Here is a 115,343-nt window from a genome sequence, read left to right on the forward strand (position 1 = left end):
ACCAACGCCCATGTCGACTACATCCAGGTGGCACGCGACACCATCAAACGCATTGGCTACGACAACACCGAATATGGCATCGACTACAAAGGTTGCGCGGTGCTGGTGGCCTACGACAAACAAAGCAATGACATTGCCCAAGGTGTGGACCATGCCTCGGACGATCACCTGAACACCGGCGCTGGCGACCAGGGCCTGATGTTTGGTTACGCCTGCAACGAGACACCCGAGCTGATGCCCGCGCCCATTTATTACGCCCACCGCTTGGTGGAACGTCAGGCACAGCTGCGCAAGGACGGTCGCCTGCCCTTCTTGCGCCCGGACGCCAAGAGCCAGGTCACCATGCGCTACGTGGACGGCAAACCCCACAGCATTGACACCGTGGTGTTGTCGAGCCAACACGCCCCGGAATACAGCCTGGGCCACAAGATGACCGATGCCTTCTACGAGGCGGTGCGTGAAGAAATCATCAAACCCGTGCTGCCCAAGGAATGGCTGACCGCTGACACCAAGTACCTGATCAACCCGACCGGCCGTTTTGTGGTCGGTGGCCCGCAAGGTGATTGCGGCTTGACGGGGCGCAAGATCATTGTCGACACCTACGGTGGCGCCTGCCCGCACGGTGGCGGCGCCTTCAGCGGCAAGGACCCGAGCAAGGTCGACCGCTCGGCTGCCTACGCTGCCCGTTATGTCGCCAAGAACGTGGTGGCAGCTGGGCTAGCACGCCAGTGCCAGGTGCAGGTAGCCTATGCCATCGGTGTGGCCAAACCGATGAATGTCACGGTGTACACCGAAGGCACCGGTGTGATCCCGGACGAACAGATTGCCGCCCTGGTGAACATGCACTTTGACCTGCGTCCCAAGGGCATCATCCAGATGCTCGACCTGTTGCGTCCGATCTACGAAAAGACCGCAGCCTACGGCCACTTCGGTCGCGAAGAACCCGAGTTCACTTGGGAGCGCACCGACAAGGCCGTCGCACTGCGCGAAGCCGCTGGTCTGTAAAAACGCGTCCTGAGCCCAGACCAGCCCGCATGCAACGCACCATCTTCACCACACCGGTGGTCAATGCGCTGTGTCGCTGGCTGTCACTGGGCTACCTCAAGCTGGCAGGCTGGCGGGTGTTGGGCAGCTTGCCCCCCGAGGCGCAGCGCAGTGTGTTCATTGCTGCGCCACACACCAGCAACTGGGACCTGCCCTACACCTTGATGGTGGCCTTTGTCCTGCGACTCAATGTGCACTGGATGGGCAAAGCCAGCATCTTCCGTTTTCCCTTTGGGGGTGTGATGCGCTGGCTGGGTGGCATTTCGGTGGACCGCTCCAAAGCCAACAACCTCGTCGCGGCCTCAGCCAACGCCATCAGCAAGGCACGCGGCGCGCTGCAGCTGATCGTGCCGCCCGAAGGCACACGCAGCAAAACGCGTTACTGGAAAACCGGCTTCTACCACATCGCCCAGACGGCTCAGGTGCCGATCGTGATGGCCTACATGGATTACAGCCGCAAGATCAGCGGGCTGGGTCCCCTGTTTTACCCGACCGGTGATCTGGAAGCCGATATGCGCAGCATCAAGGCGTTTTACGCGCCGTTCAAAGGCAAAAACGCGGCGCAATTCCAGGCCGATTAAGCGGGCGTCCAGGACCGCAGCAGGTCTTCAAACCCGCCAATCGGGAGTGGTCGACCGAACAGATAACCCTGCAGCAGGTCACAGCGGTGCACCGTGCTCAGGAAATAACGCTTGGCCTCGTTCTCCACACCTTCGGCCACCACCTTGAGCTTGAGGCTGTGGGCCAGACCGATGGTGGCAGCGCAGATGGCCACGTTGTTGTTATCTGACTCGATGTTGGCGACAAAGGATCGGTCGATTTTTAACTGGTCCAGCGGCAAACGACTCAGGTAGGCCAAGGACGAATAACCGGTGCCAAAGTCGTCCAGCGAAAAGCCGACACCCTGGCCCTTGAGCTTATTCATCATGCCCACAATCTCATCAATGTTGCCGGCAAAAATACTCTCTGTCAGCTCCAGCTTGAGCAGCTTGGCCTGGGCACCGGTACGCGCCAGCGTGGCCAGAACCTGTTCCGCAAAATCGGTGGCCTTGAACTGCTGGGCGCTGACATTCACCGCCAACACTAAGTCCTTCATCGCGGGCTGCTGGGCCCAGGCCGCCAGCTGCACACAGGCCTGCTCCAGCACCCATTGCCCCAGCGGCAGGATCAGACCGGTGCGCTCGGCATGGGGCACAAAGTCGCCAGGGGGCACCAAACCGCGCTGCGGATGCTGCCAACGCAGCAAGGCTTCTGCCCCCACAATGCGCCCACTGCCGCCCGACACCTGGGGTTGGTAATACAGTTCCAGTTGCCCTGATTGGATCGCCTGGCGCAAATCAACCTCCAACCGGGCATGGGACAGCGCCACCGACTCCATGACCGGGTCAAAAAAGGCAAAGGTGTTGCCCCCGAGGCTTTTGGCCTGGTACATCGCCATGTCGGCTTGTTTGAGCACATCGTCCACCGAGGTCTCCTGCCCGCCAACAAAGGTGACACCCATGCTGGCCGTGCTGTAGAAGTCGGTGTGAGCGAACACATAGGGCTGGGCCAGCGCCTGGAGCAGCTTCTGGCACACCAGCTCCACATCGCCAGCAGCCATTTCCTGGTTGCGCGCCTCCAGCTGCGGCAACACCACCACAAACTCATCACCACCAATACGCGCCACGGTGTCACACTGACGCAGGTTGTCCACCAGCCGGGCCGCCACCCACTGCAACAATTGGTCGCCACTGGCGTGTCCCTGGGTGTCATTGAGGGTCTTGAAGTTGTCCAGATCCAGATAGAGCACCGCACAGCAACCGCCCGAGCGCACGCTGGCTGCGGCGGTTTGCTGCAGGCGGTCACGCAGCAGGGTACGGTTGGGCAGGCCCGTCAGTGGGTCAAAAAACGCCAGTTTCCTGACCTCCTCCTCAGCCTGTTTTTGCGCCGAAATGTCAATGTAATTGCCGATGTAATGGGTCACCACCCCCTGCTCATCTTTGACCGAAGAAATCGACAACCACTGCGGAAAGACCTCGCCGTTTTTGCGGGTGGTCCAGACTTCACCCTGCCACTTCCCGGTCTGCTCGACACAGGCCCACTGGGCTGCGTAAAAGTCGGCGCTCAACCGTTCTGAGCGCAGAATGGCTGCAGGCTGCCCCACAATCTCCTGCGCGCTGTAACCGGTGGACTCGGTCAGTGCCTGGTTGACACGCTGGACAATCCCATGGACATCGGCCACCAAGGTACTCTGCTGTGACTCAAAGGCGGTGGCGGCGATGCGCAATTCAGTGTCGGCTTGTTTGCGTTGTGTGATGTCTCGCCCCACGCCCCGATACCCGACAAATGCACCGGTGGCATCAAACACCGGGGCGCCGCTGACACTGATATACAAGGGGCTTGTTTTGGCGCCCTGGTGCGCCACCTCGAAGCCACGAAACGGCAGATGAGCATCCAGCACTGCCCGATGGGCCTGCCAGTCGCTGGCATTGGGCACGATGGTGGGCACCTCCCAGATCAAACGGCCCAGGAAAACGGTCTGACAAAACACCGGGTCGGCGGCTTCGCGTGCACTGAAGGTCCGCTGGGTGAATCGATGCTGGGCGTCACTTTCCCAGTAGAAGTCGGACGACATTTCGGTCAAGCTGCGAAACCGGGCTTCACTCTCACGCAGCTGCGCTTCGCTGACCGTGAGTTCCCGGGTGCGCTCGGCCACCCGCTGGTCAAGCACCCGGTTGGCCTCCTCCAGCAAAGCTTTCTGGGTGTTCAGGGCGCGCTGACCACGTTGCACCACCGCCACCAGCACAACATACAGCAACACAAACACAGCGGCGATCAAGCCACCAACCCGCCACAGGGAGTGTTCGATGCGCTGAATCAGCCGGGTGACATCCTGGTACTGCTCAAAAACGGCAACCAGCTGCCCGTTGTGCTGAACCGGCACATAACTCGACATCAGATCCACATTGAGCAGCATCCCCTCGGGGCCCGCAAACTGGTCGCTGTGAACCAGTTCGCTGATCACCTGGCCACTGCGGGCCGCCACAAATCCGGCAGACCCGCTTTTGTCTTCACCAATCTGCACGGCTTCGGTTGAAAAAAGCGTCAGGCCCTGGGGGCTGTAAATTTTGACCCTGGCAATGTCAGAACGACGCAGCCAAACCCGGAGCTTGTTTTGCAACTCGGCCACCTCGGGCAAAGTCTGCAGGGCCTGGGCCGGCACCCCGTCTGACATCCGGACCAGACGCTGGATGTCCGGCGCCAGCAAATTCCCCAGCAGATGGGTGGTATTGATGTTGCGCTCAATCGCGGTGCGCTCCATCTGGGCCAGTTCCTGCTGCCGGACCAGGGTTCCCAGCAGGACACCTGCCAACAACAACAGTCCAAAAGACAACAGGGAAAAGTAGCGGGTCAGGGTGAAAGCGCGCATCTCGGTGCTGGCATGATCTTTTTGGGTGACAGAGTGCAGATTACAAGCAATATGCCGGACAAAGCACCCCATTTGCCGAGTATGCCCGGCTTTAATGGAAATCCCGGCTGCTGGTGGGCAATTCGCCCAGCATGGTAGTCAGGTCTCGCAGATGGCCAGCCACCACATGGCAGACCTGGCCACCACTGTCCACGTCGCGTTGCCAGGTACCGTGCACCACCAGCAAGCGGGCATGCAGCAGTTCGCTGCGCTGACGCTCTTTCAAGGCCTTCCAGACAATCACGTTGACAGTGCCGGTTTCGTCCTCCAGCGTGACAAAGGTGACCCCATGGGCTGTGCCCGGGCTTTGCCGCATGGTCACCAGGCCGCAGGTCCGCACCAGGCGACCATGGGGCAAGGCACGCAATTGGCTGGCTGTCAAAAGCTTTAATTTTGATAGCTGCTCCCTCAACAGATATAAGGGGTGAGAGCGCAAAGTGAGCCCAACTGCCGCATAGTCAAAGCGCACCTCTTCGCCTTCGGACGCGGCGGGCAGCACCAGCGGACGTTCATGGACCGGGGCCACACGCAAGAGCTCTGGTGCTCGGTGCAAGGCACTGCTCTCCCAGACCTGCTGGCGGCGGTGGCCTGACAGACTGGCCAAAGCATCGGCGCTGGCCAGGGCGCTGAGTTCGGTTGTATCGAGCCCGGCACGCAAGGCCAGGTCTTCGGTGCTGGTGATTGGCTGGCTGTGACGGGCTTGTGTGATGCGGGTGGCCGCCTGCTGACTCAGACCAGTCACCAGACGCAGCCCCAGACGCACCGCAGGCTGTTGGCGCGGACCGGGTACCGAGTCTGCGGCGCCAGAAGGCGCCAGCACACAGTCCCACTGGCTGAACAGCACATCCACCGGCAACACCGTCACCCCGTGGCGTTGGGCGTCCTGCACCAACTGAGATGGCCCATAAAACCCCATAGGTTGGCTGTTGAGCAAAGCCGTCAGAAAACAGGCGGGTTCATGCTGCTTGAGCCAGCAGCTGGCCCACACCAGCAAAGCAAAGCTGGCGGCATGGCTCTCCGGAAAACCGTATTCACCAAAACCTTCAATCTGTTTGAAGATGTTTTCCGCAAAAGCTTCGTCATACCCGTTGTGCAGCATCTGCTTGACCAGCCGGTCATGGAACTTGTGCACACCGCCCTTGCGCTTCCAGGCGGCCATGGAGCGGCGCAAATCGTCCGCCTCACCGGGTGTGAAATCGGCGGCAATCATGGCAATCTGCATCACCTGCTCCTGAAAAATCGGGATGCCCAAGGTGCGTACCAGTGCAGCCTTGAGTGCCTCGCTCGGGTAGACCACCTGGTCCGGATGCGCCCGCGCCTTCAGGTACGGGTGCACCATGCCGCCCTGGATCGGCCCCGGACGCACGATGGCCACCTCGACCACCAGGTCGTAGAAGCAGCGCGGTTTGAGCCGTGGCAGCATGCTCATCTGGGCGCGGCTCTCGATCTGGAACACCCCCACGGTGTCGGCCCGGCAGATCATGTCAAAGGTGGCATCGTCATGCGACGGGATGTCCTGCATGGCAAACGGTTGACCGCGCCGGGTGCTGACCAGTTCAAGGCAACGGCGGATGGCGCTGAGCATGCCCAGGGCCAGCACATCCACTTTCAGCAGCCCCATAGCGTCCAGGTCGTCCTTGTCCCACTGGACCACCGAGCGATCCGGCATGGCCGCGCTTTCCACCGGCACCAGCCGGGTCAGTAAGCCCTGGGTCAGCACAAAACCGCCGGGATGCTGGCTCAGGTGCCTCGGAAAACCCTGTATCTGCGCACTCAGGTCCAGCCACAGCGCCAGCAACTGCTCTGGCGGCGTGACAAAACCCGGCCCCAGCCGGTCCAGCGCCGCCTGCAGCCGCTCCGACAACACCGTGCGGGAGTACATGCCGGGGTGCTCCCGCGCCAGCGCGGTGATCAGAGCCTCGTCAATACCGAGTGCGCGGCCCACGTCGCGCAGCGCACTGCGCGGCCGGTAGCTGCTCACCACCGCCGTCAGCGCGGCACGCTCGCGCCCGTATTTGCTGTAGATGTACTGGATCACCTCTTCGCGGCGCTTGTGTTCAAAGTCCACATCAATGTCGGGCGGCTCGTGGCGCTCCCGGCTGATAAAACGTTCAAACAAGAGGCTGCTGCGTGCCGGATCCACCTCGGTCACCCCCAGGCAGTAACACACGGCCGAGTTGGCCGCCGAGCCACGCCCTTGGCACAAAATGCCCTGAGACCGGGCAAACGCGACGATGTCGTGCACCGTCAAGAAATACATCTCGTAATGCAGTTCACTGATCAGTGCCAGCTCGTGGTCCAGTTGCTGCTGCACATCGGGGGGCACACCGGCCGGGTAACGCCGGGCGGCACCTTCCCAAGTGAACTGGCGCAGGGTCTGCGCCGGGCTCAGGCCCGGCAACACCGCCTCCAGCGGGTAGTGGTAACGCAGCTCGTCCAACCTGAACGTGCAACGCGCAGCAAGGCTGAGGGTATTGGCCAGCAGCTCACGCGGGTACAGCTGCAGCAGCCGCTCACGGGCCCGCAAATGGTTCTCCGCATTGGGCCTCAAGGTCAAGCCACAGTCGGCCAGCGGCTGGCCCTGGCGCACTGCGGTGACCACGTCCTGCAAAGGCTTGCGTGAACGCACATGCATCAGCACCTCACCCACCGCCACCAGGGGCACACGCGTGAGCCGGGAAAGCTGACTGAGTTTGTGCAACAACACCCCGTCCCGGGTCTGCAGGAGCTGCGTCACGCCGAGCCAGAAATGTGTGCCAAACAGGCCTCTAGCCCTTATACATAAAGCGCTAGACGCTTCCAATGAAATAGCATTTGAGACACACAGAATCATTTCACAGCCACGCAGCTTGGCCCACGCCGGATCTGGCCAGCACACGTGGTACTGGCCCTTGGGCGCACTGCGCCGCGCGTTGGTGATGAATTCACACAGATCACCCCAGGCCGACAGATCACGCGGCAAGGCGATGAGGGTAAAGGACACACCAGGCGACGCGTCACCCAAAGGCACGGTGAAACTCGCACCAGGCAGCAAGCGCAGCCCACACTTCCTGGCCTCCAGGTGGGCCCGCACCACACCGGCCACCGAACACTCGTCGGTGATCGCCAGCGCCGCATAACCCAGCGTGTGGGCGCGTTCAACCAGTTCTTCGGGGTGGGAGGCGCCGCGCTGAAAGCTGAAGTTGCTCAGGCAATACAGCTCGGCATAAGCACCGTCTGAAGGCTGCCGGGCTGCCGCCTGCGCCAGGGCAGGAGAAGACATGAACACCTCACAATACTGTTTTTAAATACAGTATTGTGAGGCTGTTTGGTTCAGGCGGATTTTTTGTTGTTTTGCAGGTCGTACCAGACGGCCAACAGCAAGACCAGGGCCTTGACCACCAGTTGGTATTCCGCACCCATGTTCATGAGTGACATACCGTTGTTGATCACCCCCATCACCAGGCCACCAATGACCGATCCGATGATGGTGCCCACACCGCCGGTGGCACTGGCACCGCCGATGAACACCGAGGAAATCGCATCCAGCTCAAACATGTTGCCTGCCTGCGGCATGGCCTGGTTCATGTAGGCGGTGAAGATCAGGCCGGAGATGGCGGCCATGACGCCCATGATGACAAACACATAAAACTCGACCCGCTCGGCGTTGATGCCCGAGAGTTTGGCCGACTTGGCATTGCCACCAATCGCGTAGATGCTGCGGCCAAACACGGTGTTGTTCATCATGAAGGTGAAGGCAATCACCAGCAAACCGATGATGACAATCACGTTTGGAATACCGCGGTCCATCGAGAACTTGTAGAACAGCCAGAAGATGATGACACTGATGAACAGGTTTTTGACGATGAACAGCGACATCGGCAGCACATCAAAACCCAGACGCGAGCGGGTTCGGCGATTCTGGATGTCCATCACCACCATGATGAGCAGGAACACCACACCCACCACCAGGGCCAGCACCTTGCCATCCATGAAACTCGGTTCGATGAACCCGCTGGCCACTTTCTTGAAGTTGTCGTCCATCAGCCCCACCGGCTTGATGCTGGTGAGCACATAGGTCAAGCCGCGAAAGCCCAGCATACCCGCCAGCGTCACGATGAAAGCGGGCACCTTCAGGTACGCCACCCAATACCCTTGAAAAGCACCAATGGCCGCCCCTGCCAACATACATGCGGCCAGCGACAGCAACATGCTGCCGTTGGTGGCGTTGTAGACGATGGCCGCCATGGCGCCGGTGAAGGCCACCGTGGCCCCGACCGACAAATCGATCTTGCCGGTGATGATGACCAGCACCATGCCGATGGCCAGCACCAGGATGTAGCTGTTCTGAATCACCAGATTGGTGATGTTGCGCGGGGTGAAGTTGACAAAATCTGTCATGAACCCGAAGGCCGTGAAGATGAGCAGCAAAACCATGTACATCGAGAAATGTTTCTGGTTCTGTTTGATGATTTTGAACATGATGGGTTACGTTTGAATGATTTTTATGGGGCGTCCGACGAGTCACTGCTTGGGGTTTAAGCCACCGCCAGTTTCATGATGGCTTCCTGACTGGCCTCTGAGGTTTTGAGCTCCCCCTTGATGCGGCCTTTGTCCATCACATAAACACGGTCGGTCATGCCCAGCACTTCCGGCAACTCCGACGAAATCATGATGATGCTGTTGCCCTTGGCCACAAAGTCATTCATGATTTTGTAGATTTCGTTTTTGGCACCCACATCAATACCGCGTGTGGGCTCGTCGATGATCAGCAGCTTGGGTTGTGCCATCAGACACCTGGCCAGCACCACTTTTTGCTGGTTGCCACCGCTCAAGTTGCCCACGATCTGGTCGATGTTGGGCGTCTTGATGCGCAGCGCGGTCCGGTATTTTTCGCTCTCTTCGATTTCCTTGTACTTGTCGATCAGGCTGAACTTGGACAGCCTGGGCAGCGAGGAATAGGTGCTGTTGTTCTTGATGGTCTGAATCAGGACCAGGCCCAGGTCCTTGCGGTCTTCCGAGACATAAATCATCTGGTGCGCAATCGCCTCCTTGGCGCTTTTGAACGCCACCGAGCGCCCGTCGAACCAGATATCCCCTTCCACATTGGGGCTCAGGGAGCGCCCGAAGATGGTCAACATCAGTTCGGTACGACCCGATCCCACCAGACCTGCTAGCCCGACGATCTCACCATGGCGCACCTCCATCGAGGCGTTGTTGATGATGACGCGGTCACTGAAAATCGGGTGTTTGACGGTCAGATTCGTCAGCTTGAGGATCGGCTCACCAATCTGCGGCACACGCGCCGGGTACATCGAGGTCAGCTCACGCCCGACCATACATTTGACGATGTAGTTGATATCGACCTTGTGGGTCAACAAGTCCACCCGCTCCACGGTCTGGCCGTCGCGGATGATGGTGATTTCATCGGCAATCGCCATCACTTCGTTGAGCTTGTGTGAAATCATGATGATCGTCACACCCTGCTCTTTGAGGCTCAACAACAGTTTCAGCAAATTGCTGCTGTCGTCTTCGTTCAAAGAGGAGGTTGGCTCGTCCAAAATGAGCAGCTTGGCGTTTTTGGACAGGGCTTTGCCAATTTCCAGCAACTGCTGCTTGGCCACCGAGAGTTTGTTGACGGGTGTTGCCAAGTCTTCGTGCACACCCACTTTTTCCATCACCGCCTTGGCGTCGATGTAGGTTTGCTCCCAGTCGATCAACAAGCCTTTTTTGCGCTCATTGCCGAGGAACAGATTCTCGTAAATGGACAGATAAGGTGACAGTGCCAACTCCTGATGGATGATGACAATGCCTTCGTTTTCACTTTCCTTGAGGCTCTTGAACTTGCATTCCTTGCCTTCGTAAAGTACCTGGCCCTCGTAGCTCCCATAGGGGTAGACGCCGCTGAGGACCTTCATCATGGTCGATTTGCCAGCACCGTTTTCACCCACGATGAAGTGGATTTTGGCGCGTGTGACCTGCATGTCCACACAGTCCAGCGCAACCACCGGACCGAAGGTTTTGCGCATGCCCTTGATATCTAAGATCTTGTCCATGGTTATCTTTTGGGTGGTCAGACCGGTGGTCGGAAGAGACAGCACATTTTGACCATGCGCAGTCCGTATCCAACGACCTCATGCGCACATGCAGTTTCTGTCCTCATCAGAGGACCGGCGACTGCGCCTTGTTTGTACAAGACGCAGTCGCGTCTAACCACCCTTCAGTTGGTGACTACTTGGTCCCTTTGGCCACAGCGTCGGCTGTGTAGAAACCACTGTCAACCAGCTCTTTGGTCAGGTTGTCCTTGTTGACGGCCACTGGCTCCAGCAGGAAGGACTTCACAACCTTCTTGCCGGTGTTGTAGGTGGTGGTGTCAACACGGGCTTTCACCGTCAGCGTGGGCTCAGCAGCACCCTTGATGATGCTGTCCACCGCTTCAGCCGTACCCTTGGCCAGCACACGGGTGTCCTTGAAGACGGTCATGGTCTGTTTGCCTTCCATGATCCACTTGGCGGACAACAACTCACCGTCTTGACCGGTGATCACAGGCAAGGTCTTGTATTTGCCATCTTGCTCCAGCGCGCCAATGATGGAACGTGCCAGTGTGTCGTTGGGGGCCAGCACGGCATCGAGCTTGACCGACTTGCAAGCGCCGGACAACAGGGTTTCCATACGTGCCTTGGCCTTGTCGGCCGCCCAGCCTTCGGTGGTGATCTTGGACCAGGTTGCGTCAGCAGAATTGGTAGGTGCCGGGCCGCAAATCTTCAGGGCACCACTGGTCACGAAAGGCTTCAGAACATCCATGGCACCGTCAAAGAAGAAGCGCGCATTGTTGTCGGTGGGTGAACCGGCAAACAAGGTGATGTTTTTGCCCTTGGCGGTATCGAGTGCCAAAGCGTCCTTGATGGCCTGACCTTGCAATTGACCAACCTTGAAATTGTCGAAAGTCAGGTAGTAGTCATACGCATCGGTACCGGTGATCAGACGGTCATACGAGATGACCTGGACACCGGCCTTTTTCGCAGATTCCACGGCCTGGGCGGCAGCTTCGGTCACCGAACCCACCACAATGGCTTTGGCACCTTTGGTGACCATGTCTTCGATCTGTTTGTTTTGTTTGGATTGGTCAGCGTCAGCAAAAGCCACATCCACCTTGTAGCCCATGGCTTCAAGGTCTTTTTTCATGTATTCGGCATCACCGACCCAACGCTCGACGTGTGTTTCGGGAATGGCCAAACCTACCAGGACAGCGGGCGCAGGAGCCGCTGCAGGGGCCGCCGGTGCGGGTGCAGGGGCCTCTTCTTTTTTGCCGCAAGCGGTCAAACCCATAGCGGCAGCAATCAATGTCAAGGTGAAAACACTCTTTCTCATATCAATCTCCTGGTAAATATTTGCACATTCAAAAACACACTTCAAAATGACCGTCTGTTCCTGTCTCCCGTGAGCATCCCCGTGGTTCCGGAAAAACACCGTCACACACGGAAATCACTCACAAGATGACCCATCACACGGGCTGCTGATTAAACACCAATATGTTCAACCAGCAGCCCCGCAAAGATCAAACAAACCGGTTCACCAGATTTTCCAGATACTCTTGCCGTGCCGACACGGGCAACACATCACGGTTGTCCTGCAGCACCTTGTCAGCCAGCGCATCCAGACTGGTTTTGCCGGCCAGCACATCCTGCGCCCACGGCTGGCTCCAGCCCGCGTAACGCTGTGCCACCACCTCTGCCAGACGTCCGTCCTGAATCATTTTTTCAGCAGCCAGCAGGGCCCGGGCACAGACATCCATGCCACCAATGTGACCATGGAACAGATCCGCCGCATCCAGTGACTGGCGACGAACCTTGGCGTCGAAGTTGCAACCGCCGGTCTTGAAACCACCGGCTTGCAAGATGTAGTAGAGGGTTTGTGTCAGCTCAGGCACGTTGTTGGGGAACTGGTCGGTGTCCCAGCCCAACTGCGGGTCACCGCGGTTCATGTCGAGGCTGCCGAAGATGCCCAGCGCCAAAGCGGTGGCCACTTCGTGCTCGAAGCTGTGACCCGCCAAGGTGGCGTGGTTGGCTTCGATGTTGACCTGCACCTCTTTTTCCAGACCGGCACGGGCCAGCAGGCCGTAGACGGTGGCGGTGTCAAAGTCATACTGGTGCTTGGACGGCTCTCTGGGTTTGGGTTCGATCAGGATCGCGCCCTTGAAGCCAATCTTGTGTTTGTACTCCACCACCATGTTCAGGAAACGCGCCATCTGGTCAAACTCATGCGCCATATTGGTGTTGAGCAAGGTCTCGTAACCTTCACGCCCACCCCACAACACATAGTTTTCGCCACCCAGTTTCAGGGTAGCGTCCATCGCGTCGCGCACCTGCGCTGCCGACATGGCAAACACCTCTGGATTGGGGTTGGATGCGGCACCCGCCATGAAACGGCGGTGGCTGAACAGGTTGGCGGTGCCCCAGAGCAATTTCAGCCCGGTGCGCTCCTGGTGTTTCGCCAGAATGTCCACCATGTGCAAGAAGTTGCTGCGGCTCTCTTGGGGAGTGGCGCCCTCGGGTGCCACATCGCGGTCATGGAAGCAGTAGTACGGTGCGCCCAGCTTGCTGAAGAAATCAAACGATTCTTCGGCTTTTTTCTCAGCCAGTTGCAGCGCAGTGCCACCATCAAACCAGGGACGCTCGAAGGTGCTGCCGCCAAACGGGTCAGAGCCGGTCGAACAGAAACTGTGCCAGTAACAGACTGCAAAACGCAGCTGCTCCTTCATGGACTTGCCAAGCACGATCTGCTCTGGGTTGTAGTGACGAAATGCCAGGGGGTTCGTGCTGTCCACACCTTCGTAGCGGATCGGCGCGATGTCTTTGAAATAGCTTGCCAAGTCAGTTCTCCAGAAATTAAACAATGTGCCTGCCGTCTGATGAGCATCTCGTTCAGGCGCGGGTTCCAAAAAGCGGGGTTGTCGTGCGATTGTTCGCTTCGAAAAAAAACTCATCCACACTTGCCAAAAACCCAGGTGTCATCCGCTTTTAGTTCGAACAACGAATTAATTCTATTTTTTTGACCACTGATAAATATAGGTGTAAACCCTAGTACGCGATTTTTTAGAAACAAGAACGCAACACGCTTAATGCCCCTACTTTTAAGCTGTTTTGACACTTTCCTCTCAGATTCCTGCAATCTCGCCGGTGCGAACTGGCGCCATACACGCACATTCAGAAGACCAGAACAAGCATCCACCAACCCCAGGGTAAACCCTGATGTCCTAGCGGGATCAAGATGAAGACAATAGTTTGTCAATCAAACTAATATCACATATTCCAGCCGCAAGCCCTTTGGAGGTGGCCCACCTCCGCAGCTTCCAGCAAACTCTGTCATGTCAACCCTGCAAACTCTGGTCATACCACCACCCAGGATCGGTGGCGCATCACAAGCGCCCAATCCGGCCCGATGCAGCAACCATTGTGGTGCCTTGGTATGACCGTCGTGTGGCATCACAGCGTTGCCTGCAGGCACCCACACCAGCGGGCAAGCCACGTACACCAGGACGGCCTGCCATGAAAACCACCGGCGACCAACAACTCGTCAAACGCATCAACCGCAGCGTGTTGCTCAGACTGCTGCGCATCCAGCCAGGTTTGTCGCGTGCACAACTGGCCCAGGAAAGTGGCCTCACCAAGTCAACCGTCAGCCTGCTGGTGCGTGAGCTGATTGATGAGGCCTGGATCACCGAGAGCGACACCGTGAACGCCAAAGGTGCGGGTCGCCCCTCCACCCCGCTGCAAATTGATGGCCGCACACGTGCCCTGGTCGGTGTCGAAGTGGCGGTCGACGTGTTGCGGGTGGCGTGTGTCAGCCTGGCTGGAAAAATCCTGTGGTCCACCGAGGAGCCCCGGCAGGGTATGGAGCCGGTCGAGGTCTGCCAACAAATCGCCTGCCTGGTCGCCCGCGCGCACGAACTGCTGCTGTCATGGGGCTTGCAATTGACGGGGCTGGGTGTTGGGCTGCCGGGCGCGTTTGACGAAACCACGGGCAAGGTGCACTTTGCGTCCAACCTGGGCTGGTGGAATGTGGACTTCCTGCCTCTTTTCACCGCCGCGCTGAAACAGGTCAAGTTGCCACCGATGCCGGTGTACGTACAAAACGAGGCCGACACGGCCGCGCTGAGTGAATACGAGTTTGTCGAAGGCACCCCGAGCGATTCGCTGATTTTTGTCACCTGCGATGTGGGGGTCGGCGCCGGCATTGTGCTCAATGACCGGCTGTTCACCGGCCAGTACGGCGGTGCCGGTGAAATCGGACACGGCATCCTGCAGATCAACGGCCCCCTGTGCTCCTGTGGGCGCCGGGGGTGTGCGGAGACCTTCTTTGGTGCACGCACCCTGGACAAGCTCACCGACCCCAGCAGTGGCGGAAACTACCTGGGCGTGGTGCTCGCCAACCTGTGGACCACCTTTGACCCCAGTGTGCTGATTGTGGGCGGCCCCTCGTGCGCCAAGTACCCGGGCTTGATCACCCGCGCCCAGGAAACCTTAAAAGCCTATTCGGCCGGTGCCCGCATGCCTGCCCCGCCAGTGCGCCCGGCGCGTTACGGGCTGCTGGCCTCGGCCGTGGGTGCCGCCGCCCTGGTGCTGCACCGTCAACTGCGCCCCATGCAGGCACCCACCGGTTACGCCACCAATCCCGGCGCCCCCGTTTCTGAAGACACCCTTTAACCCAACCCTCCTGGAGAGAATGCCATGTTCCTCGGTATCGATATCGGCACATCAGAAGTCAAGGCCGTGCTGCTTGACACATCCCACCGCGTCGTCGGCTCTGCGGGCTCCGTGCTCACCGTGTCGCGTCCGCATCCGGGCCACAGTGAGCAAAATCCGCACGACTGGTGGAGCGCCACCCAGGCCGCGCTGGGCGAACTGCGGAAAACCCATCCCGCTGAATATGCCGCCGTGCGCGCCATCGGCCTGTCCGGGCAGATGCACGGCGCGGTGTTGCTGGACGCACAAGACCGCGTTCTGCGCCCCGCCATTTTGTGGAATGACACCCGCTGTTCTGAGGAGTGTGTGCAGATGATGGCCGAGTTGCCTGAACTCGCACAACTGGGTGGTAGCCTAGCCATGCCCGGCTTCACCGCCCCCAAATTGCGCTGGGTGGCCCGCCACGAACCCGAGGTGTTCAAACAAGTTGCCAAAGTGCTGTTGCCCAAGGACTACGTGCGCCTGATGCTCACTGGCGACTACGCCACCGACATGTCCGACGCCAGCGGCACCCTGTGGCTGGACGTGCAACAACGCGCCTGGTCCGACAAACTGCTGGCCCTGACCGGCTTTACCCAGGCCCACATGCCGCGTCTGGTGGAAGGAAGCCAGGCCAGTGGCACCCTGACCGCCGAAGTGGCTCAAAGCCTGGGCCTGTCCAAGGACGTGCTGGTGGCCGGTGGTGCAGGCGACAACGCCGCCAGCGCGGTCGGCATGGGTGCCGTCCAGGCTGGGCAAGGCTTTTTGTCATTGGGCACCAGCGGTGTGCTGTTTGTGGTGACCCCGTCTTACCAGCCCAATGCAGCCAGCGCCACCCACGCGTTCTGCCACGCCATACCCGGCCAGTGGCACCAGATGAGTGTGATGCTGTCTGCTGCCAGCGCGCTGCAATGGGTGACCCACCTGCTCGGTGTCGCCAACGAAGGCGCTTTGGCCAACCAGGCCGCCTCTCTGACATTGGCCGAGCGCGCTGCCGCCCCGCTGTTCTTGCCGTACCTGGCCGGTGAACGCACGCCGCACAACGACGCCAATGTGCGCGGCAGTTTCCATGGCCTGAACTTTGAGACCGACGCCACCCGCCTGGGTTATTCGGTGATCGAAGGGGTGACCTTTGGCCTGAACGACGGCCTGGCCGCACTCAAGGCCGCTGGCAGCACGGTGAAACGTTTGTCCCTGGTGGGCGGCGGATCACGCAGCGCCATGTGGGCACAACAACTGGCCTCGGCGCTGGACATCGAGATCGTCACCCACGCCAGCTCCACCGTCGGTGGTGCGCTGGGTGCCGCGCGCCTGGGCTGGCTGGCCACCGGTGCCGACCCACACGCGGTGTGTCTGCCCCCTGCCGTCGAAGCCACCTACACCCCTGACGCCGCTGAGCAAGAGGTGCTGATGCCGCGTTATGCGCAGTTCAGGGCTTTGTACAAACGTTGATCGGCACATCGCCACAAAATTGGCACCAAGCCCAGGTAAATTATGGGCTTGGTGCTATTTTTTTGGAGGCACCCGACAGCCGCTGCTCAGTCACACAGCGTCCATTTGTCTTGCGAGTGGGATGACTGAAGCACCTTGTTGATGAAATACACACCACGCGCGCCGTCTTCCACCCGTGGGTAGTCCGCCGTGGTGGCCTGGCTGCCGTCCAGTCTGGCCCGGATATCCTCGGCCACACCCAGGTAGATATTGGCAAAGGCCTCGATGAACCCTTCCGGGTGCCCGGTCGGCAGCCTGGTGGCCTGGGTAGCAGCAGCGCACAGCCCGACCGAGCCACGTGTCAGCAGACGCGCCGACTCACCCAAAGGCAGGTGCCACAGCTGGCTGGGTTGTTCCTGACGCCAATCCAGAGTGCCGGTGCTGCCAAACACCCGCAGGCGCAAGTCGTTTTCACAGCCCACACAAATTTGGGAAGCCACCAGCACAGCACGCACGCCACCACGCAGGCGCAACAGCAGGTTGACGTCATCGTCCAGCGTGCGCCCGACGCCCAGGGTGCCCAGGTCGGCGCAAATGGCCTCCACCTCCAGCCCGGTCACGCTGGCCAGCAGGTTCTCAGCATGTGAACCAATGTCTCCCAATGCGCCCGCCAGGCCACTTTGGGCCGGGTCGGTGCGCCACAGCGCCTGTTTGTTGCCGGAGGCTTCCACGGCGGTGGCCAGCCAGCCCTGGTGGTACTCCACGATGACCTTGCGCACCGCCCCAATCACACCGCTGCGCACCATCTCGCGCATTTGGCGCACCATCGGGTAACCGGTGTAGTTGTAGGTAACCCCAAACACGGTGTTCTGGCGCGCCACCGCATTCACCAAGGCCTGTGCTTGCTCAGGGGTGTGCACCAACGGTTTGTCACACACCACATTGAACCCGGCGTCTACAAAAGCCTGGGCCACCGGGTAATGCAGGTGATTGGGTGTGACGATGGAGACAAAGTCGATGCGCTCCTCGGGTGGGCGTTTGAGTTCATCAGCCAGCAAGTCTTGCCAGCAGCCGTGGTTGCGATCCTCGGCCAGGAACAGATCGCGGCCCGAGGCACGGGCCTTGTCCGGGTTGCTCGACAAGGCAGCAGCGACCAGTTCAATCTGGCCGTCCAGCGCAGCGGCTTTGCGGTGCACCGCGCCAATAAAAGCATCACGCCCGCCGCCCACCATGGCGTAGCGTAGTTTTCTTGAAGCTGCGCTCATGATCTGTCTTTGGCAAAAACCGCGTCAAACGCCCCGGCTGCGGGTTTGAAGTCCAGCCTTTTGCAGAACGCAGCACTCTCGGTAGCGCCGTGCACCCGGTCCATACGACTGTCTTCCCACTCCACACTCAAGGGGCCGGTGTAGCCAATGTCATTGAGCGCCACGATGATCGATTCAAAGTCCACCATCCCACGTCCGACACTGCGGAAATCCCAGTGGCGCCGGGCGTCCCCAAACGAGGTGTGCCCGCCAAAAACGCCAACCGAACCGTCCCCCCTGCCCCACCAGACATCCTTCATGTGCACGTTGTGGATGCGGTCCGGGAAGGTGCGCAGGAAGCGGACATAGTCCACCCCCTGGTACGCCAGGTGGCTGGGGTCGAAGTTGAAGCCAAAGCGCCGGTGGCCTTGCACCGCCGCCAAGGCGCGCTCGCTGGATGCGATGTCAAAGGCAATTTCGGTAGGGTGCACCTCCAGGGCGAAGTTCACCCCTTCTTTGTCAAACACCTCCAGGATCGGGCCAAAACGCTGGCCAAAGTCGGCAAAACCTTTGTCCCAAAAGGCCTGGGACGTGGGCGGAAAAGCGTACAGGCTGTGCCAGATGGACGAGCCGGTGAAGCAGGTGACGGTTTTGACACCAAAACGGGCCGCAGCACGTGCGGTATCTTGCAACTCGGCAGCGGCACGCTGGCGCACACCTTCGGGCTCACCATCGCCCCAGACATGGGCTGGCAAGATGGCCTGGTGGCGCTCGTCGATCAGGTCACACACCGCCTGCCCCACCAGATGGTTGCCAATGGCCAGACACTGCAGGCCGTGGCTGGCCAACAGGGCACGTTTGTCTTTCACGTAACCGGGCGACGCCAGTGCCTGCTGGACGTTGAAATGGTCGCCCCAGCAGGCCAGCTCCAGCCCGTCGTAGCCCATGCTTTTGGCCAGCGGCGCCAGCTCTTGCAGGGGCAAATCGGCCCACTGGCCGGTAAACAGTGTGACAGGGCGAGCCATGACCAAACCTCCTTATGCTATACAGGATATAGCTGCCAGCCCTCTATTTATAAGGGCTAGCAGCCGTTTTTACTTACAACTCAGAACGGCGAATCCGGGAAGTAGAACTGCGCCGCGTTGTCCTTGGTGATCAGCACCGAGGGGATGATGTAGGTGGCGGGCAGCTTCTCACCCTTCAACCGGGCTTCGGCGGTGAGTTTGATCGCGTCGTAGATGAACTTGGGCGAATACGACACATTGGCCTGGATGCGCGGGTCTTTGCCGTCCATCAGGGTTTTGATCATGCCCTTGGCACCGGCGCCACCAAACACGATTTTGATGTCGGTGCGTTTGGCCTGGTCGATGGCCTTGAGCACACCCACCGCCATGTCGTCATCCGCCGCCCAAACCGCGTCGATCTGTTTGAAGCGGGTCAGGTAGTCCTGCATCACCTTGAACGCGTCGTCGCGGTTCCAGTTGGCGTATTTGGCATCCAGCAGTTTCATGTCAGGGTGGGCCTTGAGCACACTGTTGAACGCGTCCATGCGTTCGTTGTCCAGCGTGGTGGCAATGCCGCGCATCGCCACCAGGTTGCCCTTGCCACCCATGGTTTTGGCCAGGTATTCGGCCGGGATCTTGCCAAACGCGGTGTTGTCACCCGAGATGTAGGCGTCTTGTGCGCTGGTGTCGGTCAGGCCACGGTCGACCACGGTGACGTACACGCCTTTGCCCTTGACCTGGGCCACCGGTTTGGTCAGCGAGGCCGATTCAAACGGGAAGATCACCAGGGCATTGATTTTGTTGACGGTCTGCAGATCCTGCAACTGGTTGGCCTGCTCCGGTGCACCGGAGGCGGTCTTGACGATGACCTGCAGGTCGGGGTGGGCTTTTTCCAGGTCCTTCTTGGCCTGGTTGGCCCAGAACACGATGCCGCCGGTGAAGCCGTGGGTGGCAGCCGGAATGGCCACACCCAACACCACTTTCTCTGCCGCAAAACTCGGCGCACTGGCCAGGGCCGCCAGGGCCACGGCGGTCAAGGCTAATCTACGGGTGATGGTTTTCATGTTGACGATCTCCTGAGGTTGAAAAAAGTAGCGTCCTGCTACCGGGGTTGGAAAAATGGCAAACGGGTCAGCGCCGGCCTCGCTGCGTGAAAGCCACGCCGACGATCACAAAGCCCTGCACCGCCGCGTTGAGGTAGACGCTGATGATGCTGGTCAGATTCAGGATGTTGCTGATCACCGAAAGCAGCACCGCGCCCACCACGGTGCCGGTGATGCTGCCCGCGCCGCCCTTGAACGAGGTGCCGCCGACGATCACCGCCGCAATGGCTTCGAGCTCCCACAACAAGCCGGTGGTGGGGGTGGCCGAGCCCAGGCGCGGCACATACAGCAAGGTGGCAATACCCACACACACGCCCAGCAACACATAGGTCAGGATCTTCACCAGGTCCACATCCACAGCGGCATAACGTGCCACCTGTTCGTTGGAGCCAATCGCCTGCACATAACGGCCAAACGCGGTGCGGTTCAGGATCACCCCGCCGAGCAGCGCCACCACCAGAAACACCAGCACCGGGATCGGAATGCCCAACAGGCTGGCGTAATAGACCGGGCTGTAAACGTCGCTCAAGTCGTTGTCCAGGGTGATCGCACCACCGTTGGAAAAATAGGTCAGGTAAGCGCGGTAAATGCCCAGGGTGCCGAGTGTCACGATGAAGGGCTCGATGTGGCCCTTGGTGATCAGCAGCCCATGCGCCAGGCCAAAGGCCGCGCCCAACAGAATCGCCAGAGCCATGCCAATCACCACCACCATCACCGGCGACAAGCCCATGGGCGCCAGCGCGTTCATCGTCAGGATGATGCTGCCCGCAATCAACGCCGCCATCGAGCCGACCGAGAGATCGATGCCGCCCGAAACGATGACAAAACACATGCCCACCGCAATGATGCCGATGAAGGCGGTGCGGGTCAGCACATTCATGGCGTTGTCTACCGTGGCGAAATTGCTGTTGAGCCAGGTGCCGGCCACACACAGCAGCACCAGGCCAATCACCGGGCCCAGGCCCTGTAAACGGCCCAGCCAGGGGGCGGCGGCCTGCGCTGTGGGCAGCGTTTTAGTGGGTTCCTGTGGCATGGGTGATCAACTCCTGTTCGGTTAATTGGTTTTCTTCAAGCACGGCTTGCAGACGGCCATTGCGCATCACGACCACGCGGTGGCACAGGCCGATCAGCTCCAGCAACTCACTGGAAATGACAATGACGGCCAGACCCTCGCGGGCCAGACGCTGGATCAGCGTGTAGATGTCGCTTTTGGCGCCCACGTCCACACCCCGGGTGGGTTCGTCGAGCACCACCACCTTCGGGTTCGGGTGCAGCACCTTGGCCAGCGCCAGCTTCTGCTGGTTGCCGCCTGACAGCGCAGAAGCCAAGCTGGTCAGGCTGCCGGTGCGGATGCCGTAGTCGTCCACAGCGGTTGTGAGCGCGGCTTTTTCAGCCGTGATGTCCAGCAGCGGGTGGGCGTAACGCTGCAAGGTCATCAACGTCAGGTTCTCACGCAGGCCCAGGTTCACATGCAGGCCTTTGCCCTTGCGGTCTTCACTGAGGTAGGTCAGGCCCTGCTGGGCGGCTGCGCGTGGGCTGCGCAGATCCACCACCCGGCCCTGCAGCTCAATCTGCCCGGCGCTGCGCGGGCGCAGGCCCAGCAGCCCCTCAAACAACTCGGTGCGCCCGGCACCCACCAGCCCGGCAAAACCCAGGATTTCACCCGGATGCACCTCAAAACTCACATCCTCGGCCCAACCCGGCACCGTCAAGCCGGTGACTTTGAGCACCGGCTTGGCCGAGGGCAAATGTGGCGCCTTCGGCGGGTACAGGTTGGCCAGTTCGCGCCCGACCATCAGGCTGGCCATCTGCTGGCGCGTTAATTTGGCTGTGTCTTCGCGGGTCACAAACTGGCCGTCGCGCATCACCACCACCTCGTCGGTCACCTGTTGCACCTCGTCAAGCTTGTGTGAGATATAGACCAGGGTGACACCATCGGCCTTGAGCTGCGCCATCAGCGCAAACAGGCGTTTGGTTTCGCCCGGGGTCAGGGTGGCGGTGGGCTCATCCATGATCAGCAGGCGGGCCCGGCGCAACAGGGCGCGTGCAATCTCCACCAGCTGCTTTTCCGCCACGATCAAGTGACGCACCCGGGTATTGACATCGGCTTGTAAACCGACCTGGGCGATGGCCTGGGCGGCCTCGGCCTGCATGCTGGCCTCATCCAGCAGCCAGCCGCGTTTTTTCTCGTGGCCCAGAAACATGTTCTGGGCAATCGTCAGGTCGTCGGCCAGGCTGAACTCCTGGTGGATCAGCACAATGCCCTGTTCCTCGGCCTGGCGCGAGCTGGCAAACACCATCGGCTGGCCGTTGATGCGCAGGCTGCCGCTGCTGATCGACTCAAAGCCAGACAGGATTTTCATCAGCGTCGACTTGCCAGCGCCGTTCTCACCAATCAGGCCTACGGTGCGCCCGGCCTGCAGTTTGAAACTCACCCCATGCAGCACCTGCACCGGGCCAAATTGTTTGACCACCTGGTCAAACTCGACATCCACACTCATGCGCTTTTCCCCCTGCTTTTGAGCGTCTCCTGCATGGCCAGCACCCCCGCCCCCACCAGACCGGCCTGCTCGGCCAGCGGGGTGTACTGGATCTCCAGATGCCGGGTCGACAAGGCCAGTGAACGCTGGTAAACACTTTGACGCACCGAGGCCAGCAACAGCGGGCCGATGCGGGTGATGCCACCCCCAATGAACACATGTGAGGGGTTGAAAAAATTCACGACGGACGCCAGCATCTGCCCGATCAGGTTGCCGGTGTGCTGGATGATGTGGTTGGCAGCTGCGTCACCGTTGCGGCTGGCCTGGCCAACATCTTCGGGGGTGATGTGCCCTTTTTCGGCAAGACAGACCGCCAACAGCTCACTTTGGCCCGACTGTGCAGCCTCGGTCGCCAAGCGGCTGATGGCCGGGCCAGCGGCCATGGTTTCCACACAGCCCAGGTTGCCGCAGTGGCAACGCGGCCCGGCGGTATCCACACAAATGTGGCCCACATCACCGGCCGAGCCATTGGCCCCCCGGTACACCTCGCCATGGCAGACGATGCCGCAGCCAATGCCGGTGCCCACTTTGATGACCAGAAAATTCTGCAGGCTGCGCTGCAAGCGCCACAACTCACCCAGCGCCATCAGGTTGACGTCGTTGTCCACAAACACCGGGGCGCTGTATTCCTCGCGCAGGTAGTCGCGGATCGAAAAGCCGTCCCAGTTGGGCATCAGCGGTGGATTGACCAGCTGGCCACTCTCAAAGTCGATTGGCCCCGGCACCCCCACACCAATACCGATGACCTGCTTGGCGGTGGCGCCGCACTGGGCCAGCATCTGGCGCATCAGCACCCGCACCCGTGACATCACATCACCTGGGCCGCGCCGCACATCCAGGGGTTCAGCAATCTGGGCCAACACCGTCAAATCGGGTTTCATCACCGCCAGATCCAGGCTGGTGGCGCCCAGGTCGACACACAACAACACACCCAGCCCGCCGCTGAGTTGAAGCGTCTCGGCGCGGCGTCCGCCGTTGGAGTTGAGCAGCCCCACCTCGTCCAGCAGTCCCTGATCGAGCAGGGAGGCCACCAGGCTGTTGGTCTTGCTTTTTGAATAGGCCAGCTGATGCGACAGTTCATACCGAGACACACCCGCCGACCAGAAAATGGTTTGCAGGATGCTGATCTCGTCAACAGACAGTGTGTCCCAGTGTGCCAAAGTTTGTCTCCTATCGGCTCTGGCCCCATTCTTGTGAGGCTCTGATCGATCATAGGATCACCACTTAGGCTAAACAAGGCCTAAGTTAGACCTAAATTTGGCCAAAGATCAAAAACACCCAAACCCGTGGCTGGGGCGAAAGCCTCCCGGCCAAGTCAGCCAAACACCCCATGCAAAAACCAGGCGGGTGCCGCACTGCTGAGCCGCTCGCGGTAGATCCACAACAGGGGTGAGTTGGGACTGCGCGCCACAAAGTAGTCGCGCAAAACAACGGGGCCAGAGGGCGGGGGTGCCTCGCCAGCAGCTTGAGGGTGTGGCCCGGGGTCAGGGCGCTCAGCAGATGGCCCGGTTGGCCGCAACACCGCCCACCAGGCGGCCTCCAACCGCTGCGGCCCCGCCAGCAGGGTCAGCGGCCCCTGGTAATGCGGCTGCTGCTGGACCACCCGCAGTGGCAAGGGCTCAGCCAGCAACCAGGTGGGGTACAGGGCCGTGGCCCACCCCGTTGGCACAGGGGCTCTCTTATCGGCCATGCTTGAGCTATTTTGGCCTCCAGCCCTTGTACCACAAGGGCTGATCGCTATCTTTTCAGAAGTTTTCCTGGGTGCCCGATGCTGGCCCATGATGGCCGCCGATGCATCACCAGCCGCTGGGCGCCAGCGCTGCATCTGTTCGGGCCGGTGGTCGGCTTGCGGCACCAGGCGCAGCACCTGGTGGGCACCGAGTCGCGCACTCAGACGCTCGAGCAGCTGCGCCAGACTGTCGCCCTGGGCTTGGTCTTCAAGCAGCAGGCTGGCGCTTTGCCCCTGCAACGCCTGGGTTTCGAGCGAGCGCAGGCGCAGCGACAACACCGGCGCGGGCAGCGTGAGCTGACCCAGGCGCTCGGCCAGCAGGCGCAGCAGGTGGCTGGTGTCGGCACTGGCCTCGGCGCTGCGCAACACCAATGTCCCCTGTGTCGCCGTGTTGCGGCGCACATCCATCAACCAGCCCAGCTCCACCGCCAGCACACCGCGCTGGCGCAGTTGCAGCCAGACCTGCAGTTGTGCCAACAGGCGGCGCGCGCCAAACAACAAGGCCAGCGCACTGTCCACCGGCTGGGGCAACTCCAGCGCCGCCTCAAACACCTCGGGCAGGCTCAGCCAGGGGTAGACATCCGGACGCAAGCCGTAGGCCTGGTCGAGCGCATCCACCAGCGCCGCACCAAAACGCCGTGCCACACCGGCACGCGGCAAGGCCCGCAACTGGCCCCAGCGGCGGCAACCCAGGCGCGCCAGCGTGGCCAGATGCGGTTGGGCCGCTGCCAGGCTGCTCAGCGGCAACTGGTCGGGCATCAGCGGCGGCTGTGGCGGCTGCTGCGCCCGTGCAAGCGCTACCAAAGATGTATCACCCTGCCCATAGTAGACAAGGGCTACCGGCTTGTTTGACTCACAAATATGACGCAACAGCGCGGCCTGGCCACCCCACAGCCGGGTGCTGGTTGACACCTCCAGCAGCACCGCGCCGCCCAGCACCACCACCTTGGGGGTGAACTGCAGCGCCCACCAGCCCAGGGCGGTGAGTGGGTCGGCCAAGTCAGCCCCCTCAGCCACGGGTGACCCCGCCGTGTCTGGTGACACGGCCGCCACAGGCCGGGCTGCGGACTCAGGCGGCAGCCACAAGGCGATCCAGTGCATAGGCAGGCTCCAGCCAGGGTGTGGGGGTATCCCCGGTGAGGAGCTGCGGGGCAGACACAGCCGACCGGGGTGGTTCAACCCAGCCGGCTGCAGACGCCAGCGGCACAGCGCTGAGCGCCAACACCGCACTCAGCGCCACCGGCCGGGCTGGCAGCTGCAGCACCTCGGCCAGCGGTGGGCCACGCCGTTTGAGGATCTGCACTGCCAAGTCATCGTCCGGGCTTGACGCGGTTGGCGGCCCAGCTGCCGCCCCAAGCAACAGCCGCAACACCGCAGGAGAAGACTCGCCCTGCGCGCTGGCCGGGCGAAACACGCACAACAAACAACGGTGGGCCTGCGCCGCCAGATGCAGGCGCCGCAGATGCTCGGAGCGCACCTGCGCCAACCAGACCAGCAAGGCCGCCACCTCGCTGCAACGCAGCGCCTGCTCGGCCGCCCACAGGCGCTGCGCCACGGTGCCCGCCTGAACCTGGACCAGGCGGCGCAGATCCAGCCCCTGCGCCGCCAGTGCCGGGCCAAACGGCAGATGTGGCGCCCCCACCAGCACCACGCTGCGCTTCAGCGTGGACAAGGCGGGCAGCAGCAGACGCCACTCGGCAGCATCCCCGGGCGCTTGCAGCACCTCACTCAGCGCCCCCAGCGGCCAGCCACCACCGGGCAGCTGGGCGTCCAGCAGCGCATGGCCGCTGGGCAACACACCGCCGTCGGCACTGGCAGCCTCGGCCAGGGCGTCAGCGCGCCACACGGCGTCGCCAAAGCGCTCAAGCAGGGTGGAAACAGAAGACAGGGCCATGGGATATTAGACACCAAATACTGTATGCATGAACAGTATTTTAAGGTGCGTCAACCCTGCTCGCAACCTAGCCACAAACGCCTGGGTTGCTGGCCAAGCAGCTCAGCCAGAGGCGAAACGGCCACACAGCCACTACCAAAAAAAGAGCTACTGCCCCTTTGCGAATAAGGGATAGCAGCTCTTTTTCATACAAACCGGGTCCAGGGCGCCACCCTGGCCGTCACACCATCCCGCTGGGTGGAAGCAAGCGCCGATTTAGCCCAACCAACCCAGAAACCACATCACACCAACGGCCACCACCAGCATCAGCACCAGGTAGGGCCAGCTCGACGGTTTGTCGGCGTAGGGGTCGCTCAGACTGCGCTGGGCGTTGGCGGGCAACTGCGCGATGTGTGTGAGCGAGGTGCCAAACGGGATGTTGATGCGAGCGCGCGCGTTGATGGCCCAGCCATTGGCGTCCAGGATCGGGCCCAGGTTGCGGGCGCGCAACTTGAACCAGGCCAGCAGCACCGCCGGGCCCGAGATCAGCGACATCACCCCCAACACCACCAGCGGCCACTGCCACCAGGCCAGCGAAAACAGCCCGCTGACCACCGACACCACCATGGTGCCGACCGCACCCAGCGCCAGCCCGATCGCGGCAAAAATACCGGCAAATTTGCCCACGTCAAACGGCGGTGGGGGTGGCGCCTTGGCGGCATCCCCTGCGGCGGCCTTGGTGCTGGCGTTCAGGGCCGCACCCACCAGTTTGTCATCCGCCGCTTTGGCTTTGCTGGCAGCGAGTTTTTGCATCTGGCTGCCCACGGCGCGCGCCACCTGTTTGTAAGGCGCCCAGAACGCCTGGCGCAGGCTGATCGGGTGGTCAATGATTTTGGTGATGGTGGCGTCCCAGTCGCGGCCCTGGCGGTCGTAAAACACACCATTGCGCCCGACCATGAGTTGGTCCGAATCCCCCGCAGTGAAGGCAGCGGCGATGCTGAGTTTGTCTGCCCCGCGCACACAGTCGCAATACACCAGGCACAGCCGGGACAAGCCCGCCAGCGCGGCATGTTTGGCCGCGTCGTTGACCGCCACACACAGCTCACATGAACGCCCGTCGAGGTAGAGCGTGCCGATCTGGAAGGTGGCTTTGCCCTGGCGCGTGTAGAAGTCGCGAAACGCGACAAAGTTGTTGGCCAGCGGCTGCAGGTCGCGCACATAACGGGCCAGTTGTTCCAGGTCACGCACACCGTCGCCCTCGGCCGAGGGGTCGGGTTTGGCCGCCAACCAGGTGGTGTAACTGGCCAATTTGCTCTGGATGTTTTGCCAGTCAGCGGGGCTGAGCTGGTCTTGCGCACCGAGCAGCGGCGTCACCACGCTGTCGCGCAGGGTTTGGATGCGTGCTGCCCAGGCCGGGTTGATGCCACGGGTCAAGGGCAACACAGCGTCTGAGGTGACATGGGCCAAAGGCAGGTCGCTGATGCCCTGGCTGCCGGTCTGCAGGCTGGCGGGCGCCAGCGCCTTGAGGGCGTCTTCGGACGCATTCAGCACCCCACCGGCACGCGCATCAAAAGCGGCGAGCTGGCAGCGCGTGAAAAAGTCCTGCACCTTGCCGTCGAGCTCGGTCACCAGCGCATGAGCGGCGGCGGTGGCGTCACCCAGCGGCAGCGCGTCATGCCCGGCGGCTTCCCACGCCGCCAGCGCACGTGCGGCGTGGCTGAGCTGGGCGGCGCTGGCTTCCGCCACGGTCAAGACATCGGCCTCACCCTTGCCGAGTTGATGCGCCAGCATCAGCGCAGCGGCCTTGATCGACTTGCCGGATTCGTCATCATCACGAATCTGGGCAATAGGTACACCCTCGCACTTTTGCACCAACAACTCGGGGTTGAGCAGGCGGCCATGGGCCCAGCGGATGGCGGCCAGCAGCTCGGGCGCCCGCACATGGCCGTCGTTGTCGCTGTCGATGAACTGCAGGCTGCGGGCGTCAAACTCGATGCCCTTGACCGGGCACGACAAGGCGACCCAGAGTTTCTGGTCCAGCTCGGTCAGGGCCAGCAGGTCGGCCGCTGTGTCGAGTTGCACCTGGTCAAAACCACCTGCCCGGAAAAAACGCCATGGATGAGAGTCAGTGGCCACAATGGCTCCTTGTGTGATGGGATGCCCTAGATATTAGTGCGTGTCTCGCACCCAGAAAACCAACGCGCGCTACAAATCCAAAGCCCAAGCCAAAAACAGCACAAACCCGGTCGACCCCAGCAAAGCGTGGATGGCCAGCACCCAGGCACTCCCCTGGCGTGACCAGCGCCGTGCCAGCACCGAGGTGGCAAAGCCCGTGATGACCGCCGTGGCCAACACCAGTGCGGTCGATTTGCCCAGCGCACCGGCGGCGGCGACACTGCCGTCGGGTGCACCGCGCAACAACATCACCACCATCTCCAGCCCCACCACACCCAGGATCAGGTGAAAGCCGATGTGGATCGGGTTGCTGCCCTGGCGGCGCAGAAACTGCCAGCCCATCCACAAGCCCAAGCCCATCGAGGCACTCAGCAGCAGCAACAGCGGCAGCATCTGCGTCATGTCATGGCCCTGCCTCAAGACCCGGGGTCAGGCACCGATGCTCGCCCAGCGGCGGCGCAGTTGCACCCAGGCCCCCAGGCCAATCGACAACAGCGCCAGCGAGGTGGCCGCCAGCCCGACGGTGGAGTGCATCACCAGCGGCGCAATCACCCCGGCCACCAGACCGTTGGCGCTGGAGCCGACAAAGGCCTGCAGGCTCGAGGCCATGCCCCGCCGATCCGGGTGCAGGTCCAGCACCAACAGGGTCACCACCGGCACCATCATGGCCCAGCCAAAGGCAAATATCGAGATCGGGAACATCGCCCACACAGCCTGCGCGGTGAACAGCATGTTGGCCCCCAGATTGATGATTGCCATGCAGAGCATGATCAGGAACCCGTACTTGATCTGACGCTTGGGGCTGATCCGCCCGGCCATGCGACCACTGACCCAGGCGCCACTCATGATGCCGCTGATGGTGAGCACAAAAAACCAGAAGAACTGCGTGGGCGGCAGGGCCAGATGTTCACCCAGAAACACCGGCGCCGACAACACATACAAAAACATGCCATTGAACGGGACACCACTGGCCAACGCCAGCAACAAGAATCGCGGATCACGCCCGAGCTGCCAGTACCCCTGCATCAGGTTGCTGATCTTGAGCGGCTGGCGATGGCTCAGGTGCAGCGTCTCGGGCAACAAGCGGTAGTTGGCCAGCCACAGAAACACACCGACCCCGGTCAGAAACCAGAACACGCTGTGCCAGCCCAGGTGCGCGAACAACACCCCGCCAATCATCGGCGCCACCGCCGGTGCCACACCAAAATAAATGGTGATCTGGCTCATCACCTTTTGCGCCTGCGCGGGCGGGAACATGTCACGCACCACCGCGCGTGACACCACAATGCCCGCGCCGGTGGTCAGCCCCTGCACCGCGCGGAAAAACACCAACTGGCCGATGCTTTGAGACAGCGCACAGCCCATCGAGGCCAAGGTGAAAGCCGCCAGCCCCCACAACACCACCGGCCGGCGCCCGACGCTGTCAGACAGCGCCCCATGGAACAGGCTCATGAAGGCAAAACCGAACAGGTAGGCCGACAGCGTCTGCTGCATCTGCACCGGCGTGGCGTTGAGAGAGGCGGCTATGCCCGAAAACGCGGGAATGTAGGTGTCAATCGAAAACGGCCCGAGCATGCCCAGCATGGCCAGCAACACCGCCAGCGCCCAGCGTGGCGCCTGCCAGATGTGGTGTGCGTCAGGATTCATCAGAGACCACTTCCGGCAAGACAGCGCATAAACAGAGAGAACACAACATCAGAAACAACAAGAGTTGGGGCCCGGCGGCGGGGCCGGTGCCTGGGTGACAGAAAGAACGCGAAGGGGCGCCCCCTGGGCGAGGTAGAACAAGCAGCTTGCTCGGTTCGAGGCCACCAACGGTGCAAGCCGCCCGGTCTGCACCATGGGTGGTCTGGGCGCCCATGCTGCCATCAAGCCACGGGGAGCACGGACTGTAGCACCACCACCAACAACACCGCCACACCCGCTGAAATAGCACTCAAAATGGCTTCTAGCCCTTATGAATAAAGGGCCTGCAGCTATTGATTTTAAAATGGCGCATGGGCTGCGCCACCTGCGCCAACTCAAGCCAGGGTGGCTTGGCGCACCGCGTGTTCCCATTGCGCCATCAACTCAGCCGCACGCTGGGGCGACATGGTGGGCAAAAAGGTGCGCTCGGGCTGCCAGAGCGATTCCAGCTCTTCCAGCGTCTGGTACACCCCGGTGCCCAGGCCCGCCAGATAGGCAGCCCCCAGCGCGGTGGTCTCGACCACCTTGGGCCGGACCACCGGCACACCGAGCAGGTCCGCCTGAAACTGCATCAGCAGGTCGTTGACGCAGGCGCCACCGTCCACCCGCAACTCGGTGATCGGGGCGCTTTGCCCCGCAGCCGCATCCCGGCCCATGGCGCCCAGCAGCGCGGCGCTTTGGAAGGCAATGCTCTCGAGCGCGGCGCGGGCAATATGCCCCAAGCCGGTGCCACGTGTCAGACCCACAATGGCACCGCGCGCCTCAGGCTCCCAGTACGGTGCGCCCAGGCCTGTGAAGGCCGGCACAAACACCACCCCACCCGAGTCCGGCACACTTTGCGCCAGCGCCTGTACCGCCGTGCTGGAGTCGATGGCACGCAGGCCGTCACGCAGCCACTGCACCACCGCACCACCGATAAACACACTGCCCTCCAGCGCGTACTGCGGGCCAGCGCCCACTTGTGCGGCGCGGGTGCTGATCAGCCCGTTGCCCGAGGTTTGCAACTGCGACTCGGTGTGCATCAGCAAAAAACAACCCGTGCCATAGGTGTTTTTGGCCAAGCCTTTGCGAAAACAGGCCTGCCCAAACAACGCACTTTGCTGGTCACCGGCGATACCGGCAATCGGGATCGACTGCCCAAACAGGCTGGCGTCGGTTTCGCCAAACACATGCGAAGAAGGAAACACCTGTGGCAGCAACTGAGGTGGCACCTGCAGCAGGTTCAGCAGCTCCGAGTCCCACTGGCCGGTACGGATGTTGAACAACATGGTGCGTGAGGCATTGCTGACATCGGTGGCGTGCACCCGCCCGCCGGTCAGCTGCCACAGCAGCCAGCTGTCGATGGTGCCAAAAGCCAGTTCACCACACTCGGCAGCGGCGCGTGCACCCGGCACATGGTCCAGGATCCAGCCCACCTTGGTGCCGGAAAAGTAGGCATCCAGCACCAGCCCGGTACGCTCCTGGATGTTGGCCGCCTGGCCCTGGTCACGCAGACGCTGGCAATCGGGCTCGGTGCGGCGGTCCTGCCAGACGATGGCCTGGTGCAAGGGCACACCGGTGCGGCGGTTCCAGACCACGGTGGTTTCGCGCTGGTTGGTGATGCCGATGGCCTTGACCTCAGAGGCGCTGATGCCCGCGCGCAACAAGGCGTCTTTGGCCGTGGCCAGCTGGTTGGCCCAGATCTCCATCGGGTCATGCTCCACCCAGCCAGGCTGGGGGTAGATCTGGCGCAACTCGCGCTGGGCCGAGGCCACCACACGACCGGCGCGGTCAAAAACAATGCTGCGAGAGCTGGAGGTGCCCTGGTCCAGGGCCAAAAGGTAGGTCATGGTGACGTGAAAAGAAAAAGTAGATCAGGGGGTGATGACACAACGCACACCGGCTTCGTCAAGCAGTGTGTCAAAAGGTGATGGCGGAGCCAGGTCGGTAAACAGCACATCCACCTGGTCGATGCGCGCCACCTCCGCCATGGCGGGGCGGTTGAATTTGCTGTGGTCGGCGGCCAGCCAGACCTCACGTGCGCGCTCGACGATGGCCCGCGCCACCGACACCTCCCGGTAGTCGAAATCACGCAGTGTGCCGTCGGCCTCGATACCCGAGATGCCGATCAGGCCGATGTCGACCTTGAACTGGCGGATGAAGTCCACCGTGGCTTCACCCACGATGCCGTTGTCACGCGAACGCACCACGCCCCCCGCCACAATCACTTCGAAATCCGGGTTGGCCGCCAGGATGGTGGCCACATTGAGGTTGTTGGTGATCACCCGCAGGTCCTTGCGGCGCAGCAGTTCACGCGCCACCGCTTCGGTGGTGGTGCCGATGTTGATGATCAGCGAACAGCCGTCCGGCACCGCGTCGGCCACGGCGCAGGCGATGCGGTGTTTGGCGGCATCGTTGAGCAATTTACGCTGACGGTAGGCGATGTTCTCGGTGGTGGAGCTGGGCAAACGGGCGCCGCCATGAAACCGTGACAACAAGCCCGCGTCTGAGAGCAGCTTGACGTCACGGCGCACCGTCTGCAGGGTGACCCCAAACTGCTCGGCCAGCGCCTCGACACTGACCGACCCCAGCTCCTGCACCTTGCTGAGCATCGAGAACTGACGAGGATTCGGATTGAAGTTCATAAGCAGCCCAGAACGCAGACCATGGCCTGTACTATCGTTGAAAAGCTTCGTTTTAGGCTCTAGGGTTTTCCCTATTGTTCGTTTTTAAAATAATGACTCCAATAGCGAACGCAAACGAATTTTATACGAACCCATGAACGATCACCCAAGGGCATCTCCCACAGCCAGTTATGACGTGCTGGTGGTTGGCGGTGGCATCAACGGCGCAGGCATCGCGCGCGACCTGGCCGGTCGTGGTCTGTCGGTGCTGTTGGCCGAAAAAGATGATCTGGCCGCACACACCTCGTCAGCCTCCACCAAACTGATCCACGGTGGCCTGCGCTACCTTGAATACTATGAGTTCGGGCTGGTGCGCAAGGCCCTGGCCGAGCGTGAGGTCTTGCTGCGCAGCGCCCCCCACATCATGTGGCCGCTGCGTTTTGTCATGCCACACGACCCTGCCATGCGCCCCGCCTGGATGATCCGCATCGGCCTGTTCCTGTATGACCATCTGGCACGGCGCGAGCTGCTGCCCAGCTCAAGCGGCTTGAATTTGCGCCAACACCCGGCTGGTGCACCACTGCAGAGCCGTTTCAAACAGGGTTTTGAGTACTCCGACGGCTGGGTCGATGATGCGCGCCTGGTGGTGCTGCTGGCCATGGATGCGGCCGAACACGGCGCCCGCATCTGCACCCGCTGCGAGGTGACCCAGGTGCAACGCACGGGAGACACCGGCTGGCAGGTGAACTTGCGTCATCGGGATGGGCACATCGAGCCCGTTCAGGCCCGCGCGGTGGTGAACGCCACCGGCCCCTGGGCCAGCCAGTTCCTGCGTGACAGCGCACAACACAAAGCGGTGCGCTCGTTGCGGCATGTCAAGGGCAGCCACATTGTGGTGCCCAAAATGTTTGACCACCCTTACGCCTACATTTTCCAGAACGCCGACCGGCGCATCATCTTCGCGATTCCCTATGAGCGTGACTTCACCCTGATCGGCACCACCGACATCGAGTACCACGGTGGCCTGGATGCCGTGCGTATTGACCAGGACGAAATCAGTTACCTGTGTGAGCAGGCCAGCCGCTACTTTCAGAAACCCGTGCGCGAACAGGATGTGGTCTGGAGTTACTCCGGCGTCAGGCCCCTACTCGATGCGGCAGAAGGCACCGACGCTTCGGCCGTTACACGCGACTACGAACTCGAGCTCGACACCCAGGCCGCCCCTCTGATGTCGGTGTGGGGCGGCAAGATCACCACCTTCCGTAAACTCGCCGAAGAGGCTGCCGACCGCCTCTGTGCCGCATTGGGTGCAGGCCATGCCGCCTGGACCGCGCACGCCAGTTTGCCGGGTGCCGACCTGTGCAAAGGACTTGAGCTGCCAGCCGGTTCCGCAAAGGACATGCCACACGCGCTGGAGATGCTGGTACGCCAGCACCCGGAACTGCCCCCTGCGCTGTTGCAACGCTGGTTGCGCGCTTATGGTTCACGGCTGCAGACCTTCTTGCAGGCCGGTGATTTGGGCCAACAAGTCGCGCCAGGCCTGTTCGAGGCTGAACTGCACTATTTGCACCAGCATGAGTGGGCGCGTTGCGCCGACGACGTGTTGTGGCGGCGCAGCAAACTGGGCCTGCACCTGACTGAGACAGAGCGCCAGCAGGTGGCGAGCTGGTGCCAACAACACTGGCCAACATCCGGCCCCAATTGATTTTTACCCTTTCCCAAACCCCGCCCACGGGCGCTTATCACGAAGGAGATTTTGCGATGAAACTGACAAAACTTGCTGCCACCCTGGTGCTGGTTGGACTTGGCACCAGCGGCGCCTGGGCCGAGACACTGCGGCTGGCACACGGGCTCAATGACAAACACCCGGTGCATCTGGCCATGGTGCGTTTTGCCGAGTTGGCCAAGCAAAAGTCCAACGGCGAACTCGAGATCAAGATTTTCCCCAACGGCACCCTCGGCCAGGAACGTGAAACGCTGGAACAGGTGCAAAACGGCATTCTCGAGATGACCAAGGCCAGCGCCTCGCCGCTGGAGACCTTTGCCCCGGAATACAAGGTGTTCAACCTGCCCTTCGTGTTCCGCAGCAAAGAGCACTTCTTCAAGGTGCTCGACGGCTCGGTGGGTGAATCCATCCTGAACGCCTCCAAGAGCCGCGGCTTCATCGGCCTGACCTTTTATGACTCGGGTGCTCGCAGCTTCTACGCCAAAAAAGCCATCAACACGCCTGATGATCTGAAAGGCATGAAGATCCGCGTACAACAAAGCCCAACCACGATCAAAATGATCCAAGCGCTGGGTGCATCCCCCACACCCATGGCCTGGGGTGAGGTGTATCCCGCGCTGCAAGCCGGTGTGGTGGATGGTGCCGAGAACAACGTCACCGCCCTGACCACTGGCCGCCACGGTGAAGTCAGCAAGTTCTTCTCGCAGACCGAACACCAGATGGTGCCTGATGTGCTGGTGATTTCTACCGCCAAGTGGGACAGCTTGAAGAAACCTTTGCAAGATGCGCTGCGCTCCGCCGCCCACGAATCGTTTGTGTACCAGCGTGGTCTGTGGGCTGAAGCCGAAAAGACCGAAGCGGTTGCTGCAGAAAAAATGGGCGTGAAGTTCAGCACACCTGCCAAACAACCGTTTGTGGACAAGGTCAAGCCGATGCTGGATGAAGAGCGCAAAAACGCACGTATCGCAGGTTTGCTCGATCAGATTGCAGCCACTCGGTAAACCACTCAGAGAAACATCATGATGAGATTGCTACGAACCGTGATCGACCGCCTATTACAGGCGGGTTTGATCATTTCCTTCACCGTGCTGGCGCTGTGTGTGATCTGGCAGGTGATCAGCCGCTACGCGCTGGGTAACCCGTCCATCTTCACGGAGGAAGTATCACGGTTTGCAGTGATCTGGCTCAGCCTGCTCGGAACGGCTTACGCCTGCGGCAGGCTGGAGCACATGGCCTACGACATGCTGGCCGAAAAGTTGCAGGGCCAGGCCCTGTTGACCCACATGCGTGCTGTGGCAGCCCTGGTGCTGGCCTTCTCGGCGACGGTGTTTTTGTATGGCGGGCTCAAACTGGTGCTGCGCGCCTTTCAGGTGGAGCAGTTCTCTGCCACGCTGGAGGTACCGATGGGCTACGTCTACAGTTGTATTCCGATCGCGGGGGCATGCATCGTGTTCTACGAGATTGCGATTCTTGTGAACCCCGCCAGCTTCAGGCGCGCCAATGAAGTGGAAGAAGCGATTGAACATGTGAACAAGGAGTTGGCCGCATGAACGCGCTGATGATTCTGGGCGTGGTGTTCACGCTGCTTCTGTTTTTTGGTGTGCCGGTGAGTTTCTGCATCGGCATTGGTACGGTGCTGGCGCTGTTCACCGTGACCCCGTCGATTGACACCGCCTTGATCGTGTCGGCCCAGCGGGTCGCGTCCAGCCTGGACAGTTTCACGCTGGTGGCCATTCCCTTGTTCATCCTGGCCGGTGGCCTCATGAACACTGGTGGCATTGCGCTGCGACTGATTGACTTGGCCAAGGTGCTGGTGGGCTGGTTGCCAGGTTCTCTGGCACAGATCTCGGTGGTGGCCAATGCACTGTTTGGCGCCATCTCGGGCTCGGCTGTGGCGAGTGCTGCCAGTGTCGGCTCGACCATGTCGCCGCTGCAACGCAAGGCGGGCTACAACATGCCGATCTGCGCCGCAGCCAATGTGGCGGCCTCACCCTGTGGTTTGCTGATTCCTCCTTCAGGCGCTTTGATCATTTATTCGCTGATTTCGGGCGGCACACCGGTGGATGTGCTGTTTGTGGCCGGGTACATCCCTGGCATCCTGATGGCTCTGTCGATCATGGTCTGGATACACATCCTGGCCAAACGCGGCGACCTGCCCAATGATGTGCACAGATACACCCGTCAAGAAGCGCTGCTGACATTCTGGCGCGCGCTGCCTGCGCTGACGATGGTGCTGATCATCATGGGAGGCATCGTGGGTGGCATCTTCACCGCCACGGAGGCCGCGGGTGCCGCTGCAGCCTACACCCTGATCCTCAGTCTGCTGTACCGCAGCCTGACCTGGAAAAAGCTGTTCGATGCGATGCTCAATGCTGCCGTCGGCACTGCTGTGGTGATGCTGATGGTGGGTGTGTCCATGACCATGTCGTGGCTGCTGGCGAGCACCGGCTCGATCACCGTGCTGAGTGACGCCATCACCAACTTCTCGGACAACCCCTACGTGTTGCTGACACTGTTCAACGTGTTGCTGCTGCTGCTGGGAACTTTCCTGGACATCACGCCGGGCCTGCTGATCTTTACACCGATCTTCTTGCCTGTGGCGATGAAGCTGGGCATCTCGCCGGTGCATTTCGGCATCATCATCACGTTCAACCTGTGCATCGGCCTGGCAACCCCCCCCGTGGGCAGCACGCTGTTTGTGGCAGCGCGCATGGCCAATGTGACCCTGGCGCAACTCACCAAACCATTGATGCCGATGTTCTTCTTCCTGATCGTGGCCTTGTGCATGGTCACCTACATCCCGGCGCTGTCCCTGTGGCTACCTCAAGTGGTACTGGGCAAGATTGGCTAACTGGACCCCCTCATGAGACTCGACCAAATTCCTCTTTTTTCACTCGACCCTGCCTGCAGCGGCAACCATCTGGTGCTGCGCAGCGCCGAGGGCGCCCTGGCCCATGTGTTTGTGCTCGAACACGACATCGTCCGCCTGTTGGTGTTGCCCGATGCCAAACTGCACTTTCCCCGCACCTGGGCCATTGCGCCCGGTCTGGACGACATTGCAGCCGAGGGTCGTGACCGTTTTGACCTCTCGGGGTTTGCGCTGCCAGACTTTGAGCTGGCCCAGGACGACAACACCCTCACTATCACCACCCGCGACCTGCGCCTGAGCATCCAGCTCAAAGGCCTGTTCTGCCGCTGGGAAGTTAAACGGGGCGGTGTCTGGCAAGCTGCGGCCAACGACCGTACCACCCAGGCCTACAACTTTGGCTGGTGGGACCAGCGTGTTTACCACTACCTGCAGCGCGAACGCGGTGAGATGTACTTCGGCCTGGGTGAACGCACCGGCCCCGCCAACCGCGCCGGTCAGCGTTACCAGATGTGCAACCTGGACCCGATGGGTTACGACGCCCGCAGCACCGACCCGCTCTACAAACACATCCCGTTTTACCTGACCCACAAGCCAAGCAGCGGTGTGTGTTTTGGCCTGTTCTACGACACCTTGTCCGAGTGTGTGTTCGACATGGGCAAGGAAATGGACAACTACCATGGCCACTACCGCTACTTTGTGGCTGAACATGGTGACCTGGACCTCTACTTCATCGCGGGCGACGGCCCGGCCACCATCACCCAGCGCTACACCTGGCTGACCGGCCGACCGGTGTTTGCACCGAAATATTCGCTGGGTTACTCGGGCTCGACCATGAGTTACACCGATGCACCCAATGCCCAGGAGCGCATGGGTGAATTTCTGGCACGCTGCCAGGAACACGACATCGCTTGTGAGTCGTTCCATCTGTCCTCGGGTTACACCTCGATTGGTGGCAAACGTTATGTCTTCCACTGGAACCGCGACAAGTTCCCTGATCCGGCCGGGTTTGCCGCCAGTTACCTCGCAAAAGGTGTTCGCCTGTGTGCCAACATCAAACCCGCGCTCTTGCACGACCACCCGCGTTTTGCCGAGGCAGCCGCAGCTGGTTTGTTGATCCAGGACCCCGACGGTCAACCGACCGCCGTGCAGTTCTGGGACGACACCGGTGCCTACCTCGACTTCACCAACCCGGCCACCATCGCCTGGTGGAAAGAACGGGTGACCGAGAGCCTGCTGCAGACCGGTATCGCCGCCACCTGGAACGACAACAACGAGTACGAAATCTGGAGCACCCAGGCCCGCATGTTTGGCTTTGGTGAAGCACGCCCGGCGGTCGAGGCCAGGTCGTTACAAACACTCTTGATGATGCAAGCCTCCCACCAGGCACAACAGGCGTTTGCGCCCGATGAGCGTCCCTGGCTGATCTCGCGCTCGGGCACACCGGGCATGCAGCGCCATGTGCAAACCTGGTCGGGTGACAACTACACCAGCTGGGACACGCTGCGTTTCAACATCCGCATGGGCCTGGGCCTAGCGCTCTCCGGCGTGTCCAACACCGGGCATGACATCGGTGGGTTCTCCGGGCCAGCACCCGGGCCAGAGTTGTTGCTGCGCTGGGTGCAAAACGGCATTTTCCTGCCCCGCTTTTCCATCCACTCCTGGAACGATGACGGCACGGTGAACGAACCCTGGATGTACCCCGAGATCACGGCACGCATCCGTGAACTGATCGCCTTGCGGGTGCGCCTGACGCCTTACCTGTACCACCTGCTGTGGCGCTCCCACTCGGCCTACGAGCCGATGATCCGCCCGACCTTCCACGACTTTCCGGCGGACGCGCAGACCTGGGCAGAAAACGACGACATGTTGCTCGGCCCCAATCTGCTGGTGGCCTCGGTGGTGGAGCCCGGCGCCACACAACGACGTGTCTGGCTGCCCGCTGGCAGCGACTGGTGTGACTTCTGGAGCGGCCAACGCCACCACGGTGGCCAATGGCTGACCCTGGACGCACCGCTGGACAGCAGCACACCACCTTTGCTGGCACGTGCAGGCTGCGCCATCCCGCTGAACCTGGCGCCGGTGCATTTTGGGCAAACGGATGATGTGCGAGGCTTCCAAGTGTTTCCTCTGGAGACCGGGGCGTTCGAAGCCACATGTTTTGAGGACGACGGCCACAGCCTGGCTTATCAACAAGACCAGTTCGGCTTGTGGACATTGGCCGTCCAATGTGATGCTGAGGCGCTACGTATCCAGATAGCCAAGTCTGGGCAAAAACCACCCGTGTCCAATGAGGTGACGCTCCTGATACCGCAAGCGGACCCGCGCTCGGTTGCGGTCGAAGGCGCCACGCTGCTGTCGGAAACCAGTCAGGGAGCCTGGCGTTACCTCACACTGCGTCTGGCAGCGACCGGTGCGTAAATTTCAGAGATCTTGATATAAAAATAGCTGCTAGCCCTTATCCATAAAGGGCTAGCAGCTATCACTTTTAAAGAAGCCGCCACACCGGTTCACCCCGGTGTGGCGGCTTTCTGTTGTCAGACCTTAGCCTGCGTGTATTTGCTCACCGCTTCCCACAAGCCGTTGAGGTAGACCGCCCCCAGGGCCCGGTCATACAGGCCATAACCTGGCTTGCCAGTCTCACCCCAGATCATGCGGCCATGGTCCGGACGCCAGTACCCCTCAAAGCCCACGTCATGGTAGGCCTTCACAATGGCCGCCATATCGAGTGAACCATCACAGGAGCGATGGGTGGACTCGTAGAAGGTGCCATCGGGCTCGACCTTGACGTTGCGCAGGTGCCCAAAGTGGATACGCCCCTGGCCACCAAACTCCTTGACCAACGAGGGGATGTTGTTGCACAGGTCCGCACCCAGGGAGCCCGAGCACAAGGTCAGGCCGTTGGAGGTGGAGTCCACTATTCCGACCAGACGTGCCAGGTCATCACGGTTTTTGACAATGCGTGGCAGGCCAAAGATCGGGCGCGGCGGATCATCGGGGTGCATGGCCATCTTGATGCCCACCTCTTCAGCCACCGGGATGATGGCCTTGAGGAAGTACTCCAGGTTGGCCCACAGGGCTTCTTCGTCGACGGCCTTGTACTCGGCCAGCAGGTTCTTGAGTTCTTCGGGTTTGTAGCTGGCATCCCAGCCCGGCAGGGAGATGCCCTTCTCCGGGTCGATCTTGGCCACCGCTTCGGCATCAAAGGCCAGGGTGAAGGAGCCGTCAGGCAGCTGTTTGGCCATTTCGGTGCGGGTCCAGTCAAACACCGGCATGAAGTTGTAGCAGATCACCTTCACACCCACGGCCGCGCAGTTGCGGATGTTTTGCTGGAAGTTGGCAATCAGGCGGTCCCGGCTGGGTTTGCCCAGTTTGATGTCTTCATGGGTGGGTACGCTCTCAACCACTTCGAATTTGAGGCCTGCGCCTTCGATGCGGTCACGCAGGGCTTGCAATTTGTCGATGGGCCAGACTTCACCGACGGGCACGTCGTAGATGGCCGACACGATGCCGTACATGCCGGGGATCTGGCGGATGTATTCGAGTTTGACCGGGTCGGATTCACCGTACCAGCGGAATGTCATTTTCATAGGAGGTCTCCTGGTTGTAGGGGGCTATGGACTGTGGCTGTGCTTAGAACACGAGTTGGGTGGCCACGGCCACTTGCGGGTGTTTGGCCAGGCGCTCAAAGGCGGCCAGCAGTTCGGCTTTGAAGCCGGCATGGGCACGCAGGTCGGTGCCGAAGATTTTCTCAATCGACAGCAGGTTCTCCACCACGGTGGCGGGGTTGGTGCTGCTGCGGGCCTGGGCCAGGATGTCGGCTGACAGGGGGTCGTTGAGCACGGCGTCTGCGGTGTGAGCGGTTTTGACGGCAAAGTGCATCCAGGCGGCAATCGCGGTGGCGATCATCGGCGAAGTCAGGCCTTTGGCTTGGCGGTCACGCAAGGGCGCGAGCAGGCGCTGCGGCAGCTTTTGTGAGCCGTCGGAGGCAATCTGTGCGGTGCGGTGTTTGAGGGCGGGGTTGCGAAAGCGTTGTTTGAGGCTTTCCACGTACTCGGCCGGGTTGACACCTTTGGGGGCATGCAACACTTCACGGATCTCGACCCACAGCGGGTCCAGGATGTCGGTGATCAGGGGCAGTTGCATGGCATCGGCCACGGTTTCACGGCCGGTGAGTTGACCCAGGTAGGCCAGGGTGGAGTGCGCGCCGTTGAGGCAGCGCAGTTTCATGTTCTCCCAGCATTCGATCTCGTCGGAGAAGATGGCCCCACCGATGGTCCAGTCGGGGCGACCCATGGTGAATTGGTCTTCGATGACCCATTGCACAAATTGTTCGGTGACCACGGGCCAGGCGTCTTGCATGCCGATGGCTTGGGTGATGTGGGCACGGTCTGCATCGGTGGTGGCCGGGGTGATGCGGTCAACCATGGTGCAGGGGAAGGTGACTTTGGCTTCGATCCAGGTGGCCAGGTCGGCATCGACTTCGCGGGCAAAGGCGAGCACGGCGGCTTTGGCCAGGATGCCGTTGTTGGGCAGGTTGTCGCAAGACAGGACGGTGAAGGGCAGGATGCCTGCTGCGCGGCGGTTTTTGAGGGCCTGGACGATCAGGCCGAGCACGGTTTTGGGGCTGCTGGGGGTGTCCAGGTCAGCGGCAATGGCTGGGGCCTGGAGTTGCAGTTTGCCGCTGGCGGGGTCGAGGTAGTAGCCTTTTTCTGTGACGGTGATGCTGACGATGCGGGTGCTGACGTCGCTCATCTTGGCCAGCAGTTTGTCGGCGTCTTCTGCACCACCGAGGACGTCGATGATGGAGCCGATGACTTTGATGTTTTCACCATCGGCGCCCATTTCAGCCAGGGTGTAGAGGCCGTCCTGGGGGACCAGGGCGTTTTTCATATCCGCAGAGATGACACCAGCGCCCACAATGCCCCAGGCCAGGTCACCTGAGGCCAGTACGGCTTCGGTGAACATGGCTTGGTGCGCCCGGTGAAAGGCGCCTATGCCCAGGTGCACGATGGATCCAACCACTTGGCTGCGGTCGTAGGATGGTCGGGTGACCGACTCGGGCAGGTGGGACAGGCTATGGGCAGATAGGCGCATGGTGATTTTGACGGATTATGTTGTAAGCCAGACTTAATCTTCAACGCCAGGAATGGCGAAGTAGTTCTTGGCGTTGCGGAAGCTGATGTCCTGAACCATGGCACCAAAGGTCTCAAAGTCAGCAGGGATCTCTCCGTTTTCCATCCAGCCACCCACCAGTCCACACAGGATGCGGCGGAAGTACTCATGGCGCGGGAAAGACAAGAAGCTGCGCGAGTCGGTCAGCATGCCCACAAATCGTGACAAGACACCCAGGTTGCCCAAACTGATCATCTGACGACGCATGCCGTCCATGTGGTCATTGAACCACCAAGCTGAGCCCATCTGGATCTTGCCTGGCACCGAGCCGTCCTGGAAACAGCCCATGACCGTGCCCAGCACTTCCAGGTCATTCGGGTTGAGTGAATACAGAATGGTTTTCGGCAACATGTTCTCGCTTTGCAGCGCATTCATGAAGGCGCCGAGCTTGGCAGCAATCTGCTCGTCATTCACTGCGTCGTACCCGGTGTCCGGCCCCAGCTGTTTGAACATGGCACTGTTGAGATTACGCACCGCCGCCATGTGCAGCTGCATGGCCCAACCGCGCTTGGCATTCATGCGTCCCACATCGAGCAAAACGGCGGTCTTGTAGATATCCGCCTCGTTGGCACTCAAAGCGGTGCCACTCAACAACTTGGCAAAGATGGCTTCAACGGCCTGGGCACTTGCAAAACTGGCAAAAGGCGCTGCCAGACCGTGGTCGGAAGCACGGCAACCCAGACTGTGAAACACGGCGTGGCGCGCATCCAGAGCGGCGATCAGCGACTGGTAAGAGCCGATGGCGACGTTGGCACTGGCACCGAGTTTGTCAATGTAAGACTGCCAGATGACCAGATCGTCGGTAGCCAGGGCGCGGTCCGGGCGGAAGCTCGGCACCATCACGGGTTGGCCCGGTTGACGCACGGCGGCGTAGGCGATATGGTGTTCCAGCGAGTCTGCGGGATCGTCGGTGGTGCCTACCGCACGCACGTTCATACGCTGCAACAGTGAGCGGGCACCAAACTCGGGGAGAACGATTTGAGCGTTGCAGGCCTCCCAGATGGCTGGGGCGGTTTTAGCTGACAGGGGTTCAAAGATGCCAAAGTAGCGTTGTAGTTCCAGATGGGTCCAGTGGTACAACGGGTTGCCTACCAGACGGGGCACGGTTTGCGCCCAGGCTAAGAAGGTTTGGTAGTCAGGTTCATGGCCGGTGATGACTTGCTCAGGCACACCGTTGGAACGCATGGCACGCCATTTATAGTGGTCACCACCCAGCCAAGCATGGGCAAGATTGCGAAAGGTAGCATTGCTGGCAATGTCAGCGGGGGGCAGGTGGCAGTGGTAGTCGATGATCGGCATCTGCGCTGCGTAATCGTGGTACAGCCTCTTGGAACAATCGTCAGGCAAGAGGAAATCAGCATTCATAAAAGGGGACATGGGGTCACTCCGTGTGTAAAAACAGGCAAGCCAGAGACTCTAACTCAAAGCAAACGAGAATTCAATCAAATTGAAACGGCGTTTTAGTTAAGAAAAAATACACTTTGACTTACCTCAATCTTACACAAACTAAAATGAAATTTTGTTTCAAAAATTATTGGGCGCCGTTTGATTTTGGCGTATATTCCCGGCACTTGCTGCGGAAGCCCGAGTGCCCCCTGGTAAGTTTGTTCAGCGGTGTTCTCTGTTTAATCTAAATGATGAGGCAATTATGAAAAAAAATGTAAAAAAAATCCTAGCGGCGGCACTGATTGCTGCATTCGCTGCAGGTAGCGCTTATGCGCGTGATTTCCGTTCGGCTGACGTGCATCCGCAGGATTACCCTACTGTGATGACCGTCAAGAAAATTGGCGAAATTGTGAGCCAAAAAACCGGTGGCAAATACAACGTCAAAGTGTTTGGCAACAGTTCTCTGGGATCTGAAAAAGACACCGTAGAACAGGTGAAGATTGGCGCATTGGACATGGTCCGCGTCAGCACAGCTGCGTTCCACGGCATCATTCCTGAGTCCATGGTGCCTTCGTTCCCGTTCATTTTCCGGGACATCAAACATTTCCGCGCTGCCATGAACGGCCCTGCTGGCGATGAAATCCTGGCTGCTTTCGACAAAGCCGGCTTTGTGGGCTTGGCTCTGTGGGAGTCCGGTGCACGTTCGGTCTACGCCAAGAAACCGGTGCGCAACCTGGCCGATATGAAAGGCATGAAGATCCGTGTTCAGCAGTCTGATCTGTGGGTCAGCCTGGTGCAAGCCATGGGTGCCAACCCGACACCGATCCCAATGGCCGAGGTTTACACCGCCTTGAAGACCGGTTTGGTCGATGCGGCTGAAAACAACTACCCCTCGTACGAGACCGCCAAACACTACGAAGCTGCACCGATCTACAGCGAAACTCAGCACGTCATGTCACCTGAAGTGTTGGTGTTCTCCAAAAAGGTCTGGGACACGCTCACTCCCGAAGAGCACAAAATCATCCGTGACGCAGTGAAGGAAGCTGGGCCTTACTACATTGATTTGTGGACCAAGAAAGAGCAGGCTTCCAAGGATGCAGCCAAGAAGGCTGGCGCCACCTTTGTGGATGATGTCAACAAGCCAGAGTTTGTTGCCGCTATGAAGCCGGTTTGGGACAAGTTCTCTCCAACACCTCAACTGAAGGCGTTGGTTCAGAAGATCGTTAACACCAAGTAATCTGGTATTTGACGTTGGGTTGATGATATTGCCCGAAAGTTGCATCGCGCTTTCGGGCATTTTTTTGGAGTGAGTTTATGAAATGGCTAACGTGGCTTAACAGCCGCCTGTCGCGTTGGGCAATGTACATTGCTGTGGCGTGCCTGCTTGGCATCGTTGGTGTGGTATTCGGGTCCGTGATCTGGCGTTATGCGCTCAACGATGCACCCGCCTGGTCTGAGCAAGTAGCGTTGATTCTGGTGATCAATGTGGCCATGTTTGGCGCCTCGGCCGGAGTTCGAGACGAAGGACACATCGGCATGGAATCCCTGGTTGGCCTGTTGCCTGCCAAATTCCAGTTTTGGGTTGGCAACTTGGTGGGTTTGATCACCATTGTTTTTGGCAGTTTTCTCGCTTGGGGTTGCTGGACCATGGCTGTGTCAGTGTGGACCAACCAGATTCCAACCCTGGGTATTTCGGAGGCCTTTCGTTACCTGCCCTGTGTCGCGGCTGGGTTGATGATTGTGCTGTTTTCCATTGAGCATCTGATTGCGATGTCTTCTGACACGAAAGTAATTCCATCATGGCACTGACCGTTCTCTGCATCAGTTTTCTGGTGTTTTTATTGTTGGGGGTGCCCGTTGCCTTCTCCATCGCGTTGAGTTGTATTGCAACTTACTGGACCGAAGGTTTCCCTCTGGAGCTTGCATTCCAGAACATGATTTCTGGCATGAACGTGTTTTCGTTCCTGGCGATCCCGTTTTTCATTTTCTCGGGTGAGCTGATGCTGCATGGCGGCATCGCGGACAAGATTGTCAACTTTGCCCGCAACATGATCGGTCACCGTCGCGGTGGCTTGGGCATGGCCAACGTGGTTGCTTGCACCTTGTTTGGTGGCGTCTCCGGCTCACCTGTGGCCGACGTCTCCGCCATGGGTGGTGTGATGATCCCGATGATGAAAAAAGAAGGCTACAGCGCCGACTATGCCGTCAACGTGACCACCCACGCATCCCTGTGCGGAGCGCTGATGCCGACCTCCCACAACCTGATCATCTATGCTTTTGCAGCATCGAGCAGCAGCGGCTTGCTGATGGGTAAAGACATCATGATCAAGGGGGTTTCGATTGGGGACTTGATGTTCGCCGGTCTGTTGCCAGTGATTGTGCTGATGGTCTGCATGTTGTTTGCAGCCTACTGGGTGGCCAAGAAGGAAGGTTATCCCATTCGCGCCGATGGCAGCAGCACCTTGGACAAGTTTGCTGGCTGGAATGCGGTGTTGACCTCGGGTGTCGCAGCTTTGCCGGGCATGTTCGTTGTGGTGATCATCCTCGGTTGCATCATCATGGGCATCACGACAGCAACTGAAGCGGCCGGTATTGCTGTGGTGTACTCGTTGTTCTTGACCTTTGTCGGTTACAGAACCATGACTTGGGAAAAGCTGATGAAGGCTGCGGCCAAAGCCGCCAAGACCACCGGTGTGGTGTTGCTGCTGATTGGTGTCTCCACCATGTTCCAGTACATCATGACCATTCTGGAAATTCCGGACAAAACAGCCGAACTGCTGCTCAGCGCCACCACCGATCCGATCGTGATGTTCTTGCTGATCAACCTGATCCTGTTTTTGTTGGGCACCTTCATGGACATGGCCTCGACCATCCTGATCTGCACGCCACTGTTTTTGCCATTGGCCATCCACATGGGCATGGGTCCGGTTCAGTTTGGCATCGTGATGCTGCTTAACTGCGCGCTCGGTCTCAACACACCTCCGGTCGGAACCACCCAGTTTGTGGGGTGTGCGATTGGCGAGGTCTCGGTGGAACAGGTCATGAAAAGCATCTTGCCGTTCTACGGGGCTCTGTTCGCCGTGATGGCTGTGGTGACCTATTTCCCGGCATTCTCTACCTGGATTCCGAGCCTGCTCAAAGGCGCGCCAGTTTACTGAGACTCGCAAGAACCCGTCCGATTTCTCGGCGCGGGTTCTCTGCCACGATTAAAAATTCTCTGCGGCATCTTGCCGCAGCACTATTGAGGGGAACTCAATGCCATCTTCAGTTATCCGTTTACACGCCAGTGACGATGTGGTGATCGCCACCATGCAGTTGTTGCCAGGTACATCTTTGCTGGCCGACAAGCTGGTGGTGCGCGACCTGATTCCGCCAGGCCATAAAGTGGCCGCACACGACATCGCTCAAGGGGCGGCGGTGCGTCGCTACAACCAGATCATCGGTTTTGCCAAGGTCAACATTGCTGCCGGTCAGCATGTGCATTCGCACAACCTTGGCATGGGCGAGTTTGAGCGCGATTACGGCATTGGCCAAGGTGTTAGCGAGTTGCCAAAAGCTGAGCACCCAGCCACCTTCATGGGCTACAAACGCGCCAATGGCAAGGTCGGAACACGCAATTACATCGCCATCATCGCCTCGGTCAATTGTTCGGCCACGGTGGTACGTGCGATTGCCAGCCATTTCAGCCGGGAAAAGCTGGCTGCCTACCCCAACATCGATGGCGTGGTGGCTTTGCCCCACCCACTGGGTTGTGGCATGGGGGTGGTGAGTGAAGGCATGGACATCCTGCGCCGCACCATGGTCGGTTATGCACGCCACCCGAACTTTGCTGGCGTGTTGTTTGTGGGTCTGGGTTGTGAACAAAACCAGATTGCCCCCATCGTTGAGATGGTGGGTGCCCACGACGAGGGTATGCTGCAACAACTGGTCATGCAGGCCGAAGGTGGCACCACCGCAGCCATCAAGAAAGGCATTGCGCAGGTCACCAGCATGCTGGAACGCGCCAACACCTACCAGCGCGAGCCAGCATCGGTCAGCCATCTGATTGTGGGCCTGAACTGCGGCGGCTCCGATGGTTACTCCGGCATCACCGCCAACCCGGCATTGGGTGGCGCCTCTGATTTGCTGGTGTCACATGGTGGCACCACCATCCTGTCTGAGACACCGGAAGTTTATGGCGCAGAACATCTGTTGACACGTCGCGCCGCCAGCCCCGAGATCGCACACAAACTGATTGACCGCATCAAGTGGTGGAAGGACTACACCACCCGCAACGGCAACCAGATGGACAACAACCCGTCGGTGGGCAACAAGGCGGGCGGCCTGACCACCATTCTGGAGAAATCTTTGGGGGCTGTTGCCAAAGGCGGCACCAGCACACTCAATGGTGTGTACCTGTATGCCGAACCCATCACCGCCAAGGGCTTTGTCTACATGGACACCCCTGGCTACGACCCGGTGTCGGCAACAGGTCAGGCTGCGGGTGGTGCACAAATCATCTGTTTCACCACGGGCCGTGGCTCGGCGTTTGGCTGCGCGGGGGTACCCACCATCAAACTGGCCACCAACAACGCACTCTATGAGCGCATGCAAGATGACATGGACGTCAACTGCGGCGACCTGATCACCGGCACCCCCATGACCGAGATCAGCCAGCGCATCTTCGACGCCATCATTCGGCACGCCTCAGGTGAGAAGGTTCGCAGCGAAGAACTCGGCTATGGCAACGACGAGTTCCTGCCGTGGCAAGTGGGCGCGGTGATGTAAATCCCCATGGATGACTGGTCTGACTGGCCTTGACCAGGGTCAGCAGGCATTATTTAACAAGGTTTTTTTAGGAGCGTAAGCATGGCATCAAAAGATCGTATGGCAGTCCTTTCGGCGATGATGAAACAAAGCATCATCCCGGTTTTTTACCACCCAGATGTTGAACTGTGTATCAACGTCATCCAGGCCTGCGCCAACGCGGGCGCCAAGTGTGTCGAGTTCACCAACCGTGGTGACTTCGCTGCACAAGTGTTCCTGGACGTGACCCGCCACTTCGCCAAGGCTGACCCATCGGTGATCATGGGTGTAGGCTCGATCGTGGACGCACCCACCGCCGGCTTGTTTATCGCCAACGGCGCCAAGTTTGTGGTTGGCCCGCTGCTGAACGCTGATGTGGCCAAGGTTTGTAACCGCCGTGGCATCCCCTACAGCCCAGGCTGCGGCTCGGCCACCGAAATCGGTGACGCGCAAGAGTTGGGCGTTGAAATCGTCAAGGTGTTCCCTGGCTCGTCCGTGGGTGGCCCCGACTTTGTCAAGAGTGTGATGGGCCCCATGCCCTGGACCCGCATCATGCCCACTGGCGGCGTGGAACCCACCGAAGAGTCTTTGCGCAAGTGGTTTGGTGCCGGCATTGTGGCCTGTGGCATTGGCTCCAACATGATCACCAAGAAACTGCTCGACGCCAAGGATTACAAAGGCATCGAAGACAACGTGCGCAAGACGGTCGAGCTGGCCGCCTCCATCAAGGCCGAACTGGCCGCCAAATAATCAGTCAAGAAGGAATTGAAAAAAATGTCCGCACTTATTATCAAACCCGCATCGGAAGCCAAATGGGATTGCGCTTCGTTCGGCGAAGTCATGCTGCGTTTTGACCCCGGCTTTGGCCGCGTGCGCAATGCCCGCAGCTTTCAAGTCTGGGAAGGTGGTGGTGAATACAACGTGGCCCGAGCCATGCGCAAATGCTGGGGCAAACGCGCCGCTGTTGTGACCGCCCTGCCCAAGAACGACTTGGGTTGGCTGGTGGAAGACCTGATCATGCAAGGTGGCGTCGACATGAGCCACCTGATCTGGCGTGATTTTGACGGTCTGGGCAACAACACCCGCGTCGGTCTGAACTTCACCGAAAAAGGCTTTGGCGTCCGTCCGGCCCTGGGTTGTTCTGACCGCGGCCACTCTGCCGCCTCTCAGATCCGCCCCGGTGAAGTCAACTGGGAAAAACTGTTTGGTGAAGAAGGTGTGCGTTGGTTCCATACCGGTGGCATTTTTGCCGCACTGGCCAGCAACACCGCCGAAGCCGTGATTGAAGCGGTGGAAGTCGCCAAGAAGTACGGTACCGTGGTCGCTTATGACCTGAACTACCGCGCATCCCTGTGGAAGAGCCAAGGCGGCAAGGAAGGCGCACAACGCGTCAACCGTCACATTGCGAAATACGTCGACGTGATGATTGGCAACGAAGAGGACTTCACCGCCTGCCTGGGCTTTGAAGTGGAAGGCGCCGACGAACACCTGACCAAGATCGAAACTGACAGTTTCAAGAAGATGATTCAGGCTGCCGTAGCCGCGTTCCCCAACTTCAAGGTCGCAGCAACCACCTTGCGCAAGGCAACCACCGCCACGCTCAACGATTGGTCTGCCCTGCTGTATTACGAAGGCCAGTTGTACCAGTCGATGAAGCGCGACAACCTGGAAATTTATGACCGCGTGGGTGGTGGCGACGGTTTTGCTTCCGGCTTGGCCTATGGCTTCCTGGAAGGCAAGGGCCCGCAAGCTGCTGTGGAATACGGTGCAGCCCACGGCGCGCTGGCCATGACCACACCTGGCGACACCTCCATGGTGCGTGTTGAGGAAGTGGAAGCGGCCATGAAGGGCAAAGGCGCCCGCGTGATCCGCTAAACGCTGAAGGTGGGGTGGTAACACCCCACCAGCCCAAGCGCCTGCTTGTCGGGGGCTTGGGTGGGTTGGATACGAAGCCCACGAACAGCTTATATAAAAAAAATAGCACCTGCCCCTTATTCGATAAGGGCCAGGTGCTATTTTTATGGATAACTCGGCAAAAACCTGCCGACCTCAGAATCAGGCGCCACACAAGCCGTGGCGCCTGCCGTCATCAGGGTTTGGGGGCTGCTGCAAAGGACTTCAGGAAGTCTGCCACCCGTGCTTCGGTGGGCAGCGGTGCCACAGCACCATACCCTTGGGTCGACAAGGCCGCCGATGCCACCGCCCAGCGGGCACTGGCGAAGACATCCTCACCCCGCGCGCGTCGCGCCAGATAGGCGCCGTTGAAGCAGTCACCCGCACCAGTCGCATCCACCGCCTTCACCGGGAAAGCCGGGATCTTCTGAATCTGCTTGCCATCAGACACCATCACACCTTCGATGCCCATTTTCATGACCACCACCTTGGTGCCTTGTTTATGGGCCCAGGCTATCAGGTCTTCTGGGGCATGCAAGCCAGACAGCTTGGACAGCTCCTCCAGCCCTGGCAAAAACTCGTCTGCCAAAGCGATGGTTTCGATGACCGTGGACCGGGCATCTTCCAGCGACCACAGCGCAGATCGCAGGTTGGGGTCATACGACACACGGGCGCCAGCGGCACGCGCCATGGCGATGGCAGCCGCCACGGTCTCATGGGCGTTGGCGCTGATGGCCTGGCTGATCCCGGTCACATGCAGGTACTTGGTGTTGCCAATCAGGGCAGGCGACAGGTCTGACGGCCGCATGCCGCTGGCGGCCGAGCCCTTGCGCAGGTAGGAGAAATGGTGGCCATCGGCGTCATGGTGCACAAAATAGACCCCTGTGGGGGCATCTTTGTGCACGTGCACGGCACTGACGTCCACCCCCTCAGACTTCCAAAGCGCCAGGCACATGTCACCCAGCGCATCACTGCCCACCAGCGACACATACGCACAGCGTGCGCCTTGCCGGGCGGCCGCAATGGTGGTGTTGGAGGTGTCACCGCCAAAACCCTGCAAGTACATCCGGCCATCGCCCTGTGGGATCTGGTTGAACTCCACCATGGCCTCACCCAGCGCCACCACATCGTATTGATGATTCATGTCAAAAATCCTTTGAGTTTTACGTGGTTGTCACCCGCCTTCATGCGGCACAGCACCGCAGGCACTTTGGCGACAGCCGTCTTGTTAGAGAAAGTCGTCCCGGCGCGGTGAGAACTGGTCAAGCAGCATGCTGCCCTGCTCCAGCGAGACCACACCATGCCAGACCAGCTTTGGTGCAACAAAGGCATCACCAGCGGTCAAGGTGCGCTTGACACCCGCCACATCCACTTCAAAGGACCCCGCCACGACAAAGGCGATCTGGTCATGCGCATCATGGGCATGTGCGGTGCCAATCGACCCTTTGTCGAACTGAACCAGCACAGACATCAGGTCTGGCGTATGACCCACAATTTTTCGCCGGATGCCATCACCCAGTTCGATCCAGGGGGTGTTGGCGTTGTCAAAGTAATGTTCCATTGCAGTACTCACGGTGGTTAAAAAGGCAAGCTTGAACAGAAAAATAGAAGCTTGTCAGGACAAGACGTTTCCGATAATGTATCATTCAACAAACAATTTGAAACGCCGGTTCAATAAATAGTAACTGCATTTCATAAATGTTGTGAGTTGCGTCAATTTCTGCCGCAGCCTGAACCAACCCAGAGCCACACAAGGCCAACATCGAGAGCAACCATGGAAATTCGCCAACCCATCCACAGCGACCACGTTCGCACGCTTGACACCGAAGGCCTGCGCAAGCAATTTCTGGTTGAAGATCTGTTCAAAGCCAATGAGGCCACTCTGACCTACAGCCAGATCGACCGCATCATCGTTGGCGGCATCATGCCCGTCAACCAAGCGGTGCGCTTCTCACCTGAGCTGGGCCGTTTTACCGGTACCGACTTTTTCCTGCAACGCCGGGAACTGGGCCTGATCAACATTGGCGGCGCTGCCCGCGTGGTGGCCGATGACGAGACTTTCGAGATCGGCTCGCGTGAAGCCTTGTACATTGGCCAAGGCACCAAGCAATTGGAGTTCACCAGTGTTGATGCTGCGCACCCCGCCAAACTGTATTTCAACTGTGCACCGGCACACACCCGCTACCCCAGCCGCAAGATCACTCAGGCACAGGCGTCTCCTGAAACGCTGGGCGCCCCGGAAACCAGCAATCGCCGCACCATCTACAAGTATCTGGTGCCCGATGTATTGCCGACCTGCCAACTCTCCATGGGCCTGACCCAGCTGGAACCCGGCAACATGTGGAACACCATGCCCTGCCACACCCATGACCGTCGCATGGAGGTGTACTTCTACTTCGACATGAACGACAACGCCGCAGTGTTCCACATGATGGGTGAACCAACTCAGACCCGCCACATCGTTGTTCACAACGAACAAGCGGTGATCAGCCCGAGCTGGTCCATCCACTCGGGCGTGGGCACCCAAGCCTACACCTTCATCTGGGGCATGGTCGGCGAGAACCAAGTCTTTAAAGACATGGATCACGTGCCGATGAGCGCCATTCGCTAAACCAACCGCTTAACACAACAAGGAACAACATGATTTTGAACAATTTCAAACTGGATGGCCGCGTTGCCATCGTCACTGGCTGCAACACTGGCTTGGGCCAAGGCATGGCGCTGGCACTGGCGCAGGCTGGCGCCGACATCGTCGGCGTCAACGTCGCTGCTCCGGACGACACCCGCACGCTGATTGAAGCCACAGGCCGCCGTTTTCTCGATCTGCGTGCCAATTTGTCAGACGTCAGCAGCATTGACGGCCTGGTGAAACAAGCGCTGACTCTGACGGGCAGCATCGACATTCTGGTGAACAACGCCGGCATCATCCGCCGCGAAGATGCCATCAACTTCAGCGAGAAAGACTGGGACGATGTGGTTGACCTCAACCTCAAGTCGGTATTCTTCTTCTCACAAGCCGTGGCACGCCAGTACATCGCACAAGGCACAGGTGGCAAGATCATCAACGTGGCATCCATGCTGTCGTATCAAGGTGGCGTGCGGGTTCCGTCCTACACCGCCTCCAAGAGCGGCGTGATGGGCATCACCCGTGCCTTGGCCAACGAATGGGCCAAACATGGCATCAATGTGAACGCCATCGCCCCTGGCTACATGTCCACCGACAACACCAGTGCCCTGCGCGCCGATGAAGCCCGCAGCACAGCCATTCTGGATCGCATCCCGGCAGGTCGCTGGGGTGTGCCCGCTGACATGGCGGGCCCGGTGGTGTTTTTGTCATCGGCTGCTGCCGACTACATCAATGGCTACACCGTGGCTGTGGACGGTGGCTGGCTCGCACGTTAATGACGCAACCCGGGCCAAGCGCCTGCAAACGTCATCGTTGCAGTTCCATTAGCTGATCTTCAAACGGTGTGACCTCAAAAACTTGCACTTTGTTGGCTACCCAACCCTTTGGTTGGGTAGTTTCTTCGGCTGTAAGGAATACAATTTGAAACACACTTCCAGGGGAATCAAAACAAAATGGCTGATGAATCCTATGATGTAAAGCAACCTGAGTCGGTGGCGGCCGTGCTCAAGGTATTTGCTCTGCTGCAGGCCTTGTCTGAAAACAACGAGACCGGCATTTCTGACCTGTCTGTGCGCTTGGCCATGCCCAAGGCAACCGTCTACCGGTTTTTGCAAACCATGATGACGGTGGGTTATGTCAGACAGGAAAAGGACAGCGAACGTTATGGTTTGACCATGAAGATGTTCGAGCTGGGCACCAAAGCCCTGCAGTTCCCCGACCTGGTCGACCTGGCCAAACACCACATGCAGATGATGGCCGACATCACCGGCGAAACGGTGCACTTGGGCACCTTGATCGACAGCGAGATCATCTACATCCACAAAGTGGACTCGCGCCACAACCTGGGCATGTACTCCCGCGTGGGACGACGTGCGCCGCTGCATTGCACCGCCATTGGCAAGGTCTTGATGGCCTGGGAAGACCCTGAGCGCCGTGACCGCATCTTGAAAGGTGCAGATTTCAAGCGTTTCCGGGAAAAAACCATTGTGGATGCTGCTGCGTTTGTGACCGAACTGCAGCAGGTCAAGGCGCAGGGTTTCGGCGAAGACCGGGAAGAATTTGATGACCACATCCGCTGCCTGGGTGTGCCCATTTTTGACCGCCTGAGCCGGCCGATCGCGGGGTTCAGCATTTCATTCCCGACCTTCCGCTACGACGACTCCAAGAAGGACGAAATTGTGGCCATGCTGCAAGGCGCCGCCAAAGACATCTCGGCCCAACTCGGTTGCTCCAACTTCCCTCTGGACAAGTAAGCCTGCGGCAGGCGGGTTTCGCGCTAAACCATCGGCTGTGTAAGCCCGCCTGAACGCCAGCCCACTCAGTGAGCTGGCGTGACCCTCTTGGAGGGTTTGCGCCCCAGACGCAACCAGTTCACATCGCTGTCTGCACCCTCGCAATTTTGAGCAAGAAGCGCCCTACTCGGCCTCGGCGATTACCACAAATCTCGGGACGGTCCCGTTCTCTGTTGAAACCATCTCCTGCATGTCAGCCAGTGGACGCATCCAAACGGTATCCTGTTTGTCACCCTGAAGCGGCTTGTAGAGCACACCCAGTTCCAGCGTCGCCTCGATCAGACAGGTGCCAACCACCGTATAGAGCCCACCCTTGTAGTGCCGCAGCTGTACGCCAGGTTTGCATTGGTCTGGGTTCAGGGGAATCGGCGGCATGTGTTCACGCTCAGCAATCGCGGTAACCAGCGCAGACAGGCTTGCAGGCGCCGTTTCATGCTTGCGCCCGGTGTTGTCCTGTCCCAGCTGGGCAATCAGCTGCTCGGATTCGGCAAGACGCATGCGCAAGGCCTGATTCTCCAGCGTCAAGCGCTGCACCTCGGCAGCGAGGTCATCCGCAACCGCGGTGACGCGCTCCCGCACGCTGTCACGGCTCAGGATCAATCGGGAACCCAAAGCCTCCAGCCAGCTCAGGATCTCCACACGTGTGCTGTCTTTGTGCAGTGGATTTTGCAAGGTGGCTTTCTTGACATCGGCACGTCGGCACAGCTCGGACTGTGTGACCCGTCCGTGGTTGAACGGGTAAATACCTTGGTGCTGGTCAATGTCCCTCTCAATATCGGCCATGGCCTGGCGTAGTCGCCTGAGGGCAGCCTCGGTTCTGGCATTGCCCTTATCTGGTGCAGTTTGGAGCGTGGGCAGGGTATGGTTGCTGGACATGGCAAGAGTTTAAAGGAGCGACCTGGCACAGTTCAGCACACCATTGGCATCAGGAAATGTCAACAGAGCTCTTGAAAAGCTTTCAAACGCCCTTATCATTAGCACTCGATAGAGATGAGTGCTAACAGCACGGTGTGATGAACACACATCTCTTCAAGACAACAACAGCCTGCTGCCACAGCTGGCGTTTGCGTTTTAACCTTGTTTCAAACTTTAGGAGATCTTTATGAAACTTCGTCCCCTGCACGATCGCGTGATTGTCAAGCGCGTTGAGAACGAAACCCGCACCGCTTCTGGCATCGTGATCCCTGACAGTGCTGCTGAAAAGCCTGATCAAGGTGAAGTGCTGGCCGTTGGCCCTGGCAAGAAGAACGACAAGGGCGAACTCGGCGCGATGAGCGTGAAGGTTGGTGACCGCGTGTTGTTCGGCAAGTACAGCGGCCAGACCGTCAAGGTCGATGGCGACGAACTGTTGGTCATGAAAGAAGACGACCTGTTCGCAGTCGTCGAGAAGTAAGCACTCAATACCAAATAGATAGCTGGTCACGCTTGATTCATGCGGGCTAGCGACTCATTTCACTTAAATATTCTGGAGTCATAACATGGCAGCAAAAGACGTTATTTTTGGCGGCGAAGCCCGCGCACGCATGGTTGAAGGCGTGAACATTTTGGCCAACGCGGTCAAAGTGACCCTGGGCCCCAAGGGCCGCAATGTGGTGTTGGAGCGCTCGTTCGGCGCCCCCACCGTGACCAAGGACGGTGTGTCCGTGGCCAAGGAAATTGAACTCAAAGACAAGCTGCAAAACATGGGTGCGCAGATGGTCAAGGAAGTGGCTTCCAAGACGTCTGACAACGCTGGCGACGGCACCACCACCGCTACCGTGTTGGCCCAAGCCATTGTGCGCGAAGGCATGAAATACGTGGCCGCCGGCATGAACCCGATGGACCTGAAGCGCGGCATCGACAAGGCTGTGACCGCCCTGATCGAAGAGCTGAAGAAGGCTTCCAAGCCCACCACCACCTCCAAGGAAATCGCCCAAGTCGGCTCGATTTCTGCCAACTCTGACGCCTCCATTGGCGAAATCATCGCCAACGCGATGGACAAGGTTGGTAAAGAAGGCGTGATCACCGTGGAAGACGGCAAGAGCCTGCAAAACGAACTCGACGTCGTTGAAGGCATGCAGTTTGACCGTGGTTACCTGTCGCCCTACTTCATCAACAGCCAAGAAAAGCAATCCGCTTTGCTGGACAACCCGTTTGTGCTGTTGTACGACAAGAAGATCAGCAACATCCGTGACCTGTTGCCCACCCTGGAACAAGTCGCCAAGAGCGGCCGTCCGCTGTTGATCATTGCTGAAGATGTCGAAGGCGAAGCCCTGGCAACTCTGGTGGTGAACACCATCCGTGGCATTTTGAAGGTTGTGGCTGTCAAGGCGCCTGGTTTTGGCGACCGTCGCAAGGCCATGTTGGAAGACATCGCCATCCTGACCGGTGGCAAGGTCATCGCTGAAGAAGTGGGCCTGACACTCGAAAAAGTGACTCTGGCTGACCTCGGTTCTGCCAAGCGCATCGAAGTGGGCAAAGAAAACACCATCATCATCGACGGTGCTGGCCCCGCTGCTGACATCGAAGCCCGCGTCAAACAAGTGCGCGTGCAAATCGAAGAAGCGACTTCCGACTACGACCGTGAAAAACTGCAAGAACGCGTAGCCAAGCTGGCCGGCGGTGTTGCAGTGATCAAGGTTGGCGCTGCCACCGAAGTCGAAATGAAGGAAAAGAAAGCCCGCGTCGAAGACGCCCTGCACGCGACTCGCGCTGCTGTGGAAGAAGGCATTGTGGCTGGTGGTGGCGTGGCTTTGCTGCGCGCCAAGCAAGCTGCTGGCGAAATCAAGGGTGACAACGCTGACCAAGACGCCGGCATCAAGCTGGTGCTCAAGGCCATCGAAGCGCCTCTGCGCGAAATCGTGTTCAACGCCGGTGGCGAAGCCTCTGTGGTGGTGAACGCTGTGTTGGCTGGTAAAGGCAACTACGGCTTCAACGCTGCCAACGACACCTATGGCGACATGATCGAAATGGGTATCCTGGACCCAACCAAGGTGACCCGCACCGCCCTGCAAAACGCAGCGTCTGTGGCTTCCCTGATGTTGACCACCGAATGCATGGTGTCTGAGTCCCCGAAGGACGACGCACCTGCAGGCGGCATGCCTGACATGGGTGGTATGGGCGGCATGGGTGGCATGGGCATGTAAGAGCTCCTTGCCTGAGGCTCCAGGCCGTCGTTGCAAGGGTTTGCCGTACCGCAGGTACTGTCTTCACCCTTGCGTCTAGGCCTGAAGCCTCATGCTGCGTCGAGTGGCTCTTGTGGCGCTCGACTCACCAACTAAAAAACCCCGCAGAGCGCGAGCTTTGCGGGGTTTTTACTATGGTTTCAGAAGCTGCTTACCCTTGAACGATAAGGGCTGGAGGCCATTTTCCCTTAAAACTTCACGCCTGATTGGACGCCAGGTCGTCAGCGGGAACACCCGCCTCTCAGATCACCAGGAAGCGCTACAGCCCCAGCTGGGCCAGATCCGCCTGCAACTGCTGCGCTGAAGTGAAGTGGATACCGTGCCAACCCAGTGACTGGGCGGTCGTGACGTTGTGTTTGAGGTCGTCGATGAACACAGTTTGATCGGGAGCCAGGCTGTAGCGGCTTTGCAGCAGCTGGTAAATGGCTGGGTCCGGTTTGATCTGCAACACATCCCCTGAAAAAATGCCGCCGTCAAACCACTGCAAAAACGGGTGGTGTTGCTCCAGATAACGGGCATACAGCACCGGCATGTTCGACAGGAAATACAAACCGCTCACACCATCGCCTGCCAGACGGCGCTGGTGCAACTGCGTCAACACCGCCAGTGACTCCGACATCACCGTCAAGCGCTCCCCAATGCCCTGCACCAGGGCCGCCAAGTCCTGCTGCGGCAAGTCCAGCCGCTGGGCGGTGCGTGCCACCACCGCATCGGTCTCCAGCAGGCCACGGTCAAAGTCGTGCCAGTCGGCATGGCCAAACACCTGGTGCGCCAGCTGCGCGGCCTCGTCGGAGGTGCGCACACGCTGCGGAAAAGTCTGCATCAGCAAGGTGCCGGGTTGCCAGGTGAATAACACCGCACCAAAGTCAAAAACAATGTTCACAAACACATCCTTGTTAAGGCCACGGCAGGAAGCTGCCAGGCCTGCGCCGGGCGGGTCGGGCATCTGCCGTTGGCAGAGCGCGGTGTTGTGTCCAACAACACCGCCTGCGTGGTCAAGCCTGCAAACGGGCCAGCAGGCCCGCGGTGGAGCCGTCCAGACCCGCTGTGTCGCCACTGAGCAGACGCGCCTCGACGTCCTTGGCCAAGACCTTGCCGAGCTCCACACCCCACTGGTCAAAGCTGTTGATGCCCCACAGGCTGCCCGAGACAAACACGCGGTGTTCCTGCAAGGCAATCAGCGCACCCAGCGACGTCGGGGTCAGTTCATCGAGCAACAAGAAGGTGCTGGGCCGGTTGCCAGTGAAATGTTTGTGGCCACCCGCATCGGCCTTGCCGAGCATCAGCGCCTGCGCCTGGGCCAGCACATTGGCCAGCAGCAGGGTGTGGTGGCCGGGCAGGCTGTGCAGCGGCTTCTTGACCGCGACAAACTCCACCGGCACCACGTCGGTGCCCTGGTGCAGCATCTGGAAGTAGGCGTGTTGGCCATTGGTGCCGGGTTCACCCCACACCACGGGAGAGGTCGAAAAAGGCAAGGCTTCGCCGCTGGCGTCCACGCGTTTGCCGTTGCTTTCCATCTCCAGCTGTTGCAGGTAGGCCGGGTAACGTTTCAGGGCACAGTGGTAAGGCGCCACACTGCGGCTGGTGAAGCCGTGGAAGTTGCGGTACCAGACATCCAGCAGGCCCAGGCGCACCGGCAGGTTCTGCGCCAACGGAGCGGTGCGGAAATGCTCGTCCATGTCGTGAGCACCGGCCAAGAACGCGCGGAAACCGGGTGCACCAATGGCGATCGCGAGCGGCAGACCAATGGCTGACCAGACTGAATAACGCCCGCCCACCCAGTCCCAGAAACCAAAGGTGGTGCTGATGCCAAAGTTATTGGCGGCCGCCACATTGGTGGTGAGTGCCGCAAAATGCCGCGCGATGTGGGTGCCACCCTGCGCCTCGAACCAAGCCTTGGCGCTGTGCGCATTGGTCATGGTCTCGATGGTGGTGAAGGTTTTGCTGGCGATCAGGAACAAGGTGCTCTCGACCTTGACCTTCTTTAATACCGCCGCCAGCTCATGCCCGTCCACATTCGAGACAAAGTGAAAACGTTTGCCCGGCGTGACAAATTCGTCGAGCGCCAGCACCGCCATCTGCGGCCCCAGGTCGGAGCCACCAATGCCGATGTTCACCACGTCGGTGATGTCGGCGTCGGCCCGCACAGCCTCGGCATAAGCCAGCATGGCGTCCAGCGTGCTGTGCACTTGCGCCAGCTCAGTCGCTACATTTTTGATATCTGCTCGCCCTTGATCCGTCAGGGCCAGAGGCGGATTTCTCAATAACCAGTGCATCACAGCACGCTGCTCGGTGCTGTTGATCTTGGCCCCGGCAAACATCGCATCGCGGTGCGACTCCAGACCGCTTTCACGCGCCAGATCGAGCAACAAGGCCTGGGTGGCCTCGTCGATCAGGTTTTTGGACAGGTCGGCAAACACGTGCGGCGCACTTTGGCTGAAGCTGGCAAAGCGCAGGGGGTCCGCCGCAAACTCGGGGCGCAGGTCAAAACTGCGCCCGCTGGTTTCAAAGCGGGCCTGCAGCGCCGCCCAACTGGGGGTGCGGTCGCAACGTGTGGTGTTCATGCTTAATGTCCGAGCAAGAGTTGATCCAGTTTGACGGCGTCGGCACAGAAGGCACGGATGCCCTCAGACAGTTTTTCGGTGGCCATCGCGTCCTGGTTCAGCGCAAAGCGGAAGGACGCTTCGTCAAAATTCACCGGATCCATGTCCAGCGACTGTGCGGCCTGGGCGTCCAGTGCCTTGACCAGCGGCTCGTCGGTGGCAGCCAGCGTGGCCAGCAGGTCGGGGCTGATCGTCAGCAGGTCACAACCGGCCAAGGCGGTGATCTGGCCGACGTTGCGGAAACTCGCACCCATCACCTCGGTTTTGATGCCGAACTTTTTGTAGTAGTTGAAGATCTGCGCCACCGACTTGACGCCGGGGTCGTTGGCGCCGGTGTTGTCGGCTTCGACCCAGGCTGCGCCAGCCGACTTCTTGTACCAGTCGTAAATACGGCCAACAAACGGCGAAATCAATTGCACCTTGGCTTGACCGCAGGCCACGGCCTGGCAGAACGCAAACAACAAGGTCAGGTTGGTGTGGATGCCACGGCGCTCCAGCTCGGCAGCGGCCTGGATGCCTTCCCAGGTGGAAGCGACCTTGATCAGCACGCGGTCGATGTGGATGCCTTCGGCCTGGTACAGCGCAATGATGCGCTCGGCACGGGTGATGGTGGCATTGGTGTCAAAGCTCAAACGGGCATCCACTTCGGTCGAGACACGGCCCGGCACGATGGACAAAATCTCGCAACCAAAACGCACCAGCAGGCGGTCGGTGATTTCATCGAGCGCACGGCCTTGGAAGCGGGTGGCGGTGTCGGTCAGCAGCGACCGGTACTCGGCCTTTTGCACGGCCTTGAGGATCAAGGACGGGTTGGTGGTGGCATCTGTTGGCTGGTAGGCCTCGATCTGCTTGAAGTCGCCGGTGTCGGCAACCACGGTGGTGAATTGTTTGAGGGCGTTGAGTTGGTTCATGAACGGATTATTACGGCATTTGGCCCCACTTCATCGCCCACTTACCACAGTTTCTACGACACAAACCATAACAAAACTTGTATAGCTCAGCCCAAAGCCAGGGCCATCACCCCCAGCGCAATCGCCAGCGCCCCCACAATCCGCAAGCCCCGATCCCCCTCCCCGAGCAGGTGCCCACCAATCAAGGCCGCAAACAACATGCTGACCTCACGCGCCGGTGCCACATGGCTGACCGGTGCCAGACGCACTGCAAACAACACACAGACATAAGCCATCGGGCTGAACACCGCCACCACCAGCGCGTAGCGCCACTGCTGCTGCCACAGGCGCCAGGCCTCGGCCCGGTTGCGCAGCACCGGCACCACCGCATACGGCAGGCGCAGGATGTTGCACCAGTAGTCAAACAGGATAGGGGACAGCGCAATCACCTTGACCGCATAGGCATCGAGCACCGTGTAGGCGGCAATCAGGGCACCGGTCAGCAGCCCCCAGAACACCCCGGCCAACACCCGCTCACGCCGCGCCGGGTCGTGTGCCGCCTTGAACAGCCCCGGCCCACCGGCAATCAAGAACACGCCCACCACCACACCCAAAATGCCGAAGACGCCCAAGGTGCTTAAGCGTTCACCAAACACCACCACCGCGACAAACGAGGACAACAGCGGCCCGCTGCCGCGAGCCAGCGGGTAGACCACGGTCAAATCACTTTTGCGGTAGCCGGTGAGCAGGCAGACAAAGTACACCCAGTGCACAAAACCGCTGGCCGCGATGAACAACCACTCGGTCAGCCCCCACAGCGGCATCACCTCCCAGCCGAGCCAGAGCGCCAGCGGCGACCAGACCACCGCCATGATGAAACAGCTGAAAAAAGTGAACCGAGCATCCCCCTGCGCCTTCTTGGCAACGATGTTCCACCCGGCGTGGATCAGTGCGCCGACCAGGATCAGCGCAAACGCGAGTCCGGACAACTTAAGCGGCCTGCACCACCGACACGCCGTGGTCGGCGAGTGTCAGGCCCACCTCGGCGCCCAGCGCCAGCACATCGGTCAAATCGGGCGAGACCACAAAAATCGGCCCGAGCGTGGTGTCAAAGGTGTATTCAAAAAAACTGCCCAGGTAGGCCCGCTTGCGCAAGGTGGCTGGCAGGCCACTGCCATCGTGGTGGATGTGCCAGGCCTCGGGCCGCACCGCCACCTTGACCTGGCCCGCAGGCACGGCCTGGCGCGAATGGATCTGCAGCGGCCCGAGCTGGACCCAGCCCGCCGCATCGGCCACCCCGGGAAACAGCATCGCCTCACCCATGAAACCGGCGACAAACTCGCTGCCCGGGCGCTCGTACATGTCCTGCGGCGTGCCGCGCTGGGCAATCAGGCCGTTGTCCATCACGATGATCTGGTCACTCACGGCCAGCGCCTCACTCTGGTCGTGGGTGACATAGGCCACGGTCAGGTGCAAGCGCTGCTGCAAGCTGCGAATTTCCTCGCGCATCTCGCGGCGCAGGCGCGCATCCAGATTGCTCAAAGGCTCGTCAAACAGCAAAACGCCCGGTTCCAGCACCAGGGCACGCGCCAGCGCCACACGCTGTTGCTGACCACCCGACAACTCGCTGGGCAGGCGGTCGTCATACCCCACCAGGCCGACATTGCCCAAAGTCTCTACCGCACGCCGGGCGGCCTCGCCCTTCTCGATGCCGGACATCTTGAGGCCGTACATCACGTTCTCGAGCACGTTCATGTGGGGGAACAGCGCGTAGCTCTGGAACATCATGCTGACATTGCGGTCCGCCGGCCCGAGGGTGGTGACATCCTTGCCCTGCATCAGAATCTGCCCGCTGGTGGGAGTCTCCAACCCGGCGATCATCCGCAAGACCGTGGTTTTGCCACAGCCGGAGGGTCCCAGAATGGTGGTGAGCGAGCCTTGCTCAATCTCGAAATCCACCCCTTTGATCACCAGCGGTGCACGTTTGTCGATGCCATACCGTTTGGTGATATTTTTGAATTCAACGCCGTAAGTCATGCTTATCTCTCAGGAAATTAGTGGGCTGCGATGGCGGGAGGCTTCAGGCCGATCTTGCGGCGGCCCAGTTTGCGTTCACCCACCAGAAACTGGATCAGGGCAATCGCCGCCGACATCAGGATGATTAACACGGTGCAATAGGCCAGCGCCACACCGTAGTCGCCATTGCCCACCCGGCCAATGATGTAAGAGGTGGCCAGCTCGTTCTCGGCCGTCACCAGAAAGATCACCGCACTCACCGTGGTCATGGCGCGCACAAAGCTGTAGACCAGCGCGGCCACCAGTGCGGGCTTCAGCAAGGGCAAGACCACATGGCGCAATGTCTGCAAGGTGGAGGCGCGCAACATCACCGACGCCTCGTCAAGCGACTTGTCAAGTTGCTTGAAGGCGGCGGTACCGGCCCGCACACCCACCGGCAGATTGCGGAACATGAACGACAGCACAATGATCAGCCCAGTGCCGGTCAGCTCCACCGGCGGCACATTGAAGGCCAGGATGTAACTCACGCCGAGCACCGTGCCGGGGATGGCAAAAGCCAGCAGTGCCACAAATTCAAAACCGCCCTGACCGCGAAACTCGGTTCGCGCCAGCAGGTAGGCAATCAGCAGCCCCACCGCAGCGGTCATCGGGGCAGCCAGTCCGGCGAGCTTGACGGTGGTGAAAAAGGAGTTCCAGGCGGTGCCGGCCCAGACCAGCCCAAAGTCGCCCCACTCCAGGCCAAAAGCGGTGTTGAAGTGGGCCAGGGTCAGGGTGTAGTCGCGGCCCCAGGTCTGCACAAAACCACCGGCAAAAGCAAACAGGTAAACCACCACGGTGAACGCCAGCCAGGGGTACACCACCAAGTTGAGCACCCGGCGCACTCCGTCGGGCAGGGCCATCGGGATACCGGCGTCGCCCTTGCCGCTGACCGTGGTGTAGTTTTGTTTGCCCAACAGAGCGCGTTGCATCGCAAACACCGCCAGCGCAAACATCGTCAGAATCCAGGCCAGCGAGGCCGCCTTGCCCTGGTCATACTGGGCGCCCACGATGGCAAAAAAGATGTCGGTGGACAACACCGAGAACTGCCCGCCCACCACAATCGGGTTGCCAAAGTCGGCAATGCTCTCAATAAACCCCACCAGAAAGGCATTGGCCAGGCCCGGCTTGAGCAGCGGCAGGGTCACGGTGAAAAAGGTTTTGGTGCGGCTGGCACGCAGGGTCTGCGCAGCTTCTTCCATACTCGGCGCCACCCCTTGCACCACCCCCCGCATGATCATGAAGGCAATCGGGGTGAAGGCAAACAACTGGGCAATCCAGATGCCAAACAAACCGTAGAACCAGCGGGTGGGCGGCAAGTCAAAGGCGTATTCAAGAAACTGGTTGACCACACCGGCGCGGCCAAACAGCAGGATCAGGCCCAAACCCACCACAAACGGCGGCGTGATGATAGGCAGCAGCGCCACCACACGCAGCGGTGTCTGCACCCGTGGCCCGGCACTGCGCTCGGCCAGCAAGGCCATCATGGTGCCCAGAATCACGGTGCCGGTGGCGGTCAGCAGGGCCAGGAACAAGGTGTTCCAGGCCACCCCACAACGCATGCCACCACTCACACAGCCCAGGCCCCAGACGCGCTCGTTGCCGATGCGCTCAAAAATCGCCGACCAGGCCCAGTGGCCTTCTTCGTTGAGGAACGCACCGTAGAGTGCCTTGGTCACCGGAAAGGCGATGAACAGCAGCAGCAGCACCGAGCAGCCCAGCACCGACGAGGCGATGAACATATCCCCCTTGAAATAGCCCCGGCGCGCCAGCCCAAACGCGGTGAGCATCACCAGCGCCAGCAAGGCGATGAAAGCACCCATGCCAATGCCGTACTGGTTGACCGCCAACTCACCAAATTGCGTGTTCAACGCGGCAAACGACCAGCCCCGGGCGCCAATCATGAAACCACTGGCCAGCAGCCCCACAAAACCCAGCAAGCCCCCACCCAGCAGCCAGCCACTTTGTGACCTGCCTGCCGGCAGCCACAGACTCACGGCACACAGCCCCAAGCCGACCAGGCCCAGGCCGAGCCAGACGCGACCATGCACCACGGTTTGTACCAGGCCATTGGCGGTGTCCGGGCCCGCAAAAATCTGCGGCAACACGCTGTACCAGGCGGTGTCCTGGATGGCGTACCACGGCAATAAAAGATAGGCCAGCAGGCCAAGGGCGATCCAGAGGCGGATCGCCTGATTGGGATGTTTGTTCACAAGAAGCTCAAGGTAAATCACACAAGGCGGCGCTCAACGCCGCCACCAGACCGGGCGCTAGACCCGCTGCGCCCAGGTTTGAACTGGCAGGACGGGGTCAACGCGGCAGGGAATTGACTTCCTTTTCCCAGCGGGCAATCAGGCGCTTGCGCTCAGCCGAGGCGCCGTATTTGGCGTAGTCGTAGTTGATGAACTTGATTTTCTTGAAGTCCGGCACACGGGGGTCGACCTTGGCCGCCTTGTTGGAGGGCACCTGGAACTGCTTGGCAGCGGCCGCCATTTCCTGGGCTGCCGGTGTCAGCGCCCACTCGTAGAACTTCTTGGCGGCATCCATATTGCGCGCGCCCTTGATGATGCTCATCGAGCCAATTTCGGCACCGGTGCCGTCGGTCGGTGTCACCGCCTCGATCGGGAAACCATTCATCTTTTCGCCCGGCGCGTCGTGCACAAAACTGATCGACACCATGGTTTCACCACGTGCCACAGCCTTGATCGGGCCAGTACCGCTGCGGGTGTATTGGCTGATGTTGGCATGCAGCTTTTTCAGGTACTCAAACGCCTTGTCCTCGCCCATCAACTGCACCAGCGTGGCCACCATGGTGTAGGCGGTGCCGCTCGAAGCCGGGTTGGCGGACTGGATGTCGCCCTTGAGCGCCGGGTTGAGCAGGTCGGCCCAGGTCTTGGGTGGCTGCATTTTTTTCTTGGCCAGCAGCTCGGTGTTGTAACCAAAACCGAGCGGACCGGAGTAAATACCCACGGTGCGGTAGCCCGACTGTTGTGCCTGCTGTTGCGCCCAGCTCTGCAGTTGGGGCAAGGTCGGTGATTTGTACTCCAGGCTCAGCCCCAGCTCGGCGGCCTGCAGATGCGGGTCACCAGTGCCACCAAACCAGATGTCGGTCTTGGGGTTGTCTTTCTCGGCAATCAGCTGGGCCAGCGCCTCACCGGAGCCCTTCATCGACACATTGATTTTGGTTCCGGTGGTTTTGGCATACACGGTGCCAATCATGTTGCACCATTCGGCTTGCACCGAACAAATCACGTTCACGGTTTGCGCTTGAACAAACCCACTGGCAGCGGCCAGCACCGACACAACGAACATTTTTTTCATATCAGCTCCTCAAAAAAATCGTGCCCCGTCCCGGTCTTGCTGCGGCCAAAGAGCGACAGTGCCATCCATCAGCGGCCTGCGCTTGGGAGGGAGATGGACCGGGAAAGCGACGGGGTGCCAAACAGCCCGAATCATGTGCACCCTGGTGTCTGCACCTGGATGGGTAAACAAACCCAGGTTGGTGGTCCAAGTTGTCATGACAGATTCGCTACAAATAAATTACCGTTTGGTGACGACACCACTTTAATCCCTTTTTTGGGGCACGCGCATCGGGGAAACGCCAACAACGAGGGCTTCTTGCGCAAAATTGTTACCCGGTTACAAGCTTTGATGAAACGAAGTTACAGTCACGACTCATCCGACCACTCTCACCTTCAGACTTATGAGTTTTGACCTTGTTCTTTTTGGTGGCACCGGCGATCTGTGCTGGCGCAAGCTGATGCCCGCCTTGTTCCAGGCTTTCAAACACGGCACCCTGCCCGCCGGTGTGCGCATCATTGGCATTGGCCGAGATGATTTGAGCGACGAGCGTTACCGCGCCCTGATCGCCTCGCGTTTTGACCACGTGGAGCTGGAAAAACGCCCCAGCAGCGAAGAGTTCGACCGCTTCGCCGCGCTGCTGGAATTTGTCAGCATGGACCTGTCCAAGCCCGAGCACTACAGCTTCCTGAAAAACAAACTGGACCAGCGCCAGGCCGATACCGTGGTGATGTACCTGGCCACCGCACCCAACCTGTTCGCCACCATTGCCGAACAACTTCGCGCCGCCGGCCTGAACACGCCGCACACCCGTATCGTGCTGGAAAAACCGCTGGGCCACGACCTGGCCAGCAACCGCGCGATCAACCAAACGGTGGGCCAGGTGTTTTCTGAGCAACAGATCTACCGCATTGACCACTACCTGGGCAAACCGGCGGTGCAGAACCTGTTTGCCCTGCGTTTTGGCAACGCCTTGTTCGAGCCGCTGTGGCGGCGTGAACACATTGCCAACATCCAGATCACGATTGCCGAAGAGCTGGGTGTGGAAAAACGTGGTGCCTTTTATGAGACCACCGGCGCGCTGCGCGACATGGTGCAAAACCATGCGCTGCAACTGTTGTGCGCCATTGGCATGGAGCCGCCGATCAACTCCCATGCCGACGCGATCCGCGACGAGAAGCTCAAGGTGCTGCGCTCGCTCAAACCCTGGACGGCGGAAACCCTGGCGCAGGACGTGATCCGCGGCCAGTACAGCGCCGGCGCCATTGCCGGCCAGGCGGTGCCGGGCTACCGCGAAGAACTGGGTGTGAACCCGAGCAGCAACACCGAAACCTTTGTCGCGCTGCGCACCGAAATCATGAACTGGCGCTGGGCCGGTGTGCCGTTTTACATCCGCACCGGCAAACGCCTGGCGGGCCGCGACTCGCGCATTGTGGTGAACTTCCGGCCCACCCCCCACGCCATCTTCAACTCGCAGATCGGCATGGCGAACCGGCTGGTGATCAACCTGCAACCCAAGGACGGGCTGGAGTTACACCTGCTGGCGCAAGCCCAGGACAAACGCCAGAACTCCAACAACCTGGCACCGGTGCACCTGGACCTGGACTTTGACAAACGTTTTGGTGCCGAACGTGTGGGCGCGTATGAACGCCTGCTGCTTGACGTGATGGACGGCCGACTGAACCTGTTTGTGCGCAGTGACGAGCAGGAAGAAGCCTGGCGCTGGGTCGAACCGATCCTGGACCACTGGCGCAACGACGCCCAGGGCCCGCGCCCCTATGCCAGCGGCACCTGGGGGCCCAGCGCCACCAGCGCCATGATCGCGCGCGACGACTCCTGCTGGAGCGAAGAATGCTGACTTGGGAGTTAGACCATGCTTGACCGAATCCGTGCTTCCCTGCCCTCTCTGGCACCCGCCGAACAACGGGTGGGCAAACTGGTGCTGAGTGACCCACGCGGCTTCACCTTGATGCCGGTGAGTGAGCTAGCGGACCGCGCCCATGTCAGCAAACCCACCGTGGTGCGCTTTTGCCGCAGTGTGGGTTACGACGGTCTGAGCGACTTCAAACACAAGCTCGCGGGCAGCGTCAGTGAAGGTGTGCCCTACATCCACCGCAGTGTGGACGCCGACGACAAGACCAGCGACATCATGGTCAAGGTGATCGACAACACGGTGGCGGCTTTCCTCAAATACCGCAACGACGCCTCGGCCAGCGCGATTGAGCGCGCCGTGGACGCCCTCGCAGCCACCTACCACGCCGGGCGGCGCATCGAGTTTTTTGGTGTCGGCAACTCGGGCATCGTGGCGCGTGATGCACAGCACAAATTCTTCCGCCTGGGCATCCACGGTGTGGCCAACAGCGACGGCCACATGCAGGTGATGAGTGCCTCCCTGATGCAACGCGGCGACTGTGTGCTGGTGATCAGCAACTCGGGACGCACCCGCGACCTGATGGACGCCTGCGACATTGCCCGCAAAAACGGCGCCATCGCCATCGTGATCACCGCCAGCGGCTCACCGCTGGCCAGCGCTGGCGACATCCATGTGGCCGCCGACCACCCGGAGGGTTACGAGCGCTACAGCCCAATGGTCTCGCGCCTCTTGCACCTGATGATTGTCGACATCCTGGCCACCTGCCTGGCCCTGCGCATTGGCAGCGACACCTTGCAGCCGCTGCTGCGCGAGATGAAGAACAACCTGCGCAACAAGCGCTACGCCTAGCTTACAAGACTTTTTGGCCTCTAGCCCTTATAGATAAAGGGCTAGTAGCTATTTTTTAAGCAGCATCAAGCAGTAACCAACGGCATACCCTGCTCCACCAGGCTGGCGTGCAGGGCGGCACCCAGCGGCAAGACCTCATCGTTGAAGTCGTAGCGGCTGTTGTGCAAATAACAGCTGCCCAAGCCGTTCTCGGCGCCCTGCCCGAGCCGCATGTAGGCGCCGGGTTTCACACGCAGCATGAACGAAAAATCTTCGGCACCCATGCTCGGCTCCAGATCACGCACCAGGTTCGCCGCACCCACCAGGCTTTCGGCCACATCACCTGCAAAACGGGCCTCAGGCGCGGTGTTGATGGTGGCCGGGTACATGCGCTCGTAAGTCACCACGGCAGTGGCACCAAAGGCCTGTGCCACACCACTGCACAGCTCCTGCAGGCGCTGCTCCACGAGGGACTGCACGGCGGTGCTGAAGGTGCGCACCGTGCCCACCAGGGTGGCGCTGCCGGGAATCACACTCATGGCGTTCACATCACCGGCCTGCAGCGCGCACAGGCTGATCACCGCGCTGTCCACCGGCTTGACATTGCGCGACACAATGCTTTGCACCCCGGTGATGATGTGGCCGGCCACCAGCACCGGGTCAATCGTCTGGTAAGGGTGGGCGCCGTGCCCCCCTTTGCCGGTGATCTCAATCGTGACGCGGTCCGCCGCCGCCATCATCGGCCCCGGGTTCAGGCCGATGGTTCCCGGGCGCATGGCGGGCCAGTTGTGCATGCCGTAAACCGACTGCACCGGAAAACGCTCAAACAGCCCGTCGTTGATCATTTCCTGGGCACCGGCATAACCCTCTTCACCGGGCTGGAAAATCAGCACCGCCGTGCCGTCAAAACGGCGTGTCTCGGCCAAGTAACGGGCGGCACCCACCAACATCGCGGTGTGGCCGTCGTGGCCACAGCCGTGCATCAGGCCAGGCTTGGACGACTTCCAGGCAAAGTCGTTGTGCTCGGCCATCGCCAGCGCGTCCATGTCGGCACGCAGACCGATCATGCGGCCAGAGCTCTGGCGCTGGCCCCGGATCACCGCCACCAGGCCGGTTTTGCCAATGCCGGTGTGGATCTCATCGACCCCACACAGCTGCAAAGCCTGCTTGACACGTGCGGCGGTGTAGACCTCTTCAAAACCGAGCTCCGGGTGGGCATGCAAATCACGGCGCAAGGCGGTGATTTCGGGATGAAACGCGGCAATGTGCGCAAACGCACGGCCATGAACAACAAAAGACATCATCATCTCCAACAGATTGCTTGTGGCGCATAGCGTAGCGCAAGACAGGCGCCCACCACGGTGGCCGTGAGGTGCAAAAGACGGTCACACAGACCGTCTAAACTCCAAAGGTCCCCACTTCCAGGTCTCCCGATCATGATTTTCATCACAGGCGGCGCCGGCTACATCGGTTCACACACTTGCGTCGAATTGCTCAACGCGGGCCACCAGGTCACGGTGTTTGACAACTTCTCCAACAGCCAGCCCGAGGCGCTGGCCCGGGTGGAACGCATCACCGGCAAACAACTGAGCTTTATCGAGGGGGACATCCGCGACCAGGCGGCCCTGCAGACAGCGCTGCAGGCCAGCGGTGCCAACGCGGTCATCCACTTTGCCGGGCTCAAGGCGGTGGGTGAATCGGTGGCGCAGCCGCTGCGGTATTACGACAACAATGTGCTGGGCACCGTCAAGCTGCTGGAAGCCATGCAGGCCTGTAACGTGAAAACGCTGGTGTTCAGTTCCTCGGCCACGGTGTATGGCGACCCGCAGCGCCTGCCGCTCACCGAAGACCACCCCCTCTCGGCCACCAACCCCTACGGCCAGACCAAACTGGTGATCGAAAACATGCTGCGCGAACTCGCCCACAGCGACCCCTCCTGGCAAATCGGCATCCTGCGTTATTTCAACCCGGTGGGCGCCCACGCCAGCGGCCTGATTGGGGAAGACCCGCAAGGTGTGCCCAACAACCTGATGCCTTTTGTGGCCCAGGTGGCCATTGGCAAACGCGCGTTTTTGAACGTCTGGGGCAATGACTACCCCACCCCCGACGGCACCGGTGTGCGCGACTACATCCACGTGGTGGACCTGGCCCTGGGCCATCTGGCCGCGCTGCAAACCTTGCAGCGTGATGGCCAAAGTTTTGCCGTCAACCTGGGCACCGGCATCGGCTACAGCGTGCTCGACATGGTGCATGCCTTTGAGGCCGCCAGCGGCAAACCCGTGCCCTACCAAATTTCACCACGCCGCCCGGGGGACGTGGCTGCCTGTTACGCCGACCCGGCCTACGCCAAGAGCCTGCTGGGCTGGCAGGCCCAGCGTGACCTGCAGGCCATGTGCGCCGACAGCTGGCGCTGGCAAAGCGCCAACCCACAAGGGTATGGGCCAGCCGCCTGATTTTTTCTTTTTTGGGAGTTTCAACAATGACAAGCAGAGGTTTTCACCATGGCTAAAGGCATGATTCTGGCCGCCGGACAGGGCACCCGGGTACGACCACTCACCAAGGATTTGCCCAAACCGATGATCCCGATCCTGGGCAAACCGGTGATGGAGTACCTGATCGAACACCTGGCCAGCTACGGCATCAAGGAGATCATGGTCAACGTGGCCTACAACCACCACAAGATCGAGCAATATTTTGGCGACGGCCACCGCTGGGGCGTCCAAATTGGTTACGCCTACGAAGGTGTGCGCGAACACGGCGAGGTCACGCCCAAACCCTTCGGCTCGGCCGGGGGCATGCGCCGCATCCAGGATTTCAGCGGTTTCTTCGACGAAACCACCCTGGTGCTGTGTGGCGATGCGATCATCGACCTGGACATTGGCGCGGCGCTCGCCGAGCACAAACTCAAAGGCGCGATTGCCAGCGTGGTGACACTCGATGTGCCCTTGAGCGAGGTGGAGAACTACGGCATGGTGGTGGCCGATGACAACGGTCAGATCCTGTCGTTTCAGGAAAAACCCAAACCCTCCGAGGCTAAATCCACGGCCGCCAGCACCGGCATCTACATCTTTGAGCCCGAGGTGCTCAAGCTGATTCCGCCCGGCCAGGTCTATGACATCGGCTCACAACTGTTCCCGCAGTTGGTGGAAAGCAAGGCGCCGTTTTTTGCGCAGAAACGTTTTTTCAACTGGATCGACATCGGCCGCGTGAGCGACTACTGGGCGGTGTTGCAGCGTGTGTTGCGCGGCGAAGTGGCGCAGATGAACATGCCTGGGCGCGAGGTCAAACCCGGCATCTGGGTCGGTCTGAACACCCAAATCCCTTGGGACCAGGTCACCATCGAAGGCCCGGTCTACATTGGCTCGAGCGTGCGCATCGAACCCGGCGCCAGCATCATTGGCCCGAGCTGGATCGGCCACGGCTGCCACATCCGCTCAGGCGCCAAGGTGGTGCGCAGCATCCTGTTCGAATACACCCGCATTGCCGCCGACATGACCTTCAAGGAAATGATCGTCTCGCCCACCTACTGTGTCGACCAGTCCGGCGAAACCCTCTACCGCGGTGATGAAACCGCGCAATTGCGCTGGGGCGACTCCCGCGCCTGAGCCCAGGTCCTCTGAACATTCACATCCATCCGTCTTACCGTATGAACACACCTGTCCTCGTTCAGCCCGTGGTTTTGTCCGGTGGCTCCGGCACCCGCCTGTGGCCCCTGTCCCGCGAAAAATACCCCAAACAGTTGCTGAGCCTGGTTGGCCAGGACTCGCTCCTGCAAGCCACCGTGCGCCGCGTCACCGGCACCCCGGGCGTGAGCCTGACCACACCGATGGTGGTGTGCAACGAAGAGTACCGTTTTGTGATTGCTGAGCAGCTGCGCCTGCTCGGTGAAAGTGGCACCGTGGTGCTCGAGCCTTGTGGCAGAAATACCGCCCCAGCCCTGACACTGGCTGCGTTAGCAGCTAGCAAAGGTGGAGCAGACCCGGTGCTGCTGGTGATGCCAGCTGACCATGTCATCACCAACGTGGCAGCGTTCCAGGATGTGGTCAGCCGGGGTGCGGCACTGGCCGACGCAGGCGCAGTGGTCACCTTTGGCATCACCCCTGACGCACCTGAAACCGGTTATGGCTACATCCAGACCGGTGAGCCGTTTGGCAGCGCCGACGCCGCCGCGCGCAGCATCGCCCGTTTTGTTGAAAAACCCGACCTAACCACCGCCCAGTCTTACCTGGACGCGGGCAACTACCTGTGGAACAGCGGCCTGTTCATGATGCGCGCCTCGGTCTGGCTCTCAGCCCTGGGGGTCTGCCGTGCCGACATCCTGGCGGCTTGCCAGAGCGCCTGGGAGGTCGGCCAGACCGATGGCGAATTTGTGCGCGTGGGCAAAGAGCTGTTTGCCGCCTGCCCGAGCGACTCGATCGACTACGCGGTGATGGAGCGCATTGCCGCCAACACCAGCAGCAGCACACTGCCTGCCGGGGTGGTGCTGCCGCTCAACGCAGGCTGGTCTGACGTGGGCGCCTGGGACGCGTTGTGGCAGGTGCTGCCCAAGGACGCGTCGGGCAACGTGGTGCAGGGTGATGTGCTGCTGCAGGACTGCGAGAACACCCTGGCCCTGTCAGAAGGCCGCCTGGTGGCTTGTGTCGGTGTCAGTGACCTGGTGGTGGTCGAAACCGCTGACGCCATCCTGGTGTCGCACAAGGACAAGACGCAAGACGTGAAAAAAATTGTGGACCAGCTCAAGGCCCAAAAGCGCCCCGAGGGCAGCATCCACCGCAAGGTGTTCCGGCCCTGGGGTTCGTACGACGGTGTGGACCGGGGCGAGCGCTTCCAGGTCAAACGCATTGTGGTCAAACCCGGTGGTGTGCTGAGCCTGCAGATGCACCACCACCGCGCCGAACACTGGATTGTGGTCAGCGGCACAGCACGCATCACCAAAGGCGAAGAGGTGTTTTTGCTCTCGGAAAACCAGTCCACCTTCATCCCGCTGGGCACCACCCACCGCCTGGAGAACCCGGGCCGGGTGGCGCTGGAGATGATCGAGGTGCAGTCCGGCTCTTACCTGGGCGAGGATGACATCGTGCGCTTTGAGGATGTGTACGGGCGCTAATAGGTGTGGCCCGGGGCTCTTTGGGCCGCTACTTCATTTATAGCTATCCGCCCTTATTGAATAAGGGCTAGAGGCTGATTTATTCAACAACCGGCATCTTATGCCGGATCAGGTCGCGCCATGCGGGCGAGGGTGCCATCGAAGAGCAATTTGTCGAGCACCGCCAGACACTGTGCGTTCGTCCTGCCGTTGCGCCAGGGACGGTTGTCAGTGATGGCAGTCAACACATCTGCCACCGCGACGATGCGTGAACTGAAGGAGAGGTCGTGTGATCGGAACGGATAGCCCTTCCCGTCAAAACGTTCATGGTGTTGCGAGGCCCAGGTATTGACGGCTCCCAGGCCTGGCACCGTCGACAAAATCCGCTGCGATCAATAAGGATGCTGCCGGATGATGAACCTCTTGACCGATGTCAGCGGGCCGGGCTTGTCGAGGATCTCGGTCGGCGCGGCCGGTATCATCTCGCCCGTGCTTCAGTACTACATGAATTTCATACCCCGCAGCGGCTCACGCGACATGGACAGCTTTCTGCCCGCCGCCGCAGTCGGCTGCCAGATTGAGGTCGGACCGACCTGCGCGATGGCTTCTGTCAAGATGACCAACACCGCACAACTCGCGCTGCGTGGTGATGGTGCGCACGCCATCTCATTCGGCCAGGTGATCCCTGCTGTGCGCGACACTGGCCGTGACGAGCTGGACAAATACAAGGAAATCTCCCACGGCAGTCTCGCCGTCAGCCTCCCCGAGTGCTGAGAACGCCACCCTCGCGCCCCGTGCAGCCCCGCCCGGGCCCCCCCTTCATACCAACCAAGTTACCCACAAAGAGATTCATTCATGAAAAACACGAACCCCACGGCTCTGCAGCGACTGATGCGCCTGAGCCTCATTGCCCAGATCGCGATCGGCCTGGTCCTGGGCATCGCCCTGGCCCTGATCGCACCCGGTGCGACCCCATCCGTCGCGATACTGGGCGACCTCTTCATCTCCAGCCTGAAGGCGGTCGCGCCAGTCCTGGTGTTCATCCTGGTGATGGCCGCCATCTCCAGTCACGAACATGGTCAGCCGACCCATATTCGCCCGATCCTGATGTTGTATGTTGTTGGCACGCTGGCCGCTGCCGCGGTGGCCGTCATCGCCAGCTTCAGCTTTCCAACCACGCTGGTCCTGAGCGCACCGCCGGCCGCTGGCACACCACCGAGTGGCATCGTGGTTGTGCTCAAAAACCTGTTGCTGAGCATATTTACCAGTCCGGTCAAAGCCCTGCTGGAAGGCAACTTCATCGGCATCCTGGCGTGGGCGGTCGCCCTTGGCATGGCGCTGCGCCACGCCAGTGCTGCCACGCGGACGACGCTCAACGACCTGGCCGACGCGGTGACCCGCATCGTGCAGACGGTCATCCGTTTGGCGCCGCTGGGTATCTTTGGTCTGGTCGCTGGCACGCTGGGCGAATCGGGTTTGGGTGCCTTATTGGGCTACGCGCATCTGCTGCTGGTCCTCGTCGGTTGCATGCTTTTTGTGGCGCTGGTGATCAACCCGCTGATCGTGTTCTGGAAGATTCACAGCAATCCTTATCCCCTGGTTTTCACCTGCTTGCGTGAGAGCGGCGTGACCGCCTTCTTCACCCGCAGCTCGGCAGCCAATATCCCGATCAACCTCGCACTGTGCAAGCGTTTGGGCCTGCACGAGGACACCTATTCGATCACCATTCCGCTGGGCGCCACGATCAACATGGCCGGGGCAGCCATCACGATCTCGGTGATGGCCCTGGCCGCCACGCACACACTGGGCATTCATGTCGATGTACCGACCGCGCTACTGCTGTGCGTCGTGTCCTCGTTCGCCGCCGCCGGCGTGTCAGGGGTGGCGGGCGGCTCGCTGCTGCTGATCCCGATGGCCACGTCGCTGTTCGGCATTTCGAACGATGTGGCCATGCAGGTGGTGGCGATCGGCTTTGTCATCAGCGTGATACAGGACTCGACCGAGACCGCCCTGAACTCCTCCACCGATGTGCTGCTCACCGCTGCCGGCTGTACCGCTGAAACGGGTGAACCGTTGCAACTGGCGAGCACAAGTCAACAGCACGGTTGAATTGCCGTGCGGAGAGCGATTGATCGGGCGACGTCAATAAGATCACTTCATTGGCACGCAATCCGGTGCCGTAGGCGAGCGTCACGATCGCCGGACAACGCACCTGAATTTGGGGCGGAATGACTGTTATGGAGCCGCAACCCTAAGTACCCGATTCCGCCACCAACCAGACTTCGGTGGCGTCATGAAATCGGGTGCCCTCGTCCGAGCATCACCGCCGCTCGCCTGCAGGGGATGGGTTGGGGTGGCGGCCGATTTGGCTGCGCCGAAACGTCGTTTTCTGGGCCTTTGGCAGGTTGAGGCCGCCGCCCCAACCCATTCCCAGCCACCACAATCGCCCAAAATCATCTGCCAAGCCGCAAGAGGCATGCAGACAGGGAATCATGGCCAAAACAGCCTCTAGCCCTTATAAATCAAGGGCTACCAGCTATCAAAACAAGATCAAAGCCCCAACCGGTCACAGATCTCCAACACCGCAGCACTCTGGTTCATGGTGTAGAAGTGCAGCGATGGCGCACCACCGGCGCGAAGCTGTTCACACAGGTCGGTTACCACATCCAGACCGAAAGCTTTGATGGAGGCGGTGTCGTCGCCAAAACCTTGCAGGCGCAGCCGGATCCAGCGTGGGATCTCGGCGCCGCAGGCGTCGCTGAAACGCATCAATTGGGTGGAACTGGTGATCGGCATGATGCCCGGCACCACCGGCACCTGCACACCCAGCGCGTCGGCGTCTTCGACAAAACGGAAGTAGGCATCGGCGCTGTAGAAATACTGGGTGATGGCCGAGTTGGCACCGGCCTGCACCTTGCTGGCAAAGGCCTGGAGGTCACTCTCGGGCGACTTGGCCTGGGGGTGGATTTCGGGGTAGGCCGCCACCTCGATGTGGAACCTGTCACCGGTCTCGGCACGGATGAAGGCCACCAGGTCGCTGGCGTACTGGAATTCACCGCCCGCGCCATAACCACTGGGCAAATCACCGCGCAGGGCCACCAGGCGTTTGACACCCATGGCTTGCAGGGTGGCCAGCTGTTCGCGCACACCGGCGCGGGTGGCGCCGATACACGACAAGTGGGACGCGGCTGAGGCGCCTTCGGCCAGGATGTCGCGCACGGTGTTGAAAGTGCCCTCTTGGGTGGAGCCGCCCGCGCCAAAGGTCACCGAGCAAAACTCGGGCTTCAGCGCATACAGGGCCTGGCGCACCAGACGCAGCTTTTCCACGCCTTCAGGGGTTTTGGGCGGGAAAAATTCAATGCTGACAGGGAGTCGTGAAGAAGCGGTCATGACACGCCTTTACAAAGTGGTGTGAACCGCGCTGTCAGCCCAGGGTGGCGGGCAGCGGGTCACAAGATTTCAAGTTACTCAGCCGCACCCGAGCGGCGGGCGCAGATGAAAAATTCGCGGTTGCCGTCACCGCCTGTTATCGATGAATCAAACCAGTGGGTGACCGTGAGGCCCAGCTCGGCACAGCTGTCGCGCAGACGCTGCTCGACCAGGGCATACATGGCTGCGTCTTTGACAATGCCACCCTTGCCGACCTGGCCGGGTTGCAATTCAAACTGCGGCTTGACCAGGGTCAGCAGCGTGCCCCCGGCCTTGAGCAGTGGCACCACGGCGGGCAACACCAGGGTCTGCGAGATGAAGGACAGGTCGGCCACGATCAGGTCAAACTCGGGGACAAAGTCGCTCTCTGCCGATGCGGTGTCGTCGTCCACCTCATGCGGTTCACGCGCTGCCGCGGCTTCGTCGTCCAGGTCGTCGTCTTCCAGATAAAACTGGCCCTCAGCCCCCGTGCTGTCTTGGTAAGCAGCTACCAAATCAGCAGCATCGAGTGCGCGCGCATTGACACCCTCGACACACAACACCCGCGGGTCGGCACGCAACTGGGGGTGCAGCTGGGCAGTGCCCACATCCACCCCCACCACGAACGTTGCGCCGTGTTGCAGCAGGCAGTCGGTGAAACCACCGGTGCTTTGGCCCACGTCCAGGCATTGCAGGCCGGCCACCGACAGGCCAACGTGTTTAAGCGCCGCCTCCAGCTTGAGGCCACCGCGCGACACATAACGTGCCTCGGCGTCGTCCAGCAACTGCAGCTCGGCATCTGGTGGCACATCGTCGCCATTTTTGGCCACCTTGCGCCACACGTCGCCGTGTAACCATTGCACCCCACCCGAAATCAGGCGCTGGGCCTGGGATCGGGTGCTGGCCAAGCCACGTTGCACCAGCAGTTGGTCAATTCGCATACATCTCCAAGTTAAACACCACAGCCTCGCCCTTCAACCGTGGGATACCGTCGAACCGGCTTCGCCGATCGGCTGGTATCGCCCCCTTGAGGGGGAAGCGCCGCAGGCGCTTCGGGGGTGGTTCAATACCGATACGTGTCGGCCTTGTACGGGCCGGCTTTGTCGACGCCAATGTAGGCGGCTTGTTCGTCGGTCAGCTCGCTGAGCATCGCGCCGACTTTTTTCAGGTGCAGGCGTGCCACTTTTTCGTCGAGCAGCTTGGGCAACACGTACACCTTGCCAACCTTGTAGGCCTTGGGTTTGGTGAACAGCTCGATCTGCGCAATGGTCTGGTTGGCAAAGCTGGACGACATGACAAAGCTCGGGTGGCCGGTGCCACAGCCCAGGTTCACCAGACGGCCCTTGGCCAACAGGATGATGCGTTTGGACGGCTTCTTGCCCTTGGCCGGGAAGATCACATGGTCCACTTGCGGCTTGATTTCTTCCCACTTGCATTTGTCGAGCGAAGCCACGTCGATTTCGTTGTCAAAGTGACCGATGTTGCAGACGATGGCCTGGTCTTTCATGGCCTCCATGTGTTTGTAGGTGATAACGTTTTTGTTGCCGGTGCAGGTCACAAAAATGTCGCACTTGTCAGCGGCATATTCGGTGGTAACAACCTTGTAACCTTCCATCGCGGCTTGCAGCGCGTTGATCGGGTCGATCTCGACCACCCAAACTTGAGCCGACAGTGCACGCAGCGCTTGGGCGGAACCCTTGCCCACGTCGCCGTAACCGACCACACAGGCGACCTTGCCCGCGATCATCACGTCCGTAGCGCGTTTGATGGCGTCCACCAGAGATTCGCGGCAACCGTACAGGTTGTCAAACTTGCTCTTGGTCACCGAGTCGTTGACGTTGATGGCGCGGAGCATCAGTTCACCCTTGGCGCTCATGTCGTTCAGACGGTGCACACCGGTGGTGGTTTCTTCGGTCACGCCGATGATGTTTTTCAGGCGGCGGCTGTACCAGGTCGGGTCTTGCTTGAGCTTGGCCTTAATGGCGGCATACAAACAGGTTTCTTCTTCGCTGGTGGGGTTGTCGAGCAACTTGGGGTTCTTCTCGGCCTTGGTGCCCAGGTGCATCAGCAAGGTGGCGTCACCACCGTCGTCGAGGATCATGTTCGGGCCTTCGGCGGCTGTGCCTTTTTTGCCGTCGAATTCAAAAATACGGTGGGTGTAGTCCCAGTAGTCGGCCAGGGTTTCACCCTTGATCGCAAACACCGGCACACCTTGGGCGGCGATGGCCGCAGCAGCGTGGTCTTGCGTGGAGAAAATGTTGCACGAGGCCCAGCGCACTTGCGCGCCCAAGGCGGTCAGGGTTTCGATCAACACCGCGGTCTGGATCGTCATGTGCAGGCTGCCGGTGATGCGTGCACCTTTGAGCGGCTGCTCTTTGGCAAACTCTTCACGGATGGCCATCAGGCCAGGCATTTCGGTCTCGGCGATGTTGAGTTCCTTGCGGCCCCAGGCGGCCAGGCCGATGTCGGCGATCACGTAATCAGGTTTGCTGGCGGCAGGTTTGCTGGCTGCGGGTTTGCTTGCAACAGGTTTTTTAGCGCTCATGGTTCACTCCAAAAGTTAAGGTGACAAGCACCGCCGTGAGAAGTGAATCTGGGAAAAAGACTCACCACACACGAACGGTGGGTGAGCGCCGTTGTGAAACGCTGTGCAAAAAACAACAGCGGGGTCCGAGCCTCACTCAGCATGGTGACAAAACAGCCATCATGTGAGTTGCAACGCTCCTCGGAAGTGCGCGATTATAGGTATTTGGCACACCAGCGCACAGGCTCACCCAGAGGCTCGCAAACTGGCCGGCAAATTGCTAGGTAACCACTCAGTAACTTCTGTGCGTGATTTGTGATTCTCAGCGTGCAAAATAGCCCCTCAAACGAACCCGTTCGTTAAACCACCAAAGGAATGCCCTTGAACACCTCCGCCAAACCCCAAAGCCCCGATATCAGCAAGGACATCAACAGCCATTTGCTGCACACGGTCGGCGCAGATCCCGGGGCTGCGTCGAGCAGCGAGATGATGCAGGCCGTGGCGCAAGTGGCACGGGCGCAACTGTCCGAGCGCTGGGTGCACACCCAGCGGGAAGAACGCAAACACAAGGCCCGACGGGTGGTCTACCTGTCGATGGAATTCCTGATGGGGCGCACCCTGTCCAACGCCCTGGCTGCGCTCAATCTCACCGAGGGTGCGGCGGCCGGAGCGCTGCAACACGCCAAAAACCTGGAAGACCTGACCGGATGTGAACCCGATGCCGCCTTGGGCAACGGTGGCCTGGGTCGCCTGGCGGCCTGTTTCCTCGACTCCATGGCCACCCTCGGCCTGCCCTCGTTTGGTTATGGCATCCGATACGAATACGGCATGTTTGCGCAGGAGATTCAGGGCGGCAACCAGGTGGAATACCCTGACTCCTGGCTCAAAGACGGCACCCCCTGGGAGTTCCCCCGGGCCGAACTCACCTACCCGGTGCGTTTTGGTGGCTGGGTCGCCCATGAGGATGGCAAGGTGGTCTGGAAACATGCGGGTGAAGTGGCGGCCAAGGCCTACGACATGGTGGTGCCAGGGCACGGCACCCACAAAGTCAGCACGCTGCGCCTGTGGAAGGCGGTGGCGCCTGACCACATCGATCTGGGCGCCTTCAACACCGGCGACTACGCCCGCGCGGCGGCGGCCAAAAACGAGTACGAGAACATCTCGTGGGTGCTCTACCCCAATGACAGCACCCCGGCCGGGCGTGAGTTGCGGCTCAAGCAGGAGTATTTCTTTGTCGCCGCATCCATGCAGGATCTGATCAAACGGCACCTGGATGAGCACCACACCCTGGACAACCTGGCGGAGCATGTGGCCATCCACCTCAACGACACCCACCCCGCCATTGGTGTGGCCGAGTTGATGCGTATCTTGTGTGATGAACACGACATGCTGTGGGACAAAGCCTGGGCACTGTGTGGCAAAACATTCTCGTACACCAACCACACCTTGATGCCCGAGGCGCTCGAAACCTGGCCGGTGTCGCTGATCCAGCATGTGCTGCCGCGCCACCTGGAAATCATCTTTCGCATCAACAAGGAGTTTCTGGATCAGGCAGCGCGTTTTCGCCCGGGTGACCAGGAGTTCCTCAAACGCCTGTCGCTCATTGACGAGACCGGTGAGCGCCGCGTGCGTATGGCGCACTTGAGTGTGGTGGGCAGCCATCAGATCAACGGGGTGTCGGCCCTGCACTCTGAGTTGCTGGTGCGCACCATCTTCACCGACTTTGCATCCCTGTGGCCACACCGCTTCACCAACATGACCAACGGTGTGACCCCCAGGCGCTGGCTGGCCCAGGCCAACCCGAGCCTGTCCAAGCTGTTGGATGCCAGCCTGGGCTCAGGCTGGCGGCTTGATCTGAACAAGTTGCAAGGCCTCAAAGAGCACCAGGGTGATGCAGCTTTCAGAGAACAGTTCCGGGCCATCAAGCGCTACAACAAGGTGCGCCTGGCCCATCTCATCAAAGAAACCACCGGCGTGGTGGTCAGCCCCGACAGCCTGTTTGACGTGCAGGTCAAACGTATCCACGAGTACAAACGCCAGTTGCTCAATGTGCTGCACGTGGTGACCCGCTACCAGGCCATTCTGGCCAACCCGGATGCACCCTGGGTGCCGCGCACCGTGATTTTTGCGGGCAAAGCCGCATCGAGTTATGTGGCGGCCAAATCCATCATCCGACTGATCCACGATGTGGGCTTGACCGTCAACAATGACGAACGTATCGGCGACAAACTCAAGGTGGTGTTTATCCCGAACTACGGCGTATCGGTGGCAGAGATCATCATGCCGGGCGCTGATTTGTCCGAGCAGATTTCAACAGCAGGCACCGAGGCCTCGGGCACCGGCAACATGAAGCTGGCACTCAATGGCGCACTGACGATTGGCACCGACGATGGCGCCAACATCGAGATCCGCCAGAACGTGGGGGATGACAACATTTTCATCTTCGGCCTCAAAACGCCGGAGGTGCGTGATCTGCGTGTGACCGGTTATCACCCGCTGAATTATTACGAGGGCAACCCGACACTCAAGGCGGTGCTCAACGCCATTGGTGAAGGGGAGTTTTCGCCCGATGAGCCGGGCCGTTACAGCGCCCTGATCAACTCGCTGGTGTGGGGTGGTGACCATTACCTGCTGCTGGCAGACTATGCGTCCTATGTTGCGACACAGCAACAGGTTGATGGTGTTTACCGCCAACCTGAGCTGTGGAGCCAACGTGCGATTGCCAATGTGGCGGGCATGGGTGTTTTCTCGTCGGACCGCACAATTGGGGAGTATGCTCGCCAAATCTGGCGCGTGACACCAGCCCCCTATTGATCGGGCTGGTGCATCAGAAAGCCAGGCAGCTTGCTGTCTCACGAAAGATTTTTTTATGTTGTCATCCCACGATATCGACCGGGTTTGTCGAGGCAGCCACAGCGACCCTTTCGCCATCTTGGGGCCACACCGCAGCAAAGGGGGCAAGACTTCGGTGCGCTGCTTCCTGCCGTCAGCCAACTCGGTGACCGTGCTCAGCCCGGATGGCGCGCCCCTGGGTGACTTGACGCAGCTACATGCCGATGGCTTTTTTGAAGGCCTGATCAACGCCCGGCGCGACACCCCCTACCAGTTGCAGGTGCAGTGGGCCAGCGGCCTGAGCAGTCGGCTGGAAGACCCCTACCGCTTTCCGTTGGTGCTGGGCGAGATGGATGTCTGGCTGCTGAGTGAAGGCACGCATTTGCGGCCCTTTGAGGTGTTGGGCGCACAGGCCTGCACCATGGAAGGTATCTCTGGCACCCGTTTTGCCGTCTGGGCACCCAACGCATCCCGCGTGAGTGTGGTGGGAGATTTCAATTTCTGGGATGGACGGCGCCACCCGATGCGTTTGCGCCGCGAATGTGGTGTCTGGGAGCTGTTCCTACCCGAGGTGAGCGTTGGTGCCTTGTACAAGTACGAGGTACGCGACCAGCACGGACAAGTATTGCCCGCACGTGCCGACCCGTATGCCCTGCAGTCGGAGTTGCGCCCGGCGACGGCCAGTGTGGTCGGCCAATTACCGGAGATGGTGAGCCCATCCCCGGCACGCAAAGTCGCCAACGCGCTGGATGCGCCGGTGAGTATTTACGAGGTGCATCTGGGCTCGTGGCGACGCGTCACCGAAGATGGCAACCGCTGGCTCAACTGGGATGAACTCGCGGACACCTTGGTGCCTTATGCCAAAGACATGGGCTTCACCCACCTGGAGCTGTTGCCCGTCAGCGAGCACCCGTTTGATGGCTCCTGGGGTTACCAGCCGATCGGGTTGTACGCCCCCACCGCCCGTTTTGGCGATGCGGCGGGTTTTGGCCGACTGGTGGCCCGCTGCCATGAGGCAGGCATCGGCCTGATCCTGGACTGGGTTCCGGCCCACTTCCCGACCGACGCCCATGGCCTGGCCAACTTTGATGGCACCCATTTGTACGAGTACGCCGACCCGCGTGAAGGCTTCCACAACGACTGGAACACCCTGATCTACAACCTGGGTCGCACCGAGGTGCGCAACTTCCTGGTTGGCAATGCCTTGTACTGGCTGGAGCGTTTTGGCGTGGATGGTTTGCGCGTGGACGCCGTGGCTTCCATGTTGTACCGCGACTACAGCCGCCAGGACGGTCAGTGGATTCCCAACATCTACGGAGGCCGCGAAAACCTGGAAGCCATTTCTTTCCTGAAACGCATGAACGAGGTGGTGGGTGTAGAGCGCGAACAGGCCATCACCTTGGCCGAAGAGTCCACCGCCTACCCAGCCGTGTCACGCCCGACCTTTGCGGGTGGCCTGGGCTTCCATTACAAGTGGAACATGGGCTGGATGCACGACAGTCTGGCGTATATGGCGCGTGATCCCATCTACCGACAGCACCACCAGGGTGAGATGACCTTCAGTCTGGTCTATGCGTTCAACGAAAACTTCGTTTTGCCGATCTCGCACGACGAAGTGGTGCACGGCAAGGGCTCCCTGCTGAACAAGATGCCGGGAGACCGCTGGCAACAGTTTGCCAACGTACGCGCGTTCCTCGGCTACATGTTTGGCCACCCCGGCAAAAAGCTGTTGTTCATGGGTTGTGAGTTTGCGCAAGAACGCGAGTGGAACCATGACCAGAGCCTGGACTGGCATCTGCTGGACAACCCACAGCACGCTGGCGTGCAGTGTTTGATGCGCGACCTCAACCACCTCTATCGCGCCACACCAGCGCTCTACCAGCAAGACTTTGTGCCTGCCGGCTTCGAGTGGATCGACCACGCTGACAACCAGCGCTCACTGCTGAGCTTCGTTCGCTGGGCTGCCGATCAAGCCAGTTTTGTGGTGGTGCTGTGCAACTTCACCCCCAACGTCTGGACCGACTACCGGCTGGGCGTACCCCGCCCGGGCTGTTACCAGGAGTTGCTGAACACCGACTGGGCGGCCTACGGTGGCAGCAATGTCTGCGCGCTGGCCACGGGCAACCTGACAGACCCCATTGCCTGGCACGGCAAATTGAACTCCATCACATTGACCATTCCCCCTCTGTCTACGGTGTTCCTGAAATGGACCGCTTAAATACCTCGGCCACACAACTGGGGCAAGCCTGGCCGCTGGGCGCCCACTTTGACGGGAAGGGCATCAACTTTGCCGTGTTCTCCACACATGCCCAAGCGATCGACTTGTGCCTGTTCGACAACCACGGCACCCAGGAGCTGGCCCGACTACGCTTGCGCGGCCGCACCGGTGATATCTGGCACGCCTATCTGCCCAACGCCCAGCCAGGACTGGTCTTTGGTTTGCGGGCCTCGGGCCCCTGGCGACCCGACCGTGGTCACCGCTTCGATGCGTCGAAACTGCTGCTTGATCCTTATGCACGGGAGATTGTGGGTGAGTTCATCTGGGCCGACGAACACTTTGCACCGGATCGGATGCACCCACGCCACCTGGACACCCGGGACAACGCGGCCATGGCGCTCAAGGCGCGGGTTGTGCATGACACCTTCGACTGGCGAGGTGACCGCCCGCCAACGATTCCCCTGGCCAATTCCATCATCTACGAATGCCATGTCAAGGGCTTCACCCAAACCCACCCGGAGATACCGGAGAAACTGCGTGGCACGTTTGCGGGTTTGGGGCACCCCGCCGCCGTCCAGCACCTGAAGACCCTGGGTGTCACCGCCGTCAGCCTGCTGCCCGTGCACTACCACCTCAGTGAAGAGCGCCTGATCGACATGGGCCTGAGCAATTACTGGGGCTACAACACCCTGGGTTTTTTCTGTCCGAACCCCCGCTTGGCCAGCGGGCACGACGGGCAGTCCCCGCGTGACGAGTTCCGCAGCATGGTGCGCAGTTTGCATGCGGCCGGGCTGGAGGTGATCCTTGATGTGGTCTACAACCACACTGCCGAGGCGGACCACAACGGCCCCACACTGAGTTTTCGCGGGCTGGACAATGTCAGCTATTACCGCCTGGTCCCCAACGACCTGAGCCATTACGAGAACTTCAGCGGCTGCGGCAACACCCTGGACATCCGGCAACCCCGGGTGCTTCAGCTGGTGATGGACAGCCTGCGTTATTGGGTCAGCGAGATGCACGTGGATGGCTTCCGGTTTGACCTGGCCACCGTGCTGGGGCGAACCGACAGCGGTTTTTCTGCACAGGCTGCGTTTTTTGCAGCGGTGGCCCAGGACCCCGTGCTGTGTCGCGTCAAGATGATCGCCGAGCCCTGGGACATCGGACCGGGCGGGTATCAGGTGGGCCAGTTTCCGCGTGGCTGGCTGGAATGGAATGACCATTTCCGCGACGGCATGCGGCGTTTCTGGGTGCAGAGTGTGGCCTCACCCCATGCGGCGGGCAGTGGCGGCACCCTGGGCGAATTTGCGATGCGGCTGTGTGGTTCGTCAGACTTGTACCAGGCGCGCCGACGCGAACCCGCCGAGTCAGTCAACTATGTGATTTCTCACGATGGTTTCACCCTGCTGGATTTGCTGAGTTACAACCACCGCCACAACCTGGCCAACGGTGAAAACAACCGGGATGGCCAAGGCAACAACCTCAACTTCAACTGCGGTGAGGAAGGCCCCAGCAACGACGCCCAGGTTCAGCAGCTTCGCCAGTTGCTGCAGCGCGCCCTGCTGGCGACCAACCTGCTGGCGCAAGGTACACCCATGCTGTGTGCGGGTGACGAGCTGGGCCACACCCAGGATGGCAACAACAACCCCTACTGCCAGGACAATGCCACCACCTGGATTGACTGGTCACAGATTGACACCGAGTTGCTGGCATTTACCCGGCATGTGATCAGTCTGCGACATCGCTTGCAGCCTTTCGCCAATGTCTGGTACAGCGGCATTGCCGATGCCGAGGGTATCTATGACCTGTCGTGGTGGAATGCGGACGGCAGCGTGCTGCAGGGTTCAGCCTGGCAGCTGCCTCAGCGCCGCGCCCTGGGCTGCCTGATTGGCAAACCCGGCTCTTCCGGATCACCCTTGCTTTTGCTGGTCAACAATGCGGCTCACCCCGAGCACTTTGTTCTGCCCAGGGGCCACTGGCAAGGTCTGCTCGACAGCAGTCACCCGCTGGGTTTGGCTGACTGGCAGGGCGCAGGAACCTCGGAGCTACCCGTGGCAGCACACAGCCTGCTTCTGCTTCAACAGATCATCGCGCGCAATTGACCACAGCTTGCCAGCGTGGCTGACCGACGCGGCGGCTTCAGGCGGCCAAGTCCAGCCGCTCGAATCCGACACGAGCGCTGGCCGCAGTGATGTGCGCCAGCTTCACCGAAGCCTGTGGGGCGACCCAGTCCCACGAAAAGCGCCATGTCCAGCAACCCGAGGTGGTGCCGGGCACATTCATGCGGTGTTCAGTGCCCAGTTCCAGGATATCCTGGAACTGGCACAGGGACAGACGGGCCACCGACATCGACGCAGCGCGCAGCAAGGCCCATGTCACATCGGCGCCCTCAAGGTCCAGGTAGCGTTGCACAAAAGCCCGCTCATGGTCGCTGCAACTGTCCCACCAGCCCAACACCGTGTCGTTGTCGTGTGTGCCGGTGTAGACCACCGTGTTGGGTTCGAAGTTGTGCGGTAGAAACGGGTGATGCGCATCGCCAGAGAACGCGAACTGCAATACCCGCATGCCGGGAAATCCGGTGCGTTCACGCAGCCGGACCACCGCCTCGGTGATGATGCCTAGGTCTTCCGCAATGATGGGCAAGGGGCCCAGCGCCTGAGTCAGGGCGTCAAAGAGGGCATCGCCGGGACCGTTCTGCCAACGCCCCTTGACGGCAGTCGGCTCGTCTGCCGGGATTTCCCAGTAGTCCATGAACCCCCGAAAGTGATCGATTCGGATCACATCGGCCAAAGCCAGTTGTCGCCTGACACGCTCCACCCACCAGAGGTAGCCGTCAGTCTGCATGGTTTCCCAGTTGTACAGCGGGTTGCCCCAGCGCTGGCCGGTGGACGAGAAAAAATCAGGTGGCACCCCGGCCACCACACGTGGCTGGCCACTGGCATCGAGCAAGTACAAATCAGGGCGAGCCCAACAATCTGCACCATGGTGGGCCACAAAAATCGGCAAATCGCCAACCATCAGAACACCCTTGCTGTGGGCGTAGGACTTGAGGGCTTGCCACTGGCTGTCAAACTGCCATTGCACAAAGCGCCAAAACGCCAGCTCATTGGCGAACTCCAGCCGCGCATTGGCCAGGGCCTGCGGCTCGCGTTGCGCCAAGGGCGACGGCCATTGGGGCCACAGCAGCGGCGCATGGGCTTGATCCAGCGCCATGAACAACGCGTAATCTTCCAGCCACACCTGCTGCGAAGCAATCCACTGCGCCTGCGCTTCATGGTCCTGCGGCGTCGCCCGGGCTACGAACCCGCTGAAAGCTTCGCGCAGTCTGGCCATGCGCCAGGGCAAAACTTCTGGATAGTCCACCTTCACGTCATCAAAGGTCACCTGCAGACTCTCAGCGACTAGCCAGCCGCGGTCTGCCAACGGCTCGAATGCCACCAGCATCGGGTTGCCAGCAAACACCGAACTGCCCATATAAGGCGAAAAACCCGGCCCCACAGGGCCCAAAGGCAGGGTTTGCCACAACGTCTGCCCGGCCTTGTTCAACCAGTCTACAAAATAGTACGCGTTCGGACCCAGGTCGCCTGAACCGTGCGGGCCGGGCAAGGAAGTAGGATGTAGCACCACACCGGCTCGGCGCAGATCCATCAAAGAATTTGGCATTCGCTTGTCCAAACAAAAGAAAACGGGGCTTCTGGCCCCAAACCAGAAACGCCCCTGTCACAGACCAAAAAGCTTACGCGTACAAATGCTGGTACAAAGTCACGTACTGGCGGGCAGCACTTTGCCAACCCAGATCCTGGCGCATGCCGCAGGCACGCACCTTTTTCCACTCAGTCTTGCGGGCATACAGCGCAAAGGCGCGTGCCATGGCGCGCTCCAGCGCTGGCTGGTTGAAGTCGTCAAAGACAAAACCGTTCGCCCGCCCTTCTGCCAGGTTTTCCAGAGAACAATCAACCACGGTGTCGGCCAGTCCGCCAACCCGATGCACCAAGGGCAGACTGCCGTATTTCAGACCGTACATCTGCGTCAACCCACAGGGCTCAAACTGCGAGGGCACCAGTGTGACATCGGTTGCAGCAAAAACCCGGTGGGCATAGGCCTCGTCATAACCAATACGAACCGATACCGCTTGCGGGTATTGCGCTGCCTTGGCCTTGAAAATGGATTCCAGATGCGCTTCACCTGTGCCCAGCAACACCAGTTGCCCGCCCCGCGACAACACAAAATCGAGTGCACCCAACACCAGGTGCAAGCCCTTCTGGCCGGTCAACCGACTGACGATACCAAACAAGGGGGTTTCGGACTGTACGGACAAGCCCAGTTCTTGCTGAAGGCTCGCCTTGCAACGCGCCTTGCCTCCCAGGTGATCCACATCGTAGGTGTCCGTCACATACGGGTCTGTCGCAGGGTTCCACACGGCATCGTCCACCGCATTCAAAATGCCTGACAAAGCCCCTGAGCGTGTGCGTAGCAGGCCATCAAATCCGCATCCCTGTTCGGGGGTTTGGATTTCACGTGCGTAGGTCGGACTGACCGTGGTGATGTGGTCCGCGTAGTACAAGCCCGCCTTCATGAAAGACACCTGGCCATAAAACTCGACGCCGTTGACCGCAAAAGCGGCATGCGGCAAGCCCAATTCGTAGAAGCAGGCCGGTGAAAACACCCCCTGGTAGGCCAGGTTGTGCACGGTAAAAACAGTGGCAACTCGCGGCGAACGATGCGGCATGAAAGCCATGTAAGCCGAGGTCAACCCCGCATGCCAGTCATGGCTATGCACCACCTGCGGTTGCCAGTGCGGATCCAGTCCATGCGCCAGTTGCGCCGCGACCCAGCCCAACAACGCAAACCGCCGGTGGTTGTCGGCGTAGGGCTGCCGCCAGGCATCCTCGTAGGGACTGCCAGGACGCTCGTAAAGATGCGGCAAGTCAATCACGTAAGCATCCAGCTCCAGTGTGCGCAGCCGACCTTGACGAACCTGCAAACGCTCCCCCCAGGGTGCCGTCAGCTCGGCCAGCACCCAGGAGTCGGTCAAATCCGCCAGGATGGCCGGAAAGCCGGGCAACACCACACGCACCTGGCAACCCACCGACTGCAAAGCGCTAGGCAAAGCCCCAGCGATGTCCGCAAGCCCTCCCGTTTTGAGCAAGGGAAAAATCTCGGCACTGACTTGCAACACATTCATTGAGGAAACTCTCTACTTAAAGCTTGGCCAACATCGCAGGTGTGATCAACACCACACCGCCTTCGGTGCGCTCAAACCGCTGCGCGTCGAGCGCCGGGTCTTCACCCACCACCAGTCCTTCGGGAATATTGCAGCCCCGGTCAATCACCACCCGGCGCAGGCGGCAATTGCGCTGGATCGTGACATCGGGCAGTACCACCGCTTCATCGATGCGGCAGAACGAGTGCACCCGTACTTCTGAAAATAGCACGGAATGTGCCACATACGAGCCCGACACGATACATCCCCCCGACACCAGCGTATTCACCGCCACCCCATTCTGCCCCAAGGTATCGGGCACAAATTTGGCCGGAGGCAACTGGCGCTGGTAGGTCCAGATGGGCCAGTCGGTATCGTAAATGTCCAGCTCAGGTACTGTCGAAGCCAAATCCAGATTGGCCGACCAGAAGGCATCGATCGTGCCCACATCGCGCCAGTAGGGCTCGGCACCCTGCACACGCGACACGCAGGACAATCCAAACGGATGCGCCAAAGCCCGCCCATCAGCCACGGCAGCAGGAATCACGTTCTTGCCGAAATCATGCTCCGACTCGGGGTTGGCCAGGTCCGCCTCGAGCAGCCGGTAAAGGTACTCAGCGTCAAACACATAGATACCCATGCTGGCCAGAGAAACATCATCATTGCCAGGCATCGGCGGCGGGTCGGCCGGTTTCTCGACAAACGCCGTGATCTGGCGTTGGTCGTCAATCGCCATCACGCCGAAAGCGCTGGCTTCGGCGCGCGGCACCTCAATACAACCCACGGTACAGCCCGCACCACGCACCACATGGTCCCGGACCATGATCGAGTAGTCCATTTTGTACACATGATCACCCGCCAGAATGACGATGTACTTCGGGTTGCTGGACTGAATGATGTCCAGATTCTGAAAGATGGCGTCGGCCGTACCACGGTACCAATGCTCTTCCCCCGCACGTTGTTGCGCGGGCAGCAAATCCACCATCTCATTGAGTTCAGCCCGCAAAAAACTCCAGCCACGCTGCATGTGACGCATCAGCGAGTGCGACTTGTACTGGGTGACCACCGCCATGCGACGGATGCCGGAATTCAGGCAGTTGGACAAGGCAAAGTCGATGATGCGGAACTTGCCACCAAAATACACGGCCGGCTTGGCGCGTGCATCTGTCAGCTGTTTGAGCCGGGATCCTCGCCCTCCGGCTAACACCAATGCCACTGTGTGACGCACCAGCTGGTGGGTTTCAGGGGCCTGTTCCATGTCGTTCAACATAAGATCAACTCACTTTCAATGGGATTGGGATGCGATGAAATCTGTCTTCAGGTGGCCACCGTGGGCCCAGCCATGCCAGTGCGACCACGCACACCGGCGACCTGTTCGGCAAGGGCGATCAGGTCCGCCAAAGCCTCCTGCACCGGATGGTCCTGCTGCGCGACCTCGGCCTCATAGTTTTCGAGGTAAATGCGCAGCGTGGCACCCTCGGTGCCGGTGCCCGACAGCCTGAAGATGACGCGCGCGCCGTCGTCAAAAATGATCCGCACGCCCTGCTTGGCGGACACGGAACCGTCCACCGGGTCGGTATAGGCAAAGTCGTCAGCAACGGTCACCGTGCGCGCCCCAAACTGCGCGCCGTTCAGCCCAGGCAAGGCAGCACGCAGATCCGCCATCAGCGCATCGGCCACCACCGTTGGTATCGCCTCGTAATCGTGTCGCGAGTAATAGTTGCGGCCATAGGTTTGCCAGTGCTCTCGCACCAGTGACTCGACCGAGCGCCCTGTTGCCCCCTGCAAACTCAGCCAGAACAGAATGGCCCACAGTCCATCTTTTTCACGCACATGGCTGGAACCTGTACCATAACTTTCCTCGCCACACAGGGTGACGCGCCCGGCATCCAGCAGGTTGCCAAAAAATTTCCAACCGGTGGGCGTCTCGAAGCAGTCAATGCCCAAGACTTTGGCAACCCGGTCCACCGCAGCCGAGGTCGGCATGGAACGAGCCACGCCCAGCAGACCAGTGCTATAGCCAGGTATCAGCTTGGCATGCGCGGTCATCAACGCGAGGCTGTCTGACGGCGTCACCACAAAGTTGCGTCCCAGCACCATGTTGCGATCCGCATCGCCGTCCATTGCCGCACCAAAATCAGGCGCATCAGCAGCCATCATGTGTGCAATCAGGTCCTCGGCATTGACCGGATTCGGGTCCGGGTGCAGGCCGCCAAAATCTTCCAGCGGAACCGCATTCACCACGGTACCCGCCGGTGCGCCCAGTTCACCTTCCAGAATGGCTTTGGCATACGGGCCACCGACCGCATTCATGGCATCCACCCGCATGGTGAAGCCTTGCTTGAACATCCCGCGCAGCATGTCAAAGTCGAACAGGCTGCGCATGACGGCGGCGTAATCCGCCACCGAATCAATGACTTCGACCTGCATCTGCTCCAGCAGGAAGCAGCCCAAGGTGTCAATGTCCAGGTCCGGCGCGTCGCTGATCAGCACGCGCTTGACGGTTTGTGTGCGGGCGTACACCGCCTCGGTCAGGGTTTCATTGGCGGGGCCGCCGTTGCTGGCGTTGTATTTGATGCCAAAGTCACCGTCCGGGCCACCGGGGTTGTGACTGGCAGACAGCACGATGCCGCCAAATGCCTGGCGCTGGCGGATCACCGCGCTCACCGCCGGGGTCGACAAAATGCCACCCTGGCCCAACAGCACCCGCTGCACCCCGTTGGCTGCAGCAAGCTTCAAAATGGTTTGGACCGCCGCGCGATTGTGGAAACGGCCGTCCCCCCCCAAGACCAGCGTCTGACCATAAAGTGCGCTGCCAAGTTGGCCGTCCGGCGCCAGGCCGTTGAGCACATCAAACAGCGCCTGGACAAAATTCTCCAGGTACATCGGCTGCATGAAAACGGGAACCTTTTTACGAAGACCAGAGGTGCCCGGGCGTTGCCCGGCAAAGACGTTGGTGGGCAAGTTTTGAATGGCCATAATGCGAGTTACCCGAAGCAGCTGTTGCAAAGAAGACTACAAAAATAGGTGCACTGAAGCGCGCTGCCAGTGGGCCATAAGGTTCACCGTAGCGCTTCGAATTTAGCACCAATCCCAGCCCGGAAACGTCAGCCAGCGCCCTTTAAAATAGATATAAACCGCTTCAAATTGACGTGGCTCAATGAAAGCCTACTTAGGCCAGTTGAGCCAGGTCAAAAGCCCGACCCAGCCCCGCGCTGCCGACCCGAGAATCTCCTGTGACTTACGCTTTTGAAACCCGCCGCCGCCGCACGTTTGCCATCATTTCCCACCCGGACGCAGGCAAAACAACGCTGACCGAAAAGCTCTTGCTGTTCTCTGGCGCGATCCAGATCGCTGGCTCGGTGAAGGCGCGCAAGGCCAGCCGCCACGCCACCAGCGATTGGATGGAAATCGAAAAACAACGCGGCATCTCGGTGGCCTCCAGCGTGATGCAGATGGTCTACCGCGACCACGTGGTCAACCTGCTCGACACCCCCGGCCACAAGGACTTCTCCGAAGACACCTACCGCGTGCTCACCGCCGTGGACTCGGCGCTGATGGTGATCGACGCGGCCAACGGGGTCGAATCCCAGACCCGCCGCCTGATTGAGGTCTGCCGCCAGCGCGACACCCCGATCATCACTTTCGTCAACAAGATGGACCGCGAAGTGCGTGACCCGTTGGACATTCTTGACGAGGTCGAGCGCGAGCTGGGTATGCCTTGTGTGCCGATGACCTGGCCGGTCGGTCAGGGCAAAACCTTTGGCGGCATCATCAACCTGCGCACCCAGATCATGACGGTGTTTGAGTCGGGGTCGGAACGTCTGCCGCACGACTTCGACGCCATGCCCCTGTCTGACCCGGCCGCGCTGGAAGCACGTTTTGGCAGCGAGTGGCTCACCGCCCTGGAGAGCATGGAGCTGGCCACCGGCGCCTCCCCCGCGTTTGACCGCGAGGCGTTTTTGGCGGGTAAACAGACGCCGGTGTTTTTTGGCTCGGGGGTCAACAACTTCGGGGTGATGGAAGTGCTCGACGCGCTGGTGGATCTGGCGCCCTCGCCCGGCCCACGCACCAGCAGCTTTGTGGTCAACAAACAGCCGGTGATCAAACAGGTGCAGCCCGAGGACGATGCCTTCAGTGGTGTGGTGTTCAAGGTGCAGGCCAATATGGACGCCAACCACCGCGACCGCATCGCTTTTGTGCGCATGGCCAGTGGCAAATACACCCCGGGCATGAAGCTCAAGGTGATGCGCACCGCCAAAGAGTTGCGCCCTACCAGTGTGGTGACCTTCATGAGCCAACGCCGCGAGGCGGTGGAAGAAGCCTACGCAGGGGACATCGTCGGTTTCACCACCCACGGCGGTGTGCAGCTGGGTGACACCATCACAGACGGCTCGGTCAACCTGCTGTTCACCGGCCTGCCGTTTTTTGCACCCGAAATGTTCAACACCGTGATCCTGAAAAACCCGTTACGCACCAAACAGCTGCAACAGGGTCTGGCCCAGCTGGGTGAAGAAGGCGCGATCCAGGTGTTTCGCCCCGAGATGGGTGGCAACATGCTGCTCGGCGCGGTCGGCCAGTTGCAGTTTGAGGTGGTGCAACACCGCCTCAAGAGTGAGTACGACGCCGATGTGCGGCTCGAGAGCAGCCAGTACACCGGTGCGCGCTGGATCACGGCTGACACACCGCAGGAGCTCAAGGACTTTGTCAACGCCTACCCGCAGCGCATGGCGCGCGACGCCGCCGACACCCTGGCCTACCTGTGCACCAGCCCCTACGACGTGCGCCTGGCGCAGGAGCGTTTCCCCAAGATCCACTTCCACCCGCTGCGTGAACACGCCGGGCTGGCGCTACAGAGCGCTGGCTGACATGCCCGACCCGATGCTGCCGCTGTCCAGTTGGCCGCTGGCGCAGCGCCGGGGCATCATCGGTGTGTTCACCGACATCGACGACACCCTGACCACACACCAGGCCATCACGCCCGATGCGCGGCATGCCTTGACAGACCTCAAAGCCGCCGGCTTGGTGGTGATCCCGATCACCGGGCGGCCGATTGGCTGGTGTGAACCCCATGCGTACGGCGATGTCGCCCGCGGCTTGCCTGCCTGGGCGGTGGACGCGATGGTGGCAGAAAACGGTGGTGTCGCCTTTGCGCCAACACTTACAAGCCAAAATGGCCTCCAGCCCTTATTAGATAAGGGACAACAGCTATCAAAAATATATTACACCGAGGCCGCCGAGCGGGTCATCAACACGCAGAAGCTACAGCAAGTGGCCCAGCGCATCCTGTCCGAGATTCCCGGCACGACGCTCTCACAAGACAGCGCCGGACGCGAGACCGACATCGCCATCGACCACGCCGAGTGTGTGACGCTGGCCCCGGACAAGGTGGCGCAGGTGGTGGCGTTGATGCAGTCCGAAGGCATGCAGGCCACCGTCAGCAGCATCCACATCAACGGCTGGTACGGCAGCCACAACAAGTGGACGGCGGCACGCTGGATGGTGGCCACCCTGTTTCATCGCAACCTTGACGATGAGCTGGATCGCTGGGTCTATGTGGGTGACTCGACCAACGACCAGCTGATGTTTCGCCACTTTCCCCACAGCGTGGGGGTGGCCAACATCCACCAGTTTGATGGCCAGTTACAACACTGGCCGCGTTACGAGACGGTGGGTGAACGCGGCGCCGGTTTTGCCGAGGTAGCCCACGCGATCTTGCAGGCACGTCTGGCCTGAGGCAGGTATGAGCGCAAATCACCCACCTCTTTCGGCACCCAGCCAGGGTTCACCGGTCGGCCTGCTGGCGGTGTTTGGCTCGACCCTGTTCCAGCTCTCGGGCATCTTCATGCTCAGCCCGCTGATGCTGCTGATGTTGAAAAACGTGCAGGTCTCCACCACCGTGGCGGGCTTGTTTGCCGCCACCACCTGGCTGGGCATTTTTGTCATGACGCCGTTTGCCTCGCAGCTGATCCAGCGCGTGGGCCGACGCCAAACCATGTGGGTGGCCTCGACCGTGCCGATCATCGCGGCGTTGGGTTTTATGCTGACCGATGTGGTGTGGGTCTGGTTTGTGCTGGAGCTGGCAGCGGGCATCACCGGTGGCCTGCGCTGGGTGCTGGCCGAGGCCTTCATTGCCGAATTTGCACCACCGCGCAAAATCGGGCGCTTTATTGGCACCTACGCCACGCTGGTGGGCCTGACCTTTGTGATTGGCCCCACCTTGCTGGCCTGGGTCGGCCCCGACAACACCCTGGCCTTGTGGCTGGTGGTGGCACTGCTGGTCATCGGGCTGGCCTGGACGGCGCTGATCCCACGCCTGCCACCCGACCATGACAGCCACAGCGCCAGCGTGGGCCTGCGCGGGTTGTGGCAGGCGGTGCTGGCCCACCCGGTGATCATGTTGGCCGGTTTTCTGGGTGGCTTTTTTGAGCTGGGCCTGGCCTCGATCCTGCCGCTGTACGGGCTGTCACTGGGCCTGAGCGCCAGCGCCGCGACCCTGCTGGTGGCCGTCAGTGGGGCGGGGGGCACCTTGATCGCCCTGCCCTCGGGTTTGCTGGCCGACCGTTTTGCCAACCCGGCGCAAGGCAGGCGCACACTGATGGCGGTGTGTGCCGCGATGATACTGCTGTCGACCCTGCTGCTGCCCTGGGTGAGCGGCGCCCAGGTCCTGGTCTGGCCCATGGTGGCGGTCTGGGGTGCAGCAGGTGGTGCGCTCTACACCCTGGCCATGGTCGACATCGGTGCCCGCGAAAAAGGGCTGACCCTGGTCAACAGCACCGCCGTGCTGGTGCTGACCTACACTTTGGGCGGGCTGATGGCCTCGGCACTGTCTGGCGCGTTGATCGAGTGGTCCCCCGCGCTGGGTTTCCCGCTGCTGCTGAGTCTGCTGGCACTGGCCGCCTGCTGGGCACTGGTGCGCCATGCCCGGCGTTTTTGACCGTTTCACCACGTGGTTTGACCTGACCCCTCGGGAGGCAAGATGTTTTTTGCAACAGATGTCAGCGCCGTCTCGCACGGTATCCAGCTGGCGGTGGCGCCGGTGTTTTTGCTCACCGCCGTGGCAGGCATGATTGGCACGGTGGCCGGGCGGCTAGCGCGCATCATCGACCGCGCCCGCCTGCTGGAGGGCCGTATCGAAGCCGCTCCTCACGACTGCCCGATGCCCACCATCATTGCCGAGCTCAAACAGCTGCGCAAACGCGGCAACCTGGTGAACGTCTGTATTGGCTTGCTGACCCTGTGTGCGATCCAGATCGGGCTGACCATCATGGCGCTGTTTCTCGGTGAAACCACCGAAATCGAGAGTTTCAAGGTGGCCACCGTGTTGTTCCTGTCGGGGGTGGGCAGCTTTTTGCTGGCGCTGCTGTGTTTTCTGACCGAAACGGTGATTGCCACCCGTATCCTCAAATTTGGCCACGGCGGGCGCCAGGCCAAACACTGGGGGCCCCCTCAGTAACGCAGCCGGGCGTAATAGGTTTTCTGCGCCGCCTCACGCGCCTGGCGCAAAGTAGTGATGCCCATGGCCTGCAGCAGCGGGATCAACCTGAGCCAGACCTCGGCGGTGACCAAGGCATCTCCCAGCGCGGTGTGGCGACCCAGCACGGTGATGTTGAAGCGCTCGGCCAGAACCTCCAGCCGATGCTCTTCATGGTTGGCGTGCACCACGGCTGAGAGCAGCAAGGTGTCGAGCACCGGCTGGTCAAACTTCAAGCCGGTGGCTGCTTCCTGCAGCTGCAGGAACTTCATGTCAAACGCCGCGTTGTGCGCCACCAGCACGGTATCGCTGGCAAAGCGGTGAAACGCGGGCAAAACCTCGGTGATGCGGGGCTGGCCACGGACCATCTCCTGGGTGATGCCGTGGATCGGGATGGTGGCGGCCGGAATCAGTCGCCCGGGGTTGACCAACTGCTCAAAACTCTCCTGGCGCAGCAGTTTGCCGTTGACACAGCGGGTGGCGCCGATCTGGATGATCTCATCCCCCTCGGACGGGTTCAGGCCCGTGGTTTCGGTGTCAAACACAGTGTAGGCCAGCTCATTCAGACGGCGGTCATCCAGTGCGCTGGTCTGGTCGGTGCTCTGGAACAGGTCGAAGTCGTAATACTCGGGGCGGCTGTCGCCGTGCCCCAGCGTGGCGGTTTCGGGCAGGTCCTGCACATTCACCTGGGGCAGAGCAAAACGGAAAAAAGCCTCGTGGCGCACCCGCTCGCGCGCAAAGATCAGCTCACCCCCATGGCGCTCGACCACATCGCGCACACTCAAACGGGTGCTCTCGGCGCCCATCTGCATGCTGTCCATCTGCCAGATCATCACGGTTTCGGTGCTCATCACCTGGTCGGTCCAGATCAGGTCAAGCTTGGCCACGCCGTTCTCGGACAATAGCCGCAAGCGCAGGAACCTGACATCAAACTCATCCACCAGCCGTGCCGACAGATACACCAGCGCCTGGATCAGGCTGTAGCTGTCCACCCGCAGCCACAGGCTGTCGTCGAGCTGCTCCAGTGACACCGTGCGCTGGCAGTGTTTCTGAATGCGCTGCTGCGCCACCAGCAACACGTCGGCACCCAGCATTTCCTCCAGCGGCCAGCGGGTGCTCTGACCATGGCTGGCCTGTTTGTCCAAGTCGGTGATGCGCTGGGCCATGCTGTTCATCTCGTCGTGCAGGATCTGGCGCTGACGCGCGCGTGGTTCACCTGTGAGCTCCGAGGCCTCCAGCGTGGCCAATGCGGTTTTCATGCCCGCCAGCGAGGCGCGACAGCCCTGAGTGAGCGTGTGCAGCATCTGGTCGCGACGCTTTTCCTCCTCAAAGGCCCGGGTCACGTTGTCGAGCATCAGCACAAACCCGCTCAGGGCGTTGTTGGCGTCCTCGGTGTTGCTGGTGCGCACCGGCGCCATCTGCACCTTGAGCAGCTGACCGGCGGCGGTGCTCGTGACAAACTGGGCCGACGGGTTGGCGGCGCCACGCAGCAGGCGCTGCTGGATGCTGTCGATGGCGTGCGCCACCAGGGCACGGTCAAACACCGCGTAGATCGAGCGGCCAATGCCCACCAGTTCAGCACCACCGGCCAGCGCGGGCACATTGGACAAGGTACGAAACTGCAACCGGGCCCGGTTGTTGTAGAGCAGGATGCGGCCATCCAGGTTGCACACCACCACACTTTGGGTCAGCTCGGCCATGAGCGCGGCCAGGCGGTCTTTTTCCTGCTGGATGCCCAGGCTGGCTTGCGCCACCTGGCTGGCCATCTCGCGGCGCAACTGGTCGCGCTGGCTGGCCAGCTGAAACACCACCTGCGCCAGCTCCTGGGTTTCGTGGGTGCCCTGGTGCTGCATCGGGGCGGCCTGCTCTGCCGCCAGCAGCACCCGGGTTTGCTCCAGCAAACGCGCAGGTGCGCTGGCGTAGCGCCGAAACAGCCAACGCAAAGTGGCAGCAATCACCACCAGCCCCATCAGCCAGGTCAAACCAATCAGCCACAACTGCGGTGCCAGTTGCCCCAGAACCAGCGCGCGCTGGTCGGCTGCCAGGGCCATCACCAACAAGCCCATCGTCACCAGCAACCAGACGATGCTGGCCGCTGCCATCACCCCCATGGCCCACACCAGTCGACGATCCAGTCTCATGCCTCAGCCTCCGTTTGACCGACCCTGTGCACCGAGCCGTTTGTCCCCACATCCATGCTTGTCTCCATTTGTCTGGTTTTGCCAGCCATTGTGCAGGCGAAGCACCCAAGAGAACAAGCCAGAACCTGCGCTGGACTTGGCCAGCAAGACGTTTTGTCGACCGCTGATGCACAACACCAACAGCGCCCTAGGGAAAACACCGACGCATCCCTTGGCCCGGCCGGCATAAGGCGCGCCAGACATCTGCCTGACACATCAGACAGAGCAACAATAATGCCTCCAAGCCCTTATATTTATTGTCATGATCGCTATAAAAATATAAGCAACACATCCAAACAGACAGACATCCAGAAACCAGTCTCGCATCCGTTAATTGAGGCAAAACCCGGCGTCTTGCCCTCGCGCAGGCCACAGAAAAGCCAGTCATGGTGTTGGCAGCCTACTTGGTCAGCAATTGGTAAGACGTGCCACTTAGCCTCCCGGCCGTCGAAGCAATTATTAGGAGACAAAACCATGCAAGACGATTTGATACAGCGGGTGATCAGCCACCCGAAATATCAGGAGCTCAAAGCCAAACGCAGCAGCTTTGGCTGGACGCTGACCTGGGCGATGATGATCGTGTATTACGGTTTCATCGTGCTGGTCGCATTCAACAAGCAGTTCCTGGCCACCAAGCTCGGTGCGGGCGTCATGACCATCGGCATCCCGATCGGTTTTGGTGTCATTGTGTTCACGGTGCTCATCACCGCCATCTACGTCCGACGCGCCAACAGCGAATACGACGACCTGACTGCAGAGATCACCAAGGCGGTACTGAAATGATGACCAAAAACGATACCACCCGACAAGTCCTCACCCTGCTGGCACTCTTCGGCGTGTCAGCGGCCGCCTGGTCTGCAGGCGCGGACCTGGGCCAGGCCCAGAAACAGGCGACCAACTGGACGGCCATCATCATGTTTGCCGCCTTTGTGGTGTTCACCCTGTTCATCACCAAGTGGGCCGCCGCCAAAACCAAATCGGCCGCTGACTTCTACACCGCAGGTGGTGGCATCACCGGCTTCCAGAACGGCCTGGCGATTGCTGGCGACTACATGTCGGCGGCATCCTTCCTGGGGATTTCTGCCGCCGTGATGGCAAGTGGGTTTGACGGCCTGATCTACTCCATCGGCTTCCTGGTGGGCTGGCCGGTCATCACCTTCCTGATGGCCGAGCGCCTGCGTAACCTGGGCAAATTCACCTTTGCCGACGTGGCCGCCTTCCGCTTCGAGCAAAAGCCGATCCGGATTTTTGCGGCTTCCGGCACGCTGGTGGTGGTGGCGTTTTACCTGATCGCCCAGATGGTGGGTGCCGGTCAGCTGATCAAGCTGCTATTTGGTCTGGAGTACTACATTGCGGTGATCATCGTGGGCGCGCTGATGATGATTTACGTGCTGTTTGGCGGCATGACGGCCACCACCTGGGTGCAGATCATCAAGGCCTGCATGTTGCTGGGTGGTGCGTCCTTCATGGCGCTGTCGGTGTTGTGGCACTTTGGCTTCAGCCCGGAAGCCATGTTTGCCTCGGCCGTACAGATCAAGACCGACCTGGCACTCAAAGACGGCAAGATTGCCGAAGTCGCCGCAGCGGCCGGTCAGTCCATCATGGGACCAGGCAACTTTGTGAAAGACCCGATCTCGGCGATCAGCTTTGGTATGGCGCTGATGTTTGGTACGGCTGGTTTGCCCCACATCCTGATGCGCTTCTTCACCGTGCCCAGTGCCAAAGCGGCGCGCAGCTCGGTGATGTGGGCCACCGGCTGGATCGGCTACTTCTACCTGCTGACCTTCATCATCGGTTTTGGCGCGATCACCTTTGTGCTGACCAACCCCGAGTTCCTGGATGCCAAGGGCGCACTCAAAGGCGGCGGCAACATGGCCGCTATCCACCTGGCCAACGCGGTGGGTGGCAATGTGTTCCTGGGTTTCATCTCGGCGGTGGCTTTTGCCACAATTCTGGCGGTGGTGGCAGGCTTGACCCTCTCAGGCGCGTCGGCTGTGTCACACGACATTTATGCCACCGTGATCAAGCAAGGCAAGGCCAACAGCGCCGATGAGCTGCGTATCTCCAAAATCACCACCATTTGCCTCGGCATTCTGGCGGTGACACTGGGCATCGTGTTCGAGAAACAGAACATCGCCTTCATGGTGTCGCTGGCGTTTGCGATTGCGGCCTCGGCCAACTTCCCGGTGTTGTTCATGTCGGTGCTGTGGAAAGACTGCACCACCCGGGGTGCTGTGATCGGCGGCTTTTTGGGTCTGATTTCCTCGGTGGCCTTGACCGTGGTGTCGCCTTCGGTGTGGGAAGCCACGCTGGGCAACCCCAAAGGTTCAGCCCTGTTCCCCTACACCTCACCAGCGCTGTTCTCGATGACCATCGGCTTTGTTGGCATCTGGTTGTTCTCGCTGATGGACAAGAGTGCACGTGCGGCCAAAGACCGCGATGGTTTCCTGGCGCAGCAAGTGCGTTCGGAAACCGGTATCGGCGCCTCTGGCGCGTCCGGCCACTGACGACAAAAAAGCATCGCCAGCCACTCACGCTGGCGATGCCATCCGTTCAAAGGGCTGCTGGCGCTATCGTCTGCAGCCCTTTTTTGATTGAAAGCTACCGTGTCTTTCATTTTTCCTTTTGAGACCGCCCCCTTCAACGAACTCAACGCCACTGAACAGACCCAGTTGCGCGAGGTGGCGTTGCATGTGCGCATCACCGCCGGAGACCGGCTGCTGGTGCCCGACAGCACGCCCCAGCATCTGTGGGTGATACGCGATGGCCATGCTCAGCTGGAGGAAGACGACCATGTGCATGTGTTGACTTCGGGCGAAGCCATCAGCTGGCGCGCCTTACTGACCGAGCGCAACCATGCCAGTGTGGTGGCGCTGGATGACGTGTTGGCCTGGCAGATCCCCAAAACCACCCTGATGCCACTGCTGGCCAACAACCTGCGCTTCAGTGCCCGGGTGTTTGCCGCCATGGCCACCGATCTGGCCGATGACGAGGACATTGACCACAACCGGGAACTGATGTCGCTGATGCTGGTGCGCGTCAAAGACGCCTATTTGCAAAAGCCTTTTTATGTGGATGGCCAGCTCGACGTGGTGTCGGTCTGCCGCCTGCTGGCTGAGCACAGATTGACCAACGCGCTGGTACGTGATGTGCAACAGGGGGGCGAGCGCATCGGCATGTTCACCACCACCGACCTGCGTGATGCCTTATTAAAACCTATAGCACCCCACCTATTACCTATAAGGGATGTCGCCCGTTTTGACCTGATTACCCTGGGCCCGGACGCCGAGCTGTTTGAGGCCCTGCTGATCATGTTGCGGCACCGCGTGCACCGGGTGCTGGTGAAAGACGGCGACACCATTCTGGGCCTGCTGAGCCAGCTCGACCTGATGAGTTTCATGTCCAACCACTCGCATCTGATCACACTGCAGGTGGAACAGGCGCGCACGGTGGACGATCTGCGTGCAGCGGCGCACCAGGTGGACGACTCGATCAAGATGCTGCAGCGTGGCGGTATGCGCATCGAGATCATCTCCAAGCTGGTGAGTGAGCTCAATGGCCAGATTTTTGCCCGCTTGTGGTCGCTGCTGGCGCCCGCTGAGTTGCAGCAAAACAGTTGCCTGCTGGTGATGGGCAGCGAGGGCCGCAGTGAACAGATCCTCAAAACAGACCAGGACAACGCCCTGCTGCTGCGCGATGGCTACAGCTGTGTCGATCTGGCCAGCATCACCGGTCAATTCAGTGCCGCCCTGCTGACCTTTGGTTACCCGCCTTGCCCGGGCAACATCATGATCACCAACCCGCTGTGGTGCCAATCCCTGGCGGCTTTTCGCGAGACCATAACCCAGTGGTTGTTTGACGCGGACCCCGAGGGCAAGATGAACCTGGCCATTTTTCTGGACGCCCGGGCCATTGCTGGCGACGCCTCGCTGCTGGCCAACGCCCGCGAACATGCGCTGAACCTGGCCACCGGCAGCCTGTCTTACATGGCCCGCATGGCCAGCGCCATCGACCAGTTTGCCGAGCCCACACAAGGCTGGTGGAGCCGCATCACCAAATTGCAGATCAGCGAGCCAGAGACCTTTGACCTGAAAAAAATCGGCACCTTCCCGATCGTGCACGGCACCCGTGCCCTGGCCCTGGAGCATCGGCTGGAGACACTGGGTACGGTCGAGCGGCTGCAGGAACTGGGCCACCGACAGCTGTTGCCGACAGCGCTGGTGCGTGATCTGGTAGAAACCTTGCACCTGCTGATGGCGATGAAACTGCGCAACAACCTGCGCCAGCAGTCCCTCGGGCAACCCATCAGCAACCTGATTGAGCTCAACACCTTGGGCACCCTCGACCGCGACCTGCTCAAGGACGCCTTGCTGATCATCAAGCAGTTCAAACAGCACCTGCGCCTGCACTACCGGCTCGAAGCCTGAGCCGATGGCTTGAGCCCCCTGCGGGGCTGAGCGGCTGCCCATCCCGCGCTTGGACCCGCGTGGCGGACGTGTTTTCCCAACCCAACTGGACCCTGGCGGCACTTTTGTGTCGAGGCGGAAACAATTTATCCAACAAATTAGCATCACGTTAATTTGGTATATCCAATATATTCAATTGAATAACTTCTGGTGAAGGATTTATTTTCAAGCACAGAGGTATCCAGTTTTGGTGCTTTTTATAAAAAGCTAGCCACTCACCCGCAGCCCTAATATTTACTCACCTTTCCAATCAACCCCAGGAGATGTTTGTGAGTAATATCAGCTCGGTGACTTCTTATATGCCGTCGTCGACGGCTCTCAAATCCATTCAATCCAATTACGACACCTACAACCAAGCCTATGGCCCGGTGGTGGCCAATGTGGCTGGTGTCGCAGAATCGGTGGCCGATGCAGCCAGCGCCGTTGTGACTTTCAGCGCCGAGAGCCTGAGCAAGCTCGGTGAGCTCGCTGGCGAAGGGTTTGACGCCGTTGGTGACGCTTTCGGCGATGCCGGGAGCGCCATCGGTGATGCGGTGGACAGTGTGGAAAACGGCCTGTCCGGCTTGTACACCGACATCTCGGACCTCGCGCAAAACGGTGTGGAAGCCATCAGCGACACCGCCACCTCGATGGCCGACAGCATCAGCGAGGCCACAGAGTCGGTGGTGGATACCGTCAGTGATGCGGCTTCCTCGGTGGTGGACGGCATCGGCTCGGTCGCCAACAGCGTCGCGGGTTACGCCACCATGGGCGCGCTGGCAGTCAAACAAGCCATCAGCGAACTGGCCTGACATGGCTGCCCGCCCACACACCGCAGCGCTGGTGCTGGCCAGTTGCGCCCTGTCGGGCTGCTCCATCCTCAGCCCGATGCCACTTTGGGAACTGACCAAAGCCACCGGTCAGCTGGCCTTCAGCGCCCTGCAGACAGAGCCGGGCGAGGCCAGTGACACGGTCTACCACGCCCATGCCCGTTTTTCCAGCTTGTGCATCGAATACAACCCGCAGACCCAGACCGCCGATGTGCTGCCCGCCCTGCAACTGGCGCTGCGTGCCCACCAGATTGACAGCCGCGTGTATGAAAGTGCCATCAACACGCCCCATTGCCCGGTCTGGTTGCGCTACAGCGCCCAAATGGAGTGGGGAAAGTCGCCCTACTCAGAGCGTTACCAGGCCTACATCAGCCAAGCCACCCTGAGCTTGCAAACCGACCGCGGCCAGGTGTTGTCCAGCAGCCACTACAGCTTGGGTGACGGCATGCGCACCAGCAAATGGGCCTCGACCCAGGACAAGCTGGCGCCGGTGGTCAGTGCCCTGGTCACCGGGATACAGCCAGACAAGCGGACAACCCAACCCGTCAAGGAGCAATCATGACCCGCCCCTTTGCCCGCCCTGTGCTGGCGGCCCTCAGCCTGAGCAGCCTGTTGCTGGGCTGTGCCAGCCCGAACCCCACCACCGTGCCAGGGCCGCTGTCGGCCTTGCCTGTGGCCCGCCCGACAAATCTGGAGCGGGTCACCACCGGATCGCTGTTCCAGGCCAGTTCAGGCTCGCTCTTTAGCGGGCGGCAAAAACCCCGCGCCATTGGTGACACCGTCAAGGTGAGCATCTCGGAGAAACTCAGTGCCAGCGACACCGTCAAGGCAGATGCCAACCGGGAAACATCCTTGAAGTCCAAAGGGCCTGGCGTTCGGGAAGACTCCCCGCTGGCGGGCCTGTTCAACCAGGACGCCACCGCCTCCGGCAGCAATGCCTTCAAGGGCAACGGCAGCGCCAAAAACGACAGCAGTTTTACCGGCCAACTCGCCGCCTCGGTGGTCAATGTTCTAGCCAATGGCAACCTGGTGGTGGCGGGTGAACGCAGCATCGCCCTGCATGGTGGTGGCAGCATCCTGCGTTTTTCCGGGGTGGTCGATCCGCGCGACATCAAGGACGGCAACGTCATCCAGTCGAGTGATGTGGTCAATGCCCGCCTGGAAGTGGTGGCACAGGGCGAGTCGTCCGAGATTGCCTCTCGCACCTGGCTGCAAAAGGTGCTCAGCAGAACCTTGTCCGTCTGGTAGTGGCTTCAGGGGAAAAGCCATGTTCACATTTCTCAAAACCACTTTGACAGCGGTGTCCTGGTTGGCTGCCAGCCTGCCCGCCACCGCCGCACTGCAGATGGACGGTGTGGCGCTGGAGGATTCGGTCCAGGTGGCTGGCAAAAACCTCAAGCTCAATGGCGCGGGCATCAGCATGCGTTTGATCTTCAAGGTCTACGCCCTGGGTCTGTACCTGCCCAACCGCCAGGACACAACACGTGACGTGTTGCATGGCGAGGGCCCCAAAAGGCTGTTGATCGCCATGTTGCGCGATGTCAGCGGCACAGAGTTCAACGACGAGTTGCGCCAGTATGCGGTGGCTGAGAGCGCCTCGGTGCCCGCGCACATTCTGGACAACATGGTGCGCCTGGGTCAGGCCATTGAACGCCAGTCCAACGGCCTGCGCAAAGGCGACACCCTGACGCTGGACTGGGTGCCAGGCACCGGCACAATGGTGGAACTCAACAACAAGCCGCTGACCGCCCCACTGCGCGACATGGCGTTTTACAAGGCTTTGCTCAACATCTGGCTGGGCGACCGGCCGGCCGATTCCGGGCTCAAAATGAAATTATTGGGCCAAGCCACGGAATTGCGCTCAGCCTTGCGTGACTGAACCCGGGTCAATATGTGAACGCAATATGTCGACTTTGTATCTGTTTGGACATAAAACACACCACATACTCAGAATGCCCCCCCAGAAAGGCTTTGGCACAAATAGCCACAAATGACAAACCTACAATCAGCCCATTTATGCCTTCAAGATGACTTCCAAATTTCAGGTACTGATTGTCAACGACGACGAAGATATCAATCGCCTGCTGGCCGATTATCTGGTGCCCTATGGCTTTGTGACCCATGTGGCCTGTGATGCCGACAGCATGCGCCGCCAGCTGGAGCGCCACAGCATCGACCTGATCGTGATGGATGTGATGTTGCCCGGTACCGATGGCCTGAGCCTGACGCGCGAAGTCAGGCAACACTCGCCCATCCCGGTGATCATGCTGACCGCCCGCGCCGACCATTTCGACCGGGTGCTGGGCCTGGAGAACGGCGCCGACGACTATGTCACCAAGCCGTTTGAGCCGCGTGAGCTGGTGGCCCGCATCCAGTCGGTGCTGCGCCGCGCCAACGCCCACAGCAACACCAAAGGACGTGACGGTGGCCATGTGATCTGTTTCAACGGCTGGAAGCTCAACCCAGAGAACCACAGCCTGCACGCCCCCAGTGGCATCACCGTGGCTCTGTCCAATGCCGAGTTCCGGCTGCTGTGCAGCTTTTTGCACACCCCTCGGCGTTTGCTGAGCCGCGACCAGCTGATCGAACTCGCCCATGGCCATGTGGCTGGTGCCGGTGAGCGCAGCATTGACCTGCTGGTGTCACGGCTGCGCCAGAAGCTGGCTGGCTCGCCCGACGGTGCAGACATGATCAAAACCGTCCGGGGTCGTGGTTACCTGTTTACCGCACCGGTTGAGCGGGGTCAGGCCGCGTGAAGCTTCGGCTGATCGGGCTGGCCCGTCGGCTGGTGCCGAGCACACTGTTTGGCCGCCTGGCCCTGCTGCTGTGTGTGGCGGTGTTGATCAGCCACGCGCTGGCGATCAAGTTGATGTTTGAGGTGGGTCCGAGCCTGTTTGGCCCGATGCCCAACGGCCCGCCCCCCGGGCCACCACCCGGTCCGTTCACCGGCCCCAACATGGTGGGCCCGCAGCCCCCTCACCCCACAGACGCCCCCGGCCTGGCCCACCTGGGTCTGTGGCTGGACATCGGGATACGGCTGCTGGCGCTGATGGTGGCGGCCTGGATCGGCGCCCGCTGGCTGGCGCAGCCGGTGCGCCGGTTGGCCGATGCCGCGCGTGAGCTGGGGCGCGACATCCACCGCGCGCCACTGGTCGAGCAAGGCAGTGACGAGTGCCGTGAAGCCACCCGCGTCTTCAACCAGATGCAGGCCCAGATCTGCCAACAACTGAGCGAGCGCGACAGCTTTGTGGCCGCCGTCTCACACGACCTGCGCACCCCGCTGACGCGTATGGCGCTGCGCGCCGAGAGCCTGCAGGACGGCGAACAGCGCCTGTGTTTCCAGCGCGACATCACCGAGATGAACACCATGATCACCGCCACGCTGGACCACCTGCGCGGTGTGGCCTCGGGGGAACCGATGGTGTTGCTTGATGTAGGTTCCTTGCTGAGCAGTCTGGTTGACGACTACCAGTCCTGGGGCCACCCGGTGACCCTGGTTGAGGCGGATCTGTCCAGCCCGGTGGCGCCGCTGCTGACCCAGGCGCAGGCGCTGCGCCGCTGCATCAGCAACATCGTCGACAACGCGGTGCGTTACGGCGGCTCGGCCCGGGTGCGCTGTTTTGAAGAGGCGGGCCAGCTGTGTATCGAGGTCAGCGACCCCGGCCCAGGCATGGCCACCGCCGACCTGAACCGGGCACTGACACCGTTCTTCCGCGCCGAAGGCTCCCGCAACCGCCACAGTGGCGGGGTGGGCCTGGGGCTGTCGATTGCCAACGACATCGCACGCCGCCTGCATGGCGAGGTGCGGCTCAAGAACGGGGCCAGCGGCGGTCTGGTGGCCACCGTGGTTTTGCCCCGGCCCTCATCAACACCCAACTGACGAACGCCCCACCCCGCCCTGGATTCAGGGCCAAATCAGCCTCCAGCCCTCATATATAAAGGGCCTGGCGCTATGGTTATGGATGATTGGCGGCCTGATCAAAGCCTTGCAGCACATTGACCGCGTTGGTGCCCACCTCGGCCACCGCATAACCACCTTCAAACACAAACACCGTGGGCAAGCCCGCTTTGGCCAAGTCCTCACCGACCTGCAGGTAGTCGGCACTCTGCAGCGAGAAGCCCGAAATCGGGTCACCCACAAAGGTGTCCATACCCAGCGACACCACCAGCGCCTGCGCACCAAACTCGGCAATACCCGCCAAGGCCTGCTGCAAAGTGGCCCGCCAGACCTCAAAACCGGTGCCACGCGGCAACGGCCAGTTGCGGTTAAAACCCAGCCCGGCACCTGCACCCAACTCATCGGCGTACCCCAGGTAAAACGGGTACTCGGTGTGCGGGTCGCCATGGATGCTGCTGAAGTACACGTCTGGCCGCTCATAAAAGATGGCTTGTGTGCCGTTGCCATGGTGGTAGTCGATGTCCAGAATCGCCACCCGATCCAGCCCCTGCTCACGCAAGGCCTGCGCGGCCAGGGCGGCGTTGTTCACAAAACAATACCCGCCAAAAAAGTCGGCGCCCGCGTGGTGCCCCGGTGGCCGGGTCAGCGCAAAGGCAGCACGCTCACCCCCGGCCACGGCCAACGCCGCACTCAGGGCACAGTCGGCACCGGCGCGGGCGGCGTCCCAAGTGCCTTCGGTCAGCGGCGTGCCCGCGTCCATCGAAAACAGGCCCATGCGGGCCGCAAAGTTGGCAGGCAACACATCCGAGCGCAGGCTACGCACCGGCCACACCGAGGGCAGCGCGTCACGCTGGGCGTTGGCAGGGTCCAGCGCCACCCACTCGTCCCAGGCACCGGCCAGAAAGTCCAGGTAACGCTGGCTGTGCACGCCCAATAACGCGCTGTCATCAAAGGGTTCGGGCGGCAAGATGGCGCCAAGCTTGCGCGCTTTCAACTCGGCCAGCACATGGTCCACCCGTGCGGGCACCTCGAAACACGGCACCAACTGGCCGCGAAACATCTCCAGCTTGCCTTGGTGCTGGCTGTGCAAATGGTTGTAGTAGGTCAACATTGGGTGTTTTTCCAATTCTGTTTGTCGGTGGCCCAGCCATCCGGGCACGGGGCTGACCGGGTATTTTGCCGGGCGCGCCTGGCCTCAAAAGGCCTGCTCTGGCAAAAAACTGGGAATAACTGATTGCTCCAGCGCTGATCACCCCACGCTACGAGCTTGAGGGCTACGAGGAATTCTTGCGGTTTAAGCAGAATTCACATTCAATATTCGTGAATCGCGAATATTGAGTGTGACCGAGCCACCTGATTGAAACAAACGAATGGTTGCCTGCGCTACCACAATGGCGCAAAATGCGCCATTCAGGAGGAACACCATGTCCCAAGCTACAACCGGTTTTGCATCCGTCAAACTGCCCACCGCTTTAGTGAACCAAGCGCGCGAAGCTGCGCAGCCCATGCGCCGCTCGGTAGCGGGGCAGGTGGAATACTGGGCCACGCTGGGCCGCATCGTGGAGCACAGCGGCCTGACCGCGCAAGAAGCCCAAACTGCCATCGCCAACTACGAGACCGCCGCCCGGCGCGCTCGCCCCAGCGCCAGCGAGCCCGATAACCAAGCAGACGCCCCGCTCGCCCAGTTTATGGCCATGGAACACGATGGCAGCCTGGCGCAGCGCGTGCGCGAGGTGGTAGCCAACAAGCCTGGTGAGAGCGGAATATGAGCAGTACAAATACAAAATCTAATATCCCAGCCTCCATTGAACCAACAGAACCTCTCTCTATTGGGGAAATCGCCCAACGCATCCAGCTCGTCCGTGGCCAGCGTGTGGTGCTGGACGCTGACTTGGCCGCTTTTTATGGCGAAACAACCAAGCGCTTCAACCAGCAAGTGCGCCGCAACCTTGCTCGCTTTCCAGCCGATTTCATGTTCCAGCTCGACGAAAACGAGTTGGCCGCTTTAAGGTTGCAATTTGCAACCTTAAAGACCGGGCGTGGCCAGCACAGTAAATATCTCCCGCTGGTATTCACGGAGCACGGCGCCATCATGGCGGCCACGCTATTGAATAGCTCGAGGGCTACCGCAATCAGCGTCCATGTGGTCCGCGCATTTGTCGAACTGCGTGCAATGCTGGCAAGTAACCAAGCTTTGGCGCAGAAAGTAAACACGTTGGAGCGCAAGGTGTCAACGCACGAACGCAATATCGCCGAGCTGGCTGACTCCATGGCACAACTGCTGCACACACCCGCAGAACCCGCCAAACGGCCAATCGGGTTTATCAACCCAGACGACTCAAGCGCATCAAAAACCACTGGCTGAATCGCCCCCTATTTCGCAGTAAAAGCTAATCTGAAATCCGAGCCTCGCCTGGCAAAGTGGCGCGTATCGTTGCCTTCAACTTTTCAACGGCCTCGCCCAAGTTACCTGGGGTCCACACCACCGTTAAATGGTGATTCGTGTCGAAGTGAGTCCCTTGCGTCCTATCATCAAACACATCCTTGCGACAAAGATAGATAACCGGCTTACCGAGCCCCTCTGCAAAACCAGCCTCCCAATACGATCCCTTGTTGTGGTGCGTAAGGTCTGCCAACAAGAATCGACTCTGTCGAATTTCCACACGCAAACGGTCGTCGATCAATCCTGCAGGTTGGGAATCATCCAGTCGTTTCAACTCGAACCCAGTCGCAGCAACCGCCGGACGAAAGCAGTCGTTAACAACAGCATCCAAGTCCGGCCGTCCAAACTGCATCGCAATGAATGCGTAACGACTGGAAGTTTGACCACGCTTCAGCTCCTCGTAAAAGCCCCAGCCTGGCAGACTTAGCCGCAGCCCGTGTACAGCGAACCCGCCACTTAGAAAATCTGCAAACTCGCCTTCGATGTAACCTGACTGCTGTGCATGCCTAAGTAACACGCGCACCGACGTCATATCTTTTGCGCCCACAGCGGAGAGAACATGCTGACTAACCTCAACAGTCGCACCCACCGTCGGCAAAGAATCACCCATCCAAGCAATCAAATTCTCAAGCTGTGCCTGTGGTCGCGGTAGCTCTGTATTGGTAATGATGTTGCCCAACAACTCACTATCCAACATCACCCACTGCTCCCGTTTGGTCATCCTATACAGCGAATAGCTCAACCTATCCGCAGCGTCAGAACGCTGATTCAAGCGCCAACCCAGCGTGGCGAAGGCTGTGTCAGACATGGAATAACAACCACAACGAAGGCACTCGAAAAACAGCCGCTCGCCTCGGTCTTCACTATTGACTAGATCGTGTTTGCAAATAGGGCAAGCTTCGGCCATGTTTACTCCTCAGTACTGAATGCCAAACGTCTTTGCAGAGCTCCCCTGCTGCAGCGCCGCGTGCGCTGAGGTTGGTGTCAACCTCGGCTTCGACTTCGCGGATGATGGACAGGTGGCGGCCGACTTGGGCGACGATTCGGTCTTACTCCGCAGCGGGTGGCAACAGTAGTCGGCAAAACCAAAGCCATTGTTCAGGGGGAATTCGCGGATGGCCGCGCCGGTGGCGGCATGGAGGTTGGCGCTGGAAACAGTGCAGACGTGCCAGCCTGCCGCAGCTAGCAGCGTGTCGATGCTGACTCTGGCTTTCTGCTCTGGCGTCATGCCCCGGCTTCCTCCTGTGCTTTCCATTCTAGGCCACAAGAATAACCGGGCGGCATCCCTTATGCTGCATCCACTTGTCGCTTTGTTATTGATAGCAATTACCACCGCATGTCGGTGGGCAGAAGGTGGATTTAGCCGCCCCTCTTGGCGTAGCGCTGCGCCAGCACCGCACAGACCATCAACTGGATCTGGTGGAACAGCATGATCGGCAACAGCATCACCCCCACGGTGTGGGCGGCGAACAGCACCTTGGCCATCGGCACACCACTGGCCAGGCTTTTTTTGGAGCCGCAGAACACGATGGCGATCTCGTCCTCTTTGCTGAACCCCAGTGCGCGGCTGGCCCAGGTGGTCATGGCCAAGGACAGCGCCAGCAGCACACAACAGGTGACCGTCAGGCTGAGCAAGGTCGGCAGCGGCACCTGCGGCCACAGGCCCTCGATCACCGCCGCGCTGAACGCGGTGTAGACCACCAGCAGGATGGAGCCCTGGTCCACCAGCTTGAGGCCGCTGGCGTGGCGCCGCACAAAGTCGCCAATCCAGGGCTGCAGCAACTGCCCCAGCACAAAAGGCAGCAGCAGCTGCAGCATGATGCGGCCCACGGCGTCCAGATTGCCAGTACCCGATACCCCGCCCGCCACCACGAGCCAGCTCACCAGCAGCGGCGTGATGAACACCCCAAGCAGGCTGGATGCCGAGGCGCTGCACACGGCCGCGGCCACATTGCCGCGAGCCATCGCGGTGAACGCAATCGCCGACTGCACGGTGGCGGGCAAGGTGCACAGAAACAACATGCCCACCGCCAGGTCAGGCGTCAGCACGACGCCAAGCAAAGGCTTGAGCAACAACCCTAGGATGGGAAATAACACAAAGGTGCAGGCAAACACCAGCAGATGCAGCCGCCAATGGCTCATACCCGCGACCACCGCCGCACGCGACAACTTGGCGCCGTGCAAGAAAAACAGCAGGGCAATGGCCGCAGTGGTGAGCCACTCAAAACCCTGCGCCGCATAACCGCGCACCGGCAGAAAACTGGCGAGGCCAATGCTGCCCAGCAGGGCCAGGGTGAAGTTGTCGGGGAGGTAACGTGGGCGAGTCATTTGGAAAAGTGCAATCACTACTCTTTCGATAGCTTTATGATCAATAAAAACAAGGGCTCAAGCGGCTTTACGGCCGTTTTCTTGAGCTTTTCCCCTGCTGGCGCAAGCTCTCACCGCGCCAGCACCGCTTTGAGCGCCTTGCCGGTGTGGGTGCCGAGCTTGACCACCTCTTCGGGCGGCGCCGCAGCCACCACCTGGCCGCCAGCGGTGCCACCGTCCGGGCCCAGGTCAATCACCCAGTCGGCTTCGGCGATCACGTCCAGGTCGTGTTCGATCACCACCACGCTGTGGCCGCCATCGACCAGGCGGTGCAGGACCTTGATGAGTTTCTCGACGTCGGCCATGTGCAGGCCCACCGTGGGTTCGTCCAGCACATACAGGGTGTGCGGCGCCTTCTGGCCGCGCCGGGTGATGTCGTCGCGCACCTTGGACAGCTCGGTGACGAGTTTGATGCGCTGCGCCTCACCACCACTGAGTGTCGGTGACGGCTGGCCCAACGTCAGGTAACCCAGGCCCACGTCTTTAAGCAACTGCAGCGGGTGCGCAATGACCGGCATGGCGGCGAAGAAGTCCACCGCCTCGTCCACTTCCATCCGCAACACGTCACCAATGTTTTTGCCGCGCCAGGTGACCGCCTGGGTTTCGGGGTTAAAGCGGGCGCCCTTGCAGGTTTCACACAGCACCTTCACATCGGGCAAGAAGCTCATGGCAATGGTGCGGATGCCCTGGCCTTCACAGCTTGGGCAACGGCCCTCGCCAGTGTTGAAGCTGAAGCGGTTGGCCGCGTAACCGCGCGCCTTGGCTTCCAGCGTGTCGGCAAAGAGTTTGCGGATGGTGTCCCAGAAACCGATGTAGGTGGCCGGGCAACTACGTGGTGTTTTGCCAATCGGGGTTTGGTCCACTTCCAACACACGATCTACAGGCTCGTAACCGC

Annotated in this window: 92 protein-coding genes and 1 riboswitch (2 of these 93 running past the window's edge); of the genes, 45 read left to right on the forward strand and 47 right to left on the reverse strand. The window is 60.4% G+C overall.

Annotated elements, in window-relative coordinates:
- Both metK and RF819_RS06440 read left to right on the forward strand, forming a co-directional pair.
- Nucleotides 1–1,005, forward strand: the 3' portion of a protein-coding gene (gene metK / locus RF819_RS06435) for a methionine adenosyltransferase (protein ID WP_078364215.1). It extends 177 nt beyond the left edge of the window; only the last 1,005 of its 1,182 coding nucleotides appear in the window; its start codon lies beyond the left edge, outside the window; the stop codon is at nucleotides 1,003–1,005.
- Nucleotides 1,006–1,034: 29 nt separating this feature from the next.
- Nucleotides 1,035–1,625: a lysophospholipid acyltransferase family protein gene (locus RF819_RS06440; protein WP_078364216.1), complete on the forward strand. Its 591-nt coding sequence runs from the start codon at nucleotides 1,035–1,037 to the stop codon at nucleotides 1,623–1,625.
- Here the strand turns inward: RF819_RS06440 and RF819_RS06445 are convergent.
- The 6 genes from RF819_RS06445 to xylA all read right to left on the reverse strand — a co-directional run bounded on the left by RF819_RS06445 (nucleotide 1,622) and on the right by xylA (nucleotide 13,343).
- Entirely contained in the window at nucleotides 1,622–4,453 is a 2,832-nt protein-coding gene (locus tag RF819_RS06445) for a putative bifunctional diguanylate cyclase/phosphodiesterase (RefSeq protein ID WP_158081239.1), read from the reverse strand. The genes RF819_RS06440 and RF819_RS06445 overlap by 4 nt on opposite strands.
- Nucleotides 4,454–4,544: 91 nt before the next feature.
- On the reverse strand, nucleotides 4,545–7,754 hold the full coding sequence (locus RF819_RS06450) for an error-prone DNA polymerase (RefSeq protein WP_078364218.1): 3,210 nt from the start codon (nucleotides 7,752–7,754) through the stop codon (nucleotides 4,545–4,547).
- Between the two features lie 50 nt (nucleotides 7,755–7,804).
- Entirely contained in the window at nucleotides 7,805–8,953 is a 1,149-nt protein-coding gene (mmsB, locus tag RF819_RS06455) for a multiple monosaccharide ABC transporter permease (protein ID WP_200224033.1), read from the reverse strand.
- Nucleotides 8,954–9,009: 56 nt separating this feature from the next.
- The gene (locus tag RF819_RS06460) at nucleotides 9,010–10,527 is read right to left on the reverse strand and encodes a sugar ABC transporter ATP-binding protein (protein WP_078364219.1); all 1,518 of its coding nucleotides are present in this window, start codon (nucleotides 10,525–10,527) and stop codon (nucleotides 9,010–9,012) included.
- A gap of 175 nt (nucleotides 10,528–10,702) precedes the next feature.
- Nucleotides 10,703–11,842: a substrate-binding domain-containing protein gene (locus tag RF819_RS06465; protein WP_078364220.1), complete on the reverse strand. Its 1,140-nt coding sequence runs from the start codon at nucleotides 11,840–11,842 to the stop codon at nucleotides 10,703–10,705.
- Nucleotides 11,843–12,029: 187 nt separating this feature from the next.
- On the reverse strand, nucleotides 12,030–13,343 hold the full coding sequence (gene xylA, locus RF819_RS06470) for a xylose isomerase (RefSeq protein WP_242472714.1): 1,314 nt from the start codon (nucleotides 13,341–13,343) through the stop codon (nucleotides 12,030–12,032).
- Between the two features lie 676 nt (nucleotides 13,344–14,019).
- Between xylA and RF819_RS06475 the strand changes: the two genes are divergently transcribed.
- Both RF819_RS06475 and xylB read left to right on the forward strand, forming a co-directional pair.
- Nucleotides 14,020–15,177, forward strand: a complete 1,158-nt coding sequence (locus RF819_RS06475; RefSeq protein WP_078364222.1) for an ROK family transcriptional regulator — start codon at nucleotides 14,020–14,022, stop codon at nucleotides 15,175–15,177.
- Between the two features lie 24 nt (nucleotides 15,178–15,201).
- Nucleotides 15,202–16,647 (forward strand): xylulokinase, encoded by a 1,446-nt coding sequence (gene xylB, locus RF819_RS06480; RefSeq protein WP_078364223.1) that lies wholly within the window; start codon nucleotides 15,202–15,204, stop codon nucleotides 16,645–16,647.
- 86 nt (nucleotides 16,648–16,733) lie between these two features.
- Here xylB and RF819_RS06485 read toward each other — a convergent pair whose 3' ends face one another.
- From RF819_RS06485 to RF819_RS06545, 13 genes are all read right to left on the reverse strand, one after another.
- Nucleotides 16,734–17,891 (reverse strand): Gfo/Idh/MocA family protein, encoded by a 1,158-nt coding sequence (locus RF819_RS06485; RefSeq protein WP_078364224.1) that lies wholly within the window; start codon nucleotides 17,889–17,891, stop codon nucleotides 16,734–16,736.
- A complete protein-coding gene (locus RF819_RS06490) occupies nucleotides 17,888–18,895 on the reverse strand; it encodes a sugar phosphate isomerase/epimerase family protein (RefSeq protein WP_078364225.1) in 1,008 nt (335 codons plus the stop codon). The genes RF819_RS06485 and RF819_RS06490 overlap by 4 nt, the downstream gene beginning before the upstream one ends.
- 80 nt (nucleotides 18,896–18,975) lie before the next feature.
- Complete coding sequence (locus RF819_RS06495) at nucleotides 18,976–19,938, reverse strand: substrate-binding domain-containing protein (RefSeq protein WP_078364226.1); 963 nt, start codon at nucleotides 19,936–19,938, stop codon at nucleotides 18,976–18,978.
- A gap of 67 nt (nucleotides 19,939–20,005) precedes the next feature.
- On the reverse strand, nucleotides 20,006–21,010 hold the full coding sequence (locus tag RF819_RS06500; RefSeq protein ID WP_078364227.1) for an ABC transporter permease: 1,005 nt from the start codon (nucleotides 21,008–21,010) through the stop codon (nucleotides 20,006–20,008).
- Nucleotides 20,991–22,478, reverse strand: coding sequence for a sugar ABC transporter ATP-binding protein (locus tag RF819_RS06505; protein WP_078364228.1), 1,488 nt, complete (start codon nucleotides 22,476–22,478; stop codon nucleotides 20,991–20,993). The genes RF819_RS06500 and RF819_RS06505 overlap by 20 nt, the downstream gene beginning before the upstream one ends.
- The gene (locus tag RF819_RS06510; RefSeq protein WP_207160717.1) at nucleotides 22,475–23,677 is read right to left on the reverse strand and encodes an ROK family protein; all 1,203 of its coding nucleotides are present in this window, start codon (nucleotides 23,675–23,677) and stop codon (nucleotides 22,475–22,477) included. Before RF819_RS06510 ends, RF819_RS06505 begins: the two co-directional genes overlap by 4 nt.
- A gap of 155 nt (nucleotides 23,678–23,832) precedes the next feature.
- Nucleotides 23,833–25,347, reverse strand: coding sequence for a Y-family DNA polymerase (locus tag RF819_RS06515; RefSeq protein ID WP_078364229.1), 1,515 nt, complete (start codon nucleotides 25,345–25,347; stop codon nucleotides 23,833–23,835).
- On the reverse strand, nucleotides 25,316–26,140 hold the full coding sequence (imuA, locus tag RF819_RS06520) for a translesion DNA synthesis-associated protein ImuA (RefSeq protein ID WP_078364230.1): 825 nt from the start codon (nucleotides 26,138–26,140) through the stop codon (nucleotides 25,316–25,318). Before imuA ends, RF819_RS06515 begins: the two co-directional genes overlap by 32 nt.
- A 255-nt stretch (nucleotides 26,141–26,395) precedes the next feature.
- The gene (locus RF819_RS06525; RefSeq protein ID WP_200224035.1) at nucleotides 26,396–28,255 is read right to left on the reverse strand and encodes a hypothetical protein; all 1,860 of its coding nucleotides are present in this window, start codon (nucleotides 28,253–28,255) and stop codon (nucleotides 26,396–26,398) included.
- A gap of 69 nt (nucleotides 28,256–28,324) precedes the next feature.
- Nucleotides 28,325–28,696 (reverse strand): hypothetical protein, encoded by a 372-nt coding sequence (locus RF819_RS06530; RefSeq protein WP_078364232.1) that lies wholly within the window; start codon nucleotides 28,694–28,696, stop codon nucleotides 28,325–28,327.
- 27 nt (nucleotides 28,697–28,723) lie between these two features.
- Nucleotides 28,724–29,941: a multidrug effflux MFS transporter gene (locus tag RF819_RS06535; protein WP_078364233.1), complete on the reverse strand. Its 1,218-nt coding sequence runs from the start codon at nucleotides 29,939–29,941 to the stop codon at nucleotides 28,724–28,726.
- 374 nt (nucleotides 29,942–30,315) lie between these two features.
- A complete protein-coding gene (gene glpK, locus RF819_RS06540; RefSeq protein WP_078364234.1) occupies nucleotides 30,316–31,809 on the reverse strand; it encodes a glycerol kinase GlpK in 1,494 nt (497 codons plus the stop codon).
- Nucleotides 31,810–31,833: 24 nt separating this feature from the next.
- On the reverse strand, nucleotides 31,834–32,604 hold the full coding sequence (locus tag RF819_RS06545) for a DeoR/GlpR family DNA-binding transcription regulator (protein WP_078364235.1): 771 nt from the start codon (nucleotides 32,602–32,604) through the stop codon (nucleotides 31,834–31,836).
- Nucleotides 32,605–32,737: 133 nt separating this feature from the next.
- Between RF819_RS06545 and glpD the strand changes: the two genes are divergently transcribed.
- The 5 genes from glpD to RF819_RS06570 are packed head-to-tail and all read left to right on the forward strand — an operon-like array spanning nucleotide 32,738 to nucleotide 39,596.
- Entirely contained in the window at nucleotides 32,738–34,288 is a 1,551-nt protein-coding gene (gene glpD, locus RF819_RS06550; protein WP_078364236.1) for a glycerol-3-phosphate dehydrogenase, read from the forward strand.
- Nucleotides 34,289–34,344: 56 nt separating this feature from the next.
- Nucleotides 34,345–35,310, forward strand: a complete 966-nt coding sequence (locus RF819_RS06555) for a TRAP transporter substrate-binding protein (RefSeq protein ID WP_078364237.1) — start codon at nucleotides 34,345–34,347, stop codon at nucleotides 35,308–35,310.
- A gap of 18 nt (nucleotides 35,311–35,328) precedes the next feature.
- Complete coding sequence (locus RF819_RS06560) at nucleotides 35,329–35,859, forward strand: TRAP transporter small permease (protein ID WP_078364238.1); 531 nt, start codon at nucleotides 35,329–35,331, stop codon at nucleotides 35,857–35,859.
- Nucleotides 35,856–37,160 carry a TRAP transporter large permease gene (locus RF819_RS06565; RefSeq protein ID WP_078364239.1) on the forward strand — a complete coding sequence of 435 codons (1,305 nt, stop codon included), beginning with the start codon at nucleotides 35,856–35,858 and terminating at the stop codon, nucleotides 37,158–37,160. Before RF819_RS06560 ends, RF819_RS06565 begins: the two co-directional genes overlap by 4 nt.
- A 12-nt stretch (nucleotides 37,161–37,172) precedes the next feature.
- Entirely contained in the window at nucleotides 37,173–39,596 is a 2,424-nt protein-coding gene (locus RF819_RS06570) for a glycoside hydrolase family 31 protein (RefSeq protein ID WP_078364240.1), read from the forward strand.
- A gap of 116 nt (nucleotides 39,597–39,712) precedes the next feature.
- Here RF819_RS06570 and uxuA read toward each other — a convergent pair whose 3' ends face one another.
- Genes uxuA through uxaC form a run of 3 tightly spaced genes read right to left on the reverse strand, consistent with a single transcriptional unit; the run spans nucleotide 39,713 to nucleotide 43,727 of the window.
- Nucleotides 39,713–40,765 carry a mannonate dehydratase gene (gene uxuA, locus RF819_RS06575; RefSeq protein WP_078364241.1) on the reverse strand — a complete coding sequence of 351 codons (1,053 nt, stop codon included), beginning with the start codon at nucleotides 40,763–40,765 and terminating at the stop codon, nucleotides 39,713–39,715.
- A gap of 43 nt (nucleotides 40,766–40,808) precedes the next feature.
- Nucleotides 40,809–42,272, reverse strand: coding sequence for a mannitol dehydrogenase family protein (locus RF819_RS06580; RefSeq protein WP_078364242.1), 1,464 nt, complete (start codon nucleotides 42,270–42,272; stop codon nucleotides 40,809–40,811).
- A gap of 33 nt (nucleotides 42,273–42,305) precedes the next feature.
- Nucleotides 42,306–43,727: a glucuronate isomerase gene (uxaC, locus tag RF819_RS06585; RefSeq protein ID WP_078364243.1), complete on the reverse strand. Its 1,422-nt coding sequence runs from the start codon at nucleotides 43,725–43,727 to the stop codon at nucleotides 42,306–42,308.
- A gap of 271 nt (nucleotides 43,728–43,998) precedes the next feature.
- Between uxaC and RF819_RS06590 the strand changes: the two genes are divergently transcribed.
- From RF819_RS06590 to RF819_RS06615, 6 genes are all read left to right on the forward strand, one after another.
- The gene (locus tag RF819_RS06590; protein ID WP_078364244.1) at nucleotides 43,999–44,973 is read left to right on the forward strand and encodes a TRAP transporter substrate-binding protein; all 975 of its coding nucleotides are present in this window, start codon (nucleotides 43,999–44,001) and stop codon (nucleotides 44,971–44,973) included.
- Between the two features lie 77 nt (nucleotides 44,974–45,050).
- The gene (locus RF819_RS06595; protein ID WP_078364245.1) at nucleotides 45,051–45,545 is read left to right on the forward strand and encodes a TRAP transporter small permease; all 495 of its coding nucleotides are present in this window, start codon (nucleotides 45,051–45,053) and stop codon (nucleotides 45,543–45,545) included.
- Nucleotides 45,536–46,894 carry a TRAP transporter large permease gene (locus RF819_RS06600; RefSeq protein WP_078364246.1) on the forward strand — a complete coding sequence of 453 codons (1,359 nt, stop codon included), beginning with the start codon at nucleotides 45,536–45,538 and terminating at the stop codon, nucleotides 46,892–46,894. Before RF819_RS06595 ends, RF819_RS06600 begins: the two co-directional genes overlap by 10 nt.
- 97 nt (nucleotides 46,895–46,991) lie before the next feature.
- Entirely contained in the window at nucleotides 46,992–48,503 is a 1,512-nt protein-coding gene (locus RF819_RS06605) for a UxaA family hydrolase (RefSeq protein WP_078364247.1), read from the forward strand.
- Between the two features lie 81 nt (nucleotides 48,504–48,584).
- Nucleotides 48,585–49,271 carry a bifunctional 4-hydroxy-2-oxoglutarate aldolase/2-dehydro-3-deoxy-phosphogluconate aldolase gene (locus RF819_RS06610; protein ID WP_078364248.1) on the forward strand — a complete coding sequence of 229 codons (687 nt, stop codon included), beginning with the start codon at nucleotides 48,585–48,587 and terminating at the stop codon, nucleotides 49,269–49,271.
- A gap of 24 nt (nucleotides 49,272–49,295) precedes the next feature.
- Nucleotides 49,296–50,396 (forward strand): sugar kinase, encoded by a 1,101-nt coding sequence (locus RF819_RS06615; RefSeq protein ID WP_078366808.1) that lies wholly within the window; start codon nucleotides 49,296–49,298, stop codon nucleotides 50,394–50,396.
- Between the two features lie 214 nt (nucleotides 50,397–50,610).
- Here RF819_RS06615 and RF819_RS06620 read toward each other — a convergent pair whose 3' ends face one another.
- A complete protein-coding gene (locus RF819_RS06620; protein WP_078364249.1) occupies nucleotides 50,611–51,558 on the reverse strand; it encodes a sugar kinase in 948 nt (315 codons plus the stop codon).
- A gap of 84 nt (nucleotides 51,559–51,642) precedes the next feature.
- The gene (locus RF819_RS06625; protein ID WP_078364250.1) at nucleotides 51,643–51,975 is read right to left on the reverse strand and encodes a cupin domain-containing protein; all 333 of its coding nucleotides are present in this window, start codon (nucleotides 51,973–51,975) and stop codon (nucleotides 51,643–51,645) included.
- Between the two features lie 213 nt (nucleotides 51,976–52,188).
- Here RF819_RS06625 and kduI point away from each other — a divergent pair, with 213 nt between their 5' ends.
- From kduI to kdgR, 3 genes are all read left to right on the forward strand, one after another.
- On the forward strand, nucleotides 52,189–53,025 hold the full coding sequence (gene kduI / locus RF819_RS06630) for a 5-dehydro-4-deoxy-D-glucuronate isomerase (protein WP_078364251.1): 837 nt from the start codon (nucleotides 52,189–52,191) through the stop codon (nucleotides 53,023–53,025).
- A 29-nt stretch (nucleotides 53,026–53,054) separates the two neighbouring features.
- Nucleotides 53,055–53,816 carry a 2-dehydro-3-deoxy-D-gluconate 5-dehydrogenase KduD gene (gene kduD, locus RF819_RS06635; RefSeq protein WP_078364252.1) on the forward strand — a complete coding sequence of 254 codons (762 nt, stop codon included), beginning with the start codon at nucleotides 53,055–53,057 and terminating at the stop codon, nucleotides 53,814–53,816.
- A gap of 177 nt (nucleotides 53,817–53,993) precedes the next feature.
- Complete coding sequence (kdgR, locus tag RF819_RS06640) at nucleotides 53,994–54,794, forward strand: DNA-binding transcriptional regulator KdgR (RefSeq protein ID WP_078364253.1); 801 nt, start codon at nucleotides 53,994–53,996, stop codon at nucleotides 54,792–54,794.
- 162 nt (nucleotides 54,795–54,956) lie between these two features.
- Here the strand turns inward: kdgR and RF819_RS21475 are convergent, their stop codons facing one another.
- The gene (locus tag RF819_RS21475; RefSeq protein WP_200224159.1) at nucleotides 54,957–55,709 is read right to left on the reverse strand and encodes a DUF1653 domain-containing protein; all 753 of its coding nucleotides are present in this window, start codon (nucleotides 55,707–55,709) and stop codon (nucleotides 54,957–54,959) included.
- Nucleotides 55,710–55,935: 226 nt separating this feature from the next.
- Between RF819_RS21475 and RF819_RS06650 the strand changes: the two genes are divergently transcribed.
- Nucleotides 55,936–56,226, forward strand: coding sequence for a co-chaperone GroES (locus RF819_RS06650; protein ID WP_078364254.1), 291 nt, complete (start codon nucleotides 55,936–55,938; stop codon nucleotides 56,224–56,226).
- Nucleotides 56,227–56,311: 85 nt separating this feature from the next.
- Nucleotides 56,312–57,958, forward strand: a complete 1,647-nt coding sequence (groL, locus tag RF819_RS06655) for a chaperonin GroEL (protein WP_078364255.1) — start codon at nucleotides 56,312–56,314, stop codon at nucleotides 57,956–57,958.
- A 298-nt stretch (nucleotides 57,959–58,256) separates the two neighbouring features.
- Here the strand turns inward: groL and RF819_RS06660 are convergent, their stop codons facing one another.
- The 7 genes from RF819_RS06660 to RF819_RS06690 form a co-directional block, all read right to left on the reverse strand.
- A complete protein-coding gene (locus tag RF819_RS06660) occupies nucleotides 58,257–58,880 on the reverse strand; it encodes an HAD family hydrolase (protein ID WP_078366810.1) in 624 nt (207 codons plus the stop codon).
- Nucleotides 58,881–58,992: 112 nt separating this feature from the next.
- Nucleotides 58,993–60,561, reverse strand: coding sequence for a glucose-6-phosphate isomerase (gene pgi / locus RF819_RS06665; RefSeq protein WP_078364256.1), 1,569 nt, complete (start codon nucleotides 60,559–60,561; stop codon nucleotides 58,993–58,995).
- A gap of 2 nt (nucleotides 60,562–60,563) precedes the next feature.
- Complete coding sequence (gene tal / locus RF819_RS06670; RefSeq protein WP_078364257.1) at nucleotides 60,564–61,511, reverse strand: transaldolase; 948 nt, start codon at nucleotides 61,509–61,511, stop codon at nucleotides 60,564–60,566.
- Between the two features lie 86 nt (nucleotides 61,512–61,597).
- Entirely contained in the window at nucleotides 61,598–62,479 is an 882-nt protein-coding gene (locus tag RF819_RS06675) for an EamA family transporter (RefSeq protein ID WP_078364258.1), read from the reverse strand.
- A 1-nt stretch (nucleotide 62,480) separates the two neighbouring features.
- Nucleotides 62,481–63,527, reverse strand: coding sequence for an ABC transporter ATP-binding protein (locus tag RF819_RS06680; RefSeq protein WP_078364259.1), 1,047 nt, complete (start codon nucleotides 63,525–63,527; stop codon nucleotides 62,481–62,483).
- Nucleotides 63,528–63,544: 17 nt separating this feature from the next.
- The gene (locus RF819_RS06685) at nucleotides 63,545–65,755 is read right to left on the reverse strand and encodes an ABC transporter permease (protein WP_143541620.1); all 2,211 of its coding nucleotides are present in this window, start codon (nucleotides 65,753–65,755) and stop codon (nucleotides 63,545–63,547) included.
- A gap of 97 nt (nucleotides 65,756–65,852) precedes the next feature.
- Entirely contained in the window at nucleotides 65,853–66,863 is a 1,011-nt protein-coding gene (locus tag RF819_RS06690) for an ABC transporter substrate-binding protein (RefSeq protein WP_078364261.1), read from the reverse strand.
- 382 nt (nucleotides 66,864–67,245) lie between these two features.
- On the opposite strand from RF819_RS06690, the gene zwf reads away from it, so the two are divergent.
- Together zwf and RF819_RS06700 are read left to right on the forward strand one after the other, a co-directional pair.
- Nucleotides 67,246–68,700: a glucose-6-phosphate dehydrogenase gene (gene zwf / locus RF819_RS06695; RefSeq protein ID WP_078364262.1), complete on the forward strand. Its 1,455-nt coding sequence runs from the start codon at nucleotides 67,246–67,248 to the stop codon at nucleotides 68,698–68,700.
- Nucleotides 68,701–68,715: 15 nt separating this feature from the next.
- Nucleotides 68,716–69,564 carry a MurR/RpiR family transcriptional regulator gene (locus RF819_RS06700; RefSeq protein ID WP_078364263.1) on the forward strand — a complete coding sequence of 283 codons (849 nt, stop codon included), beginning with the start codon at nucleotides 68,716–68,718 and terminating at the stop codon, nucleotides 69,562–69,564.
- A gap of 65 nt (nucleotides 69,565–69,629) precedes the next feature.
- Here RF819_RS06700 and RF819_RS06705 read toward each other — a convergent pair whose 3' ends face one another.
- Nucleotides 69,630–70,844, reverse strand: coding sequence for a M20 aminoacylase family protein (locus tag RF819_RS06705; RefSeq protein ID WP_242473296.1), 1,215 nt, complete (start codon nucleotides 70,842–70,844; stop codon nucleotides 69,630–69,632).
- Between the two features lie 135 nt (nucleotides 70,845–70,979).
- On the opposite strand from RF819_RS06705, the gene galE reads away from it, so the two are divergent.
- The 3 genes from galE to RF819_RS06720 are packed head-to-tail and all read left to right on the forward strand — an operon-like array spanning nucleotide 70,980 to nucleotide 74,650.
- A complete protein-coding gene (gene galE, locus RF819_RS06710) occupies nucleotides 70,980–71,996 on the forward strand; it encodes a UDP-glucose 4-epimerase GalE (RefSeq protein WP_078364265.1) in 1,017 nt (338 codons plus the stop codon).
- A 48-nt stretch (nucleotides 71,997–72,044) separates the two neighbouring features.
- Nucleotides 72,045–73,148, forward strand: coding sequence for a nucleotidyltransferase family protein (locus tag RF819_RS06715; protein ID WP_078364266.1), 1,104 nt, complete (start codon nucleotides 72,045–72,047; stop codon nucleotides 73,146–73,148).
- A gap of 41 nt (nucleotides 73,149–73,189) precedes the next feature.
- Nucleotides 73,190–74,650 (forward strand): mannose-1-phosphate guanylyltransferase/mannose-6-phosphate isomerase, encoded by a 1,461-nt coding sequence (locus RF819_RS06720; protein WP_078364267.1) that lies wholly within the window; start codon nucleotides 73,190–73,192, stop codon nucleotides 74,648–74,650.
- 98 nt (nucleotides 74,651–74,748) lie between these two features.
- On the opposite strand, the gene RF819_RS06725 is transcribed toward RF819_RS06720, so the two are convergent.
- The gene (locus RF819_RS06725) at nucleotides 74,749–75,009 is read right to left on the reverse strand and encodes an HD-GYP domain-containing protein (protein ID WP_158081240.1); all 261 of its coding nucleotides are present in this window, start codon (nucleotides 75,007–75,009) and stop codon (nucleotides 74,749–74,751) included.
- A 124-nt stretch (nucleotides 75,010–75,133) separates the two neighbouring features.
- Between RF819_RS06725 and RF819_RS06730 the strand changes: the two genes are divergently transcribed.
- Nucleotides 75,134–75,403 carry an L-serine ammonia-lyase, iron-sulfur-dependent, subunit alpha gene (locus tag RF819_RS06730; RefSeq protein WP_158081241.1) on the forward strand — a complete coding sequence of 90 codons (270 nt, stop codon included), beginning with the start codon at nucleotides 75,134–75,136 and terminating at the stop codon, nucleotides 75,401–75,403.
- Between the two features lie 81 nt (nucleotides 75,404–75,484).
- On the forward strand, nucleotides 75,485–76,738 hold the full coding sequence (gene sstT, locus RF819_RS06735; protein ID WP_078364270.1) for a serine/threonine transporter SstT: 1,254 nt from the start codon (nucleotides 75,485–75,487) through the stop codon (nucleotides 76,736–76,738).
- Between the two features lie 441 nt (nucleotides 76,739–77,179).
- Here sstT and metF read toward each other — a convergent pair whose 3' ends face one another.
- From metF to ahcY, 3 genes are all read right to left on the reverse strand, one after another.
- Nucleotides 77,180–78,019: a methylenetetrahydrofolate reductase [NAD(P)H] gene (gene metF, locus RF819_RS06740; protein ID WP_078364271.1), complete on the reverse strand. Its 840-nt coding sequence runs from the start codon at nucleotides 78,017–78,019 to the stop codon at nucleotides 77,180–77,182.
- A 74-nt stretch (nucleotides 78,020–78,093) separates the two neighbouring features.
- Entirely contained in the window at nucleotides 78,094–78,978 is an 885-nt protein-coding gene (locus RF819_RS06745) for a TlyA family RNA methyltransferase (RefSeq protein ID WP_078364272.1), read from the reverse strand.
- Nucleotides 78,979–79,100: 122 nt separating this feature from the next.
- Nucleotides 79,101–80,582, reverse strand: coding sequence for an adenosylhomocysteinase (gene ahcY, locus RF819_RS06750; protein WP_078364273.1), 1,482 nt, complete (start codon nucleotides 80,580–80,582; stop codon nucleotides 79,101–79,103).
- Between the two features lie 76 nt (nucleotides 80,583–80,658).
- Nucleotides 80,659–80,770: riboswitch (S-adenosyl-L-homocysteine riboswitch) on the reverse strand.
- Nucleotides 80,771–80,936: 166 nt separating this feature from the next.
- Between ahcY and RF819_RS06755 the strand changes: the two genes are divergently transcribed.
- The 3 genes from RF819_RS06755 to glgX are packed head-to-tail and all read left to right on the forward strand — an operon-like array spanning nucleotide 80,937 to nucleotide 87,710.
- Nucleotides 80,937–83,375, forward strand: coding sequence for a glycogen/starch/alpha-glucan phosphorylase (locus RF819_RS06755; protein WP_078364274.1), 2,439 nt, complete (start codon nucleotides 80,937–80,939; stop codon nucleotides 83,373–83,375).
- 55 nt (nucleotides 83,376–83,430) lie between these two features.
- Nucleotides 83,431–85,611: a 1,4-alpha-glucan branching protein GlgB gene (gene glgB / locus RF819_RS06760; RefSeq protein ID WP_078364275.1), complete on the forward strand. Its 2,181-nt coding sequence runs from the start codon at nucleotides 83,431–83,433 to the stop codon at nucleotides 85,609–85,611.
- On the forward strand, nucleotides 85,599–87,710 hold the full coding sequence (gene glgX, locus RF819_RS06765; RefSeq protein WP_078364276.1) for a glycogen debranching protein GlgX: 2,112 nt from the start codon (nucleotides 85,599–85,601) through the stop codon (nucleotides 87,708–87,710). Before glgB ends, glgX begins: the two co-directional genes overlap by 13 nt.
- Nucleotides 87,711–87,747: 37 nt before the next feature.
- Here glgX and malQ read toward each other — a convergent pair whose 3' ends face one another.
- From malQ to RF819_RS06785, 4 genes are all read right to left on the reverse strand, one after another.
- Complete coding sequence (gene malQ, locus RF819_RS06770) at nucleotides 87,748–89,271, reverse strand: 4-alpha-glucanotransferase (protein WP_078364277.1); 1,524 nt, start codon at nucleotides 89,269–89,271, stop codon at nucleotides 87,748–87,750.
- A 73-nt stretch (nucleotides 89,272–89,344) separates the two neighbouring features.
- Entirely contained in the window at nucleotides 89,345–90,793 is a 1,449-nt protein-coding gene (gene glgA, locus RF819_RS06775) for a glycogen synthase GlgA (protein ID WP_078364278.1), read from the reverse strand.
- A 16-nt stretch (nucleotides 90,794–90,809) separates the two neighbouring features.
- Entirely contained in the window at nucleotides 90,810–92,081 is a 1,272-nt protein-coding gene (gene glgC, locus RF819_RS06780; protein ID WP_078364279.1) for a glucose-1-phosphate adenylyltransferase, read from the reverse strand.
- 47 nt (nucleotides 92,082–92,128) lie between these two features.
- Nucleotides 92,129–93,790 carry an alpha-D-glucose phosphate-specific phosphoglucomutase gene (locus RF819_RS06785; protein ID WP_078364280.1) on the reverse strand — a complete coding sequence of 554 codons (1,662 nt, stop codon included), beginning with the start codon at nucleotides 93,788–93,790 and terminating at the stop codon, nucleotides 92,129–92,131.
- Between the two features lie 257 nt (nucleotides 93,791–94,047).
- On the opposite strand from RF819_RS06785, the gene RF819_RS06790 reads away from it, so the two are divergent.
- From RF819_RS06790 to RF819_RS06805, 4 genes are read left to right on the forward strand one after another with little or no spacing between them, the layout of a single operon-like run.
- On the forward strand, nucleotides 94,048–95,679 hold the full coding sequence (locus tag RF819_RS06790) for a peptide chain release factor 3 (protein ID WP_078364281.1): 1,632 nt from the start codon (nucleotides 94,048–94,050) through the stop codon (nucleotides 95,677–95,679).
- Between the two features lie 13 nt (nucleotides 95,680–95,692).
- Nucleotides 95,693–96,547: an HAD-IIB family hydrolase gene (locus tag RF819_RS06795; protein WP_078366811.1), complete on the forward strand. Its 855-nt coding sequence runs from the start codon at nucleotides 95,693–95,695 to the stop codon at nucleotides 96,545–96,547.
- A gap of 7 nt (nucleotides 96,548–96,554) precedes the next feature.
- Nucleotides 96,555–97,748 (forward strand): MFS transporter, encoded by a 1,194-nt coding sequence (locus tag RF819_RS06800; RefSeq protein WP_078364282.1) that lies wholly within the window; start codon nucleotides 96,555–96,557, stop codon nucleotides 97,746–97,748.
- Between the two features lie 42 nt (nucleotides 97,749–97,790).
- Nucleotides 97,791–98,267 carry a DUF2721 domain-containing protein gene (locus RF819_RS06805; RefSeq protein WP_078364283.1) on the forward strand — a complete coding sequence of 159 codons (477 nt, stop codon included), beginning with the start codon at nucleotides 97,791–97,793 and terminating at the stop codon, nucleotides 98,265–98,267.
- Here RF819_RS06805 and RF819_RS06810 read toward each other — a convergent pair.
- A complete protein-coding gene (locus RF819_RS06810) occupies nucleotides 98,261–100,426 on the reverse strand; it encodes a 3'-5' exonuclease (RefSeq protein ID WP_078364284.1) in 2,166 nt (721 codons plus the stop codon). The two genes, RF819_RS06805 and RF819_RS06810, sit on opposite strands and share 7 nt — an antisense overlap.
- Before the next feature lie 513 nt (nucleotides 100,427–100,939).
- On the opposite strand from RF819_RS06810, the gene RF819_RS06815 reads away from it, so the two are divergent.
- From RF819_RS06815 to RF819_RS06855, 9 genes are all read left to right on the forward strand, one after another.
- Nucleotides 100,940–101,248, forward strand: coding sequence for a DUF485 domain-containing protein (locus RF819_RS06815; protein WP_078364285.1), 309 nt, complete (start codon nucleotides 100,940–100,942; stop codon nucleotides 101,246–101,248).
- On the forward strand, nucleotides 101,248–102,972 hold the full coding sequence (locus RF819_RS06820) for a cation acetate symporter (RefSeq protein ID WP_143541810.1): 1,725 nt from the start codon (nucleotides 101,248–101,250) through the stop codon (nucleotides 102,970–102,972). The genes RF819_RS06815 and RF819_RS06820 overlap by 1 nt, the downstream gene beginning before the upstream one ends.
- A 99-nt stretch (nucleotides 102,973–103,071) precedes the next feature.
- Entirely contained in the window at nucleotides 103,072–104,892 is a 1,821-nt protein-coding gene (locus RF819_RS06825; protein ID WP_078366812.1) for a DUF294 nucleotidyltransferase-like domain-containing protein, read from the forward strand.
- A gap of 308 nt (nucleotides 104,893–105,200) precedes the next feature.
- Nucleotides 105,201–105,722: a hypothetical protein gene (locus RF819_RS06830; protein ID WP_143541621.1), complete on the forward strand. Its 522-nt coding sequence runs from the start codon at nucleotides 105,201–105,203 to the stop codon at nucleotides 105,720–105,722.
- Nucleotide 105,723: 1 nt separating this feature from the next.
- Nucleotides 105,724–106,302: a hypothetical protein gene (locus RF819_RS06835; protein ID WP_078364288.1), complete on the forward strand. Its 579-nt coding sequence runs from the start codon at nucleotides 105,724–105,726 to the stop codon at nucleotides 106,300–106,302.
- Nucleotides 106,299–106,988 (forward strand): flagellar basal body L-ring protein FlgH, encoded by a 690-nt coding sequence (locus RF819_RS06840; RefSeq protein WP_078364289.1) that lies wholly within the window; start codon nucleotides 106,299–106,301, stop codon nucleotides 106,986–106,988. The genes RF819_RS06835 and RF819_RS06840 overlap by 4 nt, the downstream gene beginning before the upstream one ends.
- Before the next feature lie 19 nt (nucleotides 106,989–107,007).
- Nucleotides 107,008–107,619, forward strand: coding sequence for a chalcone isomerase family protein (locus RF819_RS06845; RefSeq protein WP_158081242.1), 612 nt, complete (start codon nucleotides 107,008–107,010; stop codon nucleotides 107,617–107,619).
- 148 nt (nucleotides 107,620–107,767) lie between these two features.
- Nucleotides 107,768–108,496 carry a response regulator gene (locus RF819_RS06850; protein ID WP_078364291.1) on the forward strand — a complete coding sequence of 243 codons (729 nt, stop codon included), beginning with the start codon at nucleotides 107,768–107,770 and terminating at the stop codon, nucleotides 108,494–108,496.
- Nucleotides 108,493–109,620: an ATP-binding protein gene (locus RF819_RS06855; RefSeq protein ID WP_078364292.1), complete on the forward strand. Its 1,128-nt coding sequence runs from the start codon at nucleotides 108,493–108,495 to the stop codon at nucleotides 109,618–109,620. Before RF819_RS06850 ends, RF819_RS06855 begins: the two co-directional genes overlap by 4 nt.
- Before the next feature lie 76 nt (nucleotides 109,621–109,696).
- Here RF819_RS06855 and RF819_RS06860 read toward each other — a convergent pair whose 3' ends face one another.
- A complete protein-coding gene (locus tag RF819_RS06860) occupies nucleotides 109,697–110,749 on the reverse strand; it encodes a histone deacetylase family protein (RefSeq protein WP_078364293.1) in 1,053 nt (350 codons plus the stop codon).
- 313 nt (nucleotides 110,750–111,062) lie between these two features.
- On the opposite strand from RF819_RS06860, the gene RF819_RS06865 reads away from it, so the two are divergent.
- Nucleotides 111,063–111,407 carry a TA system antitoxin ParD family protein gene (locus RF819_RS06865; protein WP_078364294.1) on the forward strand — a complete coding sequence of 115 codons (345 nt, stop codon included), beginning with the start codon at nucleotides 111,063–111,065 and terminating at the stop codon, nucleotides 111,405–111,407.
- Nucleotides 111,404–112,003, forward strand: a complete 600-nt coding sequence (locus RF819_RS06870; RefSeq protein ID WP_078364295.1) for an ORF6N domain-containing protein — start codon at nucleotides 111,404–111,406, stop codon at nucleotides 112,001–112,003. The genes RF819_RS06865 and RF819_RS06870 overlap by 4 nt, the downstream gene beginning before the upstream one ends.
- Before the next feature lie 25 nt (nucleotides 112,004–112,028).
- Here the strand turns inward: RF819_RS06870 and RF819_RS06875 are convergent, their stop codons facing one another.
- The 4 genes from RF819_RS06875 to RF819_RS06890 all read right to left on the reverse strand — a co-directional run.
- Nucleotides 112,029–112,988, reverse strand: a complete 960-nt coding sequence (locus tag RF819_RS06875; RefSeq protein ID WP_143541622.1) for a hypothetical protein — start codon at nucleotides 112,986–112,988, stop codon at nucleotides 112,029–112,031.
- A 9-nt stretch (nucleotides 112,989–112,997) separates the two neighbouring features.
- Nucleotides 112,998–113,309 (reverse strand): hypothetical protein, encoded by a 312-nt coding sequence (locus RF819_RS21480; RefSeq protein ID WP_200224344.1) that lies wholly within the window; start codon nucleotides 113,307–113,309, stop codon nucleotides 112,998–113,000.
- 131 nt (nucleotides 113,310–113,440) lie between these two features.
- The gene (locus RF819_RS06885; RefSeq protein WP_078364297.1) at nucleotides 113,441–114,409 is read right to left on the reverse strand and encodes a bile acid:sodium symporter family protein; all 969 of its coding nucleotides are present in this window, start codon (nucleotides 114,407–114,409) and stop codon (nucleotides 113,441–113,443) included.
- A gap of 110 nt (nucleotides 114,410–114,519) precedes the next feature.
- Nucleotides 114,520–115,343 carry the 3' end of an excinuclease ABC subunit UvrA gene (locus RF819_RS06890; protein WP_078364298.1) on the reverse strand. 5,455 nt of this gene lie beyond the right edge of the window, so the window shows 824 of its 6,279 coding nt (coding positions 5,456–6,279); the start codon falls outside the window, past its right edge; it ends in the stop codon at nucleotides 114,520–114,522.

The organism is Rhodoferax fermentans, assembly GCF_002017865.1.
Lineage (GTDB): Bacteria > Pseudomonadota > Gammaproteobacteria > Burkholderiales > Burkholderiaceae_C > Rhodoferax > Rhodoferax fermentans.

Excerpts from the sequence above, each read along its gene's own strand:
- RF819_RS06440 (WP_078364216.1), top strand. The coding sequence starts at position 1,035 with ATGCAACGCACCATCTTCACCACACCGGTGGTCAATGCGCTGTGTCGC.
- RF819_RS06445 (WP_158081239.1), bottom strand. The coding sequence starts at position 4,453 with ATGCGCGCTTTCACCCTGACCCGCTACTTTTCCCTGTTGTCTTTTGGA.
- RF819_RS06450 (WP_078364218.1), bottom strand. The coding sequence starts at position 7,754 with ATGTCTTCTCCTGCCCTGGCGCAGGCGGCAGCCCGGCAGCCTTCAGAC.
- mmsB (WP_200224033.1), bottom strand. The coding sequence starts at position 8,953 with ATGTTCAAAATCATCAAACAGAACCAGAAACATTTCTCGATGTACATG.
- RF819_RS06460 (WP_078364219.1), bottom strand. The coding sequence starts at position 10,527 with ATGGACAAGATCTTAGATATCAAGGGCATGCGCAAAACCTTCGGTCCG.
- RF819_RS06465 (WP_078364220.1), bottom strand. The coding sequence starts at position 11,842 with ATGAGAAAGAGTGTTTTCACCTTGACATTGATTGCTGCCGCTATGGGT.
- RF819_RS06475 (WP_078364222.1), top strand. The coding sequence starts at position 14,020 with ATGAAAACCACCGGCGACCAACAACTCGTCAAACGCATCAACCGCAGC.
- xylB (WP_078364223.1), top strand. The coding sequence starts at position 15,202 with ATGTTCCTCGGTATCGATATCGGCACATCAGAAGTCAAGGCCGTGCTG.
- RF819_RS06485 (WP_078364224.1), bottom strand. The coding sequence starts at position 17,891 with ATGAGCGCAGCTTCAAGAAAACTACGCTACGCCATGGTGGGCGGCGGG.
- RF819_RS06490 (WP_078364225.1), bottom strand. The coding sequence starts at position 18,895 with ATGGCTCGCCCTGTCACACTGTTTACCGGCCAGTGGGCCGATTTGCCC.
- RF819_RS06495 (WP_078364226.1), bottom strand. The coding sequence starts at position 19,938 with ATGAAAACCATCACCCGTAGATTAGCCTTGACCGCCGTGGCCCTGGCG.
- RF819_RS06500 (WP_078364227.1), bottom strand. The coding sequence starts at position 21,010 with ATGCCACAGGAACCCACTAAAACGCTGCCCACAGCGCAGGCCGCCGCC.
- RF819_RS06505 (WP_078364228.1), bottom strand. The coding sequence starts at position 22,478 with ATGAGTGTGGATGTCGAGTTTGACCAGGTGGTCAAACAATTTGGCCCG.
- RF819_RS06515 (WP_078364229.1), bottom strand. The coding sequence starts at position 25,347 with ATGCACTGGATCGCCTTGTGGCTGCCGCCTGAGTCCGCAGCCCGGCCT.
- imuA (WP_078364230.1), bottom strand. The coding sequence starts at position 26,140 with ATGGCCCTGTCTTCTGTTTCCACCCTGCTTGAGCGCTTTGGCGACGCC.
- RF819_RS06530 (WP_078364232.1), bottom strand. The coding sequence starts at position 28,696 with ATGACGCAGATGCTGCCGCTGTTGCTGCTGCTGAGTGCCTCGATGGGC.
- RF819_RS06535 (WP_078364233.1), bottom strand. The coding sequence starts at position 29,941 with ATGAATCCTGACGCACACCACATCTGGCAGGCGCCACGCTGGGCGCTG.
- glpK (WP_078364234.1), bottom strand. The coding sequence starts at position 31,809 with ATGACCTACCTTTTGGCCCTGGACCAGGGCACCTCCAGCTCTCGCAGC.
- RF819_RS06545 (WP_078364235.1), bottom strand. The coding sequence starts at position 32,604 with ATGAACTTCAATCCGAATCCTCGTCAGTTCTCGATGCTCAGCAAGGTG.
- glpD (WP_078364236.1), top strand. The coding sequence starts at position 32,738 with ATGAACGATCACCCAAGGGCATCTCCCACAGCCAGTTATGACGTGCTG.
- RF819_RS06555 (WP_078364237.1), top strand. The coding sequence starts at position 34,345 with ATGAAACTGACAAAACTTGCTGCCACCCTGGTGCTGGTTGGACTTGGC.
- RF819_RS06560 (WP_078364238.1), top strand. The coding sequence starts at position 35,329 with ATGATGAGATTGCTACGAACCGTGATCGACCGCCTATTACAGGCGGGT.
- RF819_RS06565 (WP_078364239.1), top strand. The coding sequence starts at position 35,856 with ATGAACGCGCTGATGATTCTGGGCGTGGTGTTCACGCTGCTTCTGTTT.
- RF819_RS06570 (WP_078364240.1), top strand. The coding sequence starts at position 37,173 with ATGAGACTCGACCAAATTCCTCTTTTTTCACTCGACCCTGCCTGCAGC.
- uxuA (WP_078364241.1), bottom strand. The coding sequence starts at position 40,765 with ATGAAAATGACATTCCGCTGGTACGGTGAATCCGACCCGGTCAAACTC.
- RF819_RS06580 (WP_078364242.1), bottom strand. The coding sequence starts at position 42,272 with ATGCGCCTATCTGCCCATAGCCTGTCCCACCTGCCCGAGTCGGTCACC.
- uxaC (WP_078364243.1), bottom strand. The coding sequence starts at position 43,727 with ATGTCCCCTTTTATGAATGCTGATTTCCTCTTGCCTGACGATTGTTCC.
- RF819_RS06590 (WP_078364244.1), top strand. The coding sequence starts at position 43,999 with ATGAAAAAAAATGTAAAAAAAATCCTAGCGGCGGCACTGATTGCTGCA.
- RF819_RS06595 (WP_078364245.1), top strand. The coding sequence starts at position 45,051 with ATGAAATGGCTAACGTGGCTTAACAGCCGCCTGTCGCGTTGGGCAATG.
- RF819_RS06600 (WP_078364246.1), top strand. The coding sequence starts at position 45,536 with ATGGCACTGACCGTTCTCTGCATCAGTTTTCTGGTGTTTTTATTGTTG.
- RF819_RS06605 (WP_078364247.1), top strand. The coding sequence starts at position 46,992 with ATGCCATCTTCAGTTATCCGTTTACACGCCAGTGACGATGTGGTGATC.
- RF819_RS06610 (WP_078364248.1), top strand. The coding sequence starts at position 48,585 with ATGGCATCAAAAGATCGTATGGCAGTCCTTTCGGCGATGATGAAACAA.
- RF819_RS06615 (WP_078366808.1), top strand. The coding sequence starts at position 49,296 with ATGTCCGCACTTATTATCAAACCCGCATCGGAAGCCAAATGGGATTGC.
- RF819_RS06620 (WP_078364249.1), bottom strand. The coding sequence starts at position 51,558 with ATGAATCATCAATACGATGTGGTGGCGCTGGGTGAGGCCATGGTGGAG.
- RF819_RS06625 (WP_078364250.1), bottom strand. The coding sequence starts at position 51,975 with ATGGAACATTACTTTGACAACGCCAACACCCCCTGGATCGAACTGGGT.
- kduI (WP_078364251.1), top strand. The coding sequence starts at position 52,189 with ATGGAAATTCGCCAACCCATCCACAGCGACCACGTTCGCACGCTTGAC.
- kduD (WP_078364252.1), top strand. The coding sequence starts at position 53,055 with ATGATTTTGAACAATTTCAAACTGGATGGCCGCGTTGCCATCGTCACT.
- kdgR (WP_078364253.1), top strand. The coding sequence starts at position 53,994 with ATGGCTGATGAATCCTATGATGTAAAGCAACCTGAGTCGGTGGCGGCC.
- RF819_RS21475 (WP_200224159.1), bottom strand. The coding sequence starts at position 55,709 with ATGTCCAGCAACCATACCCTGCCCACGCTCCAAACTGCACCAGATAAG.
- RF819_RS06650 (WP_078364254.1), top strand. The coding sequence starts at position 55,936 with ATGAAACTTCGTCCCCTGCACGATCGCGTGATTGTCAAGCGCGTTGAG.
- groL (WP_078364255.1), top strand. The coding sequence starts at position 56,312 with ATGGCAGCAAAAGACGTTATTTTTGGCGGCGAAGCCCGCGCACGCATG.
- pgi (WP_078364256.1), bottom strand. The coding sequence starts at position 60,561 with ATGAACACCACACGTTGCGACCGCACCCCCAGTTGGGCGGCGCTGCAG.
- tal (WP_078364257.1), bottom strand. The coding sequence starts at position 61,511 with ATGAACCAACTCAACGCCCTCAAACAATTCACCACCGTGGTTGCCGAC.
- RF819_RS06680 (WP_078364259.1), bottom strand. The coding sequence starts at position 63,527 with ATGACTTACGGCGTTGAATTCAAAAATATCACCAAACGGTATGGCATC.
- RF819_RS06690 (WP_078364261.1), bottom strand. The coding sequence starts at position 66,863 with ATGAAAAAAATGTTCGTTGTGTCGGTGCTGGCCGCTGCCAGTGGGTTT.
- zwf (WP_078364262.1), top strand. The coding sequence starts at position 67,246 with ATGAGTTTTGACCTTGTTCTTTTTGGTGGCACCGGCGATCTGTGCTGG.
- RF819_RS06700 (WP_078364263.1), top strand. The coding sequence starts at position 68,716 with ATGCTTGACCGAATCCGTGCTTCCCTGCCCTCTCTGGCACCCGCCGAA.
- RF819_RS06705 (WP_242473296.1), bottom strand. The coding sequence starts at position 70,844 with ATGTCTTTTGTTGTTCATGGCCGTGCGTTTGCGCACATTGCCGCGTTT.
- galE (WP_078364265.1), top strand. The coding sequence starts at position 70,980 with ATGATTTTCATCACAGGCGGCGCCGGCTACATCGGTTCACACACTTGC.
- RF819_RS06715 (WP_078364266.1), top strand. The coding sequence starts at position 72,045 with ATGGCTAAAGGCATGATTCTGGCCGCCGGACAGGGCACCCGGGTACGA.
- RF819_RS06720 (WP_078364267.1), top strand. The coding sequence starts at position 73,190 with ATGAACACACCTGTCCTCGTTCAGCCCGTGGTTTTGTCCGGTGGCTCC.
- RF819_RS06730 (WP_158081241.1), top strand. The coding sequence starts at position 75,134 with ATGAATTTCATACCCCGCAGCGGCTCACGCGACATGGACAGCTTTCTG.
- sstT (WP_078364270.1), top strand. The coding sequence starts at position 75,485 with ATGAAAAACACGAACCCCACGGCTCTGCAGCGACTGATGCGCCTGAGC.
- metF (WP_078364271.1), bottom strand. The coding sequence starts at position 78,019 with ATGACCGCTTCTTCACGACTCCCTGTCAGCATTGAATTTTTCCCGCCC.
- RF819_RS06745 (WP_078364272.1), bottom strand. The coding sequence starts at position 78,978 with ATGCGAATTGACCAACTGCTGGTGCAACGTGGCTTGGCCAGCACCCGA.
- ahcY (WP_078364273.1), bottom strand. The coding sequence starts at position 80,582 with ATGAGCGCTAAAAAACCTGTTGCAAGCAAACCCGCAGCCAGCAAACCT.
- RF819_RS06755 (WP_078364274.1), top strand. The coding sequence starts at position 80,937 with ATGCCCTTGAACACCTCCGCCAAACCCCAAAGCCCCGATATCAGCAAG.
- glgB (WP_078364275.1), top strand. The coding sequence starts at position 83,431 with ATGTTGTCATCCCACGATATCGACCGGGTTTGTCGAGGCAGCCACAGC.
- glgX (WP_078364276.1), top strand. The coding sequence starts at position 85,599 with ATGGACCGCTTAAATACCTCGGCCACACAACTGGGGCAAGCCTGGCCG.
- malQ (WP_078364277.1), bottom strand. The coding sequence starts at position 89,271 with ATGCCAAATTCTTTGATGGATCTGCGCCGAGCCGGTGTGGTGCTACAT.
- glgA (WP_078364278.1), bottom strand. The coding sequence starts at position 90,793 with ATGAATGTGTTGCAAGTCAGTGCCGAGATTTTTCCCTTGCTCAAAACG.
- glgC (WP_078364279.1), bottom strand. The coding sequence starts at position 92,081 with ATGTTGAACGACATGGAACAGGCCCCTGAAACCCACCAGCTGGTGCGT.
- RF819_RS06785 (WP_078364280.1), bottom strand. The coding sequence starts at position 93,790 with ATGGCCATTCAAAACTTGCCCACCAACGTCTTTGCCGGGCAACGCCCG.
- RF819_RS06795 (WP_078366811.1), top strand. The coding sequence starts at position 95,693 with ATGCTGCCGCTGTCCAGTTGGCCGCTGGCGCAGCGCCGGGGCATCATC.
- RF819_RS06800 (WP_078364282.1), top strand. The coding sequence starts at position 96,555 with ATGAGCGCAAATCACCCACCTCTTTCGGCACCCAGCCAGGGTTCACCG.
- RF819_RS06805 (WP_078364283.1), top strand. The coding sequence starts at position 97,791 with ATGTTTTTTGCAACAGATGTCAGCGCCGTCTCGCACGGTATCCAGCTG.
- RF819_RS06810 (WP_078364284.1), bottom strand. The coding sequence starts at position 100,426 with ATGAGACTGGATCGTCGACTGGTGTGGGCCATGGGGGTGATGGCAGCG.
- RF819_RS06815 (WP_078364285.1), top strand. The coding sequence starts at position 100,940 with ATGCAAGACGATTTGATACAGCGGGTGATCAGCCACCCGAAATATCAG.
- RF819_RS06820 (WP_143541810.1), top strand. The coding sequence starts at position 101,248 with ATGACCAAAAACGATACCACCCGACAAGTCCTCACCCTGCTGGCACTC.
- RF819_RS06835 (WP_078364288.1), top strand. The coding sequence starts at position 105,724 with ATGGCTGCCCGCCCACACACCGCAGCGCTGGTGCTGGCCAGTTGCGCC.
- RF819_RS06840 (WP_078364289.1), top strand. The coding sequence starts at position 106,299 with ATGACCCGCCCCTTTGCCCGCCCTGTGCTGGCGGCCCTCAGCCTGAGC.
- RF819_RS06845 (WP_158081242.1), top strand. The coding sequence starts at position 107,008 with ATGTTCACATTTCTCAAAACCACTTTGACAGCGGTGTCCTGGTTGGCT.
- RF819_RS06850 (WP_078364291.1), top strand. The coding sequence starts at position 107,768 with ATGACTTCCAAATTTCAGGTACTGATTGTCAACGACGACGAAGATATC.
- RF819_RS06860 (WP_078364293.1), bottom strand. The coding sequence starts at position 110,749 with ATGTTGACCTACTACAACCATTTGCACAGCCAGCACCAAGGCAAGCTG.
- RF819_RS06865 (WP_078364294.1), top strand. The coding sequence starts at position 111,063 with ATGTCCCAAGCTACAACCGGTTTTGCATCCGTCAAACTGCCCACCGCT.
- RF819_RS06870 (WP_078364295.1), top strand. The coding sequence starts at position 111,404 with ATGAGCAGTACAAATACAAAATCTAATATCCCAGCCTCCATTGAACCA.
- RF819_RS06875 (WP_143541622.1), bottom strand. The coding sequence starts at position 112,988 with ATGGCCGAAGCTTGCCCTATTTGCAAACACGATCTAGTCAATAGTGAA.
- RF819_RS21480 (WP_200224344.1), bottom strand. The coding sequence starts at position 113,309 with ATGACGCCAGAGCAGAAAGCCAGAGTCAGCATCGACACGCTGCTAGCT.
- RF819_RS06885 (WP_078364297.1), bottom strand. The coding sequence starts at position 114,409 with ATGACTCGCCCACGTTACCTCCCCGACAACTTCACCCTGGCCCTGCTG.